The sequence below is a fragment of the Algoriphagus algorifonticola genome, from assembly GCF_007655305.1.
GTDB lineage: Bacteria > Bacteroidota > Bacteroidia > Cytophagales > Cyclobacteriaceae > Algoriphagus > Algoriphagus algorifonticola.
Genome location: NZ_VLOG01000037.1, coordinates 1 through 115,343, shown reverse-complemented (window position 1 = coordinate 115,343; position 115,343 = coordinate 1). Strand labels below are relative to the sequence as shown.

Here is a 115,343-nt window from a genome sequence, read left to right as displayed (position 1 = left end):
TCATCGACTTGATTGCTCGCAAGGCTGTCAATCTTCCCTTATCTTTAGCAATCATCGCTGATTTTATTTCACTTTCTATCTTCTGCTTTAAACTCATTCGTCCTAAGTTTGTGTTATACTATTATTATCCGGACAAAAATACCTTTTTGACTCGTTTATGACTAAACTAAGTGTAAATATTAATAAAATAGCCACTTTGAGAAATGCACGGGGAGCAAATAATCCCAATGTAGTGCAAGTGGCCTTGGACTGCGAACGATTCGGTGCTGAAGGAATCACGGTGCATCCAAGACCTGATGAAAGGCATATCCGATTTCAGGATGTATTAGACCTTTCCGAGGTCGTTACTACTGAATTTAATATAGAAGGGTATCCCGATAAGCGCTATATGGAGCTGGTGAAAAGGGTAAAACCTGCACAAGCTACCCTGGTGCCTGATCCGCCAGAGGCGATCACCTCCAATACCGGTTGGGACACGATTACCAATCAGTCTTTTTTGAAAGATATGGTAGCTGAATTGAAAGAATCAGGCTGCAGAGTATCCATATTTATCAATCCTGAGAGCAAGTATTTTGAACCCGCCAAAGAAACTGGAACCGACCGGGTGGAATTGTATACAGAACCCTATGCAGCCCACTATCATGAGAACCGGGAAAAAGCGGTTGCTGCCTATGTTGAGGTATCCAAAATCGCCAAGGAATTAGGTTTGGGACTGAATGCCGGACATGATTTAGACTTACACAACTTGGCATTTTTGAAACACAAAATCCCTTTTTTGGATGAGGTTTCCATAGGCCATGCCTTGGTTTGTGATGCTTTGTATTATGGTCTGGAAAATACGATTCAGATGTATAGAAGAAGGTTGGAAGAGAATATTTAATTGTTAATAGTTAAACGTTAGTAGGTTTGAAATTAAACTTTAAGAAAACAGGCACAGGTAAACCTTTGGTGATTCTTCATGGGCTATTTGGTTCTGCAGACAATTGGTTTTCCATAGCCAAAGAACTGGAAAAAAACTTCACCCTTTACTTAGTGGATCAAAGAAATCATGGAGATTCTCCGCATTCGGAGGAATGGAATTACAGGGTCATGGTGGAAGATTTGAAGGAGCTAATAGATGAGGAAGGCTTGGATAAAATCTACCTCATGGGTCACTCCATGGGAGGAAAAACTGCCATGAACTTTGCAGTCGAGTATCCTGAAAGGGTGGATCGATTAATCGTAGCTGATATTGCACCCAGGTATTATGAAGTTCATCATCAAACTATTTTAGAAGGGCTGAATTCCATCAAATTGGATCAAATCAAATCCAGAAAAGAGGCTGATGATCAGTTGGCGAAGTATATTGATGAAGTAGGCATCCGTCAATTTTTATTGAAAAGTCTGGGTAGAAACAGTGACGGATTTGTCTGGAAAATCAATCTTCCTGTGATCACTGAAAATATAGAAGAAGTAGGAGAAGAGTTGGACTCCGATGGTAAATACGAAGGCCCTACCCTATTTTTGGGAGGATCCAATTCAAACTACATTCGGCAGGAAGACCTACCGGATATCCTGGAGCATTTCCCCAACTATGAAATCGAATTTGTACAGGATGCAGGGCATTGGCTACATGCCGAGAAGCCAGAAGCAGTAATTCAGGAAGTCAGAAGATTTTTGGCATAAAATAAAAGGGGTAAATCTGATGCAGATTTACCCCTTTTATTAGACTTCTAATTTCTCTCTTCATTATTTCAGAGACTGCTTCACCCGATTTGAGAAATCCCATGATTTAGCTTTTCTAGATAACCTTATAGTATTGCTAACCTCATAAAATTTTGACGGGTTCGCAGTGACGACAATGATCCCTGCCTACCGATCACTAGCTACTGCTTACTTCACCTTTCGTCCATGCTTCATCACCATATCCACATGCTGTAGCAGATTGATATACCGAAGCACATCTCCGCGCACAGCAATGATATCAGCGTATTTCCCTTCGGAGATTGTGCCATAGTCCTTGTCCACTTTCATCGCCACAGCAGGCCAGTAGGTCGCTGCTTTGATGGTAAGAAGAGGATCCATACCGAAGTGGTTCACCCAGACATCCAGCTCATTCCAGGTACTTTGGCTATGAAATTTCATGGGGATGCCACTGTCTGTTCCGATCAAAAGAACCGCACCGCTTTGTCGGAGTTGATTGAATTTCCGTTCCAAGGTTGGTTTCCTCACAGGCGTCAGCTGGAAATAGGACATTCTACCCGGATAGCGTAAGGATGCCCGGATATCTCTGATAATCGAATCAGGTAAACCCAGGTGCCAAGAGGGATCATCCAGTTTTTCGGGATTATCACGGACATACTCGTAATTGTACAAGCCTTCTACGGTAGGAGTCCAGAAAATGGGTCCCAAATTCATCTTGGCAGCACGCTCCTTCAATAGCTGCATAATATCTTCCGGATATTCAGGAGCAGAACTGAGCCCCGTATGCTCGAAGCAGTCCACCCCTATCTTTAACCCGACTCGAATTTCATCCGGTCTATGGGAGTGCCCCACCACCGGAAGCCCATATTTGTGGGCTTCATCAACTACGGCTTGTGCTTCCTCCAAGGTCATCTGATCCTGATCAATCAGCTTAATTACATCCACACCGGCGTCGGCCAGTTTTTTCACTTTTGCCCGTGCATCCGCAGGACCGTTTACCCCCCATCTAAATGCTTCAGTTCCTGGATAAGGCTTCTTTTGGATAAATGGCCCCGAAACGTAGATAGTGGGACCTGGAATTTCACCCCGATTGATTCGATCGCGAACATTAATACTTGCTTCCAAAGGGGCACCTAAATCCCTGGCGCTTGTCACTCCAGCCATCAGCAACTGATGGGCGGAGGATGGCATAATAACGGGCTCAAAAATATCAATGTAGGTGCTGTCCCAATGCGCGTAATCGCTGTGCCCATTAATCATCAAGTGAACGTGCATATCCCAAAGTCCGGGAAGAACACTCATTCCTTCAGTAGAGATAATTTCGGCCCCTGCCGGAATCTCCAAACTTCCCACTTGACCCACCGCGGCAATCCGCTCGTCTTCGATTATAATCACCGAATTGCGGATAGGCGTACCTCCAAAACCGTCGATGAGGGTGCCTCCGACGAGGGCTTTGAGGTTTTGGGGAAACAAATTGCCTGAAATCAGGAAAAAAACAAGGAAGAGCAGGGTTTTAGAATTCATAAGCATCTGATTTGGTCTGATCCAATCAAAAGGTAATGATTTTGCTTTTTAAATTTTAACTTCGTTGTCTAAAATCAAATTCAAGATGCCCCAAGGAAAACTTTTTTTGATTCCCAATGTACTCGCAGAAAATACGGCAGATGCGGTCATTACTCCCCAAGTGAAAGAGGTGATCGCTCATACCAAAGTTTTTCTGGTTGAAAACCTCAGAACCGCCCGTCGCTATATCTCCAGTTTGAAATTGGGCGTAAACTTGGAAGAAGTACATATGGAAATCTTGGATAAAAATACCGCACCGGAGAGCATCAACCGATTGCTGCAACCCCTTTTCAAAGGTGCCGATGTTGGAATTATTTCTGAAGCTGGTTGTCCGGGAATCGCAGACCCAGGAGCTTTGGCAGTGGCTCATGCCCATACCAGAGGAATTCAGGTGGTTCCACTATCAGGACCAAGTTCCATGTTTTTGGCCTTGATGGGCTCGGGTTTTTCCGGTCAGTCATTCGCTTTTCACGGATACTTACCCATAGACAAAAAAGAAAGGAATCAGGCCCTTAGGAAACTGGAAGCAGAGTCAGCAAAAGAGCATAGAGCCCAGATATTTATGGAAACACCCTTCCGCAACAATCAATTACTGGAAGATGCATTGGCGGCCCTTTCTCCTCAAACCAAATTGTGCATCGCCAAAAATCTGACCGCAGCTGATGAACTGATCCAAACCAAGACACTTGCAGACTGGAAAAAGAACCCTATTGACCTGCATAAGATCCCGACTGTATTTATCCTTCAAAGCTTTTAACCATGTTTATTCTTGACGCGCATTTGGACCTGAGCATGAATGCTTTGGAGTGGAACAGAGATTTGACTCGACCAATCTCAGAAATTAATGCCAGAGAAAAAGGACTGAATGACAAACCCGACAGAGGCCGAGCGACTGTCTCCCTTCCAGAGTTAAGAAAAGGAAATATAGGTTTGGTCGTAGCAACCCAAATTGCCCGCTATGTCGCTCCAGAAAATCCCTTGCCTGGTTGGCATTCCCCAGAGCAGGCTTGGGCTCATACACAGGGACAATTGGCATGGTACCAAGCGATGGTTGACCAAGGTGAAATGTCCCAAATCAAAAACTGGAAAGAGTTAGAAGCTCACTTAGCAAGTTGGAATGCTGCAACTGATAAAAGCAAACAACCAATAGGCTTTATACTTTCTCTGGAAGGTGCAGACTCCCTGGTCAATTTGGATTATTTGGAAAAAGCCTACGATTATGGATTGCGTGCAATCGGGCCAGCTCATTACGGCCCCGGACGCTATGCACATGGAACTGATGCTTCTGCCCCACTCAATTCTCAAGGAAAAGATTTACTTCGAAAAATGGATGAGCTGGGGATGATCTTAGACGCCACGCATTTATGTGACGAAGCATTTTGGGAGGCCTTGAAAATATTTAAAGGACCTGTCTGGGCCAGTCACAACAATTGTAGGGCTTTGGTGGATCACAACCGCCAATTTTCAGATGATATGATCCAGGCTTTGATAGAGCGGGGAGCCGTGATAGGTGGAGCATTTGATGCCTGGATGCTTAGTCCCAACTGGGTAAGGGGAAAATCCACACCAGTTGAGCGGGATGTGAGAATTACTACAGTTTTGGATCACTTGGATCATATTTGCCAAATTGCCGGAAATGCTGACCATATAGGAATTGGTTCAGATTTGGATGGAGGATTTGGCAAAGAGCAATGTCCCTGGGATCTGGAAAGCATTGCTGATCTCAGCAAGATCCCAGACCTGCTGAAGAACAAGGGTTTCGAGAAAAATGACATAGAAAAAGTCATGAACGGCAATTGGTTGAACTTTTTGAAGAAAAATTGGGGATAATTAATGTGATATTGTATAAATCTACCCTTTGATAGGTTGGATAAATAATTCAAATTGAATTATTTGCAGAAGTTAAACGCCAACCTTTCAATTTCTATGAATTTTAAATTTCTACTAAGTTTTCTGATTTGTGGTTTTATTGTTTTTTCTTCCCAAGCTCAAAAGCTTCAAATAAGAGCAAATCATTCTGATGCTAAATTTATCCTATTAAATGATTACGATGACTCCGAAAAGCAGGAGTTGGGAACAGGATCTATCGAATATAAGCTCGATAAGAATTCTAAAAATCGGATCAAAATCACCAAACCAGGCTATCAGCCTGTCATCAAAGAGTACAACAAAGACCTCAAATGGGATAAATCTCAAGATGTCGTTTTGGATACAAGAAGAGTAGATATCTCAGTGGAGCCTTTTGATGCAGAGATATTTGTAGACGGGAGAAAAATCGGTACCAAAGCGATTTATATGACCATCCCAAAGGATCGCTCTGCAACTTTGGAAATCAAAAAACCGGGTTTTGCGTCGGTTACCAAAACCTATTACAATTCACCTGAGCGGGAGACTCCTCCGATTAGGGAGTTTTTCGAATTAAAAAACAGACAGGTTCGTCTGGAAGTGCAGCCAGCAGATGGCCAGGTAAGCCTCAACGGAATGCCGATGGGAAAAGGCAATCAAGACATCATCGTTCCAGCTGGTGATTGTGTCACAGTGAAAGTCAATAAAGAAGGCTTTGTAGAATACACCAAAGTTTATTGCAATAAACCTGGAATCGACCCTGAACCTCCTGTGAGAGAATCAGCTGTTTTAGATGAGAGATTGGTGAAAATAACCACTATACCTACTGATGCAGCCATCGAGGTGTTAGGACAGCGTGTAGGTGTTGGTTCATACGAATTGAAAGTACCTAAAGGGCGTTGTATTTCTGTAATTGTTTCAAAAGATGGTTTTGTCAAATATTACAAAGACTATTGCAATCAAACAGATAGAAACACACCACCTGTAGCAGATGCTATTGAAATGGCTCGGGATCAAGCCTACGATAATTCGGTTTCATCGGATTTGGCGAATGTTCGAATTACAGTACCTGTAAATAAAGCCTATAGTGCAGAAGAGGCTTGGAGAATATTATCCTCTATTGTCACCCGATATTTTGACATTTTAGAAACTGTGGATTTTAACACAGGATATCTAACCACTTCTTGGCAGGTAGAGAATTTCAATTCATCTGTCATCAGAACCAGAGTTATTGTGAGTTCTGGAGGCAACTCCGACCAATTAGCCTATGCTGTAAAATTAGTCAGTCAAGCGGCAGATCTTAATGATCCAAGCAGAGTGAAAGAGGTGGTTACCGTTAAGGATGATGAGCTATTTAGAGATTGGTCAAGAATCATGATTAAATACCAAGGATTGATTGAAGAGATTCAAGCCCGATTACAATAAATCAATATTCAAAAACAATAAAATAACCTCAGAAAATAACTTCTGAGGTTTTTTTGTTGATTTTTCTAAGCGAAATCCCGACCTGGCTAAAAACAATTACATAAAACTTCGTCTCTCAATCCCTCTATATTGACAAATAAAAGCTGATTATTGGTTATATTTACATATGTTAAAGGGAAATTCAAAAGGTAAAAGAGTGGTTTTGGTTCATTGGAAAAAAATAGACAAGGTGGAGGTTTTTTCTAACCTGAAGTACTTTTGCCTCAGCTATCCTCAATTCAGTTATAACACCCTCAACAATTATATAAGCAAAGAGAAAATAGCTTACGAAAATGATTTGGTTCGGGTTGAAAGAAAAGAAATTATAACTAAACCTAAATCCCCAATCGGCAGTGATACACAGGAAAGAACCTTAGTTTCTGTGAAGAGAAAGGTAGCGGTGAAAGAGGCTAAAGATGATATTAACGACTGGTACTATTGGCTATCTCAGCCTAAAGTGAAAAGAGTAGCAGCTTTGACGTTTTTAGTATCTCAAATGATGAAGAAAGGACAAAGAATGGATAAAACTTTTGTGAGGAAAACAAATACAATCTCATGATTTTAGCTAAAGATTTTGAAGACTTTCTACTATTGCTTAACAAGCACGATGTGAAATACATGGTGGTTGGCGGGTATGCTTTAGCTTTTCACGGTAAACCAAGATTTACAGGCGACTTGGACATTTGGATAAAAATCTCAGAAGAAAATGCAAAAAAAATGCTTGCTGTAATAAAAGACTTTGGTCTGGGTACACTTGAATTTGAGAAAGAAGATTTTTTACAGGAAGGTTATATTACCCAAATAGGCTATCCTCCACTACGAATTGAGATATTGAATAATATTGATGGAGTAGAATTCGAGGAAGCATATCTAAACAAACAAATAATTGTGGAAGATGATCTTGAAATTTCATTTATAGGTTTGAATGACCTTTTGAAAAATAAGATTGCCACAGGAAGAGAACAGGACATATTAGATGTAAAGGAGATAAAAAAAATCCATCCAAATCAAAATCCCGATTCTAATGAGGAGACTGAAAATTAGTGAAATTTCAATTGAACCTCAAATGGGGCAAAGAAAATGCTTTTTCCAAAATTTCACTTGAATACCCTCGTACAGGATATTCATTTCTGGTAGCCCCGACAGGAATCGAACCTGTATCTAAAGTTTAGGAAACTTCTATTCTATCCATTGAACTACGGGGCCATCTCATGATTCTATCTTCATGTCCCGCAAGTTAAAATAAAACCTTACTTTTTGACAAATTATTTCGACCCAACTTATGGCATTACAGGGAATTACCCTATCTTTGCACTCCAAATTTAGGATGGACGGGTTCCATCCACTAAACAAACACAATTTAAATTATGGCAGTTAAAATCAGATTAGCACGTAGAGGTAGAAAGAAAATGGCTATCTATGACGTGGTTATCGCAGATGCAAGAGCTCCACGTGATGGACGCTTCATCGAGAAAATCGGTACTTACAATCCGAACACTAACCCTGCTTCCATCAACATCAACAATGAGCGTGCTCTACAGTGGTTGTTGAACGGAGCTCAGCCAACTGACACTGTAAAAGCAATGCTTTCTTACAGAGGTGTCATGCTGAAAAAACACCTTCAAATCGGTGTAATCAAAGGAGCAATCACTCAAGAACAAGCGGATGCGAAGTTCGAAGCTTGGTTGAACGAAAAAGACGCGAAAATCGCAGGCAAGGTTGATTCTATCGGCAAGGCTAAAGAAGAAGCTCGTAAGAAGGCTTTGGAAGCTGAAGCTGCTAAGAACCAAGCTCGTTTGGATGCTATCAAAGCTAGAGAAGACGAAGCAAAAGCTGCTGCAGCCGCTGCTGAGGCTCCTGCTGAAGAAGCTAGCGAAGAAGCAGCTCCTGAAGCTTCCGCAGAAGGCGACGAAGCAACAGAAGCTTAATAAAGAATCTCCCCATGAACAAGGAGCAATGCTTTCAATTAGGCTATGTAGCCAAAGTTCATGGACTTCGTGGTGAAATCGTAGTGGTGCTGGATGCAGATTATCCGGAGGATTATGAAGATCTAGAGCACCTTTTCCTCGAACAAAAAGGCAGATTGGTTCCATTCTTTTTGGAACATTTTGTCTTACAGCCAGGAAATAAAGCCTTGGCCAAATTTGAGGAGCTGGATCGGATAGAGCAAGTGGAGCATTTGGTAGGATCGGAAGTTTACCTTCCGCTTAGCGAACTTCCAGAACTCGACGACGATCAATACTACTACCATGAATTAATAGGGTTTGAGGTGGAAGATGAAATCAAAGGACTACTCGGTCCGGTAGAGATCATCTACGATCTGGAAACCCAAGATCTCCTCGGAGTAAAACACCAAAATAAAGAAGTGCTCATTCCTATTCAGGATGGCATCATTCAAAAGGTGGACAAGGCAGCTAAAAAAGTTTACTGCCGATTACCCGAAGGTTTACTTGACATTTATTTGGAAGACTGAGGCATGCACATTGACATCATCAGCGTTGTTCCCGGATTATTGGAGGGCCCTTTCTCTCACTCTATTTTAAAAAGAGCTGAGGAAAAAGGATTAGCCACAATTCGAGTGCACAATTTGCGGGATTATGCCACTGGCAAGCAAAAACAGGTAGACGATTATGCCTTTGGAGGCGGTGCGGGAATGGTCATGATGATTGAACCCATAGCCAACTGTATCGAAGCTTTGCAAAAAGAGAGAACATATGATGAAATCATCTACATGACTCCTGACGGTAAGACTTTTGATCAGCCCATGGCAAATACGCTATCGATGAAACAGAATCTACTCATCCTTTGTGGTCATTATAAAGGTGTGGATGAGCGAATCCGAGAGCGGTTTATCACTCAGGAAATCAGCATCGGAGATTTCGTCCTTTCAGGAGGTGAACTGGCAGCAGCTGTAGTGGCGGATGCAGTGATCAGACTCCTACCGGGCGTTTTAAACGATGAGACTTCTGCTTTGACAGATTCCTTTCAGGACAATCTGTTAGCCCCACCAGTCTATACCAGGCCTGCTGAATGGCAAGGGATGGAAGTGCCGGAAGTTTTACTTTCTGGACATGAGGCCAAAATAAATGAATGGAGATTTGAAGCGTCGGTTCGCCGAACCCGTGAGCGAAGACCTGACCTTTGGGCCAAGTCCGGATTAGGGGAAAGCGATTTGAAATCGAACAAAAAGTAATTGAATAAGCCACGCGTTGGCCAAACAGCGAAAGCATAAAATATAGAAGCTATGAGCGAACTAATGAAAATTGTAGAAGCGGAATACAGCGAGGCGAGAGCCAAATTCCCTTCTTTCAAAGCTGGTGATACCATCAACGTACACGTACGTATCAAAGAAGGTAACAAGGAAAGAATCCAGCAGTTCCAGGGAACTGTAATCCAGCGTAAAAACCCGAATACCAATGGTGAGACTTTCACAGTAAGAAAAATCTCTAACGGTATCGGTGTAGAGCGTATCTTCCCAATCCTTTCTCCTTCTATCGAGCAAATCGATCTATTGAGACAAGGTAGAGTAAGAAGAGCTAGATTGTTCTACTTAAGAGGACGTCAGGGTAAAGCTGCTCGTATTAAGGAAAAAATCCAAGTGAAGCACTAAGCTTCTCCGGAAATCATAAAAAAGGAACTCAGCAATGGGTTCCTTTTTTGGTTTAAAGCCATTTGTAGACAGGAAAAAGCCAGCCCTCCATTTCATTCAGGTCAATCCCTCTTACAATCCTCCACAAATCCTTATCTTTGCACTCTGATTTGAAAAACTTTATATCAAATAGCCTGTTTTCAGACTAGAAACACAATTCCATGAGTAGAGAAGTTCGCGTACGATTTGCCCCATCACCCACAGGGCCATTGCATATTGGAGGGGTAAGAACCGCCCTATACAATTACCTTTTTGCCAAAAAAACGGGAGGTAAATTCCTCTTGAGAATAGAAGATACAGATCAGAATAGATTTGTCCCAGGTGCAGAGGAGTACATTAAAGACTCTTTGGAATGGTTGGGGATAGCTCCAGATGAAAGCCCATGGAATCCAGGTTCTGTAGCCCCTTATCGCCAATCTGAGCGAAAGGATGACTACATGCAGTACGCGCTGGACTTGGTGGAAAAGGGACACGCCTACTATGCTTTTGATACAGCAGAGGAACTGGAAGCTATGAGAGAAAGACTAACAGCTGCCAGAGTGGTGACCCCACAGTATAACAGCATTACCCGAACCCAAATGAAAAACTCTCTGACGCTTTCTGAAGAAGAGGTGAAAGAGCGCTTGGCATCGGGAGAGCCTTATGTCATTCGGGTGAAAATCCCCCGTAAAGAAGAGGTCAGAATGAATGACCTGATTCGAGGATGGGTGATGGTGCAGTCCAGTACACTCGACGATAAGGTACTGATGAAGTCTGACGGGATGCCTACCTACCACCTTGCTAACATCGTGGATGATCATTTGATGGGAATTACGCATGTCATCAGAGGAGAAGAATGGCTGCCTTCAGCTCCACTGCATGTGCTACTTTATAAATTCTTCGGCTGGGAAGACACTATGCCGGAATTTGCTCATCTTCCACTCCTTCTAAAACCAGATGGCAATGGAAAACTATCCAAAAGAGATGGCGACAAGTTAGGATTCCCTGTTTTCCCACTCAATTGGGAAAATAAGGAAAGCGGAGAAACAGCAGCAGGTTTCAGAGAGCAAGGTTATCTTCCTGAAGCCCTATTAAACTTCCTGGCATTCTTGGGATGGAACCCTGGAGATGAACGCGAGATTTTCTCCAAAGAAGAATTGGTAGGAGCATTTAGCATAGAAAGAATCGGTAAGGCAGGGACAAAATTCGACATCGCCAAAGCAAAATGGTATAATGAGCAATACATCCGTACCAAATCCAACCAGGAATTGGCTACACAAGTTATTGCCGATGCAGCCAAGGATGGCATGGAGCTTTCTCAGAAAAAGGCAGAGGCTATTGCTGCTTTGACAAAAGAGCGAGTAACGTTCGCTTCTGAAATGTGGAGTGAAAATAAATTCCTGTTGATCGCTCCTACATCATTTGATGATCAAGTAGCAGGAAAAAAATGGAATGAAGATGCTGTCAAAGTACTGGAGCATTATGCAGGAAGCTTAGAAGCTCATTCAGGAGAATTTGATGGGGCAATCGCCAAATCCCTTTTGGAAAATTCGGCCGCTGCTGTGGAAGTTAAGTTGGGAAAAGTAATGCAAGCAGTAAGATTGGCCGTTACTGGAGCGGGAGCAGGACCGGATTTGATGGAGATATTTGCTATCTTAGGTGCTAAGGAAGTAGCGAAGAGAATCAAATTTGCAATTGAAAGCCTTCCTGTTGCAGGATAAAATTCAAGTCATGGCTAAAAAGAAAAAAACCAAAAAAGAAGATCCCAAAGTTCATGAGGACTTGAAAGGATTTAAAATGGAAATCAACTCATTCGGAGAGATTAATTCCTCTTTCGCGATCGATAAAATCAATGAGTTTTTGAATAAAAATGTAGAGGACAAAAAGTTGAAAGATCGAGATGATTTAGAAGATGTTAAAAAACCCAAGAAATAGAAAAAAAGCTCCTAATTGGAGCTTTTTTTGATTTCATTTAGAGGTAATTATCTACAAACTAATTACTTTTAAACTTTACCTAATAGTTTCGATAAATCAGATGAAAGCAGGAAAACCACTCATTCTATTTTTGTTATTGATTCTAAATGCTTCCTTAACCTACTCCCAAACAGGCAGTATCAAAGGCATAGTCAAAGATGCTGACACGGGAGAAACTTTGCCTTTTTGCAATGTTTTTATCAATAATACCACTATCTCCACCGTCACGGATATGGGTGGTGCTTATTTATTGGAGAACCTTGAGCCAGGGGCTTTGGAACTGAGCTTTTCCTTTTTGGGCTATCAAGCCGAAACCAAAAAAGTCAGCTTGAATCCCGGTGGGACATTGACGGTTAACCTGAGTATGAAGGCCCTGGAAACGGAGCTTTCAGATGTAGAAATCAAAGCAAAAAGAGATAAAAGTTGGGAAAGGGATTTGAGAAAATTTCAAAACCTATTTTTGGGTAATGATGCAATAGCTTCACAGACAATCATTGAAAATCCTTGGGTGGTAGACTTTCCTGAGATCGCTGATAAAAACAGCTTTCAAGCCTCCACACAGCTCCCACTTGAAATCAACAATAATTATCTCGGGTATAAAATCACCTTTGACTTAAAGGAGTTTTTTAATACCCCTACCAATTATAAAATAGCAGGGGCAGCAAGATTTGAGGAGATCAAGCCTGAGTCGGAAACGCAACGCAAAACTTGGGAACAAAACCGTGCCGACGTCTACAGAAAGTCACCTCAAAACATGTTCAGAGCTATGATCAATGGCGAGCAGGAAAGGGAAGGCTTTTTCCTTTATGGAGATAAGCCAGGAGGTTCTCCTTCTCTCAACATGCGCTCAGATATTTTTGCGAACGAATTGGGTCGCTCGGTAATCCCTTACAAACCGGATCAACTTGTGGTACCCGCTGACAAGCCAGGAGAATATTGGATTAACCTGAAAGGCAGGATTGAGATTCACTATCAAAAAGGATATACACAAATCAACACCTACAAAGACGCCCCATATCCGGTATCCTGGCTGGAAGTAAATGGAGGAAAAGTTCGGGTTCGGGAAAATGGATCAATTCTCAATCCACAGGATCTGGTTTTCTCCGGAGATATGGATAGAAAGCGAGTCGCTACCCTCCTACCTTTAGATTACGACGCTGAGAAAGCCATACAACTTCAAAATTTAGAAAGAACTGCAGCTAATTTTCAGGAAAAAGTCTACCTGCATACGGATAAACCTTACTACTATGCTGGAGATGAGGTGTTTTTCAAGGCTTACTTTAAGTATGGAAATCCCTACCTGAAAGAGGAATTAAGCAAAGTCTTGCACGTGGAGTTATTGAATTCTACTAGGGACTTTGTCATTGAAAAAAAATTCAAAATTTTTGATGGCGTAGCAGTGGGGAATTTTTACCTACCGGATAGTTTATCGGAGGAAAAATACTTCCTTCGAGCCTATACCAACTGGAATAAAAACTATGGCCCAGATCATTACTTCATCAAGACCCTTCCTGTTTTAGGTCCTTTTGAAAGACTTAACGCTAAAGGGGAATTGACTCTGGGCTCGGAATATGTTCAGGTCAATACCCCTAAAAATAGCTATGGCCCTCGGGAAAAAGTAAGCTTGACTTTGACTCTTACCGATAAAAATCAAAAGCCAATTCAAGCCAACTTATCGGTATCAGTTTTAGATCAAAATTTGGTGTCACCTATGGAGGATCCTGCTAAAATCAAACAGACTTTAGTCTTGGATGAGATTCCAGAGAGCATCAAAATTGATCGATTTTCCTATCCAGTAGAAAAATCCCTCGCCCAAAAAGGAAAAGTTCTGGACGAAAAAGGAAAAGGAGTACAAAGTCAGGTAACTGTTTTCATCAATGATTTTGAAGGATTGGTAGATTTGGAATCCGATCGAAATGGGGATTTTTCTTTGGAAGAAATGGAGTTCTACGGCCCTATGAAAATTGCAATTCAGGCTCAGGACAAAAAAGGAAAGAACATCTCCAATATTCAGCTAGAGCCGGAATTGAATGCACCTGTCACTCTGCCCACAAACAGCATATTTCCTCCGATTGAAAAAAGTGATACACCTATCCGGGAAATAGCTCTCGGTGAAAGAGAACAGGAATTGGAACCCGTGCTGGTAGAAGATAAAAAAACGGCCAAGTCAGAGGCTATTTATGGAAATGCTGACTATGTGGTAAGCGGTGACAAAATCATGGCAACCGGAAACTCTGCTGATTTAGTCAATAGCTTGGCAGGGAATGTTCCGGGTATGCGGGTAACCCTAGAGGGTGCCTCAGGAAGACAGCAGATACGTTTGAGAGGCGGAGCTACTTCTGTAAGTAGCTCCATGGAACCCTTGGTCATGATCAATGGCGCAATTATGGCTAGTACAGGAAGTTCTACAGCAGCAGACAACCTCAGAAGTATCAACCCCAATGATATTGATAGAATTGAGATCGTTTCCAGAACTGTATCTATGTTGGGTGATCAAGGAAGAAATGGAGTAATCGCTGTTTATCTCAAAGAAGGAAATCAAAATATCTCATCCCCTTTGATCCCTTCAATAGGCTTATCCCAGTTTGTGATCGAAGGGTATGAACCTGTCAAGTCCTTCTTTTACATGGATTATGAGCAAGAAAAAGATTTTACCGGGAAAGATCAAAGACAAACACTTTACTGGAACCCTTACCTTGTCAGCGATGAGTCTGGAAAAGTAACAATCACCTTTTTCACCAATGACATAGCCGGCCCAATGAGAGTAGAAGTGAGAGGTCTTGGAATCAATGGAGAGCCAGTTTCCGGAACTTTCATCATCAACTCCAAATAGTTATTTGGTCGGTTAATCCTTAATTTTGCCCATGCGTCAATTCATCCTGTTTTCTTTTTTAATTTTTCTCAGTCATGTAGGATTCTCCCAAACAAGTGTTGGGTTTAGAGCGGGCTATGGGACTTCCTCTTATTCATACAGGCCTGCAGCAAATTTTCGGGCTATCAGCACCGAGAGTGTAGGTAAGCCCACTTTTGCATTGGTTGTAGAGCATTTCAATTCAAAAAATGCTGGAATAGAGCTGAATATCCAGTGGATCATTTTAGGCTTTCAGCAGGTCAATGGAGAAGATGAACCCATTCTAGCCAACAGAACGGAGTTTGAATACTTAAAACTCCCATTATTAGCCAGTTTTTTTGCCGGAAGAAGCGGAAGATTTCAAATCAAAATGGGGCCTCATTTTGGCTATTTAATGCAAGCCACTGAAGTTCAAAGACAGATCAGCGATCCCAATACACCCGTGATTCCCACTTATGGAGGAGCCAATGATAAGCCAAAAAGATTAATGTATGGACTTACCGGTGGAGCAGGTATTTCCAAACTATTTGGAAAAAGCACTATTTCAGGAGAAGTTCGTTTTTCTTATGACTTCACCAATCCTGAAAGTCAGGACAGAATCTTTGATATGAACTCCACCAACCTCGAGTTTACCATAGCATATCTTTTTAGGGTCCGGGAAAGAAATTAAGTGTCTCTAACCAGCTTGAGATTGTGAATTTCATTTTTCTTCGACCGCCTTGTCATATATCCCGTAAACTTGACGACTAAGGGATGTAAATGAATCGATCACAGCTCGAACATATCTTGAAGCTTCATCATCGCGAAGCCTACATCTGGGCAAGGCATTGCTGTCAATTTGATGATGAGCTAGCCAAAGACATGCTTCAGCAATCCTATCTCAAAATCCTGGAGGGAAAAGCTAAGCTAAAAGATGCTACCAAGGCTAAAACCTGGCTCTTTTCCATCATCCGATATACTTGCATAGATTCATTGAGAAAAGGAAATAAACTGCAAGCCTTAGGAGAAAAGGATGATTTTATAGAACCAGTTCATGACACTGAAGAATTGAATTTTGAGGCAATTCTCAGCCAACTTCCAGCAATGCAGAAAGAAGTCATTATTTCGGTTTTTTACCACCAAATGACCATTGCCGAAAGTGCTGAAATCCTTCAAATTAGCCTTGGAACGGCCCGGACTCACTACGAGCGCGGAAAAAAGAAACTCAAAGAATTAATCTTAAAATCCCATATACTGGAATATCATGGAAAATGATCAACTGATAGAAGACTTTTTCTCTGAAATGAAAAAGCAAGATCAAAACCTACCTATTCCCGAATTCCCGGAAACAAAGGTGAGTACTTTTAATTGGTGGTTTCCAATGGGAATAGCTGCATCCTTACTCGTTGGAGGATTATTATGGTATCAACAAGAGCCTGCCAAAGAAGCTCCCAATGAGGTAATCATCATTTCTCTTCAAGAGAATGAAAATCAGCAGCAAACATTGATTATAGAAGAAAAGGCATACATCGATGTTTGGGAATCAAGCACCTCCTCATTACTAACAGAATTCTAAGCTAAACCAACTTACCTATGAAAAACCTATTAATTGTCCCCCTTTTCCTGCTTTCTTCTATCATGATGGCTCAGGACATTTTCAAAAAGAATTTATACTCGGCCGATCAAATCATGGAGGTCAGAGAAAAAATCAACCTGACAGATGCCCAAGCCACTAAGATCAAAAAAATCCATGCTGAAAATGCCGGAGAATTCTCTACCCTTAAATGGGACTTGGATGAAGCTAATTCCAAATTGGAAAAGATGCTTCAATTGCCTAAAGTAGATGCCTTAGCTGTTACAAAGCAATTAGACATTGTTTTACAGCTCGAAAATCAATTGAAGAAAAAGCAGCTCAGCTCTTTGGTTGCCATCAAAAACGAATTGACAGAAGAGCAAATCAAACAGATGGGACAAACTCGGGTAGTAGGCTATTCCAGTAATAGGCCTGCAACTTCTGTACGCGGAACCATAGCTAGTGGACTTCGTGGTACTGGACAAACTAGATCGGGTCAGTCTGCATATAGTACTTATTCTGGATTTTCTCCGAATTCGAAAGTGAATGTGGTAGTGGCTGGAGAAGCGAGTAGTGACCAGCCCCTTTTTGTCATCAATTCAGATTCAGGAACCCTAGAAAAATCCTCAATGGAGCAGCTCGATATCAATCCTAATGATATTGAAAGTATCACTGTGCTGAAAGATAAAAGTGCCACAGAAGTGTACGGAGACAAGGGCAAAAATGGAGTAATCATTATCACCCTCAAAATGGGAGCAAAGGTTAAGATTAAATAATCAGGCAAGACATAAAGTAAAAAAGGAGGCCATTCAGCCTCCTTTTTTTATGCTCACAACCCTCAAAGGATTTAATTAACAATCAATTCAAAAACTTCCAACTGGCTTTATGATTTTTGTCAAGAGGTTTTCCGGTCACTTTCGCTCTTAAAATTTCCACAGGCATCGTATTTTGCTGCATGATCAAGTCATGAAAGGCCTTTTCATCCATTTTTCCGGAATCCACCATCTCTTTTCTCAAGGAATAAAACTCCAAAGCACCAATCATATAAGCGATCTGATAAAGCGGTCCGTAGCTGCCTTCAAAAGACCTTCTTACCTCCGCCTCTGCATTGGCGTATTCATGTCCTACCCGGTTTACCAGCAAGTTTATACACTCCTGAGGTGTCATTTTTCCTAAATGATAGTTGAGAGAAAAGATAATCCGGGCGCAACGGTGCATTCTCCAAAAGAGCATACCCACTTTATCTTTTGCATCTCTCGGAAAATCTCTATCCCATAGGACAAATTCCCAATACAAGGCCCATCCCTCCGTCCAAAATGGAGTTCGGAATAAACGCCTGTGAGTCATGTAGCGCTGATTCATAAATTGCTGCAAGTGGTGTCCTGGAATTAATTCATGCTGAACTGTAGCTCTGGAAAAGTGTGGGTTATTCCCACGCATAGACATCATTTTTTCCTCATGACTCATTTCGGAGGTAGGATAGGAAATCTGAATGACCTCTCCCCCTAAAAAGAAGGGACTTACGCGCTGCCTTTCTGCAGAAATCATGGATGTTCTCCAGGTTTCTTTGGCCAATTCTGGCACGGTAATCCAATCATTTTTTTCCATGATGTCAATTGCCTCATTGCCCAATCTTACTACTTCTTCCGGCCAAGCTCCTTCAGGCAAATAGGTTTCTTTGACCATCTCCAAGGCTGCTTTCCAGTCATTCCCAAAACCCAATTCATTGGAGGCTTTGAGCATTTCTTTTTCACACCAGGCAAATTGCTTTTCCGCTTCAGCAATCAACTCCTCAGGAGTATAAGCGATCATTTCAAAAGCCAATTGATTTAGCAGAGCTTCACGCCCTATGGGTTTTCCGATGATCCCACTTCCATCATCTTTCACAGAATTGGTATAGTGTTCCCTTAAAGCTTTGGCATAGGCTTTCATCGAAGCATCCACTCGTTTCCAGGGTTCCGACATCCACCAGGTAAATTGCGGATCGTAGTCAAAGTAAAAATTATAGGCCTCTCCTACCACGCGGTTTAAGCTCTCCACAGCGGAAGCAGCCAAATCCGCTTTTTGCCATGAATTGTATTTGGAGGTAGTTGGTAAAGTCTTTAATTGTGCATCAATTTGGTTGGCTACCTGGTTCCAGCTTGCTGCCAAAGCTTGAGAATCGGGTTGCTTGGCTCTTCTTCTATCCACTACGAATGCATGCAAAGGACTGCCAAATACCACTACATTTTTGATCGCATCAAAATCCCTTTTTTCCAGTTGCAGTTCTGCCAACTGAGTCTCTAGATAATTTCTGAAAAGCACATAATCTATTTTACCATCCTCAGAGAATGCCTCGTAATTGTAGCTTTGTAAAGCATCCAAGTATTCCTGATTGAATGCTTGCATGCGTTCAAAATATTCATCCGAAAGTCTATTAGTATATAATCGCCCTAGCGCTCCCCTATCCGCTTGATAGGTGGTGATCATATTGGCTAACTCTGTGGCCTGCACCCAAAAAGTAAAGCAAACAAATAGAAAAACTAAGAGTGTTTTTTTCATAATAGAATTGAGCTTGGTGGTTCAAAGTCTAAAATACCAAATAAACCCTAAGGTTACTATTTAAGTTTAACCACATAGCCACATAGAAAACATATTTTTAAGTTTTCAAGATTAGGTGCGAAAATATTTTGTCTTACTAATTTTTAGAGAAAACAATGGGCTTATCAAAAAAAACGCTAGACAATCTATCTTATAAGATTATTGGGGCTGCTATAGAAGTGCATAGGCACTTGGGCCCAGGTCTTTTAGAAAGCGTTTATCAAAAATGTCTGGCAATAGAGTTTGCAAATCAAGAAATTATATTTAGTCAGGAACTACAAATCCCTGTAGAATACAAAGGGCAAAGGGTCAACACTGAATTTAGGTGTGATTTTCTTGTAGAAGACCTAATTGTAGTGGAGATAAAGTCTGTTTCAGAATTATTACCAATTCACCATGCCCAAGTAATTAATTACATCAACCTTCTTAAGGTCCCAAAAGGGCTTTTGATAAATTTCAATGTTAGTAATCTTTTCCACCAAGGTCAAAAAACGTTTGTAAATAAGTATTATGATGAGCTTTATCCTTTCTAAGCTATTCAAGTCTAAATAGTTAGGCTATGTGAACTATGTGCCTATGTGGTTCAAATTCATTTCTCCAGTTTTTAAAACCGAAATAAATACCCGCCTAGGTCTTTGAAATTATTCTTTATGCGAGTAGAGTCCGCAGAAGTTTTTTCTAAGTATTCCTCCCAACCTTTCACATTCTTCAAGTCAAATTTCACCTCCACCAATTTCTCCTCGGCAAAACTGTTCATCCCCCGCTTTTCGTCCACCAATCCCAAATAACTGTTCTCCGAAACTCGGTAAATTTTAGCCCAACCTTGATCTGCAGACAATCTCAAGCCCAGTTTTTCGGTCATAAAAATCTCCATAGGAAGCATATCCTTGTAATAAAGCCAAGTGACTGAACCATAAAAATTCAAATTCGACCCCAGTTTGGTTGACTGAGGCTCCAAGCTCTGCAATTCGGGCATTAAAATTTCATTTTCAGGATGCTGCCGAAACATTTCAAACTCCAATAAATAGCCTTCCGGACCAATCGCTACAAATCCATCATGAGCCCCTTCCGGGTTTTGTTTGAGTGTATATTTCACCGGAATATTTTCCTTCTGAACATGCTCATACCAAGCTTCTAAATTATCGGTCAATAATGCCAAAGCCACCGATTTAGCTTCTTGACCTGAATATTCTGAATCGGCCAGACTTTTCAGAACCAAGCGGGAATCTCCTGCTATCTGAAAAATGGCGGTATTTGCATTCTCCTCCAGTAGCTTCAAGCCCAATTTTTCGGCATAGAAATCTTTTGCTCTATTCAAATCTTGATAGAACCAGATCAACTCCTGCCCCTGGATCTGAAAATCTTCCAAGTCCCTGAATTCAGAATTTTCGGCCAAGAAATCATTTATTTTTGATGAGGGATAGCCCAAAAGTCTACCGAAACGCCGACTCAAGTTCCTGATCTCTTTTTCATCTGAAGTAGATGCTAGCCGCTTTTTCAAATCCTCATAGTTTGATAAGGCCGTTCCCTTGTACAAAATCAGAACTTCTTTTCCTTCTGCTATATCCCGAGGAAACAGTTTCGTTTTGATTAAATCCGATTCTCTGAAAAAACTGATTTGATATTTCTCTGCTAATCTCTCAGCCTCGGGCATAAAAAGATCCATTTCTGCCTTAGACATCAAAGGGCCTAAAGCCAAAGGCTTGACATCCGCTGCCACCATTTCGGCAAACGCCTCCACTTGACCGGATTCTTTGAGAAACTCGCGTTTGGCACAGGAAACTGATAGAAGAAGTAAAACGAAAAAGGCTAAATCACAGAGTTTAAAATTCATTTGGGTGCTTTGTTTGATTGTGCAAGATAAAGCTAGTAAGAAAAACTTTTTACCATCACTGCATCCATACTTCACTTTTATGCATCTAAGGATTATAATCTGCAATACTAAATTCTTACAACAAAGTAAAAATCAAATTATTAAATTGTTTTCCCGTACTAAACCAAAATTTACATTCCTTTATACTTAACCCTAACTCTTTTTATGGAACTCATTATTCAAAACCTCTCCAAAACTTACTCCAATGGAGTGAAAGCTCTCAATGATATCTCACTCACCATCCCACAGGGAATGTTTGGATTATTAGGTCCAAATGGAGCAGGAAAGTCAACCTTAATGCGTACGATAGCTACTCTTCAGGATGCTGATGAAGGAAGCATTTCTCTGGATGGGATTGATGTACTTCAGGATAAACAGTCAGTAAGGGAACGCTTGGGATATCTCCCTCAGGATTTCGGCTTATACCCTAGAATCAATGCTGAGACTATGCTGGATCATATTGCGCAGATGAAGGGAATAGGAAATAAATCTGAGCGAAAGGAGCTGGTAGCATCCCTTTTGAATAGGGTAAACTTATATAAGGATAGAAAGAAAGGCTTGGGAACTTACTCTGGAGGTATGAGACAGCGCTTTGGAATCGCACAAGCACTCGTCGGGAACCCGAGTCTGATCATAGTAGATGAACCAACAGCAGGTTTGGATCCATCTGAAAGAAACCGCTTTTACAATTTACTTTCCGAAATCGGAGAAAATACTATCGTAATTCTTTCTACTCACATAGTCGAAGATGTTAACACCCTTTGTTCCAATATGGCCATCATTTGCATGGGAGAATTGCTGATGCAGGGAAAACCAAAAGATGGCTTAGCAATGGTCCAAGGAAAAATTTATAAAAAATCCATTGATAAAAGTGAATTAGATCAATATCGCCAGGATTACCATGTGATCTCTACCAAGCTTATTGAAGGCAAATTAAGCTTGCGTGTGGAAAGTGAATCGGCTCCCGGAAATGGTTTTGAACCAAGTCAGGCAGATTTGGAAGATGTATACTTCAGCTTTATTTCGAAAAAAGTAGATCCTATCACTATTTAATCTTGCGCTATGTTTAAGGACATCTTTCTTTTCGAATTAAAGTACAGATTTACGAGACCGGCAACCTGGATTTATTTTCTTCTATTATTTGTAGTTGCCTTGATTTTAATTGGTACGGGGAACACTCCGGCTTCAGAAAAGGTATTTCATAATGCCCCAATTGTAATCGCCAACCTGCTATTATTGATCTCAATTTTTGGGATTTTAATTGCGTCAGCAGTAATGGGAGTGCCTCTTTACAGGGATTTGGAGCATAAGACAGCTACTTTTATGTTCAGTTACCCTATATCCAAATTCGGCTATTTCATGGGAAGATTTTGGGGTTCATTTGTGACCTTATTATTCATTTCCTCAGGAGCCTTATTGGGTGTTTATCTGGGCAGCCTTTTGGGTCCTGCATTCGGAACTGACGTTGAGCGATATGGCCCAAATTCCTTGGTGAATTATTTACAGCCTTGGCTTACCTTATTGGTTCCAAACCTTTGGTTGGCAGGATCTTTATTCTTTTCACTGATTATTTTCACACGAAATATCCGCTCCATTTATACCGGAGGAATAGTGATTTTTATCGCCTATCTGTTAGCAAATTTTCTGGCTCAGGATATTGAGAACAAAAACATTGTTCAGCTGATCGACCCTTTTGGTCTTAACTCCTTTGCATATGAAACTCGCTACTTAACTCCTTTTGAGCAAAACAGCTATTTTCTTCCTCTTGAAGGAAACCTACTGTTGAACAGGTTGCTTTGGATGGCGGTAGGCTTGGTGTTTTTCGTAGCCTCCTATTTTAGGTTTAGCTTCAATTATTTTTTTCAAACCTCTCAGAAAAAAAGCAAAGAGAAAGAAGTTCAGGAAAAAGGATTTATTCAGGGAAAAATCGAGTCAGTCTCAGACTTTTCCAAAGCTTATCAGTGGAGCAGTTTAAAAACCCTGACCAAAATCGAAATTCAAAATATTTCCAAAGATGTTTATTTCAAATCCATCTTATTGGGTGGATTGATTTTTCTGATACTGGATTTTTGGATTGGGATTACTCTTTACTCTGTGCCGAACCTTCCATCAACCAGCTTTTTGATGGAGTATAAAACTTTCGATTACAACCTCTTTGTGTTCATTATCATCGTGTTTTTCACAGGTGAAAGTTTACACAGAGATAAAGCCACAGGCTACTCTGTGATCAATGATACTTTCCCTGTGAAGGACACGGTAGTCATTGCCTCCAAGTTTTTGGGAATGGCATTCATTTGTTTGATTTTAACTACCATCCCAATTTTTGTGGGCATCATTGTTCAAACCCTTAAAGGGTATTTCAATTACGATTTAGGAGTCTATCTCACCGACTCTTACTTAATTGGGTTGCCGGATTATTTGCAAATGGTCATGTTGGTGTTTGCCGTTCATTTGGTTGTCAACAATAAGTTTGCAGGTCATGCAGCCGCTATTGGGATTTGGCTGGTTATGTTAATCCTGAGAACCTTTGCAGAATATAATTTCAATCTGTTTTTCTATAGCTATAAACCAGGGTATACCTGGAGCGACATGAATGGCTTGGGGCATTTTGGTGAATCTCTTTTCTGGTTCAATATATACTGGACTGCCTGGGGAATATTCTTGGTTTTATTCTTCAGCATTTTCTTCTCAAGAGGTACTGAAAACTCTTTCAAAAGCAGATGGAAAACAGCCAAATCCAGACTTTCTAGCCTGGCACCAAGAGCCTCTTTCGCATTTCTCCTTTTGGCAATTTTATCAGGAGCCTATATCTATCAAACTGTCGTTTATGAAAATGGCTATTTGACTCCTGAAGAGGGAACAAGAAGGCAAGTAGCTTATGAAAAGCAGCTAAAGAAATATGAAGGTATCCCTCAACCCAAATACACGAAAGTAACTATTCAAGCAGATCTTTATCCTTTGGAACGCGATGCATACTTTTCAGCAGAGGTGGAATTGGTCAATAAAACTGAAGCTCCAATAGACTCTATTCATTTCAACTCAACTTCTTTGGATGATTTCAAGGTAGTTTTGAATGGAGACACCTTAACTCATCGCTTTCCATTAGAATTCAAGCCGAGATTATTTCAGATTTTTGGCAGGAAACCCGAAAGAGAATGGTATAAAATTACTGCTTTGCCGGAGACTATGATGCCAGGTGATACTTTGAACTTAACCATTATCAGTAAGGCAACCAATCAGGGATTCCCTAATTCTGGCTATGGACGTGAACTGGTTTATAACGGAACTTTCTTCTCAGGGGGTATTCCGGAAATAGGCTATAATTCACAAGCGGAAATTTCTTCTGATGAAGACAGAAGGAAATATGAGCTCCCCGAAAAACCGGAAGATCTGCCACCACACGATGATCCTCAGGGCAGAAGAACTCTTCTTTTTGCGGATGATGCAGATTTCATTCAATTCGAAGCCGTAGTAAGTACCATCCCATCACAGATTGCTGTAGCTCCGGGTTATTTGCAAAAGGAGTGGGAACAAAACGGACGAAGATATTTCCATTATATTCAGGATACTCCCATTCAGGCCTTCTTTACTTTTGTTTCTGCAGAATATGAGGTATTGAAAGACGTTGCTGAATTACCGGATGGTCAGAAAGTAGATATTGAAATCTTTTACGATAAAAAGCATGATTACAATCTCGACCGTTTCCTTCAGGCTTACAAAGATGGGTTAACCTATTTTTCGGAGACTTATGGGAATTTCCAGTTTAGGCAAATGAGATTATTGGAATTTCCTCGCTACGCAGGATTTGCTCAGTCCTTCCCGAATACCGTTCCCTTTTCCGAAAGTTTTGGATGGGTTGCCGACTTCAAAAATCCCGATGACTTCGATTACGTGTATTACGTAACTGCACATGAGTTGGCTCATCAGTGGTGGGGGCATCAAATTACCCCCAACTATACCCGAGGTTCCAATTTGACCTCGGAGGCCTTGGCGGAATTTTCTGCACTTATTCTCACAGAAAGAAGATATGGGAAAGACAATATGAAGCGATTCCTCAAAGACGAACTAGACGACTATTTGCGAGGTCGATCAAATGAAAGTAAGAAGGAGAACGTCTTCATCAACTGTAACAGACCTTATCAATGGTACAACAAAGGTAGCTTGATTCTTTATGGCTTACGGGACCTGATAGGTGCGGAAGCAATGGATTCGGCTTTGTACAATTTCAATAAGGAGTTTGGTTTGAGGCAAAGCCCTCCTTTCCCGGGAAGTTCGGATTTATACAGACATCTTAAAGCAGTTACTCCTGATAGCATTCAATACTATCTAGACGATACCTGGAATAAGATCACCTTATATGATAATAGAGCAGAATCTGTGAGCACCAAAAAGTTGGGAGATAACGAATACGAAATCACTCTAAACATTCGCTCTCAAAAGCTTTATGCAGACGAAACAGGAAGAGAATCCAAAGCCGAATACGAGGCTGATTACATTGATATCGGGGTATTTGCAGCAGAGGATAAGGATGAAAATGGAAGAAACCGAGTTAATCCACTCTATATCCAAAAGCATAAAATCAAACCTGGAGCATCCACAATCACTATAAAGGTAAAAGGAGGAGTACCTGTGAAAGCAGGAATTGATCCTTACAACAAGTTGATTGATAGGATTCCGGATGATAATACAACTTCCATTACGATCTGATTTAAAAAGCCCTGAAAATTTCAGGGCTTTTTAGTTTCTTTTTCGCCTATAATAAGAAGGTGTCTCCCCTTGGATTTTTCTAAAAGCCCTATTGAAATAGGATAGATTTTCAAACCCTACCTGAAAGGCAATTTCAGCAATTCCCAGCTCCGTTTCTTCCAAAAGCTTCAATGCTTCATTTACTCTCAATTGATTGAGATATTGGGTAAATGTTTTTCTCGTTCTCAACTTGAAAAATCTACAAAAAGCTTCCTTACTCATCGATGCCACACTTGCTGCTTCCTCTAGCCTTATAGTCCGGTTTTTGTTTTCCAGCAAAAAACGTAAAATTAGATCCATCCTACTGCCATCTTTCTCTGATAAACCCCAATTTAATTCTGCATGATTCAAAGGCTTAAGATCATCTTTTTCCTGCTCCAGGACGGCTAATATTTCCATTCCCTTTTGAAATCTAAACAGTCCACGGCAGCTTTCAAATTCCGCTATCAATACAGTTAACCTTTCTCTACAAGCCCCAGATACATGAAAACAAGCTCCCCTAGTTTGGCTTAAGCTTCGCAGTCCCTGCAAATCTTCTACCTCCAAAATAGAATCCCCTAAAGCCTGAAAATCAAAAAACAGGGTATTCCCGGCAGACTTTAAATTCGAATCCGCTTCAAAATATTCTGGATCACTCCTAAATACATGTGGTACATTTTCTCCCAAAAAAAAGATATCTCCCGGCTCAAACCTTCCCACGAAATCCCCACTTAAAAACTGCCCTTTCCCTTCGAGAATTAAGGTCAATTGGAGCTGAGGATGTTGATGCAACTTGTCATAAAAATGATTTCCTCGATCTTGCTGAAACCGGATAAACTCCTTTTGGGATTTAGGTATCTGAAAGGAAATTACTTTTGACATTGAAATATTAATATCTGATTATCCGCAATCATGCCAGTTGCCTTATTTTCATTGCTTGACAGGTTGGAAGACCGAAGACCGAAGACCGAAGCTTCCGGATTCTGATCTTTTCAGCAGACAAGAAGCCGAATTTTTGTCAATATTGGTAAGAAAGCGGATATCCATAAATTAATATCAAATTATTCAATTGTGAATTAATAATCTTAAATATAATCAATATAGTATCAGTATAGATTAATCCTGTAAAAGTCTTTCCACTTGCTCTTAGCTACCTTTGATCCTACATAGATCAAATAATTACAGCTTATGAATTGGAAAGGCGTTTTCCCCGCAGTCACTACCAAGTTTCACAAAGATGGATCCTTGGATATGGATTTATTCTTCAAAAATCTGGATTACCAATTGGAATCCGGGGTGCATGGAATTATTCTGGGAGGAACTTTGGGAGAAAGTTCTGTTTTATCCCAAGAAGAAAAAATACAGCTGACAAAAGAAACTGTCCAATACATTGGGGGGAAAGTTCCAGTGATCCTGAATATTGCCGAAGGAGCCACCAGAGATGCCATAGCTTGGGCCAAAGAAGCAGAAAAGCTAGGAGCATCCGGCTTGATGATCCTACCTCCCATGCGATATGCAGCAGATGCCAGAGAGGTAGTCACCTATTTCAAGGCAGTGGCCAATTCTACCCGCTTGCCTATGATGATTTATAACAACCCGGTAGATTACAAGACTTTGGTAACGCTGGACATGTTTGAAGAATTGGCAGAATGCGAAAATATCCAGGCAATCAAAGAATCTACAAGAGATATCTCAAATGTCACCCGTATGCATAATCGTTTTGGGGACCGATTCAAAATTCTATGTGGGGTAGATACATTGGCAATGGAAGAGCTGCTGATGGGTGCAGTAGGCTGGGTTGCCGGTTTGGTTTGTGCTTTTCCAAAGGAAACGGTGGCTGTTTATAACTTGATTCAAGAGGGTAAAATAAAGGAAGCCAGAAAAATTTATCAATGGTTTTTACCTTTATTGGAACTGGACATTCATCCGAAACTAGTTCAGTATATTAAGCTAGCTGAACAGCATTGCGGGATAGGTTCTGAGCATGTGCGCGCACCTAGACTGCCTTTGATAGGAGAAGAAAGAGCAAGGATAGAAAAAATCATTTTAGACGGGATACAAAACCGTCCAAATCTATAACAAGAATTGCCTCGAAATTCGCGTTTCAAAAAAGGAAAAATAATTTACGAAATGAAGCAAATTTCAAGGTGTTTCCATGGTATTTATTTCAGATTTCATACTTTAAGCTCATGAACTTAGACCAGATTTTCAACTCCGCCCAAGAAGCCTTTTTGTTTTATAAGAATATCTCAGGAAAAGAAAAGGCTACTTTTTTAGATACTATTGCAGAAACACTTGAAGCCAATAGGGAGGAAATTGTACCCTTGGCCGTAGAGGAATCCAACTTACCTGAGGGTAGAATTAATGGTGAATTAGGAAGAACAGTTGGCCAAATTCGTCTTTTCGCTGGTTTGGTCAGAGAAGGCTCTTGGCTGGAAGCGACCGTGGATCCTGCAGACCCAAACAGACAGCCACTTCCCAAAGCTGATATCAGGAGAATGCTCAGCCCTTTAGGGCCGGTGGTAGTGTTCGGAGCTAGTAACTTCCCTTTAGCCTTCTCCACAGCGGGAGGGGATACTATATCTGCTCTGGCAGCAGGCTGTCCTGTTATTTACAAGGCCCATCCAGCACATCCAGAAACTTCCAAAAAAGTAGCAGATTGTATTCACCAAGCAATTCTGAAATCAAGCCTTCCTTCCGGGATTTTCAGCCATGTGGAAGGAGGGATAGACATCGGTCAGGAATTAGTCAAACATCCTTTGGCCAAGGCTGTAGGTTTTACAGGTTCTCATAAGGGAGGAAAGGCCTTGTTTGATCTAGCTAATCAAAGAGAGGAACCTATCCCTGTTTATGCAGAAATGGGCTCAGTGAATCCTATTTTTTGTTTTGAGGAAAAATTGGCAAATCAACTGGAACCTTTGGCAAAAGCTTTTGTAGGCTCCCTAACTTTGGGAGTTGGGCAATTTTGCACTAATCCCGGGTTAATATTCGTCCCAAAATCCCAGGCAAAAGCCTTTGAAAAGGCAATATCTGATGAATTAAATGATATCGCTTCAGCACCCATGCTTCATCCTGGAATCGCTCAAGCCTACTACGACTCTATACAATACTTACAATCCAGAGAGGAATTGAGATGGGTTAAAGTAGCCGATCCTCAACATCTGATCAATGGGAGTACTGCCTTAGCCGAGATCAAAGCTTCGGATTGGCTCAAAGATTTGGTTTTCCAAAAGGAGGTTTTTGGTGCATTCGCTATGATGGTGGTATATGAAAATCAGGATGAATTACTGGAAATTGCTAAACACCTCCATGGTCAATTAACCATTACTATTTGGGCTGAAAATCATGAATTACAAGATCAGTTATTCTTGTTGAATTTACTGGAAGAAAAGTGCGGAAGATTGTTGTTTAAAGGAGTTCCAACGGGAGTTGAGGTAGGATTTGCTATGCAACATGGAGGACCATACCCATCCACTACAGACGCTAGAGGCACCTCAGTTGGAGCTTATGCCATCAAACGATTTGCAAGACCAATTGCTTTCCAGGATATGCCACAGGAATTGCTTCCTGATGCATTGAAAGATGGAAATCCACTGGGAATCTGGAGAATGGTGAATGGGGAGTATAAAAAATAAGATACAATAGAAATACAGTGGAAATATGCCCAGCAAGCTGGGCGAAATACTTTTCAATTAGTATTTCTGAAACCTTGGTATGATATATTTCACCCGACGAAGGAGGGTATATTTCTATTTTATTTCCACCGTATTTCAATATAATTTTAAACCTTTTATTTCATTTAATGTCTCGTCACACATTCAGCTGTATCGATGCCCATACTTGTGGCAATCCTGTCCGGGTAGTTTCAGGTGGAATCCCTTTCCTTCATGGAAATTCCATGTTGGAAAAAAGACAATATTTTCTGGAAAATTACGACTGGATTCGCAGGGGACTGATGTTCGAACCAAGGGGCCATGATATGATGTCAGGCTCTATGCTTTTCCCTCCGCATAATCCCGAAAATGATTTGGCAGTGCTCTTTATCGAAACTTCCGGGTGCCTCCCCATGTGCGGGCACGGTACGATAGGAACGATCACCATTGCTATAGAAGAGGGGTTGATTTATCCCAAAACTCCAGGATTCTTGAGAATGGAAGCTCCTGCCGGTTTGGTCTTGGTCGAATATCAGCAGGAAGGCAAGAAAGTGAAGTCAGTCAAACTCACCAATGTCAAAAGTTATCTGGCAGCGGAAGATTTGGAAGTTGAAATTGAAGAACTGGGCAAATTGAAGGTGGATGTAGCTTATGGCGGGAATTTTTACTGCATCGTAGATCCGCAGGAAAATTTTCATGGCTTGGAGCATTATAAGGCCGAACAGTTGATCTCAATGGCCAGAAATCTCCGAAAAAAAATGAATGAACGCTATGAGTTTATACATCCCGAACACGAACAAATCCGAGGGCTTTCTCATGTTCTTTGGACCGGAAAAACCCTAGAAGAAAGCAGCACCGCAAGAAATGCGGTATTCTATGGAGATAAAGCTATTGACCGCTCTCCATGCGGTACAGGCACTTCAGCCAGAATGGCCCAGTGGTATGCGAAGGGTTGGTTGAAGCCTGGAGATGAATTTATTCATGAAAGCTTTATTGGGTCCAAGTTTATTGGCAGAATTGAAGAGGTTACCAGTATTGCTGGAAAACCAGCCATCGTACCCAGTATTGAAGGCTGGGCAAAAGTTTATGGATACAACACCATCATTTTAGATGATGATGATCCTTATGTACATGGATTCCAAGTTATTTAAGAGTCAAGATGCGAGAGCCAAGAAATTAGACTTTATGCGATCTTGCTTCTTGTTTCTAGCTTCTAGCTTCTAATTATGAAATCAACCATCATCATCGGCGGAGGAATTGTGGGACTCTTTTCCGCTTATTTTCTGCAAAAAGAGGGAGTTGAGGTAACGATTATTGATCGCACCGACCTTAAAGATAATTGCTCTACGGGCAATGCGGGAATGATTGTTCCGAGCCATATTATCCCATTGGCAGCACCGGGAATGATTACAAAGGGAATTTCATGGATGTTTTCCTCCAAGAGTCCATTTTATATCCATCCCAGGTTAGATTACAAACTCCTGCAATGGTGTTTGTTATTTTTCAAATCTGCCAATCAAAAACAGGTAGAAAAAGCTATCCCTTTTCTGAAAAACCTAAGCTTACTCAGTAAGGCGCTTTATCTGAATTTTAAAGATGAGCATCCTGAGGCACATTTGGCATTACAGGAAAAAGGCTTGATGATGATTTATCAAACCGAAGCCGTTGAAAAGGAAGAGGTTGAATTTGCACATCTTGCAAGAAAATACGGCTTAGAAGCTGAGGTATTGACACCATCAGACATTAGGAATGTAGAGTCAAACTTAGAAGTAATGGCCAAGGGAGCTGTTCTTTTTCCCGGAGATGCACATTTAGACCCTGGTGCTTTGTATAGCTTTTTGAAAATGTATTTGGAAGAAAAAGGAGTACAATTCTTGGCTAATACACAAGTTTTAGGCTTCGAAAAATCCGGTGGAAAAGTATCCCATGTTCTTACTGATAAGGGATCTATCCCTGCCGAGAAAATCCTTTTGTGCGGAGGATCCTGGTCCGGTGAGTTGGCTAAAATGTTGGGCTTCTCACTCCCCATGATGGGTGGAAAAGGGTATTCTTTTCTCCAAGAAAACAAACCTGAAATCAAACATGCAAGTATCCTCACTGAAATGAAGGTTGCAGTCAGTCCTTATGGACAGCAGATCAGGTTTGGGGGTACCATGGAAATTGCAGGAACAAATCAATCTATCAATATGAATAGAGTCAAAGGAATTTTTGAATCTATCAATCGTTATTACCCGGATTTTCAAGCTGAATTCCCCAAAGAAGAAAACATCTGGAAAGGATTGAGACCCTGCTCGCCGGATGGTTTGCCCTACATAGGTTTTGCCCCTGTTTATTCGAATGTATTGGTGGGAAGTGGACATTCAATGATGGGAATATCTTTGGCGCCTGCTACAGGAAAACTCTTAGCCGAACTGCATCAGCAAAAAGATAATTCAATAGAGATTGGGGGCTTCGAAGTTGGAAGATTTAACTAGCTAATCAAACCATAAAATCCACCAGTGGCCCATGCAATTTTTCAATTTTTTGTTAATTCACATTGAAAATTAATCTACCCAAAAAATGAAAGGAATTGAAAATCATTTAGTCTTATTAATCATCCGTCTCGGTGCAGGAGGCATGATGCTTACCCACGGAATCCCCAAAATAGAGAGAATCATGGCTGATGAAGTAAAGTTTGCAGATCCTTTCGGATTGGGTCCAACCTTCTCTTTGGCTTTGGCGATCTTCGCAGAAGTGATTTGTTCTGCATTGATTATCCTGGGTATCAAAGTTCGATTGGCAACAATCCCTCTGATGATTACGATGCTCACAGCAGCTTTTTACGCTCACTGGGATGATCCATTTGGAAGGAAAGAGCTTCCACTTTTATACTGCTTGGTATTTCTAGGTTTATTGGCATTTGGAGGAGGGAAATACTCCTTGGATACCATTTTCAAGAAAAAATAAAAAACCACAACCCTTACGAGTTGTGGTCTCAAAATTAGGTCTATTGTAATTACTTCCCACCTAAGGCATTGGCACCTGCAACGATCTCCAAGATCTCGTTGGTAATAGCCGCCTGACGGGTTCTGTTATACATCAATCTCAATTCCTTGAGCAATTCACCGGCATTTTCAGTTGCTTTATCCATAGCAGTCATTCTAGCACCATGCTCGGAAGCATTGCTTTCCAAGACTGCTTTGTAAAATTGAATCTTCAAAGATGTAGGAACCAATTCCTCAATAATATATGATCTGGATGGTTCTAAGATATAATCTGTTTCTGCTACTTTTTCCTCTCCGTTATCCTCTTTTGCCATTGGCAAAAACTGTTCGGTTCGGATAATCTGAGTAGCTACATTTTTGAATTCATTGTAAACCAATACTACTTGATCAAAGTCACCTGCAACATAACCGTTCATGGCAAACTCAGCGGCAGCTCTGACATTGTCAAAAGAAACATCAGTAAAAACCTGATAGAATTGGCTGATTACTGAAAACTCACGCTTTTTAAAATTCTCGTAAGCCTTTTTCCCCAAAGGTAAGATGGTGATTTCTTTGCCGGCAAATTGTCCTTTAATCGCAGCATTGGTTGCTTTGATTACATTGGAATTGAAAGCACCACACAAGCCTTTGTCCGAAGTCACAGGTACAATCAACACCTTATTTACTTCCCGCTTTTGAGCAAAAACAATATCTGCTGCTCCATCTTGTGAAGCAGAAACATTGTTGAGAATATTGGTCAACTTCTGAGAATAAGGACGCATCTGAACGATTTTGTCCTGAGCTCTTCTGAGTTTCGCAGCAGAAACCATTTTCATAGCTTTGGTAATCTGCTGAGTAGAAACTACTGAGGTGATTCGCTGCTTTACTTCCTTAAGGTTAGCCATCAGTGCTTAATTGTAATCGGATATAAAGTGCCGGAGGAATTCACCTCCGGCTAATTGATTTATTTTGCGTATTTCGGTGCTAATTCTGCAGCTGCTTTCTTTAGAATTTCACCAGCTCCGTCAATATCTCCTTTGAGGATCAACTGCAAAGCTTCCGGATAAGAAGTATCCAATAGAGTATAGAATTCCTTCTCAAATGCTCTAGCTTTCTCTACAGGTACTGAATCCATCAAACCTCTTGTAGAAGCATAAATGATGGCTACCTGATGAGCTACAGATACCGGAGAGTACTGAGGCTGCTTCAATATCTCTTGGTTTCTTCTACCTCTTTCGATAGTTCTCTTGGTAGTTGCATCCAAATCAGAACCGAATTTGGAGAATGCTTCCAATTCACGGAACTGTGCTTGATCCAATTTCAAAGTACCAGCTACTTTTTTCATGGACTTGATCTGTGCATTACCACCTACTCGGGATACAGAGATACCTACGTTAATTGCAGGTCTAATACCGGAGTTGAACAAGTTGGTCTCCAAGAAAATCTGACCGTCAGTAATGGAAATTACGTTAGTCGGGATGTAAGCAGAAACGTCACCAGCTTGTGTTTCGATAATTGGCAAGGCTGTCAAAGAACCTCCACCTTTTACCAAAGGCTTGATAGACTCAGGAAGATCGTTCATTTGCTGAGCAATTGTATCAGACTTATTGATCTTAGCTGCTCTTTCCAATAATCTGGAGTGCAAATAGAATACGTCACCTGGATATGCTTCACGTCCCGGAGGTCTTCTTAGCAATAGGGATACTTCACGGTATGCAACTGCCTGCTTAGACAAGTCATCATAAACAACCAATGCAGGTCTTCCGGTATCACGGAAGAACTCTCCAATCGCTGCACCAGTAAATGGAGCAAAGAATTGCATCGGAGCTGGGTCAGCAGCAGATGCAGAAACAATTACTGTATACGGAAGAGCTCCACCTTTTTCCAACGCTGCTACTACGTTTGCTACTGTAGAAGCTTTCTGACCGATAGCAACATAGATACAGAAAACAGGCTCTCCTTTATCGTAAAATTCTTTTTGGTTGATGATAGCATCAATAACTACGGCAGTCTTTCCAGTCTGACGGTCACCGATAACTAATTCACGCTGCCCTCTTCCTATTGGAATCATGGCATCGATAGATTTAATACCAGTTTGAAGAGGCTCAGTTACAGGCTGTCTGTAGATTACACCTGGTGCTTTACGCTCCAAAGGCATTTCATACAAATCTCCTGCGATTGGTCCTTTACCATCAATTGGGTTACCCAAGGTATCAACTACTCGGCCCAACATACCTTCACCAACTTGGATAGAGGCAATTTTCTTGGTACGCTTTACAGTATCGCCTTCTTTGATCTCTTTAGAGTCACCGAACAATACCGCACCTACGTTATCTTCTTCTAGGTTCAGTACCATTGCTTTCAGACCATTGTCGAATTCCAGCAATTCACCGGCCTGAGCCTTAGAAAGTCCATAGATACGAGCTACACCGTCCCCTACTTGAAGGACTGTACCCACTTCTTCGAGTTCGGCCTCTGTTCTGGCTCCGGAGAGTTGTTCTCTCAAGATTGCCGAAACTTCATCTGGTCTTACTTCTGCCATGATATAGATTGATTAATGCTTTTGGATTAGATTTTACTTTCGTAATGATTTTCGCTAAACTGATTTTTCAATACTCTCAGTTTACTGCTTAATGACTCATCCAATTGACGGTCATTCACTTTTAATACATATCCTCCGATCATCGCAGGATTGATTTTTTCAACTAGCTGTACTGAGTCCATTCCGGAGATTTCTTTAACAATGGCAATAAACTCTTTGCGCATTTTCTCATCAATCGGGAAGGTAGTAGTCAATTCAGCTACCTGAATAGATTTATGAACGTTGTATTGAATCTCAAATTCTTTAGCAACGTCTATCAGAATTTCTTCTCTGTTTTTTCTGGAAACAATTTCAAAGAAAGTCAGGGTCATTTCCTGAGCTCCTTTTGCAAAAAGTGCTTTCAAAACCTTCAATTTCTTTTCAGAATTGATGATTGGGTTTTTCAGCAATAAGCTCAGATCTCTATTACCATTGGCAATAGTAGTAAGCTTTTGGAAATCCTCATGAACTTCTTCCAACTGACCTTTTTCAAGGGCTAGTTCCAAAATGGACTTGGCATAGCGGGATGCTACTCTTTGGTTTGACATGGGAGGATCTTAGTTTAGCTTCAAATCTTTGATGAATTCGTCAACCAACTCTTTCTGAGCTTTCTCATCTGACAAATTCTTTCTCAATAATTTCTCTGTTACTTCAAGGGTCAAGACTGCTACTTGGGTTTTCACCTCAGCTAAAGCAGCTTTCTTCTCAGTTTCGATGACTGCTTTCGCATTTTCGATCATTTGAGCTCCTTGCTTGCTGGCCTCGGCCTTAGCGTCTTCAATCATTTTATTGGAAGCATCCTGAGCTTTTTTCAAGATGACATCTCTTTCCAATCTGGCTTCTGCCAATAGCTTCTCATTTTCAGCTTTGAGATTAGCCATTTCATTTCTGGCAGTCTCAGCTGCTTTCAATGCATTTTCAATGCTGCTCTCTCTTTCTTCCAAAGCTGCAAGCATAGGCTTCCAAGCAAATTTGATCAAGATAAAAAGCAAACCTAGGAAGCCTAAAAGCTGCCAGAAAATAAGACCGGAACCTGGGGTTATCAAATCCATGATGTATGATTTATTTCAGATTGTTCAATGAAACAGAAAGAAAAGGGAATGGCACAAAGCCAGACCCTTTTCAATTTTTGATTAGCTGATGCCCGCGATATTCAACGCGATCAACAAACAGATTACCGCTGCGAACAGGGAAACCACCTCGATCAAGGCTGCGATGATCAACATAGCACCTTGGATCTTACCAGCAGCTTCTGGCTGACGAGCAATAGATTCCATTGCCTGACCACCGATACGACCGATACCAAGTCCTGCGCCAATCGCAACAATACCAGCACCGATTCCAGCTCCCATTAGAGCATAACCAGCAGTCAATAAGATAGACATTAACATAATTGTAGATTTATAAATTGAACAAAGAAATTCCTAATTAATGATGATCGTCATGCGCGTGCTCAGCCACTGCACCACCTATGTACATCGCTGTAAATAGTGTAAATACATACGCCTGAATTGTAGCAACCAGCAATTCGATAATATTGATAAATGTGACCATCAAGGTACTTACTACCCCAATAGTGTAAGATTCAAAGATGAATGCCAAGGCAATAAAACCTAGGATTACAATGTGTCCAGCAGTGATTGCCACAAACAATCGGACCATCAATGCAAATGGCTTGGTGAACAAACCGATGATTTCTACAGGAACAATGATCAGCAACATGGGAATCGGAACTCCAGGGGTTGCAAAAACGTGCTTCCAGTAATCCTTATTTCCATTCACATTGGTGATGATGAAGGTCAAAACCGCCAAGGTGCAAGTCACAGCAATATTACCAGTTAGGTTAGCAGCACCAGGAAGAAGTCCCAGAAGGTTACCAAACCAGATGAATAAGAAAAGTGTGATTAAGTAAGGAACAAATTTTTTGTATTTAGGACCAATCGAATTTTTTGCAATCTCATCTCTCACAAAAATCACGATAGGCTCAATCAATGCAGCCGCACCTTTAGGGGCTACAGCGCCATTTTTCTTGTAGTGTCCAGCTGCAGAAAGAGCAATCCAAGCCAAAATAAACATGACGATAAACATCATGACCACATTTTTCGTAATGGATAACTCAACGAAGCTAGCTTCATCTACTCTACCCAAATGATCATGCTCGTCAATATAATATCCTTCGTGAGCATATTCTTTTCCAAACTCATGGGTTTCGTGATTTTGGAAATTGGAGGACATAAAAACCTCCAACCCTCTGTCACCGGAATAAACAATTACCGGTAAAGGCAGGGTCACATGCGTGTGACCAAAGGTCGCAAAATGCCACTCATGCGAGTCTTTCACGTGATGCATGATGAAGCTCGTCTTGTCTTCCTCTGATCCGGCTGCGAAAGTGGGGTTAGAAAATCCCAGCAAAAATGCTGATAATAAAATACTTAGGGCCAGTAGTTTGCGCGTCATCAACTCTTTAATTTGAGGGCTACTTTGAAATCGGGCGCAAGTTAGATAGAAAGGCGTAGATATCAAAAACTAAGTAGAACAAAAAAATCACAAAGAAATCTCCTATAAACAAAATTATATTCTCCATTCCGGGCCAAACTTCGATCCCAACGAACACCAAAGAGCCAATTAATCTCAGAATCATTGCTAAAACGGATATTTGAAAGAAATTTTCAGAAAATGATTTGAGTAAAAAAGCGTTTAAAACATTGATAAAAAAGGAGATAATCAGGAGAAAAAAATAGATATGCCAGATATGAGCATGTATTATCTGTGGTACCAAAACCTGTAAAATCAAGATCAATGCCGCCAAAATCCCCGAAAGGATAAAAAACCGGAGATGCATATTTTTGGGTAAACTCATCGGGAATTATTTTTCTGCAAAAGTACCAAATTTTATTTGGATGATGGTTTAAAGAGGAGCCTCCTTTCAAATTTCTGTCCTTAGAATTTCAGCTTTCTGACTTTATACTTCAAACATTCTAACCTTTTAATTGCTTTGGGTATTTTACTTCCAGGAAAATCAAACCTTATAGCAAAGCCTTCACTATTACATGTTTTTAAGATTTCTGATTTTAGATTTCAGACTTTTGAATTTAGTTTTCTAATTTCACCTATCTTGTTTCATCGACACCCAAAGCTGATAAAAAGCCACAAAAACCGATAAAAAAGAAAATAACAGTATCCACACAGGAAACTTCATGTCACTTTTTTGCTGTAGCCACCAACCAAACCAGGTTCCCGCTCCAATAACACCAAATAATTGAAAGGATAAACCAATATATTTGACAAAGGAATTGCTGTCATTCCATGCTTTTCTCTCCTTTTTTGGGTCTTCAGATTGCTCCATATTCTTAAATAAAGTAAAATAATCCGATACCTTTCCTCTGGTATTCAGTGAATTGAAATATTTGAATGCCTATTTCGTTCGCTATGTAGCACAAAAGAGCTATTTTGGTATCACAAATCTTTGTATTTATTCATGCGGCTTACATCCCGGCTTATATTCATTTGTTCAATTTTTTTAGGTTCCTGTTCCTCAGAGAGGAATACTTTCACTAACCGGGCTTTTCACAATCTCACATCTCATTACAATGCTTACTATCTAGCAGATGTCAAGATCAATGAAGTCCTGAAAGAAGTAAAAAGCAACTATAAAGAAGATTACACTCAGGTTTTACCGGTATTTATTCCTATCGATTCTGCAACTATCCAATCTTCCAATGAAAAATTGGAGTCAGCGAGGGAATTGGCATCAAAGGCAATTGAATGGCATAGAATATCAAAATGGGTAGACGATAGCTACTATCTAATCGGAAAAATAGATTATCTGGAGGCTCAATCTGATGATGCAAAAAATGCTTTCAAATATGTCAATGTTAAAAGCAAGGATAGAGACCTGAGGCATAAAGCATTGATTAGCCTGCTTAGACTATATGTAGATTTGAGTCAATTTGAGGATGCAAACTTCACCATAGATTACTTGTCCAAAGAGTCTAAAATCAATGAGGAAAATCGGTATGAGCTTTACAGGACTTTAGCCTATTATTACGAAAAAAGAAGGGATAGAAGTGGAGTGATCGGAGCCTTAGATAAAGCCACCGAATATGCCCAAGACAAAAAAGAAACCTCCCGAATTAATTTTATTCTAGCTCAATTATATCAAAGAGAAGGCTTGGATGCCCTGGCTTTTGATTATTACAAGAAAGCTCAGGAGGGAAATCCTCCCTATGAAAGAAGTTTCTTTGCCCAACTATATGCTCAGCAGGTTGCCGAGTTGAATGCTTCCAAGGATTTGAGAAAAGTTCGGAATTACTACGAGTCCTTATATGCAGATCAAAAAAATAAGGACCTCAAAGATGTAGTGGTTTACGAAAGGGCTCTATTTGAAGAAAAACAAGGTGATATTCCTTTAACTGTAAGTTTACTACACCAAGCAGCAAAAGAACCTGGTAGCAATCCAAGGTTGAAAGGGTACATTTACCAAAAGCTGGCAGACATAAATTTCAATGAATTTAAAGATTACAGAGCCACAAAGTATTACCTGGATAGCGCCTTAACTTTTATCAAAGCCTCAGATCCAAGCGCTGCTCAAATTGCACAGCAAAAAGAAACTTTGGATCAATATGTCTTTCACGTTGAGAGAATTCAGCAAAATGACAGCCTTTTGTTTTTGAGCTCACTCAGCAAGGAGGAACAGACTGCTGTTGCAAACCAGTTTATCAAATCTGAAGAGGAAAGGCTTCTAGCCGAAGCAAAGGCCAAAGAAAAACCCAAAAATTCAGGGATTTTTGATAATCTCTTAGCTTTTGCAGACAGGGGTTCTGGATCTTCTTTCTATTTCGACAATGCAGTTGCAATGCAACAAGGAGCAATTACCTTTTACAGAACTTGGGGTAATCGTCCTCTTCAGGATAATTGGAGAAGAAGTGCAGTCAATTTTCAGGGAAATACCGGCAATAATCCTCAGGCAACAGTAGATTCCACCACTACTTCGGATGAAAACAATCCCCTAAATCAATTACCTGATATAGAAACTCTGTTAGCTCAGATACCTCAGACTGCTGAAGACAAAAAATCATTAAACCAGGAATTGGAGGAATCTTATTTTGAATTGGGTAAGGTTCTTTATTTTGATTTGAAAGAAATAGAGAGATCTATTGACAATTTGGAGGTACTGGTCCGAGAGTATCCTAACAGCTCCAAAAAGCCGGAAGCATATTACCTTTTGTATTTGGCACAAAAAGAAAGAAGAGGAAATTTTCAGCAGTATGTAGGCCGATTAAATCGGGAGTATCCTGATTCACAGTACACCTATTCAGTAAATAATCCAGAAGCAGCTTCAGGAAATATAGCCTATCTCCAATCTTCAAAAAATTACGAGCAGGCCTATGATTTATACTACAACGGCAACTTCGGAGAAAGTAGAAGAATTATCCGATCAACTCTGGAAGAATATCCATTAACAAGAAATACAGAACGATTATTGCTTTTGGATATCATGATTTCCGGAAAAGTTGAAAGCCGTGAAAGATTCAAGGAAAGGCTGGAGGCTTATATAGAAAACACAAAAGATGCGGGCTTGGTAGAATTGGCAAGAAATATGCTCAAGCCACTCTTGCCGAAAGAAGATTTGGCTTCATTAAATCAGTCAGACAGTACCGCTCTGGACTCTGCTAATTTGAATTTATCCTTGAAGGATTCTGTTTCGACAGAGAAAAAGCTATTGGATTCTCCATTTAAGTTGGATGAAAATCAAACTCATATCATGGTTTTGGTCATGAGCCCGGAGGAAGCAGAAAAGGCTGCAGGTTTGGTTGGAGAATTGGAAAATTTCCATGCTAAAAACTTCTCCAATTCAAGGTTGAGGACTGGGAATATGAATATGAATAGAGAAAATGCCATTTATATCATCAGTCCATTCACTAATGCGGAGAAGGCAAAAGAGTATTATTTGAAATTTATGGAGAACTTTGAGTCTGCCAAACTTAGCAAAGAGCTTAAAAACCAGGCATTCTTTATCTCCATTGAAAACTTTCAAATTCTGAATAGAAGTAAAAACTTAGAAGAATATAGAGCCTTTTTTGAGGCATATTATCAATAAATATGAGTAAAAACACCAAGCCCGAGACAACTTCTTGGGCAAGTAAAACAATCAAATACCTCTGGATTGCCTTTGGAGCAATGGTTTTCGGATTCATCCTATTCGTGTGGATGGTTTCTGTAAATTTCTTAGGGCTATTTGGTCCACTTCCGGATTTCAAAGCACTGGAAAACCCAGAAAGCGAAGTAGCATCAGAATTATATTCTTCTGACGGTCTACTTTTGGGGACCTATGCCCGGGAAAATAGAAGTCCGGTAAGCTTCAATGAGCTTTCTCCCAATCTAGTCAATGCTCTCATCTCCACAGAGGATGTTCGATTTGAAGATCACTCTGGAATTGATATGACAGCAATGGTTCGTGTTTTTGTCAAATCAATTCTCTTGGGGCAAGATGCCGGGGGTGGATCTACTCTGAGTCAGCAGACGGCTAAAAACCTGTTCAAAACCAGAACTGATGCCAATCAGGGCTTTTTGAGTTCTATTCCGGGTTTGAGAATGTTGATCATCAAAACCAAAGAATGGATTGTAGCTACTCAGCTGGAAAAGGCATACACCAAGAATGAAATTTTGACCATGTATCTGAATACCTCAGAGTTTGGTTCGAACGCATACGGAATCAAAACTGCCGCAAGAACATTCTTCAATAAAACTCCGGCAGAATTGGATGTGCAGGAATCTGCCGTTTTGGTAGGCCTTTTCAAAGCTCCAACCTATTACAGTCCAGTTTTCAATCCTGAAAACTCTTTGAGAAGAAGAAATACTGTTTTGTATCAAATGGTGAAAAATGACCATTTGACAAAAGAAGAGTTTGATTCCATTTCCAATATGCCAATTGAACTGGATTATAGAGTTCAAAATCAAAACCAAGGATTAGCTACTTATTTCAGGGAAGTAGTGAAAGCAGATTTGCTTCGATGGACTAAAGAGAATATCAAATCTGACGGAACCTCCTATGATTTGTTTGGCGATGGCTTGAAAATATATGTTACCATCGACAGCAGGATGCAGAAATATGCTGAAGAGGCTGTGGCTGAACAAATGGCTGCATTACAGCAGAAGTTTTATAAGGAAATGGGAAGTCGTGACCCTTGGATAGACAGTGAAAATAGGGTAATTCCAAACTTCATCGAAAATGCTGTTAAACGAACCGAAGCTTACAGACTATTGAAACTCCGCTACAAGGACAATGAGGACTCCATCAATATCAAGCTCAATGAGAAGAAGAAGATGAGAGTATTTTCTTGGGATGGAGAGATAGATACTTTGATGAGTACCATGGACTCATTGAAATACTATAAGAAATTCCTACAGACTGGTTTTGTAAGCATGGATCCACATACGGGCCATATTAAAGCTTGGGTCGGAGGTATTGATCATAAATATTTCAAATTTGACCACGTAAAGCAAGGAAAGAGACAGCCAGGTTCTACTTTCAAACCATTTGTCTACGCTGCTGCAATAGAGAATGGATATAGCCCATGTTATTCAGTCATAGATCAACCTGTGGAAGTTTACATTCCAGGCCAGCCAGCTTGGTCTCCATCCAACGCTGATGGTAAATTCACCTACGAAAGAATGACCATTCGTAAGGCGATGGCCAAATCAGTCAATTCGGTGACTGCATATATGATGAAAAAACTCAGTCCGAAAATAGTCATTGAAACGGCTAGAAGATTGGGCGTTACCAGTGATTTGGAAGAAGTTCCAGCCTTAGCTTTAGGTGTAAATGACGTATCTGTTTTTGAAATGGTGGGTGCATTTGGAACCTTCGTCAATCAGGGTGAGCATACCACCCCTTTCTATATCGATAGAATTGAGGATAAAAATGGAAATGTCATTCACCAATTCACTCCGAAGAAGAGACCAGCTATGAGTGAGGAGCATGCATATTTGATGACATATATGCTAAGAGGAGGATTCGAAGAAGAGTCCGGAACTAGCCAAGGGGTACCTTGGTCTTTGAGAGAGGGAAATGAATTAGGTGGTAAAACAGGAACTACCCAAAATGCTTCCGACGGCTGGTACATTGGAATCAGTAAGGACTTAGTATCAGGGGTGTGGACAGGCGGAGATGATCGTGCTATCCACTTCAGAAGCTGGTACGAAGGTCAAGGTGGACGAACGGCCAGACCAATCTGGGTGAAATATATGGAGAAGGTTTATGCAGACAAAGATCTTGGATATACCAAAGGTCCATTCCCGAGGCCTGAAAGACCACTCAGCATAGAAATCAACTGTGATGTCTACGAAAAGGAAAGTCAGCGATTCGTGGAATTTGATTATGATTCGAAAAAGAACGATTTCTAATTAAAAAATCTTCTATTATTGAAAACAGCTTCATTTCGGAGCTGTTTTTTTAATTTAGCCGTATGCAGTCATCTTCATATTCACCGGAAGAATATAATCAATTACCCGATCATCCGGGTGTATACAAATACTTCAATGAAAGTGGAGATCTGATTTATGTTGGAAAAGCAAAAAGCCTTAAAAAAAGAGTAAGTAGCTATTTCAATAAAAATACAGGAGTGAACCTCAAGACCAGAAGAATGGTCAAAGAGATTCGGAAAATCGAAATCACCTTGGTGAATTCTGAATTTGACGCGCTCTTATTAGAAAACAACCTAATCAAGAAATCTCAACCTAGGTATAACATTCTACTCAGAGATGATAAAACTTACCCCTATTTACTGATTACCAAAGAGCATTTCCCCAGAATATTCCCCACAAGAAAATTAATCCCCAAAAGAGGGACATACTTTGGACCTTTTGCCAGTGTCAAGGCGATGAATAATGTACTGGACCTGATCAGGGAGCTTTTTACTATCAGAACCTGCAAGCTGGACTTATCTCCTTACAAAATTGATGAAGGAAAGTATAAGGTTTGTCTGGAATACCATATTGGCAACTGTCAAGGTCCTTGTGTAGGAAAGCAGGCAGAAGTGAATTATTTGAAGGACTTAGAGCAGGCAAAACATATATTGAAAGGCAACTTAGGAATAGCTAAAAGCTATTTCAAACAGGAGATGCAAGCCTACGCAGAAAGCTTAGAATTCGAGAAGGCCCACCGAATGAAGGAGAAATTGGATCTTTTAGAAAAGTATCAAGCTAAATCTCTTGTGGCTAATCCAAGTATTTCCAATCATGATGTCTGTACTTTGGTTTCAGATGAAAAATACGCCTATGTCAATTACATGCGCGTTAAGAATGGTTCTTTGATTGTTTCCAAAAATGTGGAATTAAAAAAGAAGCTAGATGAAAGTAATGAGGAATTACTGATAGCAGCTTTAATCAGATTACAAGACCAATTTAATAGCGACGCTGAGGAGGTATTGGTAAACATAGATATCACAGAGCCAATAGAAGGTCTTAATCTAACCATGCCCAAAATTGGTGATAAGAAGAAACTGATAGAACTCTCAACCAAGAATGCACTATTCTATAATAAAGAGAAGGCTTTACTTCAAGGGTTAAATCAAGATAAGAAGGACAGGGTTATCCGACAGTTGCAGCAAGATTTGAGTTTACCGGAGATCCCGGATCATATAGAATGCTTTGACAACTCCAATATTCAAGGCACGAGTCCTGTGGCAAGTATGGTTTGTTTTTTAAACGGAAAGCCTGCTGTAAAGGAATACAGACATTATCACATCAAGACAGTGGAAGGGCCTAATGATTTTGCCAGCATGAAGGAGATCGTGACAAGAAGGTATAAAAGACTGATGGAAGAAGATAAGCCACTTCCTAAGCTGATTGTGATTGATGGAGGAAAAGGACAACTTTCATCAGCCGTTGAAGCACTTCAGGATTTAGGAATATATGGTAAAATGCCCATCATAGGGATCGCCAAACGCCTGGAAGAAATCTATTTTCCGGGAGATTCCTACCCTATCCATATTGACAAAAAATCAGAAAGTTTAAGATTACTTCAAAGAATAAGAGATGAAGCTCACCGATTTGCAATCACCTTCCATAGAAAGGTTCGCAGTAAAAATGCTTTTGGAACCCAATTAACAGCAATACCTGGGATTGGGGAGTCCACTGCCAATAGACTCTTGAGTCATTTCAAATCAGTAAAAAAGATCAGTCAAGCCACAGAAGAAGAACTGACTGAGGTAATTGGATCAAGCAGAGCAAAAGCTTTGATGGAATGGAAAGAAAAAAATAAAGGGGCCTAAAGCCCCTTTTTATTTTACCACTCCCAAAGGGAGTTTTCAAATTCTAGAAGTTTGTACTCGAATGCTAATGCATCCATGTATGCTTTCATGTCTGGATTCGGATGATCTGCCCTAACCATATCAGCAATTAAAGCTTCATCAGGATTTGTGAACCTCCTTACTACAGACCTAAAGAGTCTACTTTCAAAAGCTTCATCATAAGTCAAGCTTTTAGATATGTTCTGGAAATTAAGCCATCTAGCTTCCGGATGATCTTTAAAATAGTTGTAGAAATCTTTGTAGCGGATATAGCCTATGGTTTCTTGACCTGCATTGGAATTGGTAGCCGAAGGCATTACCAAATGAATGAACTTAATGTCAAAAACCATATCCGAATGATGCTTATCGAACACAAAATCTTCTCTAAAATCCAGATAATACAATTGTTTTACGAAAATACTGTCGCCAGTAGCGTTTAACCAGAAATTCTCTTGGAACTCAGCAATTGATAATGGACGGGTAAAATCTTCATCAGCAAAAACTTCCAAAGCATTTTCATCCACAACAGCTTTATAGATATAGCTCATGATACCATTAGTCTTCGCATCACCAGAACCATAAAGAGATAGGTTGTATTTTTCTCGCAAATCGATTCTTCTCCAGACACCAATTTGATACATTTTATCGTCTTCTCTAATCCTTTTGGCCGAGAAAACGGTATCCATAGCAAATTGTCTATCACCGTATCCAGATGGACTCACGCTAGTAGCCGCAACTTGAGCTTCACTCGTAAAAGGGGCTAAGCCGCCAGCCACGAGTACGGATAAGAATAAATTTTGAAGAAACTTTTTCATAATCGTATTTTCTGAATTCTTACCGGAAAATTATTTTACTCCGATACGAATGATTTGATTCAATGAGGTAGGAATTTTATTTCCTCTAAAGTTGGTACGGGTTACTTGATTCACCACCACCACTATATCATCACCAGGTCTTGCACTTTCCAAAAGTGATCTCATAGCCAAGCTGTTTCCATTTGAAATCTGGATAGTCTGTCTTGGAACATCACTTCTCAATAGTCTAACTTCTCCACCTGTTACTTCGAAATTGGCATCTTTCGCCATTGTTCTTCCAAAGGTAGGCTCAGGAGTAGCTAAAATTTTCAAACCTGTAAGCGATCCAATTGCTTGAGCTTGAGCCAAGTCTAATGGAGAACCATTGGACATTGCAGCTACAATCGTTGGAGCAGGAACTGGTTTAATATCAAACGTTACGTCGTCAATTTTATTTCCTCCAGAACTAACACCGATAGTTACTTTACCGGATGCTCCAGGAATAATTGTAACCTGTCCAGGCCTATTTCCTTTAATAGATTGACCATTACTTACAGAGAATTCAGGCGCATAAGTATTTCCAAGCGCTGGAACCTCAATTAGCAACTCATTAGCACAATCTGCATACAATTGCTGAACAACCTCAGAAGAAATTTTTACTACTGGTTGAGCAACAAAGTATTCATACTCTACAGGAAGAACTTGATCTTCACCGCCAATATTGGTAACAATTTCACCTTTTAATACTCTTCTAGCTAACCCTCTATCATCATATTGAGAAGCTGGGGTAGCCGTAAATTCAATCTGTCCAAATCCTCTTTCATCGACGGTTACAGATCTTCCATCCAATGTCATGGTTGGAGTAGCAGATGAAGATGAAGAAGCAATAAACATAGTACCTTCAAATTTGGTACCAGCTGCTACAATATTGGAAACTGCAGAGATTTTAGCTTCTGTGATATCTGCTTTGAAGTAGAATGATCCGATCGTGTTGGCGATAGTAGTTAAGGCTTCACTTTCGATATTCAATACCTCATTTTGATATTGAGAAATCAAAGCCATCACTGCACCCACTGGGGACTTCACAAAATTCAAAGCAACAAAGCTTTTATTCTTTGCTTCAGAATCATTTTTGAAGAGGTCAATTTCAGCTGCATCCAAAGCAATTGGAGCAAACTTTCTATCGGTAATGCCGACACTAGCCAAAATCTCCTCAATCTTAGTAGGATAAGCATTTAGAGTTTGTTTCATCTCCTCGCCTTTCCCGTTGTTCACGAAAAGGTTTCCCGCAACCTCTGTATTTTTCAAAGAAGAACTCACAAAGTTACCTTCTTCATTCTTAGCATTAGACTGAGTGATCAGCTGCTGCTTCAAATCTTCAAGGTAGCTGTAGATCTCTTTAGTAGTTTCTCGCACTTGCTGTGCTGCTGCTACCTTAGGAACATCTTTTTCATTATTTCCTTGTTGTTCAACTGTGTATTCAATTGAACCTACCGTTGATTCATTTTTAAGGATAAAGTTTTTTGAAGTTCTCTCCATCCCGTCATTGATCAAGACGAATTTCTGGAGGATCTGATTACTTACCTGTAGAGCCAGCAATGCTGTCAATACCAAGTACATCATCCCGATCATCCGCTGTCTAGGTGTCTCTTTAACTCCTGCCATTTGTTTTTATCTAATGGTTTTTTTGTTTGGGAAAGAATTAACCTTTCATAGCGGATAGCATTCCACCATAGATTTTATTCAATGAGCTTACGTTTTGATTTAATTTCGCAAGTTCGTTTTTGAAAGCTTCAGTTTCTTTGCCTGCTTCGCTAAGTCCTTCCATAGCAGCAGTCATATTAGAATAGAACTTGTTCAATGTTTTCACGTGGCTGTTAGCATCCTGTAGCTCCATTTCATACACTGCATTTAGAGCAGAAAGGTTTTTGGTTACAGTTACAACCTGATTGTGATATTCTTTAGCATCCTGTGAAGCAGCTGACATTTCAGTCAATGCCGCAGCAGTTTTACCATAAGATGCGTTCATGTCTACTAGGGTTTTAGCAGCTGTTTTCACGTTGGTAGCATACTCATTAGTAGCTACTGCTGCATCTGCCAAGTTGCCCATTTTTTCAGCTGAGCTGGCAAGATTTTGCATGCCTTTACCTAAACTTTCAATCAATTCAGGTCCAACTTTAGCATTGGCTAGCATATCGTCAAGCTTTTGAGAAACTTGATCACCAGCTCCAGCTGTTGCTCTTGCTTTCTTTGGAGCAGGACCATCTCCAGCTAATTCCGGATAAACTTTGGTCCAGTCTACTTCCTCTGGTCTTGGTTCGAAGGCTGAAAGGAAGAAAATCGCCGCCTCTGTAGTAAGACCTACACCGATCATGATGTTAGCGCCTTGCCAGTCAAGGATTTTAAACATTGCACCGAGGATAACGACTGCAGCACCAATACCATAGATTTTAGGCATTACGCTGGAATAAAAGAAGTTGCTTTTGCTAGCCATTTTGTAATTAAGAATTAAGGTTTTTGGTTTTTAAAGTGTTGGGTTGATTTATCGTCTTCGTCTTTTGCTGGATTTCACATCCATGGAGCCAGACCTTCCGATAAAGGTCATTGCGGTTCTAAATCCAATGTGAGCCTGAGCCACATCCTGATATTCATAAGTTCTGGTAGATGTTTCTAGGTAGTGTGCGATATCTTTCCAGCTACCGCCTCTTACTACTTTTCTTGGTTCAGTTTCCACATCATATACTGGGTTCAAATCCCAAGTAGCAGTTCTGGAAGTAGCAGCATAAGCATCCAATACCCATTCTGCAACATTTCCAGACATGTTATGAAGTCCAAATCCATTTGGAGCAAAAACATCCACTGGTGCTGTGTAAGCAAACCCATCGTCAATGTAATTACCTCTTCCTGGCTTGAAGTTAGCCATAAGGCATCCACGCTTATTTTTCAAGTATGGACCACCCCAAGGATATTTTGCTACGTCTTTTCCACCTTTTGCTGCATATTCCCATTCTGCCTCAGATGGCAATCGGAAACTTGGCAAATCAAATTCAAATTCATCATTTGCGTTCATATGGTATGTTCTCCACTCGCAATATTTTTTCGCCTGATCCCAAGTCACACCCACAACTGGATAGTTGTCAAATGCAGGGTGATCAAAATAGAATTCCATCAATGGATCGCCATAGTGATAAGAGAAGCTTGTAGACCAAACTGTAGTATCTGGCTTTAACTCATCTAAATTGAATTGTGGCTCTTCTTTTAAAGTGGTAGGAGTACCGGTAGTAAGTGTACCTTCTCTTACAGCTTCTAAAAATTGTCTGTATTTGTTATTGGATACTTCATACTTATCCATGAAAAATTCAGATATGGTTATCTGCTTGTTCATTGATGATTGGGTGAAGGCAATGTCCTCGTCGGACTGTCCCATCCAAAAAGTTCCTGCCTTAATAGGAACCATATCGTATGGGAGGTTTTGTTGCCATTGTGCTCTCTTCGGAACACCGGTCACTTCACCTCTCCGATTGAGCTTTTCACTTGCCGATCCTTTTTTACTAAAAAGTCCGCATCCAGGTAAGATTGTCGCAATTGCCAAGCCCAAAACGATCGGCATTAAGCGGATATTATTTTTTTTATACATAAATGACATTTTTTATATCATCAAATGAAAGTCTTATTTAAAACCTTGACTAAGATCGAAATTTAGCTGAATTTTCAACAGATATGCAAATAACTTGCCAATTTTAAACAGAATAAATTTTCATAAATTCTCCTGAAGTTCAGCTTTATACAAGGGCTATCCTGTATCTCTTAAAATCTAAATCTTGGAGTCCGCTGAATGACTCGCTCTACATTTCTACTTATATCGGTTAGTCTATAACGCAACATAAGCTCATGACTTGTCGGAGATTTTGCCTCCAAACCGCTAACTACCAAATCAAAGGAATATCCTAAAACAAGAGAATTATCTCTCAACAAAGAATATCCCAAGATAAGGGAAACACTTTCTTCCCCTCTAAATGCCAATCCCCCGCTAATCTTATTCTGGTGAGTAGCAATAACGCTCACATCATAAGAAAAATTATTGAAGGACACAGATTTTAATAGAAAACTTGGTTCTATTCTCAACTGCCCTACTGGTCTGAATCTATACCCAAACAATAAATAGGAATGATTTCTTAATGGGTTTGCAAAACCTCCATCTCCAAAATCAAACTCGGGTTGGTTTAAATGTCTAGAACTCAAACCTACATAATAATCTCCTCGGTCCAAAAGAAGTCCTGCACCAAAATTGAAATTGATGGCATTTTCTTTCCCAGAAGAAGGTAAATTTGGCTCTGGATTCACCACAACCAACTCCCCATAATCAATTGAACTTGAGAACATACCTGCATAGGCACCAAAACTGATCGTGGTTCTATTGATTTTTTTATGATAGGCTCCTTGAAGATTTATCTCCAAATTTCCTGTGGCGCCTATTTGATCATTGACTATAGTAATACCGTAACCAATATTTTTCCCTTCTAAATTACCCTGAGCTGTCAAAAGCTGCGTTACAGGTGCTCCCCCCGCCCCTGACGAAGTGGAATAATTTGCCCATTGTGTTCGGTGAAGTGCTGAAAATCGAAACCCTCCTTCTCTTCCAGCAAATGCCGGATTATAATACATGCCATTATACATGTACTGAGTGAATTGCGCATCTTGCTGCGCAAAGCTGAATTCAATGCTGAAAAAACTGAGTATAACAGCAAAGCCAAAAATGTATTTCCACCGACTGCTTTGAATCATTTGAATGTGGTTTTGTCAGATGATAGAACTATTGTAAGCAATTAAACTGAAAAACCACAGAATTTGATTTCAAGATTTACAAATTGTTTGCCTTTTTGATATAAAGCTCCAACGCTCCTGTCATACTTGGGGCATTTGGAAGCGGTGCTTCAATGTCCAAAATCAATCCCATATCTCTTACGGCTTGTGCTGTGGTCGGACCAAAAGCCGCGATCCTGGTTCTTCCTTGTTCGAAATCCGGGAAGTTTTGTTTCAAAGATTTTATTCCAGAAGGACTGTAGAAGGCTAAAATATCATACTTAACATCCGCTAGGTCTGACAAATCAGCGGCTACCGTATGATAAATGATTGCTTCTGTAAATGCAATACCCGCTTTTTCCATGTAATCTGGAATATCATCTTTACGAATGTCAGAGCAAGGAAAGAGGTATTTTTCGTTTTTATGTTTCTTGAAATAATCAAAAAGATCTGATGCGGTTTTCTGACCTACAAAAAGCTTTCTTTTTCTGATTACAATATATTTCTGAAGATAATGGGCTGTTTGATCCGAAATACAGAAGTATTTCATGTCAGCAGGCATTTCTATTTTGAATTCTTTACAGATATTGAAAAAATGATCGATCGCATTTCTGCTCGTAAAGATGATTGCAGTGTGCTTAAGAATGTCAATTTTTTGCTTTCGGAATTCCTTGGGAGGAACCGGCTCTACCTTAATAAACTGTCTAAAATCAATCTTTAGATTGTATTTTTCAGCCAGTTGAAAATAAGGTGAATTTACATCGTTCGGTTTAGGTTGAGAGACAAGAATACTTTTGACTGGTTTAAACCGATCCTTAATAGCTGCACTCATGCTTATTAATTTCTTTAAATTTTATCTACTATTGACCTAATACCATGATCCATTTCGCCAGGATCAGAAAAGGCACCAATTCTGCGATGCAAAGGTAAGTAAATAAATGGTATTTCTTAAAAGATAGGCGATTCATCATAATTAAGAAAAGTCCTGTAATCCCAAAGAGATAAAGCCAAAAGAAAACTTGGAGTGATAATTCAAGAACATTTTCCAGCATAAAAAAGGAATTCATCAGATAAACGAAGATAACTCCGATCATAATAAAACATGCCCAAACAATTAAGCGAAGCAAATAGAAAAAGTGTGGAAACTCCAGCTTCCTTAAATCAAATAAATAGGCAACAATTCTAATCCCAATAAACTTGAATACTGTAAGAATTAGCAAACCAACTGTTGTAACTAACCAGAAAATCATCAGAGACATCACATCTTGATCAATCAATTGAAAAACCAAATCTCCCTTGTAGATCACAAAACCCAATGTACCCACCAAAGCCAGCAGTAAATTGACCATAAATACAAATAGCAAAACGTCTAATGAAAAAAACTTTTGCAAACTCCCAACATCAGAAAAATCCTCATCACTAAGTAGCCCACTGGGTCTCAGCATGCCGGAAAAAAGAAAAGGATATGCTTGCTTGTAAAAGGCAATGAAAAACAAAACAATAAGTAATCCTAGTCCGAAAAAATCCCTGAGTACACTTCTCTTTTTTTCCCGGATACTTATGAGATTCTTGCTTTCCTCCGGAGTGGTCTGATCCAACTCAGTTCCAATCATTTTTTTCAAAATGATATTTTGGCTTCCAATACCTTCTTTGTATAGGGTCAAAGTCACTTTTTCCTGAGCTAATTCTTGTGCGACATCGGTTACCCTTCGAATCAAAACAGTGTCAGAATTGGAGTAAAACCAGAGTTTTTCTCCAGCGAATACCACCGTCTGCTCTGGGACTTCCAGATAAAAATTAGCCTTTGGAAAAGTAGCCAGATTCAACTCCTGACTAATTCTATCACTGCTTCCAAACCAACTCTCTCTTTCAGCTACCTCCCAAGTTTTGGAATAATCTTCCAAAACCTGTGCAGACAGGGAAAAACCAAGAGTAAAGAAAACTGTGAAAAGAAAGAAATTCCGGATTCTGGCCATTTTTTTTTAAAATCTTGCTAAATATCCAAAATGAATTTTTGATTGGGAAAAAGAAGCTTGTTGTTCATTGGACTTTCCGATCGCGTATATAAATCTGAAAATCCCCGAACCTGTCTCAAAATTCAGGCCCGCACCAAAAGAAACCGGCCTGTCAAAGGAATTTGCAAAGTAAGGGTTTTCTAGAATCCCAAGATCTATAAATGCCAGCAGAAATGAATTTTCTCCAAAAAATAATCGCTGCTCTGCATTCAAATAGGCAAAAGAGGAAGCAAAGAAAAAATTTTCATTAAAGCCTCGAATACTTTTCAGACCTCCCAATCTGAATAAATCATTGACCAAAATTGTTTCATTTCGCACAAAACCTCCGGCACCCCCAAAGTACATCCCCCAGGAAGGTTTAAGAAACAGATGCTTTTCCCAAATAAGACTGACAGAATATTGTGGATTACTCAAATCCAAATCCTGATAAACAGCTTCGGGAATCCCTGTATTTTGAAGTATTCTCTTATTTCCTGCCGAAATCTTCCCAGAAACCTTCCAGCCTTTTCTCGGCGCAATCACATCATCCAACACATTGAAATCCACTCCCAAACCATATTCATTCCATCTAAAGTCTGCTACATCTGGTAATTGCTCCACCTGCCTGAATGCAAAAGTTGAGAGTAAATCACTTGCCTTTCTGTTGGTAAAAAAGGTCAGGTACAAAGAGCTACTTGCATTATAACCCACCCGAAGTCCTAGATTTCTATTGATAAAGGTACTATCCTGCTTAAGAAGACTAAACTCTCCCCCCACATCCAAAGGACTATTGAAAAGAAACGATTCCTTGGCTTTTATATTTAGGTTTTGGGTTAATTCATTAAACCTTTGCCAGCTGACCTCCACATCTCTTCCTTTCCCCCCTAAATGAAATAACTGCAAGTCCAACTGACCGGTAATCAATACCTTACCTGGTTCATTTTGATTAGGCAGAAAGCCTATGATCCCATCCAAAACATTGGAATTCCGTTCGATTAAACTAAATACAGGCTGAGCCTTTTGTATCCTAAATCCCACCTCGGGTTGACTTCTAAGTCTAAAATAAGGGGATCGATTCGCAAGTCTGCTTGCCCTTTCCAGTTCTTTCTGAGAGAAAGGATCACCTGGAATCAGCCCGGAAAATCTTTGAAAATATTTGGCCTTAGTTTTAGGAGTTCCATCCAAACTAATACTATCCCAAACTATCAAGGGACCTGAATCATATAAAATGGAAGCTTTTATTCCGTTTTCCGTTCTTTCCAGACTGTCCATCCTTACTGAGGCAAAAGGATAGCCCTGATTTTCAGAAATCTCCACTATTCTATCAAAGAGGAAATTGGCTTGAGAAAATGACAATTTTCCAAAGCTCAATTCTTTTCTCATGGTTTGGGGTAAATTCCCCTGAGACAAAATTACCTCCTCGATTTTTGTACCTGTTTCAACTTTAATCCAGAGCGAATCTCCCTGAACTCGCTGATTTTGAATAAATGCACCCAAATAACCCTGTGCCTGATAGGATTGTAAAAGGGAATCGATTCCTTGTACTCGACCTTTATCGGATTCAAACTGCCTCCACTCATACTCCACTCCATCCAAGCTCCATCCCAACCAAAGCTTTTCCTGTGCCTGAAGCGAAAAATTCAGGAGGAAATAAATCAAAAAAAAGAACCAAATAGGTCTCATCTGAGGAAATTAGGATTCATTATATTCGCAAATTAAAAGAAATCGATGGCAGGTATCTATATCCATATTCCTTTTTGCAAACAGGCTTGCCATTATTGTGACTTCCACTTCAGCACAAATACCAGCTACCTAGAGCAGATGATTCAGATGATGGGGAAGGAAGCTGCACTCAGAAAGGAGTATCTCAAAGGACATACGATAGAAACCATTTACTTTGGCGGAGGCACTCCCTCCATCTTAGAAACCAAGTGGATTGATTTTTTATTGGAAAAGCTCAACACGATTTTTCAACTCAATTTGAAAGAAATTACACTTGAGGCTAACCCGGATGATCTGACAACTGAAAAATTGCAAGCCTGGAAATCAATGGGTATTGATCGATTGAGTTTAGGAATTCAAAGTTTTGACGATAAAATATTAAAATTTTATAATCGAGCGCACAATTCAAAAGAATCCATAGATGCTATAGCCAAAGCCCGCAAAATAGGCTTTGAAAAATTTAGTATGGACCTGATTTATGGCTTCCCTAGTCAAAACCATCAGCTTTGGGAAAAAGATCTAAGTACCGCATTAGAGCAGGATCCAGGGCATCTATCCTGCTACGCATTGAGTGTGGAGCCAAAAACTGCTCTGGGAAAATGGGAAAAAACCGGGAAATTCGAACCTGCTTCTGAGGATTTTGTAGCTGAACAATTTGAAATTCTGCAGGCAATCACCGAAACAAAAGGCTATAGACAATACGAAATCTCCAATTTTGCCTCTTCTGGCAAAGAAGCGATTCATAACAGCAACTATTGGAGAGGACTGCCATACTTGGGTTTAGGCCCAGGAGCACACTCATTTGACGGAGAGAAAAGGGGAGCAAACGTCAGGAACAACATCCAATTCATCCAAGCGATTCAAGCCAATCAAATTCCATTTGAGGTAGAGGAAATGGAAGAAATTGACCGCTTAAATGAATACATTTTAACCAGTCTGCGAACAAGTTGGGGATTGGATATTTCTTTTGTAAGTCAAACATTTGAAAAAGATCTGATTGAGGAGAAAAGGAGTGAAATCTCCAAATTTCAAGAGCAGGGCTGGCTTGTTTGGAAAGATAATACCCTATCTTTGAGCAAAAGCGGAATGCTTTTGGCTGATAGTATAGCAGCAGCCTTGTTTTTCTAAATCAACTTATGAATTATAATCCCAATAGCCGAAAAAAAGAAGCCGCTCCTCTAGAGGATGCTTTCAAAGATTTGCTCAAGGTCTATCGATTAGAGGGGAAATTTCAGGAAAAATCTTTAATCCACGATTGGGGAGAGTTGGTCGGTAAAACTATCGCATCTCGAACCGAATCAGTCTTTATCCGGGATAAAAAGCTGTTTGTAAAACTTTCATCCGGCCCAATCAAGCGGGAAGTGCAGATGAATAAAAGTAAAATTCTAAACCTGATTGACGAGAGGTTTGGTGCAGGGATGATTGAAGAGCTTATTTGCCTTTAATATAATCCTTTGACGGTTATTAGAATTTTTTAACATCTTACATCAAAAAGCAATCGAGAGGTTACTGTCTTTTTTCCATTCCCATTAACTAATATTGGGGATGCATTCATGATCAAACTACCTAGCATACATATCGGAAAGCTCAGCTTTTTGCTCGCCATATTAGTATGGCTGGCTTTGCTTTTTGTAGACCTTACCAGATTATTTGGGGCGATCAACGATTTAAATTCCGGAATAGCGCCTGAATTCACATGGATACTGGAAATCTTATTTTTTATCACAGTGTATGGATTCTACAATTACGCAATCAATAAGGATGCAAGAAACGATTTCCTAAGTTTGATATGGAGAGCGGCATCCACAGGCATGTTTGCCTCAGCAATTTTCCTCTTAGTCCAGCTTTTTTACATCCTGTTGGGAGAAAGTAGATTGGCCGATGAGCCATTTCTTCGGAATTTCTTTTACCATGTGCACTTTGCCTTGGTCACCATATTTTTGATATCGAGTGCTATTCTTTGGAAGAATCTGATCCTATATCAAAAATCCAAACAGGTGGTCAAGCAATGGCAGACTTACGAGTTCGCCTTATTGTTGGCCATGTTTTTCATTTTTTTCAATAAAAATACCTTTGATTACAGCTTTATATTTGGTTTAGTCATATTGACTGGCTTGGGGATAGTTCTTTCAGGAAATTTGAAATGGATCCCATACCTTACCTTTAAGGAGAAATGGAAGTCCCTACTTTTCCTGTTTTTCATACTTTTGAGTGGGAGTTATTTATTTTATCAAACCAGCCAGTTTAGCAATGCCCAGCAAACCTACCCTATCAATCTTCTGGATAACTTATTCCTGATTTCACTTTTTCTATTCATCCTCATTTATGCCTTATTCAGCTTCCTAGTTACCCTTTTCAATTTACCCACATCTTCAGTTTTTGAGCAGAAGTTGACAGAGGCGATCAATTTTCAGCGACTAAGTCAATCCATTCAGCCAGAAGAAAGTGAAGAGCAGGTATTGGATATCCTGATTGATTCCTGCATGAGTGCTGCTTATGCAGATGCTGCCTGGATGGAAATGCATAGACTGGAAACAGGAACAGAGCTTATTCAGGAAAGGTGGATCAATGAAGAAACCAGAAATGAGCTTTCTGAGAAAATTTCGGGTATGAAGGCGGCCTCTCAATGGGAGACAGAAACAAAGCCTGATAATCTAAGTCCTCTTGCCTTGAGATTGGATCACCCCAAGTTTGAATCCATTCTAATCATCCCATTGGTGGTCAATAAGTCAGTAATCGGCAGATTGGTACTGTGCAAGGAAGTAAAGGATGGTTTCAACAAAGAGATGATCAATATTATCAGCACCTTTACCCGTCAAGCCAGTATCGCAGTAGAAAATCACCGATTGCTGAATCAGGCTATTCAGAATGAACGGTACCAAGAAGAGTTGAAAATTGCCCAGCGGGTCCAAAAGTCCCTACTTCCTGTGAAATTGGATCACAATGAATCCTTTGAAATCTGCGCCTATTCCAATGCTGCCGATGAGGTTGGGGGTGACTACTACGATACATTTCAGTTGGACGAAAATCGATTTGTACTGATCATAGGGGACGTTTCCGGAAAGGGAACTTCGGCAGCCTTTCACATGTCCCAAATGAAAGGGATATTCCAAAGTCTGATTCAACTGGATTTAGGAGCTTCTGAATTTATGAATCGTGCCAATAGTGCCTTGAGTAGATGCCTGGAAAGAAATCATTTTATTACTGCTTCGATATTTATAATTGATACTTCCAATCATACTTTTTTACATGCCCGAGCAGGACATGTACCTACTTTAATGTGGGAAAAATCCAAAAATAAAGCTGATTTCTTGGGGGTTGACGGATTGGGTTTAGGAATCTTAAGAAACATGCAGTATGAAAAACACGTTGAGGAAAAGGTATTCAGCTTTGAGTCAGGAGACATACTGCTGCTGTTTACAGATGGTATAGTAGAGGCAAAAAATCAAAAATCTCAGCAATTTGGATTTGAAAGAGTCCGATCCTTAGTAGAAGTTTATCATCATTTATCACCGAGAGAGATTCAGACAAAATTAATCGACTCACTGCACGATTTCGTGGAAGGAGACGGAATGATTGACGACGATTATTCTCTCATGGTAGTTAAGTTCAATTAATCAAAAAACATGCTTTCGATTCACACTCATGAGGAACATACCCACCACATCCTTCGGATACAAGGGGAAATTGATGCCAGCAACTCAGTGCAACTGGATGAGTCCATCCGAAGTCTTGCTGATAATGGTGCCAAGTCGATTTTAGTTGACGGTTCTGATCTTGAATATATTTCATCTGCAGGATTGGGAGTATTTATGTCTTATTTAGAAGACTTTCAGGAGCAGGGAGTTAGTTTAAAAATTTTCGCACTGGACCCTAAAGTATTTGAGGTATTTAAAATTTTGGGACTGGATCAATTGATTTCAATTTTCCCCACTAAAGAAGAAGCGATCCAGGAAGTATAACATGGTACATAAGATTCAGATAGCATGCCGCACCACGGCACTTTCGGAATTAAGGGACTTTCTTAATCAGACCCTCATGGATTCCAGGATGTCAGACAGTGATATTTTACAAGTCACGCTGGCGGTGGAAGAAGTGTGCGCTAATCTCATCATACATTCTCACAGCTGTAATGAAGAAGACCATATTCTCCTTTCAGTAGAAAAGGATGCTGAAAAGCTTATTTTTGAAATTAAAGATGAGGGTGAGGCTTTTAATTTATTGGATTATGAAATGCCGGATTTGAAAAAAGTAATTTCCGAAAAGCGAAAAGGCGGTCTAGGCATCATTTTGGTACGTAAAATCATGGACGAAATTGAGTTTGAAAGTGACAGAGGAATTAATACCTGTAGGCTAATCAAACTTTTTCGATCCTAATTCTTGTTAAATCCTTAATTCAAAAGGCATTTCCCTTGAAATCCTGATAATTTTGTAACATTGCATCTTGAAAATTCAGCTTTCTGATTCATGACTAACCGAACCATTTCGGCAATTCTCTCGGCCTTTCTTTTCCTGTATATCAATCCGGGCTCAATTGCCCAGACAGCTTCACAGGAAGATCCTCTTTTGACAGTGGGTGGTAAGCCTGTGTCTAGAGACGAATTCGTCTATTTAATAGGGAAGGGTTCAAATTCCGATGCAAATACACCTGGATTAAGCAGGGAAGAATTTGAGGAAAATTTGGATCTTTTTATCAACTACAAATTGAAAGTAAGGGAAGCTGAAGCTTTAGGCTTAGATGAGATCACTGAGTTTAAAAGAGAATTCGCCTCCTTCAAAGAAAGCCTCAAATCCCCTTTTCTCATTAAAAATTCTTTGGAGGATGGAGAATTAAGGAAGGCCTATTCTAGGATGCAAGAAGTCATCAGAGCTAGTCATATTCTATTCCAGTTTCCACCCAATGCCAGTTCAGAAGATAGTTTGATAGTGTTGAAAATGGCTTTGAAAGTCAAGCAGGAAATTCAAAACGGAGGAGATATCAATTCATTAGCGGTGGAGTATTCAGATGACCCTTCTGCCAAAATCAATAAGGGGGATTTGGGGTATTTTACCGCTCTCCAGATGGTACAGCCTTTTGAGGATGCAGCATTTACTCTACAGCCGGGACAGGTTTCTGATCCTGTTCTGACGAGTTTTGGATACCACATCATCAAAGTATTAGAAAGGCAACCCAACCCGGGACAGGTGCAGGTATCTCATATTTTGGTTCGGGTAGATGAAAATGATCCTAATTCGGAAAATCAAGCCCGGAGAAAGATTTCAGATATTTACACTGAAATTCAAAAGCCTACTACGCTTTGGGAGGATATTGTGAAAAACTACTCAGAAGATCCAGCTACCAGTAAGAAGGGAGGGCTTTTGCCTTGGTTCTCTGTTGGAAACATGATTCCGGAATTTGAAATGGCAGCGTTTTCACTTACTGAACTTGGAGAAGTATCTCCTCCAGTGAAAACCAGATATGGATATCACATTCTAAGATTAGAAAATAAAAAGCCAATAGATTCCTTCGAAGAAATGGAGGATATGATTCGATCCCGAATCTTGAGAGATTCCAGATCAACCATGATCCAATCTCAGGTACTGGCTATCCAGAAAGCCAGATATGGATTCAAAGAAAATGAAGCCAATGTCGAAAAATTAAGAGCTTCTTTGAATACCAAGAAAAAAAAGGAATTCCAACCTGAGATAGAGGCTTTGGGAATGAGTGCTTCTAACCTATTTACATTGAAAGGAAAGGCATATTCCACCGAAGATATGCTTACTTATATGGAAACCGATGAAGTCTCTCCAAAAACTAAAGGAGGAACATTCGATATTTGGTATGATAGGTTTGCAGGTGAATTGTTGGCGCAAATAGAGGAACAAGACTTAGAGGCTAATAATAAAGAGTACGCCATGCTTCTCAAGGAGTATAGGGATGGAATCCTGCTATTCAGCTTGATGAATGAAGAGGTGTGGCAAAAAGGAATACAAGATTCCATTGGTCAAAGAGCCTATTACGAACAAAATATCAGAGATTATCAATGGGGGGAAAGAGTAAATGCTTTCATCGTCAAGGTATTAGATATATATAAATTAGAGCAGGCCAAATCCAGACTTCAGGGAAATGCTTATTCTGAAAGCTTGGTGAATGAATTTGAAGAGTTTTATAAAAACAATGATCCACTAGCTTACCAAACTCAGTCAGGATTGATTGAAATTGCAGATAATACCATTCTTTCCAAAGCTGATTTATCCAAGTCTTTCCAAGAAATAGAAGCCGATGGACACCTTCACCTAGTGGTGGTGGGATCTAAAGTTCCTCCCGGCCCCATGGCATTTGAAGAAACACGAGGCCCGGTTATCAGAGATTATCAAGAATACTTAGACGAGCAACTTATTCAGTCGCTTCGCAAAAAATATCCCATCAAAGTGAACAAGAGCGTAAAAGAAGAGGCTTTCATTGCGCTGAATCAATAAATTCAATTACACCGATTCAGGTCGGAATTATCATCCATGAATAAACTAAACCTACTTACTTTAATCCTTTTCAGCTTATTCTTCACCCAGCAGGCAATTGCTCAGGAGAGCTCGGTTTCCGGGCAGGTTCTGGACAAAATTGTCGCCAAAGTAGATAATAACATCTTGCTGGAATCAGATGTACAAAAGACCTTTTTGGAAGCTGTGGCCCAATCGCAGCAAGGCATGACACCTCCATCTAGATGTGATGTTTTCGAGACGCTTTTGATCAATAAGCTGATGGTTGCAAAAGCTGAAATAGATTCCGTAATCGTAACAGAAGCTGAGGTAATGCTTCAGGCAGATAACCGATTCAATATGGTATTGCAGCAAATCGGCGGAGATGAAAACACATTACTTCAAGTCTATGGCAAAACTGCTGAGCAGCTAAAAAATGAAATCTATGACGTCATGAAGGAGCAGTTGACAGTTCAAAGAATGCGCGATAAAATCACACAGGGACTAACTGTATCTCCTGCAGAAGTTCGGTCATTTTTCCAAAGCATACCTCAGGACTCCCTCCCATTCTTTTCTGCAGAAGTGACCGTAGGACAAATTGTAAAGAAGCCTGAGGTAAATCCTCAAGTAAAAGAAAATATTTACAACCAGCTTAAGCAATTCAAAGAGGATATATTGGCAGGAAGAGCAGACTTTGCTGACTTGGCCAGAAGGTATTCTGAGGATCCAGGCTCAGGTGCTCAAGGAGGTGACCTTGGTTTTTTCCGCAGAGGGGAATTGGCTCCAGAATATGAGGCAACTGCATTAAGTTTGAGACAAGGTGAAATCTCTGATCCCGTAGAAACCCAATTTGGATTTCATATGATCCAACTTCTTGAAAATAAAGGAGGGAGTTACAATACCAGGCATATTTTAAGAATTCCTCAAGCTACGGAAGATGATATCAAAAAAACCGAACGCTACTTGGATAGCTTGAAGACAGAAATTGAGGCTGGTAGATTGGAATTTGCGAAAGCAGCCAAGGACTATTCTGATGATAGAAACACCAGTGATAATGGCGGATTTTTTACTGATCCGGGAACAAGCTCTAACCGATTAACGCTTCGAACATTAGAGGATCCTGTATTGTATTTCACAATCGACAGTATGAAGGTGGGATCCATTTCCAAACCAATTCGATTTGAAGATCCTAGAGAAGGAACCAAGGTTAGAATTCTTTATTATAAAGCCAAATATCCAGCTCATAGAGCTAACCTCAATGATGATTACGAGAAGATGAAAGCAGCGGCTTTGAGAAAGAAAGAAGATGAAATTCTAAGTACTTGGTTTGTAACTGCCAAAGAAGACGTCTTTATAGATATAGACCCTGCATACGACCGATGCAATGCATTGGTAGAAAGGAAATGAAAAAAGGGGGCTGATAAATAATCAGCCCCCTTTTTTTGATACATAAGAATTACTTTTTGCTAAAAAGCGTTTTAAATGCCATTCCGATTTGCTTGAATCCTTCTTTAAAAAAGCCCTTTGATTCTTTGAGTTTGGGTTCTAGGTTCTTTTTTCTTTCTTCATACTCCTTCTCAAGCATTGCTTTTCCTTTTTTCAACTCAGCCTCTAAAGAAGTTTTGTTCGCTTTCAACTCACTGATTTTCTTATCAATCTCTTCTTTAACTTCTGAGCCTGCATCTTTTCCTTTTTGGACCAGTTCCTCTATTTTGTGACCGATCTCCTGAAGGGTAGCTTCAATTTCCGAAATACCTTTATTGTTTGTCTTCATCTGTTAATTTGTTTTTAAATGTTCAGATGGAATACTCTGGATATTTTCTCGTTTTATGCAAGATTTCTCAAGAGCATTTCATAGCTAAAAATCTGGTTTTTATTGAGTTAATAAGTTAACCAATTTATTTCAAAGAATGGAATAAAGGAATATTAAAGATCGGAATCCACCGATTCCCCTGCCTGGGTTTGCTTTTCATAAAGCTCAGCATAAACGCCTTTTTGCTCCATCAAAGACTGATGATTTCCACGTTCTATGATTTTACCATCATCCAAAACAATGATTTGGTCAGCCAGTTTGGCCGAAGAAACCCGATGAGAAATAATCACAGAAGTTCTGTTTTTCATGATTTTCTTCAGGGCATTGAGGATGACATTTTCTGTTTTAGTATCCACTGCTGACAGGCAATCATCCAAAATCAAAATCTTAGGCTCCTTAGCTATAGCTCTGGCTATGGACACTCTTTGTTTTTGACCTCCTGAAAGTGTAATCCCTCTCTCCCCCAGCATGGTTTCAAAACCTTTTGGAAAGTCCACAATATTCTTGTAAACATCCGCATCTTTTGCTGCCTGTTCCACGATTTCCTTCTCTGTTTGATCCAAACCAAAAGCTATATTATTTCCAATGGTATCAGAGAAGAGGAATACATCCTGAGGCACATAACCTATATTTTTCCTCAGATGTGAAATATCAAAGGATTCAATGGGTTTGCCATCAATTAAAATTTGACCCTCGGCGGGATCATACATCCGCATCAATAAATTGGCAATAGTAGACTTCCCAGAGCCAGTAGTACCAATAATTCCCAATGTTTGTCCCGATTGAATTGAAAAGGAAACTTGATCTAGCGCCTTTACTCCAGAGTCAGGATAGACGAACGAAAGATTTTTCAATTCTATGGTACCCTGTATTTCATCTTTGGCCTCTTCAGTGCTGATGATATGATTTTCCTCATCCAAAAATTCATTGATTCGAGTCTGGGAAGCTGCAGCCCGCTGCACTATACTCGTTACCCATCCCAAAGATGTCACAGGCCAAGTCAGCATGTTCACATATAGAATAAACTCCGCAATCACACCATATCCAATATCCCCATTGATCACTTGCAGGCCACCGATGTATACAGTGATGATGGTTGAAATCCCCACCAAGGCCATGATCAAAGGAAAGAACAAAGCATTCACCCGTGTCAGCCTGATGGATTTCACTTTGTATTCTTCACTGGCATCCGAAAAGTCTCTGACACTGTCATTTTCACGCACAAATGCCTTTAGTACTCTGATTCCCGAAAAAGCTTCTTGCGTAAATGTGCTCAAATTAGAAAGGCTTCTTTGGATTTTTTCCGAGCGCTCATTGATCAGGTTATTGACAAAATAAATACTTATGGAGAGTACCGGTAGCGGCAATAATGAATACAGTGTCAATTCAGGATTGACCATGATCATGTACGAAATTACCAATGGAAAAAGAATCAGCAAGTTTAGTCCATACATGATGGCAGGCCCCAAATACATACGGACTCTACTTACATCCTCTGTGATTCTAGCCATCAGGTCTCCCGTGCTATTTTTTCTGTAGAAGGATAAAGACAGGTTTTGATACTTTTCAAAAATCTCATTCTTCATATCATACTCTATCCTTCTGGACATGATGATGATAGTTTGCCTGATGAGAAAAAGGAAGAAACCCCGTAAAAGGGCCATAACTAAAATTAATACACCAAAGACCAGAACAAATTTTAAAAAATTTTCAGAGGCAATATCTCCCAATCCTCCCAGTTCCAAAGGCTTAAATATCACAGAACTTTCCACCACATAATCTATGGCAAGTCTTACGAGTTGGGCAGGAATAATTACGAATATATTTGAGATTACAGTAAATAGTATTCCCAAAAGCAATAAGCCCTTGTATTTGTATAAATACTTATTGAGTCTCCAGAGCGGCTTCACCAAATAAAAACTTTAAAATCGAGGAATTGGATTAATTATTCTAGTTAGATTAATTCTTTGAAGGCTAATAAAAGTATTTAATTTTGTATCAGCCTTGGTATAGAAGGAACAACCCAAATATAACACATTCTAAAAAGCTAAGTTCACATGTTAGAGATTAAAGCTTCGCAAACCGTGAAAGAAGGATCCATCTTTGGACAAATCAGTAGCATGGATCACGAGCAGCTCGTGGTTTGCCATGACGAGGCCACCGGCCTTAAAGCCTTGATAGGCATTCATAATACCACCTTGGGCCCTGCACTCGGAGGTACCCGCATGTGGCCTTACGCTACAGAAGAAGAGGCGATTACTGATGTGTTGCGTCTTTCCCGAGGAATGACTTTCAAAAATGCACTTGCCGGATTAAATCTTGGAGGAGGAAAAGCAGTAATTATTGGCGATCCAAAACTGAAAAATGAAGCATTTCTTAGAAGATTTGGTCGTTTTGTTCAGAGTTTGGGAGGCAGATATGTAACTGCAGAAGATGTCAACATGAAGACATCAGACATGGAGTACATCGCCATGGAAACCAAACATGTAACAGGGCTTCCTGAGATCAAAGGCGGTGGTGGTGATCCATCCCCTGTCACTGCTTATGGAACCTACATGGGAATGAAAGCTGCCGCGAAAAAAGCATTCGGCTCAGATTCATTATCCGGTAAAAAAATCTGTGTTCAGGGAGTAGGTCAGGTAGGTAAATATTTGATCGAATACTTGATCAAAGAAGGTGCTGAAGTATTGATCACCGATATTTTCGAAGATAAACTGAAGAAAGTAGCCCTTGATACGGGAGCTGTAGCAATTGATCCTAATCTGATTTATGACATGGATATGGACATCTACGCACCTTGCGCTTTGGGAGCTACTATCAATGATGATACCATTGATCGACTGAAATGTGCTGTCATTGCCGGTGGAGCCAACAATCAATTGAAAGACGAAGCCAAGCATGGTCAGATTCTTTTAGAAAAAGGAATTATCTACGCTCCAGATTTTCTCATCAATGCTGGTGGCGTGATTAATGTTGGAGCAGAGTATTTCGGCGGTTACAATAGAGAAATTGTATACAAGCAGGCAGAAAAGATCTACGACACTTGTTTATACATCTTGAATAAGTCTGAAAAAGAAAATATTCCTGCTCAGCAGGCTGCTATCGAAGCTGCTAAGGAGCGTATCGAAGCAATTGGAAGAGTGAAGCTCTCCTTTTAAATAAAAATAACTTTATAAAAACCACCGGAAGGACCTTTCGGTGGTTTTTTGTCTTCATATGGCAGGGTGAAGCCCGGTCAAAATGTCTATATTTACAGCTCGTTTCTCAAACTATGCTAAACAGAAGAATCCTCAGGGTCAAAGCTTTTCAAAATCTTTATGCCTATGAGCAGTGCAAAGGTTCCAATTTTAACCTTGCAAAAGATTACATCAAGGAGTCCTTTCTACCAGATTTGAATAGTATGGAAGTCCAGGACAAGGCTGCCCTCTCTAGGGATGCCCAGTCAGCTATCCAATTATTCGAACAAAGCGTAGACAGCAAAAGTCAGCTTCAAGCTTCTGACGGAAGTCCAAAAATCAAAAAGGTCGTATTGGAGGCAATCAACACTTTCCATTCTTCCAATAAAAAAGATCAGGATTTTCTGTTGAAAAACATGATCGCTTCCGCGGAAAGAATCCCCCAACTTTATCTTTTAGCTATCGAATTATTGCAGGCATTTTCCAAGCAAGCCGGTATAGAGATTGAAAAGAAAAAAAAGCTTCAGGCGGGGAGTCCTGTGGCATTTGCCAATGAGCTGAATCTGACAAACAATAGGGTTCTGGCTAACCTTCGAGAATCTGATATCTATCGTGCAGCAGTAGCTAAAAACAATGCAAACCTGGATGATTTGGAATTGGAAATCAGAGAATGGTTTAGAGATTATATCAAACCTTCTGAGGAATACCAGGCATATATTAAGTTGAGTAATCCTTCCGTAGAAGAAGATTTGCATGCTTCAGATGAGCTTTTGAAGAAGATTCTTTTCAAAAACGACGTAATATTGAACTACTTTTCTGAAAAAGACCTTAATTGGACAGAGAACAAGTCAGTCGTTCGCAGCTTGGCATCAAAGGTTCTGAAAAATGCGGCGGGTCTCGGAGAAGATTCAGACGGGCAAATGCCTGAAATTGCAATGAACTGGGATGAGGATAAGGAGTTTTTTCAAAATATCTTTAACTTCACCATTGAAAATGACAGGGAAAACAAGGCGTTAATTAGTCAAAAAACCAAAAACTGGGATATTGATCGATTGGCATTTACAGATAAAGTCATCATTTCAATGGCGATTACTGAAATGCAAAACTTCCCGAGCATCCCTGTCAAAGTAAGTATCAATGAATACATTGATATCTCCAAGACATACAGTACTCCAAAGAGTAAGCAATTCGTCAACGGATTATTGGATGTCATGGCGAAAGAATTAACCGAAAGCGGTAAAATTCGTAAAAGTGGACGAGGACTTTTGGACAATAAATAATACAACTATGAGCAAAAACAGTAATTCACTCATCGCATTTGTCATTGGAGCCGGTGTAGGTGCGGCATTGGGTGTACTTTTCGCACCGGATAGCGGTTCAAATACAAGAGACAAACTTTCTTTCAGACTTTCAAAATATAAAAAGGAACTGGAAGAATTGATCGAAGAATTAGTAGAGGGAAAAGAACTTCACCTTAACGAGGCTAAAACAGAAGGAAAAAGAGTGATCACAGAAGCCAAAAATAAGGCAGAAAACCTTCTGAGTGACGTGAATAAATTAATTGACCAAATAAACAAAGACAAAAACTAATATGAAAGCTAAACTCTTGAGTGTAGCTGCATTAGCCCTAATGATTGCATTAGGTACTTCTTGCAGCCAGAAAAACGATCAGGACGCTAAAATTCAAGCATTGGAAGATAAAATCGCACAGCTTGAAGCTGGTAGTTCTTCCATCACCCCTGTAAACGCTCAAACTACCCAAACTGCTGATCCAAGCACTCTAGGTGCATTTGAGTTTTCAGAAATGGAGTACAACTTTGGTACTATCAAAGAAGGAGAAGTGATTGAGCATATCTTTAACTTCACCAATAATGGACAGGCTCCTTTGGTGATTTCCAACATCACTGCTTCTTGCGGATGTACTAGCCCTGATTGGACTAAAACCCCTGTAAATCCAGGAGAAAAAGGTTTCGTGAAAGTAGTATTCAACTCTACTGCGAAGTCAGGTGCTCAGGCTCCAACTGTAACTATTCAAGCTAATACCAATCCAACTGTAACCCGTCTTCAAATGAAGGGTACTGTTACACCTGGTGCAGGTGCTGCAGGAGCTCCAGTAGGACCGGTAAAAAGATAATTGATGGTAGCAACAGTTTTAGCGCAGGCTTCGGGCGGTGGCGCAGGCATTATGGGACAGGTTTTTCTGTTCGGATCGATCATTTTGATCATGTATTTCTTTATGATTCGACCTCAACAGAAGAAACAAAAAGAGACCAAGAAATTTATAGAAGAAATCAAAAAAGGAGAAGACGTAGTCACAATCGGAGGACTTCACGGTAAAGTGAGTTCGGTTGAAGGTGATGTGGTAATTCTTGAATTAGATAGAGGATTCAAAGTCAAAGTTGAAAAATCAGCTATCTCCATGGATTTCTCTAAGAAACCAACAAAATAAAACATTGAATTTTGCCGGATACTAAAAAATCCTCTAGCGGGATTTCACCGAAAAAACTCTCTAATCTAAAAGTGGTAGTTCTCTGCGTTGCAGCGGCTACCACTTTTTGGATTTTAAACGCCCTGAATAAGGACGACTATACGACTATTGTCGATTATCCTATAGAATTCTCTTTTAATCAGGAGAAGTTTATGGCAGTCAGACCTTTGCCAAAAAGCGTGGAAATCGAAATATCCGGCAACGGGTGGGATTTGTTAAGGAAGTACTTCAACTTCAACAACAATCCCTATGTCATAGAATTAAGTAATCCTACTTCCAGAAACTTTATTCTGACTTCTGATATCAAGCGAGGAATCTCTGAATTTATTTCCCCAACCCAGCTTATTTCTTTAGTAAGAGATTCTCTAGAATATGAAATTGACAGAATTCAAACTGTCACCCTCCAGCCTGAGTTGGATTCCTTAAGCTACTCCTTAGCAAAAAACTACAGATTATTAGAAAAACCGGTTTTCGAACCTTCTCAAGTGACAGTAGTTGGACCGAGCTCTATTATCGACCTTTTTGAGGGTAAATTCCCTGTTCAGCTTAAGGAAAATAGGCTCAACAAAGACCTAGAAAAAACCGTCAAATTAGAAGTAGGTGAAAATATTCAGCAATTCATCACCATCAAAGATGAAGTCATTCAGGTGAAACTGGATCTGGTGGCTTTTTTAGAAGGAAATAAAAGACTGAAGGTTAAAAAAATCAACTTTCCCAGAACAGTCAGCCTGGAAGAAGAAGATCCATTGATCATGATGTACTACTTGGTGGATGAGCGAAAAACCCAGGAGCTGAAGGAAATGGAGTTTGAAGCAATTTTGGACTACTCCAAAAGAAACCGACAGGACTCCACTATATCCGTACAAATCAAGCCACTCCCCTCCTTTTTAGATCAAGTAAGAGTGGAGCCTCCACTGTTAAGACTGAAATATGAGCCCTAAGCCAAAGCTTGTCGGAATAACGGGGGGAATAGGTTCTGGAAAATCCACCGTAGCTAAAATTTTTGAAATATTGGGAATCCCTGTTTACTATGCAGACGATAGAGCCAAATCTCTGATGAACCATGACTCGGAATTAAAAAAGCAAATCATCCAAGAATTCGGAGAAGAAAGCTATAATTCAGAAGGGGACTTAAATAGAAAGTATTTAGCATCCACCGTTTTCTCTGATCCCGAAAAAGTAAAAAAGATCAATAGCATGGTTCATCCAGCTGTAGGAAGGGATTTTGAAACCTGGGCAGGTAGTCAAAGTACTCCTTATGTGCTAAAAGAGGCGGCATTAATTTTTGAAACTGGCGGAGAAAAGAAACTCGATGCCGTCATCAATGTCAGTTCGCCTCTCAAAATACGAGTAAACCGGGTACTCATGAGAGACCCTCACCGATCCTTGGAGCAAATCAATCAGATTATTGATCAGCAAATCCCAGATGAAGACAAAAACGAAAGAGCTGATTTTGTCATCAAAAACACGGAGAACAAGATGCTGATTCCCCAAGTCTTAGAAATCCATCAAAAACTCCAATCATAAGGATTTTTCCCACCAGCTTTTATGGACGATTTTCCAATTGCCTTCTACTAATATCAGAGTTAGAAAGTCATAATAATAAATTCCCGGCCAAAATAACTCGGTCTCAACTGAAGCGGTATTTCCCTGAACTCTGATGGAAATAATCTCATTTTTATAGTTGGAAGGATTTCTTTTTTCGCCTTTGGAAGTAGCTTCTGCCCAAGTTGGGAAATCCGTGATAGTGAGATTTGTTCCTCTATACCCAATCAACCTTGCTTCAGGGAGAAATGCCTTCTCGAGCTTTTCTTTATCTCGCTCAATCATTCCGTCAAAATACAATTGTACAGTTTTAGTGATTAGATCTCTGTCTGATTGTTCTTGGGCAAATGAAAGCTCACATAAGCTCAAAAGAAAAAAGAGTAGTATAAGTTTCTTCATGTCTTTGGAGTAAGATTCAACTTTTCAATAAACGATTAATCGGGAGGAAAATGTTTTATGGCCCATACTTTTGAACAAGTTTTGATAATTCATTCTGATTATCTGCAATCATGCCAGTTGCCTTATTTTCTTTGCTTGACTGGCTGGATGCTTCGACTTCGCTCAGCACGGGCGACCGATGACCGAAGATCCACGCTGGCAGGCGAAGCTTCCGGATTCTGATCCTTTCAGCAGACAAGAAGCCGTATTTTTGTCAATACTGGTAAGAAAGCGGATATCCATATAATTCATTTTAACAAAAAAAGGAACCCTAATAGAGTTCCTTTTTTAATCAACTATAGACCCTTAATTATCGATCAATTGAGCTCAATACCTTTTTCATAAAGGCGTTTCCAGCGTCTTTTTCAGACATACCAGAGGCTACCATTTCATGAACCTCCAACGCACCACAGAGATTGGAAATTAACTCACCAATCACATCTAGCTCATTTTCTTTTAGAGAAGGAGCTTCAGAGATATTTTCTAAAACTTCCAGAGCTGTTTCAATCTGCTCAGGAGCACAAGTTCTCTGAATGGTTTTAATTACTGGCAATTTCATTGATTAAGGCTTTTAATTGATCTTCCTTATTTGTTTGAATTTGCTTGACCAACTGACCTCCTTTGAATGAGGCGAAAGTCGGCAAGTTATTGACTTGTGCCAGCTTTCTAGATTGAGGAAATTTCTCAGCGTCAACTACCACAAATACCTTATCTGCATTTTCTCCTGCCAGTCTTCTGAATTTAGGCTTCATAATTCGGCAATTTCCACACCAGCCAGCAGAATACTGCACGATTACCTCCTCGTTTGATGCTACAAGTTCTTGTAGCGTATCTTCAGTTAGTTCTATCATGGTTTTGATTAATTATTGGATAAATAATTAGCTACACCTTCATTAGTAGCCTGCATCGCTTCTTTTCCTTCCTCCCAGTTGGCAGGACATACTTCACCAAATTTTTCTACGTGAAGCAAAGCATCCAAAAGTCTCAAGTACTCATCGATATTTCTTCCAAGTGGAAGATCATTGATTGATTCATGACGTACTGTTCCTTCTTTATCGATCAAGAAAGTTCCTCTGTAAGCTACAGGAGTCCCTTCAAAAGACCAGAAATTAGTTTCAGCATCGAATGAATATTTACCTGCCAAAACCCCGTAATTTAATGCGATGGTTTTAGCTGCATCTGCCAAAATAGGGTAAGTCACTCCTTCAATTCCACCTTCACCTTTTGGTGTCATCAACCAAGCCAAGTGAGTCTCTTCTGTATCGGTAGAACATCCGATAACCACGGTATCTCTCTTTTCAAACTCAGCTAATTTTTCTTGAAAAGCATGAAGCTCTGTTGGACAAACAAAAGTGAAATCTTTTGGATAGAAGAAAAGAACAACATTCTTCTTACCCAGATACTGCTCTAGGCTGAAGTTTTCAATGATTTCTTCTCCGTTAATTACTGCTCCTACAGAAAACAAAGGAGCTTTTTTACCTACAAGTGCCATATATAGTTGTTTAATTCTAATACGAAATTAAACAACAGTGTACAGAATAAAAAGAATAAACTATCGAATTAAGTTTTTTATGAATATATATACAGTATTATATTTTTGTTTTATCTTTTTTTTAAAATATTATTTTTTAAAATGAAATTCAATAGAACTCTTAAGAACTCGCAATCCTTTGCGGACAAAACTTACTTTGATAGATTGAATTATTCTATTGCCAATTGTCAAAAACAATAAAAAAGGCTACCCATTCTCTGAGTAACCTTATGATCAAATAGTTATGTTTTTTTGAGATTATATCATTTCAAAACCCAAGTACGAATGAAGAACTTTTGGCATTTTAATTCCTTCTTCTGTCTGATTGTTTTCCAAAATAGCGGCAACAATTCTTGGCAAGGCAAGCGCAGATCCGTTGAGTGAATGAGCCAATTGAGTTTTCTTATCCTCACCTTTAAATCGAAGTTTTAATCGATTGGTCTGATAAGTTTCAAAATTAGAAACAGAACTCACCTCCAGCCATCTTTCCTGAGCAGCAGAATAAACTTCCATATCGTAAGTCAAAGCAGAAGTAAAGCCCATATCTCCCCCACACAATCTTAACACCCTGTAAGGAAGTTCAAGTTTTTGAAGCAAACCTTGAACATAGCTGCTCATATCCTCCAAAGCTTCATAGGACTTATCCGGATGAGTTATTTGAACGATCTCTACCTTATCAAATTGATGCAGACGGTTCAATCCTCTAACGTGAGCCCCCCAGCTACCTGCTTCTCTTCGGAAACAAGGGGTATATCCGACATTCTTAATCGGTAATTGATCCTCAGCTACGATGACATCTCTGTATAAATTCGTAATTGGAACTTCAGCGGTAGGAATTAAATACAAATTATCTGCAGTCGCATGGTACATCTGCCCTTCCTTATCCGGAAGCTGGCCAGTACCGTATCCTGAATCCTCATTCACTAAAATTGGCGGCTGAACTTCCATAAAGCCAGCTTTCAAGGCCTCATCCAAAAAGAAGTTGATCAGAGCTCTCTGTAGGCGAGCGCCTTTCCCCTTGTAAACAGGGAAGCCCGCGCCGGTAATTTTTACTCCTAGATCGAAGTCAATGATATCGTACTTCTTGATCAGCTCCCAATGGGGTTGCTTTCCATCATATAGATTGGGGATTTCACCATGCTCTAAGACCACTTCATTATCTTCAGCTGATTTCCCTGAAGGAACGGAAGAATGAGGGATATTCGGAATAGTATATAAAAGTGTTTTTAAATCCTCCTCAGCTCTTGAGTTTTCATCATCCAACTCTTTGATTTGAGCTTTTATCTCAGCTGTTCGGGCTTTTGCCTTTTCTGCCTCTTCCCTTTTTCCTTCCTTCATCAGCATGCCAATTTGTTTGGAAATAGCATTTGATTCAGCCTGAATCTGATCTCTCTGAGTTTGGGAGGACTTTCGCTGATCATCCAATTGAATCACCTGATTCAACAATGATTCAGCATTGGGGAAATTTCTTTTATTAAGACCTGCTAAAACGGCCTCGAAATTATCTCGAATATGATTTGTTAATAGCATGGAAAAGGTATTCTTTAGAAAGCTGCAAAGATAAGGACTTATCTCACAATGATGGTCTTTGTGACAGAGGAGAAAGGGCCTTCTAGCTCTTTTCCATCATTTCTCAATAGGGAAATTTGAACTTGGTAGCTTCCTGGAAGCAAATTGGCTACCCGCACAGGGGCCATGTGATCTATTTCGTAGGAAAACTCCCCTATCTCAATTCTTACCTTCAGCCCATCTAGTTTCATATCTCCTCCTACTACCAAAAAGTCAATAATCAACTCATGCTCAGGATCCACAATCTGATTATTTCTAGGCAGGTTGACTGCAAGACAGGGTTCTGCTGAGTACGGAAATGGTCTGGAGTCCCCCACCTGAAAATCTCTGTCAACATAATTTCCGAAATTTTTTAAGGCCAATCCCTCTTCATCTACCAAATAGGCTACTACCCTATAGCTTCCTTCTTCTAATTGTCTTTGAAAAATGGGTGTGCGAAAACCAGCCGGATCACCACCATTCAGAATATTGAATAGCAAAAAGCGCTCTACGGTCTGCTCCTCGAAAGGGAAGTTTTTGATATTAAATTCAAAAGGTACTTTTCCGGGCCGGAAGACCTGATTACCAAGCGGCGTATATAATTCGAGAATCGCATCCGGGTAATCTGAAGAATCCTCGTATTGATAAAAGGTAACCTTCTGCTGGCTTAGGTCAAGAGATAGAGAGTCCTGAGAAATCTCCATAACTTCCTCGTTGATTTTTTTCTTTTCCTCACTACAAGCCCAAATAAAAAGGATCAAAACGGGCATCCATAACAGGTTTTTTTTCATACCGCGGGGTTTTGATACTAAAGGTATTATTTTTAGGGCAAAATTTCAGGAAATCATACCTAACAGAAAATTACGATGGACATCCTATTCGACGAGATTCCAAGTCTGGATTTGGCAGACTTTACCTCAGGAACACCAGAACAAAAAGCAGCTTTCGTCAAAAAATTAGGCGAAGCTTATCAAAACATAGGTTTTGTGGCGATCAAAAACCATGGATTGTCCCAAGATCTACAAGACAGATTATATGGTAGTATCAAATCATTTTTCGCTTTACCTGATGAAGTAAAATCCAAATATGAAAAACCTGAAATCGGTTTTCAAAGAGGATATACCGGAAAAGGGAAAGAGCATGCAAAAGGTAGAAACACCGGAGACTTAAAAGAATTTTATCATGTAGGACAAGAGTTGGCACAAATTCCAGACTCAGATCCTATCAAAGCAGAGTATCCTGAAAATATCTGGCCGGATGAGCTCCCTGAGTTTAAAAATGATGCGCTAGAGGCTTATAGAACTTTGGAAAATGCCGGCAAAGCCATGTTGAGAGCTATTGCCCTTAACTTGGATTTACCGGAAGATTACTTTGAGCAAAAAGTGGCTCACGGAAATTCGATTTTGAGACAGATTCATTATTTCCCGATCACTAATCCCGATGAGGTTCCGGCCGATGCTGTTCGTGCAGCGGAACATGGAGATATCAATTTGATCACGCTATTGATGGGTGCAAGTGCGGATGGTTTGCAGGTCTTAAGAAAGGATGGCAAATGGATTCCAATTACTGCACTTCCTGATCAGTTGGTGGTCAATGTGGGCGATATGCTGGAAAGATTAACCAATAAAAAACTGAAATCTACTATTCACCGAGTAGTGAATCCACCGCGCGAATTGATGAACACAAGTAGGTATTCTATTCCTTTCTTTATGCATCCAAGATCCGATATGGATTTGACCTGCCTGGAAAGCTGTATAGATGAGCAAAATCCGAAGCAATTCAAAGACGCCACGGCTGGGGAGTTTTTGGAAGAAAGACTTCGGGAACTAGGCCTTCGTAAATAATCATGTCAGTTAAAAGGGTCAGATACTACCTATTTCTAAGGGACATTCTGACCCTTTCTTTGACAGCCTTTGGTGGGCCTCAGGCATTTTTAGCCATGCTGATTGATCGCATGGTCCATTCTAGAAACTATATAACCGAGGAAGAACTCTGGGAGCTCAATGCCTTATGCAATATGCTACCCGGTCCCTCCTCTACGCAATTGGTTTCGGCAATAGGCTTCAGAGTTGGAGGTCCTAACCTCGCTTATTTGGCGCTACTAGTTTGGATAATCCCTGCTACTCTGCTGATGACCTCTGCAGCTGCATTGATTTACTTTTTAGAAGAAAATACCCCAGGGGCTTTAAACTTCGCCAAATTCATTCAGCCCATGGCGATAGGTTTTATCATTTTTGCTGCGCAAAAAACGATTTCAAAAATGGTACAGACCACTGAAGCCATGGTTTTGGTTTTGATCTCTACCTTCATTTCATTTTTCTACAGCTCTCCTTATGTATTCCCTATTCTTCTTTTGGCTGGGGGACTAAGCACCTCTATCAAATATAAAAATCAACCCAAGTATGAAAAAGATGAGCCCTTGGTCATCCAATGGGCTAACTTCTACCTATGGGGAGGGGTTTTGGTATTGGCGGCAACTCTAGGTGCTTTGACCAAATACCAACCTGTCATCTTATTTGAGAATTTCTACCGAAACGGGAGCTTGATTTTTGGAGGAGGTCAAGTATTGGTGCCTTACCTGTACACTGAATTTGTGGATTTCAAAAACTTTCTCAGTTCGGAAGAATTTCTGACTGGATACGCTATTTCACAAGGAGTACCGGGACCCACTTTTTCTTTTTCGTCTTTTGTAGGAGCATTTTCCATGAAAGAGTTTGGATTGATTGGTTTTCTAACTGGCGGATTAATCGCTGCTGCGGGGATATTCCTGCCTGGAATATTTATGATCTTCTTTGTGATTCGATTTTGGGATCAACTGAAAAAATACAGACCTGTAAGAGCCGCGCTGGAAGGAATCAATGCTGTATCCTGCGGGATGTTGATCGCTGCAGCTTATTTACTTTTTGAGCCATTAGAAGCTAACCTAGTTAATATTTTAATGATATTGGGAACCTATTGCCTCTTGCAATTCACTAAAATATCTTCCCCTCTAATCATTTTGGGAGGTATTTTATTAGGAATTGGAGTGAATTTTCTTTCCTAATCTTAGAACGAAAAAGGTATATCACATCAAAAAGGAACAAGAATAAGGCTTTAGACGTTTTAAAACCGTAAATCATTTCCTATATTTCCTTTATGCAGGCCTACGAATTTATCAATAACCTTATTCCTCCATTGAAGCTAAGCGACAAGACCAGAAAGGCATTGGCTTGGATGGAAGAGATCCGAACGGATGTTTTACCCGTGGTGGATCAAGGTCATTTTTTAGGGCTTCTCCGAGATGAAATGATTTTTGAATTGAATGATTTGGATAAAGACATCTTGGGTATTGTTCCTGAAAATCCAAATTGTTGGGTATTCAGTGACAAGCATATTTATGATGTACTCAAGGCGAGTGCAGAGCATCATTCCAATATTGTTGCAGTAGTAGATAGAGACATGACCTACCTGGGGGTAGTGACTATGGAGGATGCCATCTCTGCCTTTGCAGATAGCCTTTCTATCCAATCCCAAGGCTCGGTATTGATACTTTCGTTAAATATGACGGATTATTCATTGGCAGAAATCAGTAGAGTAATTGAAACAGAAAACACTAAGGTATTGAGTTCATTTATCAGCAGTGATCCTTTGGATGATTCCAAAATCAAGCTTACGCTGAAGCTAGACAAGCCTGAGCTCCGACATATCAAAGCTACCTTGGAGCGCTTTGGTTATAAGATCCTAGACCATTACCAGGAGGAAACCGGTGTGAGTAGTGAAGAAGACAGAATCGGTAACTTGCTAAGATTTTTAGATATTTAGGCTATGAATTCAAGAAATGAGTATTCCCCACCTTAAAGGAATACTTATCTTTTTTGATTCAATACCTATTAAAAACCCTGCTTTTTTGCAGATTAAAGAGGGATTTTATGCCAAATAAATCCAAATTATAAACAGATGAAATCGAGCACGGGGGAAAACCTCACACACAGGCATGCCCCGATGTATCGGGGAACCGGTGCGAGATTCCATCTGACCTCTAAAAAACAAATTATAAACAGATGAAAGTCGCTTTGCACGGCTTGGCGCTCAAGATAGAATTTTTGAATGACGTCAAAGCTTTATTCACAGCCTTACAGAATCATCAGTTCGAAATATTTGTCACGGAACAGTTTGACAGGCAACTTCGAATGCACGGAAATACCGGGCTGAATTATTGGCTGCTGGACGGTACGGATGATATGAGCCAGATGGATTTTTTAATTTCCATCGGCGGTGATGGTACTTTGCTGGACTCCGTATGTCAGGTGGGAGAAGTAGAAACTCCGATTTTGGGCTTGAATACAGGTAGGTTAGGATTTTTGGCCACTGTATCTACAGATAAAATCGACGAGGCAGTTAGAAACTTGAGCGAGAATAATTACCAAATTGAAAATAGAAGCCTCGTATCTCTGGATGCAAAAAGAAAACTTTTCAATGGGTTGAATTTCGGATTGAACGAATTTACCATTCACAAAAGGGATACTTCTTCCATGATCACTGTGCATACTTACATTGACGGAAAGTATCTGAATAGCTATTGGGCAGACGGACTTATTGTAGCAACTCCAACCGGCTCTACCGGATACTCTTTGAGTTGCGGAGGACCTTTAATTTCTCCAGAAGCAAAAAACCTAGTCATCACTCCGGTAAGTCCTCATAATTTAAATGTGAGGCCTATCATCGTTTCAGATGAAAGCGAGATTACCTTCGAAATAGAAGGAAGGGCAGAGAAGTTTTTGATTTCATTGGACTCCAGATCTACCTCCATTTCTTCAGACTTGAAGTTGAAGGTAAAAAAAGAACAATTCTGTGCCCGGCTTGTCAAATTACCCAGCTACAATTTTTTTGATACCTTGCGGTATAAATTAAATTGGGGTTTTGATATGAGAAATTGAGGCTAAAAGGTAAAAAAATGCCAATTTTAGCTTAACAAATATTAACCGCAATCATACTAGACAGCGTTTTTTAAACGTTGGGTACTTCATAACTTGCATCGTCTTGAAAAAGGTCAATTTTCAGATTTTCAAAACACTAGTCTGTATTTCTATACTTGGTCTTTGTTTTCTTTCAGAGACAAAGGCTCAGAAATATGAAATAGGTGGTGGATTGGGTACCACGGCATATACCGGGGATATCCTGAGGAAAATTGATCTGGACCATTTAGGTCTTCACGGCACGTTGTTTGGCAAGAGAAATTTTGACAATGTATGGACGCTTCGGCTTGGTTTGACAGCCGGTACTCTTAGAGCTACCGATAGTGTAAGGCCTTATGACCTGGCAGCAGAGAGAAGAGATGCAAGATTCAGAGGAGGGATTATTGAAGGAACAGCCATTATGGAATTTAATTTCCTGGATTTTCTTCGGAATGATTCTGAATTTTTCTGGTCTCCTTATGCATTCTTTGGAATAGGTTATTCTCACTTCTTTTCAAAAGGAAATACTTACGCTTTCCAATTTTCGGAAAGGTATAACGTAGGTACCGTGGTAATTCCATTTGGAGGAGGGGTAAAATACAGGCTTAATGATAGGTGGACACTGGCAGTCGAAGCTGGCATTAGAGCTACATTTACGGATTATCTAGATAAGATAGATAGTAGAACACCGCCTATACCCAGATTTCAGGATCCGGCCAATCCTAATCAACCCTATGGGATTAATTTTGGAAACCCATATGACAAGGACTGGTATTACTTTTTGGGTGTGACATTGAGCTATACCATCGCTTCCACCAAATGCTACGCCTATTAATTAATTGAGTCTTAGGCTTAATTATTGGAAAAGAAATAGCATTTTTGTACCTCCAAAAATGTAAGGTATTCTGAACCCAAGTAATGAAGGAAGTACTAGACAGAGAGCGGATCCCCAGACATATTGCAATTATCATGGACGGCAATGGCCGTTGGGCCAAGAAAAAAGGCGCCATGAGGATATTCGGCCACAGACATGCGATTCAGGCTGTAAAAGATGCAATAGAGGGAGCAGAAAACCTGGGAGTGAAATATCTAACCCTATTTTCTTTCTCCACCGAGAACTGGTCCCGACCTCAAGATGAAGTGAATGGTCTCATGGAATTATTGGTAAAAACCATTACCGATGAAGTGCCCATGATGATGAATAACAATATCCGATTAGAAAGCATAGGCGATATTGACAGCCTCCCTCCTTCGGCATACGAAAAACTAATGGAGGCTAAAAAAATAACCTCTACCAATTCCGGTCTCACCGTCATCTTGGCATTAAGCTACAGTGGACAGTGGGAATTAACCCAAGCGACCAAACGCATTGCTCAAAAAATCTCTGAGGGGAAATTGAAGGTTGAGGATATCAATCAAAATTTGGTAGCGGAACATTTAGAAACCGCAGGAATACCAGATCCTGAATTGATGATCCGAACCAGTGGGGAGTACAGGATTAGTAATTTTCTCCTGTGGCAACTGGCCTATACAGAGTTACATTTTACTCCTGTTTTATGGCCGGATTTTAGAAGAGAGCATCTGGAAGCAGCCATCTTGGATTTCCAAAAAAGGGAAAGAAGATTTGGTAAAACCGGAGAGCAAGTTAAACCTTAGATAATGAATGTAGTCAAGCTTGATTCAATTCTCATTTCAGCAAATGAAGATTGTAAAGCAAGATTCCATATGACCATCTTGGTCAAATTATAGTCTTATGAAAAGAAGTTTACTGATTCTGTTTTGTCTGATCTGGGCAAGTTCTGCAATGGCTCAAATTCGTTTGGGTCAAAGCCGTTATACATCGTCTAGACCGGTGAATATTTTGGAATTAAATTATTCCAAACCAGAAACCTATAGAATCGCAGAAATAAAAGCAGTTGGTCTTACCACTTTGGACGAAACCGCCATTCTATCCCTTTCCGGCTTGAAAGTCGATGATAGAATTGAAGTTCCCGGAGAGGCTATTTCGAATGCTTTGAAAAAGCTTTGGAATCAAGGGATCATCGGAGATGTAAAAATCTTAGTGACCAAAGTGGAAGGTGAGGACATCTCTCTGCTATTAGATTTAACTGAAAGACCTAGATTTTCCAGAGTAGAATTCAAGGGAGTGAATAAAACTCAGGAAAGTGAACTGAGAGACAAAGTCAATATTCGTGGAAGAGTAGTTCGAGAGGACGTACTCAACACCGCGCAGCGAAATATCCAAAAGTACTTTGTGGACAAAGGCTTTTTGAATACAGATGTAAAAGTGACTCAAGAACGAGATACCACACTTCCCAATTCTGTCAAGCTTCGATTCGATGTTAATCAAAATTCGAAAGTAAAGATCAATGAAATCAGAATCTTTGGAAATGAGGAGATCGCTGATTCCAAAGTGAAGGGAAAGTTGAAGAAAACCAAAGAGCATGCGCGGGTAAGCGTGTTCCGGGATATTTATTCCAGAGTTACGGCTGCTACTCCTGAGGACATTGGGAATGCAGTTTTACATACTGATTCTGCTTCCAAAGAGGATGCAAAAACTTACATCAACAAAAACTTCAAGCTTAATTTCTTTGCCGGGTCCAAATACATTCCCAAGGAATATAGGAATGATAAAGAAAATGTCATCAACTTCTACCAAAGCAAGGGGTTCAGAGATGCCAAAATTGTCGAAGACTCTGTTTACAAGTTTGGAAAAGATGAGATCAACATTGACATAGAGCTAGAAGAGGGAAGAAAGTATTATTACAGAAATATTGAATTCACCGGTAATTTCATTCACCCTGATGAGGTGTTAGCTGCCAAACTTGGTATTCAAAAAGGTGACGTTTACGATAAAGAAAAGCTCGATAAGCGCCTGAATTATGATCCTCAAAAGGGAGATGATGTCAGTTCCCTTTATCAGGATAATGGTTATTTGTTCTTCAATATACAGCCGATAGAAGTTAATGTTGTCGGCGATTCCATTGATTTGGAAATGAGGATTTTTGAAGGCCCGCAGGTAACTGTAAATTCTGTCAGCATCAAGGGAAATGAAAGAACTTCTGATCACGTGGTGATGCGTGAAATCCGGATTCTCCCTGGTCAAAAATTCAACAGAGCCTTATTGGTACGTACGATCCGGGAATTATCCCAATTAGGATACTTTGACCCTGAGAAAATCAATCCGGACCTTCGCCCTAATTTCGAAGCAGCGACGGTGGATATCACTTTCGAACTGGAAGAAAGACCAAATGATCAGATCGAACTATCCGGTGGATGGGGAGGCTTCTTTGGATTCGTTGGAACTGTTGGACTTACATTCAACAACTTCTCCATCAAAAACATCGGCAATTTCGATAAATGGGATCCACTTCCTGTAGGAGATGGACAAAAATTATCCTTGAGAGTTCAGGCTAATGGGCGTTCTTTCCAAAACTATTCTCTTTCCTTGACCGAGCCATGGTTTGGAGGCAAGAAACCAAATGCCTTGAGCTTTAGCTTTAACCACTCTGTACAAAGACAGGTTGACTTCTTCAATAGAGCAAACTTTGGAAATGAATTAGGCTTTTTCAAGATCACCGGAGCAACTCTAGGATTAGCAAAAAGAGTAACCTGGCCAGATGATTACTTTAGTGTTTCCAACTCGCTTCAGTTCCAGATTTATGAGTTCGATCAATTTGGAACATCCTTCGGGTTAAGTTATCCAACCGGAAGATCTAATAGCTTAACAATCAACAATACGATTGCTAGAAATAACGTGGATAATCCAATCTATCCAAGATTTGGATCGAATATCATGTTATCCACTTCATTTACTCCACCTTATACTTCTTTGAATCAGAACTTGAATTCGGAGTCAAGTGATGAGGAAAAATATAAGTGGTTGGAATACCATAAGTGGATGTTTGATGCTTCTGTCTATACTCCCCTATTTGGATCCACCAAATTTGTGGCAAGTGCCAGAGCACACATGGGCTTCTTGGGGTCTTATGGAAATAGAATTGGATTGATTCCTTTGGAAAGATTTGTTATGGGTGGTGACGGTATGACCTTCAATAACTTTGCTTTGGGGCAGGAAATTATCGGATTGAGAGGATACGAAAATCAATCAATTACTCCAGGAAGAGAAACGAGAGGTACGGCTAACCCTGATCCATTTGGTGGTGTGGTTTACAACAAATATGTTATGGAGCTTAGATTCTTGGTTTCTCCAAACCCATCAGCAACGATATTCTTGTTAACCTTTGCTGAAGCAGGAAACAACTGGGGATCTTATAAGGACTTTAATCCGTATGATCTGAAAAAATCAGCAGGTGTGGGTGCAAGAATCTTCATGCCAGCCTTCGGGTTATTAGGTGTAGACTGGGGTTATGGATTTGACCAAATACCTGGAGAAACCAGAAGAAGTGGTCCACAATTCCACTTTACCATTGGTCAGCAGTTTAGATAAGCTTGAAATGAGTGCGAGATTAGTTAATTTATGTCAAAATTTAAGGGAACAAAGCTCGTTTAAGAGCTGAATCTTCAAATTGATGTCACATGAATAACTCATCGAAAATTGTACTTTTGCTTTTCTTAATCCTGCTTTCTGGCTCTCTAAAGGCACAAAAGTTCGGTTATATAGATTCAGAGTATATCTTAAATAAGCATCCAGATTACAAAATTGTGCAGCAGGAGCTACAAAAGCTCAGTGACAACTGGAAGAAAGAGGCACAAAGTTTGGATAAAGAGATCAAAGAAATGTACGTTCAGCTAAAGGCTGAAGAAGTTCTATTGACAGAGGAAATGTATCAAAATAGGATGCAGGAGATCAAGAAAAAAGAGAAGGCATCTCAGGAATTCAATAGCCGTATATTCGGTATTGACGGACAATATTTCCAAAAGCAGGCGGAGCTTTTACAACCTTTGCAGTCAAAGATCTATGATGCCATAGAGCGGGTGTCCAGAAAAAACAATTTGGCCATGTTATTTGACAAAGCCTCCGTACCTTCGGGAATTATTTATACAGACCCAAGACATGACTATTCAGAGTTTGTTTTGGAAGAGTTAGGAATAGAAGACAACAATTAAAATTAAAATCTAAACGTATGAAAGTTAAAGTTATCCTTTCCGCAATCGCATTGCTTTGCGTAGGATTTGTCGCCCAAGCGCAGGAAGTAAAAATTGGTTATACCAATGTAGAATTTATCATGGACTTGATGCCTGAAATGGAGCAAATCGGTGCTGACATTCAGGATTATCAAACCCAACTTCAAACAAATATTCAAACAAAAGCTCAGGATTTCCAAAGACAAGTACAGTCTTATCAGCAAGCAGCTGGTACTATGACTGAGCAGGCTAGAGCTGCAAAAGAGCAAGAGCTTACTAAACTTCAGCAAGATTTGCAGAAATATGAGCAAGACGCTCAAGTTAGCTATCAAAGAAAATTACAGGAACTATTAGACCCTGTACAGACTAAAGTAATCAATGCAATTAATGCTGTAGCTGCTGAAAATAACTATACTCATGTATTTGCTGAGACTGCAGGACAAGCTCCTATCCTTCTTTATACCAAAGAAGAAGATAAGTTTACTGAGTTGGTTTTGGCAAAATTAGGAGTAGAAATGCCAACTGCACCTGCCACTTTGGACTCTACCAGACCAAGAATGCAGGAATAATTACTCCAAGAATATAAAGAAGAGGCTGTCTCAAAAGTGCAATTTGTCACATTAGAGCTATTTATGAGACAGTCTCTTTTTTGTTTAGGCCAAATTGATCTGAGCTAACTTTTGTTTGAGTTTTCGAAGCTCTAGAGAATCATTTACTTTTACTGCATGCCTAAGGAATCGATTAAGGATAAACTCAGCAAAAGCCAAGATGCCATTTTAGTGGATTTTTACGCGGATTGGTGTGGCCCATGCCAAACCATGGATCCAATTATTTCCGAGGTTCTCGAAGAGCTCGACGGGAAAATAAAGCTTTTAAAACTGAACGTTGATAAATATCCTCAGCTTGCACAGCAATTTGCCGTGCGGTCTATTCCTCATTACATTCTTTTCAAACGAGGTAAAATTCTTTGGAGAAAGGGGGGGATTATTACTAAAAGAGATTTGGAAAAGACCTTGAAAGGTTTTACTTAAAAAAGACTCTATTTATAGGCTAGCGTCCGGTAAATGAATGTTAAGAAAAAATGGCCTATTAATCTTTACTTTTCATCCATAGTATTAACCCGGCAATCATAATCACTCCTCCTACTGCCAAAGCCAAATTGATATCCCTTTGCGTTTTTTTTGCCTTTTGTAGGTAGTTTGATCCCAATCCTTTTTTGCCGATAAACTCTTCAATTCTATCGATTCTATTTTCCAATTCTTCTTTAGCTTTTCTAGTAATTTCCATAATGGTTGTATGTTTAAAAGTTTACTCTTACTACTATTTAACACTTGTGATAAAAAATAGTTCTGATTTTGTGTCTGGTTCAAGAAGGAATAGAATCGAATATTGAGCCTTTTTTGATTGAATTTCCTCCCAGAAAAAGGAGTTTTAATCCCAATATTTCCGGAATAGAGAAGCATCAGATCTACATTAGTCCCGAAACCCGATTTTTTCCGGAATGGTGCGGTCCTTGTCAAACTATGCCCCCATTCGCCTATGTTTGGAATGCATGCTATGGACAAAGCGTATTCTGCAAGCTCTCTGGAACAAAACGGTTTTATACCTCCTAAAACCCTGTACAACTGTCGGGAGTAATTCCATTTCCAAAGTTTAACTCTTTCAGGGTTGTCAAATTCAATCCAACAAGAATTTATTTTTCCGCCGGTTCCGCCGACCAGCCGGTAGAGGAAGGCCGAAGGCTTTTCAGAAGTAGACGGCTTCACCGTCTTTTATCCATTCCTCCGGAACAATGATAATGACCCCGAGAGGGGTCCAACCTTTGAATAGCCATGGGTGCAACCCATGGTTACAGGGTAATACAATTTATTTGGTACTTACAGACCCTGAAGGGGTCGAACAATATGGAGAAGTTATTTTCAACCCACCCCCTTTGAACATAGAATAAACATTAGTGTAAACGTATATTTCCTTACCTACAATCTGGTAAAGCTAAAATGACGCTTGATGGGTCAATTTTTTGAGGCTTGTATTGATTTCATTTTTTAGAATTTGCAAATAGAACACCTATCGTTCAACCCTTTCAGGGTTGCCAAAACTAAATTATTTATCGTTTTCATTCCCTAGGTTTCACCTAGGGCTATTGAAAGGTTCGACGGCTTCACCGTCTTTTTACAATATCCCCACTGAGTGTAGTCAAATGATTGTGGCGACTGAGTGGAATTTGCCCCCCCGCCTCAGCGTGGTCAAATCATTGCTATGGGCTGGGTGGAATTTGCCCGCCCTGCATGCTGGCCCAAGGTTAAAATCTTCCAAAGGGAAGATTTCTAAAACCCTTGTCCTACCCTATTATCCAAACCATCCCGAAGGATCGGGATGCAATTGGTTTAAGATACTATCCCCCTGCCAACCGACCTAAGGGAATCCAACAGTAGTAAGTCATCATGTTCAATCTCTTCCGGATGGACCCCACTATTATACCTAGTATTCCATTTTTTTCACAACGTCTGAATTGAAAAGGCCTTGAAAGGCTAAATATGAAAAAAGCTCCCGGTTAAGGAGCTTTTCTATTTTAAACAAAGAATTTCAGTTTGATAACTTCCTTTTCGGATAAGAAACGGTAATGACCCCGTTTTAAGTCTTTTTTATCCAATCCGGCAAACATCACTCTATCCAAGGCGGTCACTTCATAGCCAAGGTGAGCGAAAATCCTTCTCACAATTCTGTTTCGTCCAATGTGAATTTCAAGACCTAGAATTTTACGATCCTTAGATAGCACTTGCATGTCATCTACATTAGCCGGACCATCTTCCAATGTCAAGCCTTCCAAAACAGCTTCTTCATCCTTTTTGGTCAAAGGTTTATCTAAGGTTACCTGATAGATTTTTTTGATCTCATTGGAAGGGTGAGAAAGCTTGGCAGCCAATTCTCCATCATTGGTAAATAATAGCAGTCCAGTAGTATTTCTATCCAATCTACCTACTGGAAATATTCTTTCTTCACAGGCGTTTTCCACCAACTTCATTACTGTTTTACGCTCCATTGGATCCTCGGTCGTAGTGATAAAGTCCTTAGGCTTATTCAATAGAACGTACACCGGCTTTTCAGGATTAATTCTTCTTCCTTGATATACTACTCGGTCTGCTTTCTTTACTTTATATCCTAGCTCGGTGATGACCTCATTATTCACTGTGACCAATCCCTGAGCGATCAATTCGTCAGCCTCTCTCCTACTGCAAATTCCGGAATTGGCAATGTATTTATTCAATCGAATTAAATCAGATCCTTCGGACCCCTTAGATTTTTTCGCAGGTAAAGCATCGAAATTATAATCTGGACGGTTTTGATCCATTTCAAATCGATTGGGACGGTTTTTCCCGAATCCCTTTTTTCCCGCAAGTTTAGGGCTTCTGCCTACTTCCTTTTCTCCATAAATAGGCTTTTGATCCTTCCCTCTTCCTAAATAAGCTCTTGGCTTATCTCCTTCAGGCTTTGCTTGGAAATCTTTCTTGAATGATTTTTTGAAAGGCTCTCTTTTGAAGTCACCTGATTCGGAACCCGATTCAGGCTTAGCTCCAAAAAAGCGCTTCTTTTCCATTCCTTGATCGGAATTCGGGAACTTGCCCTCATCTTTTCTGAAATTTGGTCTTTTTCCAGGCTTGTCTTCTTTATCCCATTTAGCTGAAGCGTCAGATTTTTTCCAGTCTTTTTTTGGTCCAAAACTCTTTTTATCGGAGTCTTTTGAACCGAACTTGGACTTAGGAGCCGGCTTGCCTTTTTGGAATTTTTTGGAATCTGAGGAATCAGATTTTTTGGAGTCAAAAAATGGTTTTCTTGAATTATCTTTTTTCATAAGTATGCAACATCACTGCTGTATTAATTTTTAACTGATCATCCGCCAATCCTTCCAATTGACATATTTTCTTTGTTCATCGAGCTAGAAGACTGAAGACCCGGCCACAGCTGGCAGGCGAAGTTTTCAGATTCTGATCCATAAGGCTGATACTGAACAATTTTTTCCATTCAGCGGAAAAAAAGCGGATATATATACTTTAAATAAACAATTGGATTTCAATCGTTTAATTGGGCTGCAAAGATACAGCCATTCCAAGGATATTTACTAGTTAAGTAAGAGATTTACTTGTTTTTATAATGGTATTCTGTTGCTTTTCTTACTGAACCTTGAGAAAGGAGCAATTCTCTTGCTTTTTCCTCGTCCAAGCCCGTAGCCTCCATGATCATCAAGGTACCTCTGTTTATTAGCTTGGCATTGGAAAGCTGCATATCCACCATTTTATTCCCTTTTACTCTTCCCAATTTGATCATCACCGTAGTAGAAATCATATTCAACACTAATTTTTGGGCAGTTCCGGCCTTCATTCTAGTGCTTCCTGTGACAAACTCAGGACCTACGACTACTTCTATTGCAAAGTCCACTTCCTGACTTAAGGGAGAATTTGGATTACAGGTAATACAGGCGGTTAGAAGTTCATTTTCTTTGGCTGTTTTCACACCTCCAATTACATAGGGAGTAGTGCCAGAAGCGGCTATTCCAATGATCGTGTCATCTGGGTTGAATCCATATTCCTGAATATCTTTCCAGGCTTGATTTGCATCATCCTCGGCATTTTCTACGGCTTTGCGAATAGCGGCATCCCCTCCAGCAATCAATCCAATGACCCAATCATGAGGCACTCCATAGGTGGGAGGGCATTCAGAGGCATCCAAAATGCCTAAGCGGCCAGAAGTACCGGCACCAATATAGATTAGTCTCCCTCCCCTTTCCATCCTCGGTACAATCTCTTCTACCAAGGATGAAATAACAGGGATAACCTCTTTGACAGCCTCAGGTACTCTATAATCTTCCCGGTTGATATTTTCCAATAATTCCGGAATAGACATTTGCTCCAGATTATCATAATAAGAGGTACTTTCTGTCACTTTCATTTTTGATAGATTTTTTTGGGTCGCTATATCTTTTTTGAATGCTCCAAACCAAAGGAATGAGGACTCTTTGTCCTAGAATAGATTTATAATTTATTCTGATGATACAGAGTCAATCCTGCTATGGGGCTTTCTATAATCAAATTTACTTGTAAGCCTTGATCCCTCGCTGCTTTTCTCAAAATATCTGAGTTATAGAAGGCAATGGAGCCGACAAAATTAACTTGTTTAGACTTGCAGTCTTTATACTTAAAGATATGCTTTTCGAAGAATTCAATAAAAGAGTCATAGAATAAGTGATAGCAGTAAGGATTAGAGGCATGCTCAGTGATAAATCGACAAAAACTAGCCATGTACCTATTAGGAAAGGGCTGCCTGTACACATGATCCTGAATAATCGCTTGAGTGAGGTGAAACCTTGCTTTCAATTCTTGGTGAATTTCAGAAGGCATTTCCTGATTGATAAAGTCCCTAAGCAACTTTCTTCCAATATATCCTCCGCCTCCCTCGTCTCCTAAAATATAGCCAGGAGCCGGTCTGGAATCCACAATTTTTGCTCCGTCATAATCGCAGCTATTAGAACCTGTGCCCAAAATACAAGCTATCCCAGCTTGATGTCCACAGGTAGCATGAGCAGCAGCAGCTAAATCATGATCAATTTCTATAGCAGAATCAGGAAAAATGGATTTTAAGGCTTGTACTACTTCGGCTTTTCTTTCGGGTGCAGAACAGCCCGCTCCGTAGTAGTAAATCTGCTCAATTTCATCAGATAGATTCTGAAGAAACTCATCCCGCATTTGAATAGCCATTTCTTCGGCCGTCTGATAATAGGGATTGAATCCAACACCTCTATGCTGGGAAATTTTTCCATCCTGATGAATTACTCTCCAGTCTGTCTTACTGGAACCGCTATCTGCTATTAATATCATTTCAAATTAATCGCCCTATGGGCTGAAATTTTTCAAAAACTTTTTCTGTATGGGGAGCGTCTTTCAATTCCTCCGTCAGATCCTGTCCAGCCCAATGCTCATAGTGAGTACCCTTCTTCCATAGCCTAGAAGTACTAACATCGTAAATCAAACCCTTGTAAGAGACCCATACTTCAGGCTTGTCTTGCCCATTCCTCAAGGCCAATTGTTGCCTCGTGTACTCTTTCATCACAATAACTTGATCTGAGCATTGATCCAACGCTCCGGAATTTCTCCTTTTTGTGCCACTTGGTAATCAGAGTAGCTACAAGGAACTGTACTAACTCTATCAAACTTCTCCGTTTCATTATGAGGAATCTCCATCCACCACTTTCCGCTTCTTTTACTTTTATAAAAGACCAGTGTATTAGGCTTCGTATCCAGAGAAACCGTGTATTTGGTATAATCACTACTCTTAAAAGAAAGGCTGTCTTTTCTGGAATAAAAACCTTCGATAAAATACCAGATCATGACAGCGCTAACTTTAGCCGTCTTGTTAGAGGCATCATCAAAATACGGTTCGTACCCATAAATTCCAATGGAACTCAATTTCTCATTCATTCCGGCAAACCAGCAGATTTGACAAGCTTCTTCGGCTGTCAATCCAAATGGCTGCGGATCCACAGCTCCTGGAGCATCAGAGGACTGAATAGCACATAGGTCAAAACTCAAAAAGTCAGCATTTCTGATCAATGGCTCGATTTCTTTAAATTCTTTCCTAACCAGCCCCAACCTCATGTGATCAAAATAAAGCTTCTCCACTACATTGATCAAAGAAGGGTCTACTAAAAAGCTTTGATAGGCCAAATGAGAATAGGAAAAGAGGAAATTCGGCTGATGTAAAATAATCTCCTGCGTGTGTTGGTCTGAAAGTGGCCCCTCTTCTTCCATGTCTAGCTTGGCATCGACAGTCAATAAGCTGACCAGCTTTTTCATTTTTTGATAGGAGAGATATTGGCCATAATCCAAATCATGAGTGCCTCCAAAATAAATCGGAAGGATCTGTTGCTTCATTAAATACTCTCCGACCTTTTGCATTTTTTGGTAGGTCTCATCTAAAGTGTCGCCGGGAATTAGATCTCCCAAATCAGCCACTCTGTAAGGACCCACTCCGCGCTTTAATTCATACAGTTTTTCACGGATTTCAAGGGAGCCTCGCTCTACACTTTCAGATTTTTGAATTCCCCTGGCTTCTTTTAGCCCTACTAGGGCAATTTGAATACCTTTGAGGTCAGGGAATTCTTCTCCATACCAGTGGATTTGTCGGAAAAAGGAGTTTTCCGGATATTTTTTCTGCCAAAGAAAGTCCGCGACGGGATCGAAAAAAGACTGAATATTCATAAGGGTGTGATGTTGGGTAAAAATAATCAAAAATGTGACCACAAATAAAAAATCCCGCCGAAGCGGGATTTTAAGTTTGGATTATCCTCCGAAATCATCGAAGCGGATATTTTCTTGAGGAATTCCTAAATCGTCTAGCAACTTAAGAACTGCTGCATTCATCAAAGGAGGACCACATAGGTAATACTCTACCTCATCTGGCTCAGGATGATCCTTCAAGTAGTTGTCATATAATACTTGGTGGATGAAACCTACATATCCATCACCTTCTTTATCGTCCAAAGATTTCTTGATTTTCCAGTTATCTTCAGGAAGTGGCTCAGAAAGTCCAATGTGGAAATTGAAGTTCGGGAAATCTTTTTCAATTGCTCTAAACTGAGGAGTGTAAAACAATTCTTTTTTAGATCGGCCACCATACCAATAAGATACTTTTCTGTCGGTTTTCTCAGTATGGAATAGATGGAATATATGAGACCTCAATGGAGCCATACCTGCACCACCACCTATGTAGATCATTTCTCTTTGGGTAGGGTTGATATGGAATTCCCCGTAAGGACCTGAGATAGTTACTTTATCTCCAGGCTTTCTTGCGAAAACATACGAAGAACAAACTCCTGGGTTGACATCCATCCATTTGTTGTTTGCTCTATCCCACGGTGGAGTTGCGATTCGGATAGTCAACATGATGATGTTACCTTCAGCTGGGTGATTGGCCATGGAGTAAGCTCTGAATAGCTCCTCGTCATTCTTCATGACTAAGTCCCAGAGACCGAATTTATCCCAGTCACTTTTGTAAACATCATCAGGGTGTCCCAAATCAGGATGTGGAGTGATATCCATATCCTTGAAGTTTACAGTAATTGGTGGAACATCAATCTGAATATAGCCTCCGGATTCGAAATCTAAGTTTTCTCCCTCAGGAAGTTTAACCTTAAATTCCTTGATGAAAGTTGAAACGTTGTAGTTAGACACAACCTCACACTCCCACTTCTTAATTCCGAAGATTTCTTCAGGTACGCGGATTTTCATATCCTGCTTTACCTTTACCTGGCAAGCTAATCTCACATTAGTTTGCTGTTCTGCTCTGCTAAGGTGACCAACTTCGGTAGGAAGAACTTCTCCACCACCTTCTTCCACAACGCACTTACACATAGCGCAAGTACCTCCTCCACCACAGGCAGAAGGAAGGAAGATTTTTTGGTTACCAAGCGTAGACAGCAAACTCACCCCTGCTGAGGTAGTGATAGCATTGCTTTCATCTCCGTTGATGACAATTTTCACATCTCCTGAATTGACCAGTTTAGACTGGGCAAACAAGAGAATAAATACCAGTAGCAATATGATTAAGGTAAATGCTACAATGGATGTAATAATTACAGAACCCATGAAATTTTGGTTTTACTTTTCGTATGGATTGAAATCCGTTTTCGGTGCACAAATATATCTATTAATCAATAAAACAGGCCAATTTGCTTTTCAAATTTGAGCCTATTCAAGCATAGATTTTTTTAAGATAACTGATTAATTGTTCAAGAGGTTTAACAAAGTGGTCAACCTGCTTTTCAACTGTCGTCTATCGATGATGAAATCAAGAAATCCGTGTTCCAAAACAAATTCAGAACTTTGAAAACCTTTCGGCAAATCTTTACCGATTGTCTCCCGGATTACTCTTGGGCCTGCAAAACCGATTAATGCTTCAGGCTCAGCAATGTTAAAATCACCTAGCATAGCGTACGAAGCAGTTACGCCTCCGGTTGTCGGATCTGTTAAAAGTGAAATGTATGGAATTCCAGCTTGATCCAACAGGGCCAATTTGGCAGAGGTTTTTGCCATTTGCATGAGAGAGAAACCAGCTTCCATCATTCTAGCACCACCTGACTTGGAAATCATTAAAAATGGCACTTTATTTTTCAGAGAGTGATCGATAGCTCTGGCAATTTTTTCTCCAACTACAGAGCCCATAGAACCACCGATAAAATTGAAATCCATACAGGCCACTACCAAATCAAGCCCATTCATTTTGCCATAAGCAGTCCTTACAGCATCATTGAGTTCGGTTTTATCTATAGTAGCAGCAATTCTGGAAGTGTAAGGTTTTGTATCTGAAAACTTCAAAGGGTCTCCAGACTTCATATCCTTGTCTAATTCCGTGAATTTGTTGTTATCAAAAAGGATTTCAAAATATTCCTTGGATCCGATTTTAACGTGGAAATCATCATCTGGACATACATAAGCGTTGTTTTTAAGCTCTCTTGTATGAATGATGTTTCCGTTGGGGGTTTTGAACCACAATCCATCCGGCGCATCTTTCTTCTCTGCTGTGGAGGTTTTGATCCCTTTATCAGTTCTTTTAAACCAAGCCATATTGAGTTTTTAAAATGATTTTTGACGAGTCAAAGGATACAAATTTAGTCCTTATATCTGTGAAATAAAACTGATCCTCATTTCTCTGCATTCCATAGGTATGAAAAACCTCTAATTTCATTCCTGTAGTATTCCTTTTAGAGGCCACAAATTTTGCTTTATTTTGAATAGGTCTTCAAGAAATTTTTTCTTTTAGATTTAAGTAAACCCAAAATATTCCTCATGAATCTTGCTCTCCTGCTGGTCCTTTCGGCTATCATTCTGATTCTCGCTTATAAATTTTATGGCAGCTATGTGTATAAGAAGTTTGGACTTTCCGATGAGAACAAAGCTCCTTCTCATACCCTAAGAGATGGCGTAGATTACGAGCCAAGCAAGCCAATTGTGGTTTTAGGGCATCATTTTGCTTCCATTGCAGGGGCTGGGCCTATCGTAGGCCCCATCATCGCAGTTACTTTTGGATGGATTCCAGCAGTTCTATGGATTTTGATTGGGGGAATTTTTTTTGGTGCAGTTCATGATTTGGGCAGTATGGCAGCTTCCTTGCGAACTGAAGGTAAGTCCATAGGTGTGATCATCAGAAAACAAATAGGTCTCCAGGGAAAGCAACTCTTTGTGATTTTCAGCTTCTCTACCCTAATTCTAGTCATCGGGGTTTTTGCAGATATTATTGCCAAAACATTCGTCAGCAATCCCGGTGTAGCATCGGCCTCTATTTTTTTCATTTTTTTGGCCATCGTATTCGGAATTGTGAATAGAACAGTTGGAGACAAAAAAATCACCTTTATAATTATAAGTGTGATAGGAGTAATCTTGATGTACTTTTTTGTGTATCTCGGCATGCAAGTTCCTTTTGTATTAGATTACAAGATTTGGATTTTGGCCTTATTGGCTTATGCCTTCATTGCTTCAGTTACACCGGTAAGTCTACTGCTTCAGCCAAGGGATTACCTCAATAGCTTTTTACTCTATGGGATGATGATTGCTGCCATCTTGGGTGTTTTTATCGCCAATCCTGAAATTAAAATGAGTTCGGAGGTGACTGTTTCCACGGAAAATCTTGGCTATATATTTCCTGTTTTATTCGTGACTATCGCCTGTGGAGCAATTTCGGGCTTTCACTCTTTGGTAGCTTCGGGGACTACTTCCAAACAATTGGACAAAGAATCTGATGCCAAGGTGGTAGGGTTTGGAGGGATGTTGATTGAATCCTTTTTGGCAATTATATCAGTAGGCGCTGTGATCGTTTTGTCTAAGACGGAATACCTAGAAAGACTCTCAGGAGAGGGGCCCGTTTCACTTTTCTCCACTGGCTTGGGAGGCATGATCGCAAGTTTAGGAATTTCTGAATCTTTTGCGGTAGGCTTTGTAGCGCTGACCGTCTCAGCCTTTGCGCTAACTACGCTCGATACCTGTACCCGTTTGGCAAGGTTTACATTGCAGGAGTATTTTGAAGACCTTCCTCAGCCCAGTGCCAAATACATTTCTAAGAATCGTTTTATAAGTACAGGTTTAGTCGTTGTTTTTTCGGTTCTTCTCTTGCTTTCGGGAGAGTTCACTACCCTTTGGCCCATATTTGGCTCAGCAAATCAACTATTAGCAGCCTTGGCGCTCTTAACTATTGCAGTATGGATGATTAGAAAAAAGAAAAATGCTCTGTTCGTCACGCTTCCCATGTTTTTCATGTTTACAGTAACATTGGCCTCTTTGGGTTTATTTGCATGGAAAAACTTTCAGGAAGAAGTCTATGTCTTATCCATCATCGCTGCTTTACTTTTTGTATTAGCGATTTCTCTAATGGTATTGGCAACCAAGAGTATCAAAAAAGAAATCAAAGAGCCTTCGAAAGCCCTTTGATTTCTACCCTATTTATAAAGTGTTAAAAACCTGAGGTACCTTTTTTGGTATTCTCCAGGCTAGGGAAAAATTGATCACATAATCTGCAAAGGCAGCATCTCCATGTCTTCTGTTTTCAGGAGTAGAATCAGCTATATCGGTAAGACTTCTAGTTCTATTTCTAACCAAAGCTAAAGGCACAGTCAATGTCCCAGTTATATTTTTGAGCATATAGCTTGCTCCAGGTTCTACCGAAATGACATAGCCAGGTCTACGAAAGCCATCACTTTCGCCCAGTAAATCGCTAACTGGAATACCTTCTATTCTACCACCAAGCAAGAAGCCTAAACCATGGACTTGCTTTACAGAATAAAAAGCCCCTCCGCGAAGCGCATATTGATCGGGAACACTCATAATGGATTCACTTTCTCTGCTTCTAAAAGTCCTTGTGCCATTGGTGTTTTTTGGATTAAAGAGATAAAAACCACTGTAATAAGCGAAAAGGGAGGAATTTAAACCCCAAATACCCTGAAAATCTACATTGAACCCGAATCCACCATCTCCTAACTGTATAGATTGATCAACAGGTCGAATTTCAGGTTGACCTCCTACACCTACATTGTAGAATGTATCCTCCGCCCGGAAATTTCCACTGGGAATTTTAATCCCTAACCCCACAGCCATATTTCCTTTTCTATTTTCTGACTCGGGGAATAACCAATAGCCAGCTCCAATTCTAACATCACCCAAACCCGAACTGTATGTAGTGTGACGTTCAGTTCTTCCGTGTTCATATAGAGAGGAGCGTTCATTATATGCAAAAGGGATAGAAGCCAGCGCATAAATTCTTGAAGTAAAGGAATAACTGACAGAAAGGTCCATACCATGAGACCAATTGATCACCTGTGTTCCATTTTCTATCCTTTCAGGCTCCTCATGTGTTCCCCGAAAATGACGAAACGATTTAAAATACCGGTAATTAGCACTGATGTTCCAATCTCCTTGATTTTGAAAATTACCTTGTCCCACAGCATTGCCAACTCCAGAAAATTGGCGAATGGCTACGCATCCTTGAGCATAGCCAAATTCCGGGAATAGAAACAAATAAGCTCCTATTATCCCAGATAGAAATAATTTTTTCATGATAAATAACGTAATAGGTTGAAAAGGCGACAGGATACTGAAGCCTTAAAAAGATGTAAATGAAGCTAAAAGCCCCTAAGATGAAGTTCAACCTAAAAGTTGGGGAGGTGGAGAATCAAAAGTGTATAATGGATTTTGATAAGGTGAAAAAATAAACCCTAGTGTAGCAACAGAAGCCTTTGAATTGACTCCTTGAAACTCATGTGAAACTGTTTGAATATAGTCTTTTACAAAGCTTTTGAATGATTTCGAATTTGACTGTTCTGAATCTAAATCGCCATCTGTAACTGCGGAAATCCATTTTTGAACAGTGGACTCTAGCGATTTTCTAGCAGTATCGGGCACATAAATAATTTCCAAGGAATCATTTTGGTACCGCTGCTTAATAGCTCTATAAAATTTGCCGTCTTTTTCGAAGCGAGTATTTGTATTTTGAAAGTGCTCCTGATTAGACATATAAGGTGCAGAAAGTGGAATGACCATCATTCGCTCTTCCAATCCTTCTACTTGATCTGTATAAATTTTCTCAGTCCACTTAGATTCCAAATGGTATTGATGAGAATAATAAAATAGATAGTAGCCAAAATGATAACTGGCAAAGCAAACCAAAAGCAATATGGATACTACTGATCTCAAATGAATATTATTTTTAGAAAGTACCGGCTAAATTTTGATAAAATCAAAATTCATAGAATATATTTCCGCCTGATAAGCAGAAATAGCGATGATTATCTGTTTAGTCCAATTATGCCAAAAAATATTTGAGTTTGGTAAGTTAAGGATGAAACAGGGTCGGCAAAAGTTTAGCTATAGAAACATAAAAACATTCCTGCATATCCATAATCCTCGGAAGGGTGTATATCTATTTAGATAGTTCCAAAAACTATGCAGTGATGCTTTCAGAAAATTGCTCTCAATAAAAGCAACAAAAAACATGAAACGAGGATCCCTAGGCCATAAACCTTGACTACCTTCCATCTATTAAAACGATCCAGAAACCAAAGAACTAATACGGGCCGTATTAAGCCTAAGATTAGATTTATACCTGAAAAAATCAGTAAAATCTTTACTATGAATACCATTGCTTCTAGCATGCCATAAAAATAAAAAAGGAACAGCTTTCACCGTTCCTTTTTCTTATCAATAAGCGTTCTACTTATTTCTTTCTTTTGATTTCTCTCATCTCATAACCTTCAATGGTATCATCTACTTCGATATTATTGAAGTTTTTGATGGAAATACCGCATTCGTAACCAGCTTTTACCTCAGCTACATCGTCTTTGAATCGCTTCAATTGATCGATTTCACCTTCATGAATTACAATACCGTCTCGGATCACACGGATCTTATTTTTTCTGGTAATGTATCCATCTGTTACGTAAGAACCTGCAACCGTTCCGACTTTAGAGATTTTGAAGACTTCTCTCACTTGGATATTACCCGTGATCACCTCTTCAAACTCAGGCTCAAGCATACCTTCGATCGCATCCTTGATCTGATTGATTGCATCGTAGATGATGGAGTAGTGACGGATTTCGATTTCCTCTTGCTCTGCCAATTTTTTGGCATTGGAAGAAGGTCTTACCTGGAAACCGATGATAATCGCATCTGAAGCAGAAGCCAATAAGACATCGGATTCGGAAATCTGTCCTACACCTTTATGAATAATGGATACTTTTACTTCCTCTTTGGATAGTTTCAACAAGGAATCCGAAAGTGCTTCTACAGAACCATCCACGTCACCTTTGATGATGATGTTCAATTCTTTGAATGAACCAATTGCCAAACGACGACCGATTTCATCCAACGTAATATGCTTTTTGGTTCTTAAGCTTTGCTCTCTTTGTATCTGTTCTCTTGAGTTGGCAATTTCTCGTGCTTCTCTCTCAGAATCGTATACTTTCACTGTATCACCAGCTTGAGGAGCGCCACTTAGACCCAATACCTGTACAGGAGTTGATGGTCCAGCTTCTTTCATCTTCTTCCCCTTGTGGTCAAACATAGCCTTCACACGACCATAATGTTGACCAGCAAGCATGACGTCTCCAACTTTAAGAGTACCAGCCTGAATCATCATAGTAGCTACATAACCTCGGCCTTTATCCAAGGATGCTTCTATCACTGTACCAACTGCATTTTTATCAGGATTAGCTTTCAATTCAAGAATTTCAGCCTCTAGTAAAACTTTTTCAAGGAGTTCGTCTACACCTTGACCTGTTTTGGCAGAGATGTCTTGGGATTGGTATTTACCACCCCATTCTTCTACCAATAGATTCATATTGGCAAGTTCTTCCTTGATTTTATTCGGATTCGCATTAGGCTTATCCACTTTGTTGATTGCAAAAATCATTGGAACGCCAGCAACCTGTGCGTGGTTGATAGCTTCTTTGGTCTGAGGCATGATACTATCATCAGCTGCGATTACAATAATTGCAACGTCAGTGATTTTGGCACCTCTCGCTCTCATTGCGGTAAATGCTTCGTGACCCGGAGTATCCAAGAAGGCAATTTTATGCCCTGTTTTGGTCATTACATCATATGCACCAATGTGCTGTGTAATTCCTCCTGCTTCATCCGCAGTTACTTTTGACATTCGGATATAATCCAACAAGGATGTTTTACCATGGTCAACGTGACCCATGATAGTGACAATTGGAGCTCTTTCTACCAAATCCTCCTCAGAATCTTCCTCTTCTACTTCAATTTCGTCCTCAATAGATTTGGTAAACTCTACATCGTATCCAAATTCATCAGCAATAATGGTAATTGCTTCAGCATCTAGTCGCTGATTGATAGAAACGAACATTCCTAAGGACATACAAGCAGAGATAATCTGATTCACAGACAAATCCATCAATGCTGCAAGGTCATTAGCTGAAATAAATTCAGTAACCTTTAGGATTTTGGTTTCTTCGTTTTCTACATCAACCTCACGATCACGTTCTGCTTTCTTATCTCTTCGGCTCTTTTTGCCTCCTGAGCTTTTACCCTGAAGTCTAGCAAGAGTTTGTTTGATTTGATCTTGGATTTCCTTTTGGGTAGGTTCAGCTTTTTGGGTTCTACCTTGCTGTCCTCCTTTTTGACCTCCCCTTTGACCTTGGTTTCTATTTCCTTGGTTATTCCCCTGATTTCTATTTCCACCACTTTTATCAATGCGTTTTCTTGGACGCTTCTTATCTCTGGCTCTTTCATCAGAGGAGGCTACAGGACCACCTTTTTTCTTGGATTTTTCAACCGGCAATTCGATTTTGCCCAAAACAGTTAATCCCTTCAGAGAATCCGCTTTTGCTGAAATCAATTCACTCGGAGCTGGTTTTTGAACCTCCTTTTGATCCTTTTTCTCAACTCTAGGTTGAGGAGGAGTTTCTTTCGGCTTTTGCTGATGTTGCGGTTTAGGAGCTGGTTTTGCTTCTGTCTTCGGCGCTTGAGGCTCTTTTCTGGCCTCAGGTTTTGGTGATGCTTTTACTTCAGGAGCCTTCGCAGGTGCCGCAGGTTTTGGAGCCGGATTCGGCTTCTTATTTAAATCAATTTTTCCTAGAACTTTGATACCCTCAAGCTTTGGAGCTTCAGGAGCAACTTTTTCAGGTTCTGGACTTGGAGCCGGAGCAGGTTTTGGCTCTTCTTTCTTCGCCTCAGGTGCAGGCGCAGGTTTTGGCGCAGGTTCCGGAGTTGGTTCCGGAGCTGGCTCTGGCTTGGTTTCAGTCTCAAGGGAGACTGTTTCATGCCTTTTCCCTATCGAGAGGTGGGAAGCCTCTTCCTTTTCAAGTGCTGAGGACTTGAATTCCTTGGTCAACATATCTACCTGCTCCATGTTGATTTTAGAATTCGGATTGTCCTGCACATCAAAGCCTTTTTTGGCCAGTGTCTCGACGATGGTTGCCGTACCCACGTTGAGTTTTCTGGCTATTTGGCCTAATCGCATCATTTTTTCTTCTGACATAAGCAAAAACCTCTTTCGAAATCTTATTTAAAATTGGGTAATTATTTGGGCATTTAACCCATTACTGTTCAAATTCTTGTCGGAGAATTCTGAATATTTCGTCAATTGTTCCTTCTTCCAGCTCGGTTCTTCTCAACAAATCTTCTTTATTCAGTGCCAAAACACTCTTGGCCGTATCCAAACCGGTTTTCTTCAACTCATCGATGATCCAAGCTTCGATTTCATCATCGAATTCTGCTAGGTCTACATCTTCCTCCTCATTTTCGTTCAACTCACGGAACACATCAATTTCGTAACCTACCAAACGGCTGGCCAACTTGATGTTATATCCTCCTTTACCAATTGCCAAAGACACTTGGTCTGGCTTCAAGAAAACAGAAATTCTCTTAGTCTCTTCATTGACCGTCAAGGATGAAACTTTGGCTGGACTCAATGCTCTTGAAACATACAAGTCCAAGTTGTCTGTGAAATTGATCACATCGATATTTTCGTTCTGAAGCTCACGCACTACTGCATGGATTCTGGAACCTTTCATACCAACACATGCTCCAACTGGGTCAATTCTATCATCGTAGGATTCAACCGCAACTTTCGCTCTTTCCCCTGGTTCTCTCACGATTTTTACGATGGTGATCAAGCCATCATAGACTTCAGGAACTTCGTTCTCAAAAAGTCTTTCCAAGAAAACCGGAGATGTTCTGGAAAGGATAATTTTTGGATTTCCGTTCATCATATCCACTTTGTGGACGATTGCCTTTACGGTATCCCCTTTTCTAAATCTATCCTTCGGAATTTGTTCTCCTTTAGGTAATATCAATTCATTTCCTTCACCGTCCATCAACAATACTTCACGACCTAAGATTTGGTATACTTCAGCAGAAACGATTTCTCCAACCTGCTCTTCGTATTTATTGAAAAGGATATCTTTCTCCAAATCTTTGATTCTTTGGATCAGGGTCTGACGAGCCATCTGTACCGCTCTTCTTCCAAACTCTTCCAATTCGATTTTTTCATATACCTCTTCACCGATCTCAAAATCAGGTTCGATCTTACGGGCATCTGTCAAGCTGATTTTATCAAAATCCCAGATATCCTCAGAGTTATCATCCACTATTTCCCGAATACGGAAAATCTCCAAGTCTCCCTTGTCCGCATTGATTGTCACATCGAAGTTCTCATCAGTTTCAAACTTCTTGCGAATCATGGCTCTGAAAACATCTTCCAGAATACGGATCATGGTTGGTCGATCCACATTTTTAGATCTCGCAAATTCAGCGAAGGATTCTATTAAGACTTTGGCATCCATTTTATTTATTTAAAAGATACTTGTACAACTGATTTTTTTATGTCTTCATAGGAGAGGCTCACTTCCTCTTCCTGGGCTTTTTTTCCTTTTTCTTTTTTGCTCACCAACATGGTGATGTTGGCATCGTCAGCTTCCTTCAATTTTCCTTTTACTTCCTGACCTGACACCAATAAAACTTTCAGTGTTCTTCCGACATTTTTCATATATTGTCTCTTGCCGGTCAATGGGAAATCCACTCCAGGTGAAGAAACTTCTATTCTATATGCATCCTCTATCAAATTCTGCGATTCAATTTCATCTGAAACCGCCCGGCTTACCTTGGCACAAGCCTCAATAGTCACCCCCTGATCTGCATCAATGAGGATATTGAGGGTACTTTGATTACCCTTTTGCCCCAAACTTAAGTCCACAAGGAAGTGGCTTTCATCTGGAAGATGCTTCTCAACGATTTGTGCTAATGTTCCTTTTAAATCCGACATAGTATGCATAATGAAAGAGGGGACATGGTGTCCCCTCCAGAAACTTTCGAATACGGCACAAAGGTAAAATAATTTTATTCGAAAAACAATTAGCACTAAAAATCAAGCGAATGAATTAAATGTAATGGAGTCTTTTCCAAAAAGGATTGATTGCTAAAAGATTAATTAACTTGCCTTCAAGAGATTTCTTAAATTTAAATTCAAAAAATATCGGGAATCACTGCATTTTATGGGATGAACATAATAATTTTGCCGACCCTCGTTTAATATGCATCGATTCATGTTATATTAAACCATAAACCTCAATTTCAAAAAGCCAATCATACAAAATGGGATTATTTGATTTTTTCTCAAGCGATATAGCCATTGACCTAGGTACTGCAAATACCCTGATCATACACAAGGACAAAATCGTGGTCGACGAACCGTCTATCATCGCAATCGACAAGACCAACAACCGGGTGCTCGCTGTTGGTCGCGAAGCCATGAACATGCATGAGAAAACCCATGAAAATATTAAAACAATCCGTCCTTTAAAAGATGGAGTAATTGCTGATTTCTACGCTGCAGAGCAGATGATCCGAGGTTTGATCAAAATGATTCCCGGTCAGAAAAAGGGAATGTTTCCTCAATCTCATCGCATGGTGATCTGTATTCCTTCCGGAATTACTGAAGTTGAAAAAAGGGCCGTTCGTGACTCGGCTGAGCATGCAGGTGCTAAGGAGGTCTATATGATTTTTGAGCCAATTGCAGCTGCAATTGGTATCGGCATTGATATCGAAAAGCCAATGGGCTCTATGATTGTAGATATCGGAGGGGGAACCACAGAAATTGCTTTGATTGCTTTATCGGGAATTGTAGCCGACCAGTCCATCCGTGTGGCGGGTGATACATTTACTAAAGACATCTTGGATTACATGAGACGTCAGCACAATTTATTGATCGGTGAGAGGTCTGCTGAGAAGGTAAAAATTGCCATCGGGTCTGCCTTGACCGAATTGGATGATGCTCCCGAAGACTATGAAATCAGAGGGAGAGATTTAATGACAGGTATCCCTAAGGTTATTAAGGTTTCCTACTCAGAGATTGCTTTTGCTTTGGACAAATCTGTTTCAAAGATCGAAGAGGCTGTTCTCAAAGCTTTGGAAATTGCACCACCGGAACTATCCGCTGATATTTATGATAACGGTATTCACCTGACAGGTGGTGGAGCACTTTTAAAAGGTTTGGATAAGCGATTACATCAGAAAACCAAACTTCCAATTCACATTGCAGAAGACCCACTTAGAGCTGTTGTAAGAGGAACGGGCACTGCATTGAAAAATGTACAGAATTTCAGAACCGTATTGATGACCTAAAACCTGAATGCTACGCATCCTCCAATTCCTTTATAGTCTCAGGTCTTTTCTTCTTTTTGTTTTGCTGGAAGTGGTGGCAGTCTGGATGATTGTCTCCAATAATTCCCCCCAGGGTGCAGCTTTCTTTAATTCATCAACAGCTCTGACAGGTTCCGTATTAAAAACCCAGTCCGATGTTGTGGATTTTTTCACTTTGGCTGAAGCAAATAAGGAACTGACAGAACAAAACGCTGCGTTGCTGGAAAAGCTGACTCGGATCAACCCTGCGTCTGACAGCGTGACCTTTGAACTTGATTCTGCCTTTGAGGCAAGTTTCAAATTCAAGAGCGCCAGAGTCATTAGTCAAACTCTTCGTTTTGCTCAAAATCATATCACTTTAAATAAGGGGGAGAAAGACGGAATAAAGCCAGGAATGGGAATCTTTAATCAGGATGGTGTCGTGGGAAGAGTCAAAACTGTTTCGAAAAATTATTCCGTGGGGATTTCCTTATTGAATACCGGCTTATTGATATCCTCCAAAATCAAGTCTAATGACGTTTTTGGTTCGGTGAATTGGGACGGCAAAAATCCGGACGAGGCAAAATTGCTCTATGTACCTAGACACGTAAAGGCAAGTGTAGGGGATACAATTATTACTTCTGGTTTCAATTCCATCTTTCCTAGCGGAATACAAATTGGAACCATCAAAGAGATTAACCCTGGAAAAGAGCAAAACTATCTGGATATCTTGATTGCACTGAGTGCTGACTTTAGCAGAATCAATTATGTGTATCTGGTAGAAAATACTCAGATTGGGGAATTAGACTCCTTATATCAACAAGCAGAGATCCGCAATGAATATTAGAACCTTCATTTCTTTTTTCCTGATGGGACTAATATTAGTCGCCGTGCAGATTTTTCTGCTTAAAAACCTGGCTCTGTTTGGAGTAGCTCTATGCTTTCTGTACCTGTTAATTATCCTTTCCCTTCCGGTTTCCATTGGCCACATTCCTTTAATTCTGTTAAGTTTTGGAATTGGATTGTTTATTGACATGTTCTATGATACAATGGGTATACATGCAGCTTCAGCTACATTCATAGGATTTATCAGGCCGTATTGGCTGAAGGTAATCAGCCCCACGGGAGGCTATGATGACAGTAATGAACCCACTCTAAAAGAAATGGGTATGGGTTGGTATTTTACCTATGCTGTACCTATGATTTTTTTCTTTTCGTTGATCTTTTTCTCAATCGATCAATGGGGTACGGGAGGATTTTTCGGAGTATTGAACAAAAGCTTCTTTTCCTCGACTTTAACTTTCCTTTTGGCTATACTTGTACAGTTGCTTTTTTTTAAAAAAAGGAGGGGTATTTAATGAATGATCAGAGACCTGTAGTTATTCTTATCTTCATTTTCCTGATTGGTGCAGTTTTATTGACAAAACTATTCATGATTCAGGTGGTGGATGACAGCTTTATGAAAAAGGCTGAACGGAATGCTATTCAGCGTGTCGTAGACCATCCTTACAGAGGTTTAATTTATGATCGAAACGGGAAATTATTGGTTTATAATAATCCCATATTCGACTTGATGGTCGTACCCAAGGAATTTCAAGTTAAAGATACCACCCGATTTTTAGAGCTTTTTGGAATTACTAAAGAGCATTTGATAGAATCGTATAATGCAGCCAGGAAATATTCATGGGTGAAACCCTCCCCCATGATTAAGCAGATTTCTACTACAGACTTTGCCAAGATTCAGGACTTTTTGATCGATTATCCAGGGTTGTTCATCATGACCCGATCTGTCAGGTCTTATCCAGAACCCATTGCTGCACACGCTTTGGGATATATTGGAGAAATCAGTGCCGGGCAACTCGAGCGTGATACCTTAAAATATTACTCTCAAGGTGATTATGTTGGCTTAAGCGGAATTGAGCGCTATTATGAAAAAGAGCTCCGGGGAGTCAAAGGAGTGAAATACAAAATGGTCAATGTAAGAGGTATCGATAAGGGCCCCTTCAAAGATGGTGAATACGATACCGCTTCCGTAGCAGGAATCAATCTAACCTCCACAATTGACCGGGAGCTTCAGCTTTATGGTGAAATGCTCATGCAGGGTAAAACTGGTTCTGTGGTTGCTATCGAACCAAAGACTGGAGAAATCTTGGCTATGATTTCAGCCCCTTTTTATGATCCCAACCAATTGACAGGATCGGATTTTGGAAAAACCTATACCAGGCTTAACCGATTAGAGACAAAGCCTCTGTTCAATCGCCCGATTATGGCGATGTATCCACCGGGTTCAATTTTCAAAATAGTACAAAGCCTGATCGGATTGCAGGATGGTATCCTTGTGCCCGAAACAACCTTTGCCTGCAACAGATCTCTGGTAGCCTGTCACAATCACCCATCGCCTGTGAATTTATTCGGAGCGATTCGAAACTCCTGTAATCCTTATTATCATCAGGCATTCCGAAAAATCATCAATAGAGAGGTTTCCAGCAATACCTTTAAAGACACAGAAATTGGCCTAAATGACTGGAGGGACAAGGTGCTAAAATTCGGTCTTGGATCCGCATTGGGAGTAGATATTGTCGGTGAAAAAGGGGGAGATATTCCGTCCAGTAAATTATACAATCGCATTTACGGAGAAGGTCGCTGGAAATATTCCACCATTTATTCCTTATCCATTGGACAGGGAGAGATGCTGGTAACTCCTTTGCAGATGGCCAATTTGGCAGCGATTTTTGCAAACAAGGGATACTATTACACTCCTCACTTAATCAAAGCAGTAGACGGAGATCCATCTAAGATTCCTGCCCAATATAGATACAAAAATGAAGTGGGAGTTGATGCCAGACATTTCGATTTGATTCAGGATGCAATGGCAGAGGCGCTTTATGGAACAGCCAATAGAGCCGTGATCAAAGATTTGGTGATTGCCGGAAAAACCGGAACAGCTCAAAATCCTCATGGTGAAGATCACTCGGTTTTCGTGGCTTTTGCTCCCAAAGATGATCCTAAAATTGCCATCGCAGTTTATGTGGAAAATGCTGGCTGGGGAGGTAGAGCGGCTGCGAGTACAGCTTCCTTGATGATAGAAAAATATATCAAAGGAGAAATCAGCAGACCTGCACTGCAGGAATATGTACTGGCTGGAAATTTTATTTATTAAATGAGGGAGTCTGATATCCATATCAACCGAGTCGATTGGGTGACCGTATTACTATACTTTGCTTTAGTAATGATTGGTTGGTTCAATATCTATGCAGCGGTGTATGATGGACAGGCTGAGAAAAGCATTTTCGATTTCTCCATTAACTCCGGGATGCAGTTGGTTTGGATTTTTACTGCCATTGTATTGATCACGGTGATTATGGTGGCAGATCATCGGCTCTTTGAAAACCTATCCATCATCATTTACCTCATTTTCATAGGGATTTTGATAGTCACTCCATTTTTTGGGAAAGAAGTGAATGGACAAACTCTGTCCATAGGGTTTGGATCATTTAGAATTCAACCTGGGGAATTTGCAAAATTTGCTACTGCGCTCGCTTTAGCAAAAATTATGGAGCGCCCCACTTTTGATTTATCCAAGACAAAAAACCAAATGGTGGCTTTTGGAGTGCTGTTGCTCCCTGTGCTTTTAATCCTTTTACAACCGGATACAGGTACTGCGATGGTTTACTTTTCCTTTCTAATCATGTTTTATAGAGAGGGACTCCCCCAGCGCTACTATATTTTAGGCTTGGGATTTATTGCTTTGAGTCTACTTTCTCTGGGAATAAAAGAGAACATTTATATCGTATTCGGAATTACCGCCCTCGTAATCTTTTTGATTTTATTGGGGAAAAAATCCTGGCAGAGAATTGTCGCTTTTTCCTTAATTGGCCTTGGAGCAATTGCCTATAGTTACAGTATCGACTTCGTTGTGTCCAAGCTTCCGGAGCACCAGCAAAACCGGATAATGGTTCTGTTCAACCCTGATTTGGATCCTTTAGGTGTAGGATGGAATGTAACTCAGTCCAAAATTGCTATTGGATCAGGAGGACTATGGGGAAAAGGGTATTTGCAAGGAACCCAAACCAAATTTGACTTCGTTCCAGAACAACATACTGACTTTATCTTCTGTACTCTGGGAGAAGAGTTTGGATGGATTGGAAGCTTAGTGGTGATTTTACTCTTTCTTGCCCTACTCTACCGCCTGGTAGTCATGGCAGAGCGCCAAAAAACAAGATTCTCAAGAATCTACGGATACTCAGTGATTTCTATCCTGCTATTTCACTTTATGATCAATATTGCTATGACAATCGGGCTTTTTCCGGTAGTGGGAATCCCATTGCCTTTCTTTAGCTATGGTGGTTCTTCTCTTTGGTCTTTTACTGTATTGCTGTTTATTTTTATCAAGCTTGATTCTTCCAGAGCGCAACAGCTTGGAAGAATCAATTGATCAATTTTTAATCCAGAAACCTTCTGTAAACTAGCTGGAGAAACTCCTGAACTTCTTCGCTGGAGCCTTCCCAACCCAATTCACCGACATACCGCTGATTGATCAATTCAATCGCCTGATCAAAAGAATTGCAGTTGTCTATAGATTTCAAGGCATGGCTCAAGAGGTCTGCATTCCCGTCAAACAATTCCTTGGTAAACATAAAGCGCTGATTGATTGCCAATCCTTCAGACAATTCACCGATCACACCTTTCATCCCTCTGTAAGTTTCTGCTGAGAATCTATGCTTCAATTCTGATGCACTGATGGAAGAGGAAGTGCTAGACGGTTTTGGTCTTTCCATAGTGACAACCGCTTTAGTTTCTTCTTTGATTTCTGTTTTGACTGGAATTTCTGGAGACGGTGAGGTATCTTTCTCTACTTCATCAAAAAATGACCTCTCTTCTTTATTTGACACCTCTTGCTCGGGTTCTTTTTCCAAACTAGCTGGTGTGTCATTTTGTATCAGATAGGCGTCGAGGTCAAAAGCCTTAACATCTCCCAGAGTCGCAATCAATAAATTAACTGATTCCAAATTTTCAGAAATCACCTGATAATTTGCAGCAATTGCTCTTTTGTAAGCAGACTCATCATGACCGAATCCCGCTTTATCAATCAAAAAAGAAATTACCTGAGTATTCCACTTGTAATACTTCTTGTTCTCTTTTAAGTATTCATTGATTTTGCCTGAAGGTGCTTTGTCTATTTCCTTTTGATAAAATGATACAGGATCTGTAGCAACCTGAACTGACTGCATTAAAGCATGCTTCACCAGTGGCTGAAGATGACCCTTTTCCACTTTAATTCTTCTGGAAAGCACATTCATAAATTGAGTCAAAGCTTCATGAACACTGATATCTCTGTAATCAAAATAGGGGTTACTCTTGAGCTTATTTAATTCTTCCTGCCAAAGCTCAAATAGCCTTTTGATCACGAAAAAGTTAACCTGAATGGAGCTGGTTAACTGAATAATATCCTGGCCTGTGATAAACTGTTTGCCCGAATAATACCGCTCACAAACTATTGCGGCGTACTCTTCGGCATATTTTTCTAAATAATTGCTGTTAATTTGAACTGTCATTGAGGATAGCGTTTACAAAAGTCAACGAAGAAATGCCCAGAATAGTCATAGAAAATCTATTTAATCGTAAAATTAATTCCGAGGCAAGTGATCGTAAAGTTATTGAATTAATTCATGAAAATAATATTGACTGGATGCATGCCTGTGGGAAAAAGGGAAGATGTACCAGTTGTAAAATGATAGTCTTGTCCGGAATGGAAAATCTTAACGATCCGAATGAACGAGAACTTTTTTATCGTAAACAAAACCGATTAAGAGCTAACGAACGATTATCTTGCCAATCCATTTTAAAAAAAGGTGAGCTGCGAATTAAAGTAGCTGAAATCAATAAGTTTCCTCACGTAGAATATAGCGAGTAGGCATGTTCATAGAACCTTCCATAGGCAGAAAAAACAACCCTGAGAAAAAAGGTCAAATAGAAGTAATTTGTGGGTCCATGTTTTCGGGAAAGACCGAAGAATTGATCCGACGATTAAACAGAGCAAAAATAGCAAGACAAAAAGTTGAGATTTTTAAGCCTGGTATTGATAAACGATATCATGAAGAGGATGTGGTTTCTCATAATGAGAACAGCATACGTTCCACTCCGGTAAATTTTGCAGAAGATATTCTTTTACTCAGTGGGAATTGTGATGTGGTAGGGATAGATGAAGTTCAATTTTTTGATGATCAGATTGTGGCAGTGGCACAAAAATTAGCCAATCAGGGGAAAAGAGTAATTTTAGCGGGCTTGGATATGGATTTTGAAGGTTTGCCTTTTGAGCCTATGCCCAAGTTGATGGCGGTGGCTGAGTATGTCACGAAAGTTCACGCCATCTGTATGAAATGTGGCGACTTAGCAGCCTTCTCTTTGCGCCTTTCAGATGCCAGGCAAAAAGTAATGTTAGGCGAAAAAGACAGTTACGAGGCGAGATGCAGAAAGTGCTTTTTTGAGGATAAAAAATAAAAAGCAAAATGCTGAAGAAGACAAAGGGAGTTGTATTGAGTGCCATTCGCTACAAGGAAAGCAGCATTATTGTTAGAATCTTCAGCCGTGAATTAGGTCTTAAATCCTATATTATTAATGGAGTAAGAACCCAGGGTGCCAAATCCAAAGCAGCATTATATCAACCCATGACCCTTTTAGATTTGGTTGTATATGAAAAAGAAGGAGCTGGTTTACAAAGAATATCAGAGGCGAAAATAGATTATGCCTATCAGCTAATCCCTTTTGACTTCGTGCGTTCCGGCATTTTGATGTTTATGGCGGAGGTTTGTTCCAAGACTCTCTATGAAAACTATCAAAACGAGTGGCTCTTTGACTTTTTAAAAAGTAGCTTGAAACAGCTGGACCAAAAAAATATTGATATCAAGCACTTCCCGCTGGTTTTTTTAATTCAAGAAGCCAACTATCTGGGTTTCGGTCCGGAAATAGCATCAGATTATTTAGAAGAAAGCAGAACCCTTCCCTTCAGTCCAGAAGAGTTACCCTTAGTCCATGAATATTTGGAAAAGTTGATTGAGGAAGGTTTTCTATGTGATTTTAAGGCAGGAATCCAGATCAGGAGAAAATTATTAGACTATTTGCTCAATTTTTTCAGCGAGCAACTCGATAATTCAAGTCCCTGGAAATCAATGGCTATCCTTAGGCAACTGATGGCTTGATCAAAAAGACCTTATTTATTTCTTCTTGTATTGCCAAAAATTTGCGAATTCAATTTGGAAGGCTTAATATTGTGCTATCACCGTGAATGAGCAAGTCAGCCCACTTTGACTTGAGTTTTTCCTGCAGACCTTTTTTGCTCAGAAAATCATCCACGATTCCATATTCGCATTTTACCACAAATTATTTATTTCATACTCTCTTTATGTACAACATAGAAGAACTCAGAATCAGGCTTTTATCTGAACTGAAGGAGATCGCTGAAGAGTTAGGTGTCAAAAACCACAAATCACTCAAAAAAGACGAATTAGTCTACGCCATTTTGGATCAACAAGCAATCACCCCAGAGCAAGCCCTCCCTAAGAAAAAGCCCTCCCTCGCAGAAGCTCAAGAGCCTGCAGCTTCCCAACCAGAAGAAAAAAAGTCTGGAAAACCTGAAAGCAAAGAAGAACCTGAATTCAAGCCTAAGTTTAGAAGACAGAACGTAACTGAAATTCAGGCGGAAGAAGAATCAAAAAAGGTTGAAAAAGCTGAAAAGCCAAAACACAATCCAGAGCCTAGACCTAAAAAGGAAGCAGAGCCTGTAAAAGCTGAAAAGAAAGAATCTCAGGACAAGCCTGTTGAGGAAAAAGAAAACAAGACTTTTCGTCCAAGAAGAAAGGTTTTTGAAGAAGTAAATGTCTCCGAAGACGCAGAAACTGAAGAAAGGCCAAAAGCACAAGAATCCAAGCAAAGGGATCCTAAACCGGAGGCTGAAGTTGAACTTCCTAAAAGAAAAAACTTCAAATCTCAGGATGAGGTAATGGCTCCGGCAGCTGAAACAGTTTCTAGCAATAGAAAAAAACCTTTCGTAAGTCCTAGAGAATTTGATGGAGTAATCGAAAACGAAGGAGTTTTAGAAATGATGCAGGAAGGATACGGATTCCTGAGATCCCTAGATTATAACTACCTCGCATCACCTGATGATATTTATGTTTCTCCAAGTCAGGTTAAACTTTTTGGTCTCAAAACAGGGGACCATATCAAAGGGTCCATCAGACCCCCTAAGGAAGGTGAAAAATATTTTGCCTTGCTAAAAATAGGAACAGTAAATGGGAAGACTACTGACGAAATCAGAGACAGGATTCCTTTTGAATACCTCACTCCCCTTTTCCCTGAAGAGAGATTAAACCTATCAACTAAATCAGATGGCTATTCGACTCGGATTTTGGACTTGTTTGCTCCAATTGGGAAAGGCCAAAGAGGAATGATTGTGGCCCAGCCAAAGACTGGTAAAACGGTTCTATTGCAGCAAATCGCCAATGCCATTACACAGAATCACCCCGAAGTTCATTTGATGATCCTTTTGATCGATGAGCGCCCTGAAGAAGTTACTGACATGGCTAGATCTGTGCGTGCTGAAGTAATTTCCTCCACATTTGATGAGACCGCAGACAGGCACGTGAAAGTATCCAATATCGTTTTGGAAAAAGCTAAAAGAATGGTGGAGGTTGGACACGATGTGGTAATTCTATTGGATTCAATCACCAGATTAGCCAGAGCACATAACACAGTAGTACCAAGTTCAGGAAAGATCCTGTCCGGTGGTGTGGATGCGAATGCATTGCACAAACCAAAGAGATTCTTTGGTGCGGCGAGAAATGTTGAGAACGGAGGTTCTTTGACTATCATCGCGACCGCCTTGGTGGAGACAGGTTCTAAGATGGATGAGGTAATATTTGAGGAATTCAAAGGTACCGGTAATATGGAGCTGGCCTTGGATCGCAAGCTTGCCAATCGAAGAATTTATCCGGCCATTGATGTACTAAGCTCAGGCACGAGACGAGAGGACTTATTAATGGATAGAGAAGAAATGCAACGAGTTTGGATTTTGAGAAAACTGATGAGCGATATGACCTCTCAGGAGTCTATGGAATTCCTGCTTCAGCGAATGAAAGGTACCCGTGACAATGCTGAGTTTTTGATCAGTATGAATGGCTAATCATTCCAAATAAAAGATTAAGATTCCAAAATCTGGAAAAATTCGAAACCATCCCTTATTGATTGAGGGATGGTTTTTTATTTTGCATCATTTAAAAAACTGTATCCAAACCATATTATTTGAAGTTGAATATCATTTTTTTGCTTTTTATCAAATTGACAAAACAATTTTGGCAGTTATTTTGTCCTAATCACTCAACACACCCTAACACTTGACACTTTGAAAGGTAATTATTGCATTAATATCGGTCTGGTATTGATACTAATGGTATTTGTTAACCAAATAGCCATGGGTCAATGTGCGTCATGCCCCAACTCAGGTTCAATTAGCGTCAAAAGTTATACTAGGCTGCCTGTAAATGGAAATGTAAATAATGGTAACAATGCCTATAATACTGCAAGTTGGAATCCTTCAGGAGTCCCCGGTAGCAATAATATAGCAAGGTTTCCAAATGCGGGCTCTTATTTGTGGCAAGTAGGAGGTGGTTCTAGCGAGCAATTGGCTGGTTTGATTTTAGAAGCTGGAGTTACGTTAGAACTTGGAAGGTCCAACAATAATCAAAGCGTTGCCTTTAGAATCGAAAATGGATGCATCACGGTAAAATCATCAGCAACATTAAACCTCGCTTACTACACAGAGCTTGAGAATGTCGCTATTTGTCTCGAACCGGGTGCGCGTATCATTTTTGACAGTAATTTCACTAATCCTAGCCCTGGAAATAGGGATGATATAAGTTTCAATAATGTGTTGATAACTCTTGCTGATAACACCTCAATATTGGATTTTAGAAACGCTGATATTCAGATCGGCTCATTAGGATTAGATATTAATGGTTGGACGGGGAATGAGCTTTGTGATGGAACAACACCTCCTTCCGGTTTCCAATCTGGGAATATTAGATGGACTAGTAACACAAAAAATATCTGTGAAATTTTAGGAAGTAGGGTACTGCCTGTAGAGTTTGCAAAATTTGACTTATCAATTAACAATAATGAGCGATTTGCAAAATTGAGCTGGTCAACCCAGAAAGAGTGGGAAAACTCTCACTTCGAAATTGAAAGATCATTTAATTCCATCCAAGAATGGTCATCTGTTGGATCTGTTTCAGGTCAAGGATATTCAGATGGAGAAGTAAAATATGAATTCGTAGACTGGAATCTTCCAGTATCCGCCGGAAATATTTTTTATAGACTTAAGCAAATTGATTTCGATGGATCCTTCAGTTATAGCCCTGTAAAGGCTGTACAAATAGATGCAATTCCTGGAAAAAATCCTTGGGTTCTGTATCCTAATCCTTCTCTGATACAGGAAGAGGTTAACATTGAATGGAGAGAGCCACAAGGTTGGAAGGAGGAACAAATCATCCTAAGGATCAGCAACTCCAAAGGATTTGGAACCTCTTTATTTTTAAAAAATATCTTAGAGGTGCAGGAGGTAGTTAAAAGCTATTTTAACGATCAGCCAGCAGGGCTTTATTTAATTGATTTAAGCTGGGCTGATAAAAATCAGCAGTTTAAGGTGTTGAGGAAGTAATGTCCTTTTCACCGAAAATCCGTAAAAACAACAACCAAAGCTATTATTACCAAGAAGTTAGATACTTTGATTTCGCTAAGTACTCTCTTGAATTGCTTTAATTTAACCCTTCTAATTCCTTGTGTGCACTTCTCCAATTAGTTGAAGAGCGAAATTTGAATTTACTTTACCTCACCTACTCAATGCAGTACTAAATTTCGACACAGTCATTTTCAAACTCTATCCGGCTTTTTTGAGTCCATAGTCGAATATTTTTTTAATGAAAAAACGAGAAATCAGAAACACTACTTAAAAGGTTTGAAAAAAACATATTTTATTTTGTTTAATTAGTTAAAAAATATATTTTTAAGAAGTTTTACCCTATAAAAAAGAATATAATTTGTTCACCTGCCTAAAAATGTATTTTATCTACTCAAATATGCACTAGAAATTTTCTAACATCTGGAGCTTTCTCATTCTACTCAGGGATGAGATATACTAATAACTGATTATCAACAATTTATTTTAATGAACTTTTATTTCCATTCTTGAAAATAAGAAAAAAACCAGTATATTTGAAATGCATTTTTATTGATTTAAAAAACATTTTAATCTGGAGATGAGTATGAGAAGAAATCTACTTACATCTTTATTTTTAGCTATTCTGATTTTTGTCGGGTTGGATGCGTATGGGCAAAGTATTTTTACAAACCCAATTACAGGTACAAATCCCAATACTAGTAATCCATATACAGCTGGACAAACTGTTAATTCAGGAATTACAGTTTCTGGTATTGGTCGCGGGACCGGAATAACTGGACAAAACGCGATTGATGAATATATGGCGTCTGGCTGGGATACTGGAGTTTTGAATTTGAACAATTATTTTGAGTGGACAATTTCACCTAATTCTTGTAGACTAGTTAATTTAACTAGTTTTATTTACACTGCGACTAGAGGTCATAATTCTATAAATAACTTTGAATTTCGGTCTAGCTTAGATGGATTTACCACCCCTATAGGAACTCCTACTTGGGATGGAACAACCATCAATTTAAGTGGTGCAGCCTTTCAAAACATTTCAACTCCAATCACTTTTAGACTATATGCTTGGGGTGCTAATAATTCTTCTCGTACTTTTTCTATTCTAGACTTTACATTTAACGGAACCGTTACTCCAAATATTGCTGTCACAAATATGACAGCAACTGTTTGTAGCGGGGACTCTTTCTCCTTAACCCCTGCCAACGGTACCAATGGAGTCGTTCCGGCAGGAACCACCTATTCCTGGTCGGCTCCATCCGTAACAGGGGGAATCACCGGTGGAGCTGCAGGTAGTGGAGCTAACAGCATTTCCGGTACCCTGAATAACCCTACCAATTCAACACAGACTGCAACTTATACCGTTACGCCTACTTCA

At 39.9% G+C, this 115,343-nt stretch carries 107 protein-coding genes and 1 tRNA gene (1 of these 108 running past the window's edge); 65 read left to right on the top strand and 43 right to left on the bottom strand.

Annotated elements, in window-relative coordinates; genetic code table 11:
* Positions 1-97 carry the 5' end (the start) of a GatB/YqeY domain-containing protein gene (locus tag FL972_RS08185; RefSeq protein WP_144604658.1) on the bottom strand. Its footprint begins 356 nt before the window's first position, so only the first 97 of its 453 coding nucleotides appear in the window; the start codon lies at positions 95-97; the stop codon falls past the left edge of the window.
* Positions 98-157: 60 nt separating this feature from the next.
* Between FL972_RS08185 and FL972_RS08180 the strand changes: the two genes are divergently transcribed.
* Positions 158-880, top strand: coding sequence for a pyridoxine 5'-phosphate synthase (locus FL972_RS08180; protein WP_144604657.1), 723 nt, complete (start codon positions 158-160; stop codon positions 878-880).
* 26 nt (positions 881-906) lie between these two features.
* Positions 907-1,665 carry an alpha/beta fold hydrolase gene (locus tag FL972_RS08175; protein ID WP_144604655.1) on the top strand — a complete coding sequence of 253 codons (759 nt, stop codon included), beginning with the start codon at positions 907-909 and terminating at the stop codon, positions 1,663-1,665.
* Positions 1,666-1,872: 207 nt separating this feature from the next.
* On the opposite strand, the gene FL972_RS08170 is transcribed toward FL972_RS08175, so the two are convergent.
* Entirely contained in the window at positions 1,873-3,207 is a 1,335-nt protein-coding gene (locus FL972_RS08170; RefSeq protein WP_144604653.1) for an amidohydrolase family protein, read from the bottom strand.
* Between the two features lie 85 nt (positions 3,208-3,292).
* On the opposite strand from FL972_RS08170, the gene FL972_RS08165 reads away from it, so the two are divergent.
* From FL972_RS08165 to FL972_RS08145, 5 genes are all read left to right on the top strand, one after another.
* Positions 3,293-4,003, top strand: a complete 711-nt coding sequence (locus FL972_RS08165) for an SAM-dependent methyltransferase (RefSeq protein WP_144604651.1) — start codon at positions 3,293-3,295, stop codon at positions 4,001-4,003.
* A 2-nt stretch (positions 4,004-4,005) separates the two neighbouring features.
* The gene (locus tag FL972_RS08160; RefSeq protein ID WP_144604650.1) at positions 4,006-5,076 is read left to right on the top strand and encodes a dipeptidase; all 1,071 of its coding nucleotides are present in this window, start codon (positions 4,006-4,008) and stop codon (positions 5,074-5,076) included.
* Between the two features lie 96 nt (positions 5,077-5,172).
* The gene (locus tag FL972_RS08155) at positions 5,173-6,516 is read left to right on the top strand and encodes a hypothetical protein (protein WP_144604648.1); all 1,344 of its coding nucleotides are present in this window, start codon (positions 5,173-5,175) and stop codon (positions 6,514-6,516) included.
* 166 nt (positions 6,517-6,682) lie between these two features.
* Entirely contained in the window at positions 6,683-7,114 is a 432-nt protein-coding gene (locus FL972_RS08150) for a hypothetical protein (RefSeq protein ID WP_144604646.1), read from the top strand.
* Positions 7,111-7,599, top strand: coding sequence for a nucleotidyltransferase (locus FL972_RS08145; RefSeq protein ID WP_144604644.1), 489 nt, complete (start codon positions 7,111-7,113; stop codon positions 7,597-7,599). Before FL972_RS08150 ends, FL972_RS08145 begins: the two co-directional genes overlap by 4 nt.
* 87 nt (positions 7,600-7,686) lie before the next feature.
* Here the strand turns inward: FL972_RS08145 and FL972_RS08140 are convergent.
* Positions 7,687-7,761: transfer RNA gene (locus FL972_RS08140), tRNA-Arg, on the bottom strand.
* Positions 7,762-7,922: 161 nt separating this feature from the next.
* Here FL972_RS08140 and FL972_RS08135 point away from each other — a divergent pair.
* The 11 genes from FL972_RS08135 to FL972_RS08085 all read left to right on the top strand — a co-directional run bounded on the left by FL972_RS08135 (position 7,923) and on the right by FL972_RS08085 (position 17,336).
* A complete protein-coding gene (locus FL972_RS08135; RefSeq protein ID WP_091652347.1) occupies positions 7,923-8,483 on the top strand; it encodes a 30S ribosomal protein S16 in 561 nt (186 codons plus the stop codon).
* Positions 8,484-8,497: 14 nt separating this feature from the next.
* Positions 8,498-9,028, top strand: a complete 531-nt coding sequence (gene rimM / locus FL972_RS08130; protein ID WP_144604642.1) for a ribosome maturation factor RimM — start codon at positions 8,498-8,500, stop codon at positions 9,026-9,028.
* A 3-nt stretch (positions 9,029-9,031) separates the two neighbouring features.
* Positions 9,032-9,748, top strand: coding sequence for a tRNA (guanosine(37)-N1)-methyltransferase TrmD (gene trmD, locus FL972_RS08125; RefSeq protein ID WP_091652340.1), 717 nt, complete (start codon positions 9,032-9,034; stop codon positions 9,746-9,748).
* Positions 9,749-9,799: 51 nt separating this feature from the next.
* The gene (rplS, locus tag FL972_RS08120) at positions 9,800-10,165 is read left to right on the top strand and encodes a 50S ribosomal protein L19 (RefSeq protein WP_091652338.1); all 366 of its coding nucleotides are present in this window, start codon (positions 9,800-9,802) and stop codon (positions 10,163-10,165) included.
* Between the two features lie 200 nt (positions 10,166-10,365).
* Positions 10,366-11,904 (top strand): glutamate--tRNA ligase, encoded by a 1,539-nt coding sequence (gltX, locus tag FL972_RS08115; protein WP_144604640.1) that lies wholly within the window; start codon positions 10,366-10,368, stop codon positions 11,902-11,904.
* 10 nt (positions 11,905-11,914) lie between these two features.
* Positions 11,915-12,118 carry a hypothetical protein gene (locus FL972_RS08110; protein ID WP_144604639.1) on the top strand — a complete coding sequence of 68 codons (204 nt, stop codon included), beginning with the start codon at positions 11,915-11,917 and terminating at the stop codon, positions 12,116-12,118.
* Between the two features lie 100 nt (positions 12,119-12,218).
* On the top strand, positions 12,219-14,990 hold the full coding sequence (locus tag FL972_RS08105; protein WP_144604637.1) for a TonB-dependent receptor: 2,772 nt from the start codon (positions 12,219-12,221) through the stop codon (positions 14,988-14,990).
* A 31-nt stretch (positions 14,991-15,021) separates the two neighbouring features.
* Positions 15,022-15,678: an outer membrane beta-barrel protein gene (locus tag FL972_RS08100; RefSeq protein ID WP_144604635.1), complete on the top strand. Its 657-nt coding sequence runs from the start codon at positions 15,022-15,024 to the stop codon at positions 15,676-15,678.
* Positions 15,679-15,767: 89 nt separating this feature from the next.
* The gene (locus tag FL972_RS08095; protein ID WP_144604633.1) at positions 15,768-16,262 is read left to right on the top strand and encodes an RNA polymerase sigma factor; all 495 of its coding nucleotides are present in this window, start codon (positions 15,768-15,770) and stop codon (positions 16,260-16,262) included.
* Positions 16,252-16,563: a hypothetical protein gene (locus FL972_RS08090; protein ID WP_144604631.1), complete on the top strand. Its 312-nt coding sequence runs from the start codon at positions 16,252-16,254 to the stop codon at positions 16,561-16,563. The genes FL972_RS08095 and FL972_RS08090 overlap by 11 nt, the downstream gene beginning before the upstream one ends.
* Positions 16,564-16,580: 17 nt before the next feature.
* The gene (locus FL972_RS08085; protein WP_144604629.1) at positions 16,581-17,336 is read left to right on the top strand and encodes a Spy/CpxP family protein refolding chaperone; all 756 of its coding nucleotides are present in this window, start codon (positions 16,581-16,583) and stop codon (positions 17,334-17,336) included.
* 82 nt (positions 17,337-17,418) lie between these two features.
* Here the strand turns inward: FL972_RS08085 and FL972_RS08080 are convergent, their stop codons facing one another.
* Positions 17,419-19,101, bottom strand: a complete 1,683-nt coding sequence (locus FL972_RS08080; protein WP_144604627.1) for a DUF885 family protein — start codon at positions 19,099-19,101, stop codon at positions 17,419-17,421.
* 155 nt (positions 19,102-19,256) lie between these two features.
* Here FL972_RS08080 and FL972_RS08075 point away from each other — a divergent pair, with 155 nt between their 5' ends.
* The gene (locus FL972_RS08075; RefSeq protein ID WP_144604625.1) at positions 19,257-19,673 is read left to right on the top strand and encodes a GxxExxY protein; all 417 of its coding nucleotides are present in this window, start codon (positions 19,257-19,259) and stop codon (positions 19,671-19,673) included.
* 71 nt (positions 19,674-19,744) lie between these two features.
* Here the strand turns inward: FL972_RS08075 and FL972_RS08070 are convergent, their stop codons facing one another.
* A complete protein-coding gene (locus FL972_RS08070; protein ID WP_144604623.1) occupies positions 19,745-20,974 on the bottom strand; it encodes a VOC family protein in 1,230 nt (409 codons plus the stop codon).
* A gap of 204 nt (positions 20,975-21,178) precedes the next feature.
* On the opposite strand from FL972_RS08070, the gene FL972_RS08065 reads away from it, so the two are divergent.
* Both FL972_RS08065 and FL972_RS08060 read left to right on the top strand, forming a co-directional pair.
* Entirely contained in the window at positions 21,179-22,066 is an 888-nt protein-coding gene (locus FL972_RS08065) for an ABC transporter ATP-binding protein (protein WP_144604621.1), read from the top strand.
* Between the two features lie 9 nt (positions 22,067-22,075).
* Positions 22,076-25,720, top strand: a complete 3,645-nt coding sequence (locus FL972_RS08060; protein ID WP_144604619.1) for an ABC transporter permease/M1 family aminopeptidase — start codon at positions 22,076-22,078, stop codon at positions 25,718-25,720.
* 30 nt (positions 25,721-25,750) lie between these two features.
* Here FL972_RS08060 and FL972_RS08055 read toward each other — a convergent pair whose 3' ends face one another.
* The gene (locus tag FL972_RS08055; protein WP_144604617.1) at positions 25,751-26,620 is read right to left on the bottom strand and encodes an AraC family transcriptional regulator; all 870 of its coding nucleotides are present in this window, start codon (positions 26,618-26,620) and stop codon (positions 25,751-25,753) included.
* A gap of 306 nt (positions 26,621-26,926) precedes the next feature.
* Here FL972_RS08055 and FL972_RS08050 point away from each other — a divergent pair, with 306 nt between their 5' ends.
* The 5 genes from FL972_RS08050 to FL972_RS08030 all read left to right on the top strand — a co-directional run bounded on the left by FL972_RS08050 (position 26,927) and on the right by FL972_RS08030 (position 32,337).
* On the top strand, positions 26,927-27,817 hold the full coding sequence (locus FL972_RS08050) for a dihydrodipicolinate synthase family protein (RefSeq protein ID WP_144604615.1): 891 nt from the start codon (positions 26,927-26,929) through the stop codon (positions 27,815-27,817).
* Positions 27,818-27,927: 110 nt separating this feature from the next.
* Entirely contained in the window at positions 27,928-29,373 is a 1,446-nt protein-coding gene (locus FL972_RS08045; RefSeq protein ID WP_144604614.1) for an aldehyde dehydrogenase (NADP(+)), read from the top strand.
* A 167-nt stretch (positions 29,374-29,540) separates the two neighbouring features.
* The gene (locus FL972_RS08040) at positions 29,541-30,542 is read left to right on the top strand and encodes a 4-hydroxyproline epimerase (RefSeq protein WP_144604612.1); all 1,002 of its coding nucleotides are present in this window, start codon (positions 29,541-29,543) and stop codon (positions 30,540-30,542) included.
* Positions 30,543-30,617: 75 nt separating this feature from the next.
* Positions 30,618-31,865, top strand: a complete 1,248-nt coding sequence (locus FL972_RS08035; RefSeq protein ID WP_144604610.1) for an NAD(P)/FAD-dependent oxidoreductase — start codon at positions 30,618-30,620, stop codon at positions 31,863-31,865.
* 85 nt (positions 31,866-31,950) lie between these two features.
* Positions 31,951-32,337, top strand: coding sequence for a DoxX family protein (locus FL972_RS08030; RefSeq protein WP_144604608.1), 387 nt, complete (start codon positions 31,951-31,953; stop codon positions 32,335-32,337).
* A gap of 49 nt (positions 32,338-32,386) precedes the next feature.
* On the opposite strand, the gene atpG is transcribed toward FL972_RS08030, so the two are convergent.
* The 7 genes from atpG to FL972_RS07995 form a co-directional block, all read right to left on the bottom strand.
* Positions 32,387-33,259 (bottom strand): ATP synthase F1 subunit gamma, encoded by an 873-nt coding sequence (gene atpG / locus FL972_RS08025; RefSeq protein WP_144604606.1) that lies wholly within the window; start codon positions 33,257-33,259, stop codon positions 32,387-32,389.
* Between the two features lie 59 nt (positions 33,260-33,318).
* Entirely contained in the window at positions 33,319-34,896 is a 1,578-nt protein-coding gene (gene atpA / locus FL972_RS08020; protein WP_091652284.1) for a F0F1 ATP synthase subunit alpha, read from the bottom strand.
* A 26-nt stretch (positions 34,897-34,922) separates the two neighbouring features.
* Positions 34,923-35,483, bottom strand: coding sequence for an ATP synthase F1 subunit delta (atpH, locus tag FL972_RS08015; protein ID WP_144604605.1), 561 nt, complete (start codon positions 35,481-35,483; stop codon positions 34,923-34,925).
* A 9-nt stretch (positions 35,484-35,492) separates the two neighbouring features.
* Complete coding sequence (locus FL972_RS08010; protein WP_144604603.1) at positions 35,493-35,987, bottom strand: F0F1 ATP synthase subunit B; 495 nt, start codon at positions 35,985-35,987, stop codon at positions 35,493-35,495.
* An 81-nt stretch (positions 35,988-36,068) separates the two neighbouring features.
* A complete protein-coding gene (gene atpE, locus FL972_RS08005; protein ID WP_026947636.1) occupies positions 36,069-36,326 on the bottom strand; it encodes an ATP synthase F0 subunit C in 258 nt (85 codons plus the stop codon).
* Between the two features lie 37 nt (positions 36,327-36,363).
* Positions 36,364-37,392, bottom strand: coding sequence for a F0F1 ATP synthase subunit A (atpB, locus tag FL972_RS08000; RefSeq protein ID WP_144604601.1), 1,029 nt, complete (start codon positions 37,390-37,392; stop codon positions 36,364-36,366).
* Between the two features lie 649 nt (positions 37,393-38,041).
* A complete protein-coding gene (locus tag FL972_RS07995) occupies positions 38,042-38,281 on the bottom strand; it encodes an AtpZ/AtpI family protein (RefSeq protein WP_144604599.1) in 240 nt (79 codons plus the stop codon).
* 132 nt (positions 38,282-38,413) lie between these two features.
* On the opposite strand from FL972_RS07995, the gene porW reads away from it, so the two are divergent.
* From porW to uvrC, 3 genes are all read left to right on the top strand, one after another.
* A complete protein-coding gene (gene porW / locus FL972_RS07990; RefSeq protein ID WP_144604597.1) occupies positions 38,414-41,035 on the top strand; it encodes a type IX secretion system periplasmic lipoprotein PorW/SprE in 2,622 nt (873 codons plus the stop codon).
* 2 nt (positions 41,036-41,037) lie between these two features.
* Entirely contained in the window at positions 41,038-43,341 is a 2,304-nt protein-coding gene (locus FL972_RS07985) for a penicillin-binding protein 1A (protein WP_144604595.1), read from the top strand.
* Positions 43,342-43,403: 62 nt separating this feature from the next.
* The gene (gene uvrC, locus FL972_RS07980) at positions 43,404-45,209 is read left to right on the top strand and encodes an excinuclease ABC subunit UvrC (RefSeq protein WP_144604593.1); all 1,806 of its coding nucleotides are present in this window, start codon (positions 43,404-43,406) and stop codon (positions 45,207-45,209) included.
* Between the two features lie 14 nt (positions 45,210-45,223).
* Here the strand turns inward: uvrC and porN are convergent, their stop codons facing one another.
* From porN to FL972_RS07940, 8 genes are all read right to left on the bottom strand, one after another.
* Positions 45,224-46,042, bottom strand: coding sequence for a type IX secretion system ring subunit PorN/GldN (gene porN / locus FL972_RS07975; protein WP_144604592.1), 819 nt, complete (start codon positions 46,040-46,042; stop codon positions 45,224-45,226).
* Positions 46,043-46,072: 30 nt separating this feature from the next.
* Positions 46,073-47,686, bottom strand: a complete 1,614-nt coding sequence (porM, locus tag FL972_RS07970; RefSeq protein WP_144604590.1) for a type IX secretion system motor protein PorM/GldM — start codon at positions 47,684-47,686, stop codon at positions 46,073-46,075.
* A gap of 37 nt (positions 47,687-47,723) precedes the next feature.
* Positions 47,724-48,515, bottom strand: a complete 792-nt coding sequence (porL, locus tag FL972_RS07965; RefSeq protein ID WP_091652253.1) for a type IX secretion system motor protein PorL/GldL — start codon at positions 48,513-48,515, stop codon at positions 47,724-47,726.
* Between the two features lie 48 nt (positions 48,516-48,563).
* Positions 48,564-49,658, bottom strand: a complete 1,095-nt coding sequence (gene porK / locus FL972_RS07960; RefSeq protein WP_144604588.1) for a T9SS ring complex lipoprotein PorK/GldK — start codon at positions 49,656-49,658, stop codon at positions 48,564-48,566.
* 170 nt (positions 49,659-49,828) lie between these two features.
* On the bottom strand, positions 49,829-50,806 hold the full coding sequence (locus FL972_RS07955) for a PorP/SprF family type IX secretion system membrane protein (protein WP_144604586.1): 978 nt from the start codon (positions 50,804-50,806) through the stop codon (positions 49,829-49,831).
* A 76-nt stretch (positions 50,807-50,882) separates the two neighbouring features.
* On the bottom strand, positions 50,883-51,656 hold the full coding sequence (locus FL972_RS07950; RefSeq protein WP_144604584.1) for a uroporphyrinogen-III synthase: 774 nt from the start codon (positions 51,654-51,656) through the stop codon (positions 50,883-50,885).
* Positions 51,657-51,684: 28 nt separating this feature from the next.
* A complete protein-coding gene (locus FL972_RS07945; RefSeq protein WP_144604582.1) occupies positions 51,685-52,800 on the bottom strand; it encodes a DUF4271 domain-containing protein in 1,116 nt (371 codons plus the stop codon).
* Positions 52,801-52,806: 6 nt separating this feature from the next.
* On the bottom strand, positions 52,807-54,501 hold the full coding sequence (locus FL972_RS07940) for a BamA/TamA family outer membrane protein (RefSeq protein WP_144604580.1): 1,695 nt from the start codon (positions 54,499-54,501) through the stop codon (positions 52,807-52,809).
* Positions 54,502-54,546: 45 nt separating this feature from the next.
* Between FL972_RS07940 and hemW the strand changes: the two genes are divergently transcribed.
* From hemW to FL972_RS07905, 7 genes are all read left to right on the top strand, one after another.
* The gene (hemW, locus tag FL972_RS07935; RefSeq protein WP_144604578.1) at positions 54,547-55,668 is read left to right on the top strand and encodes a radical SAM family heme chaperone HemW; all 1,122 of its coding nucleotides are present in this window, start codon (positions 54,547-54,549) and stop codon (positions 55,666-55,668) included.
* An 8-nt stretch (positions 55,669-55,676) separates the two neighbouring features.
* The gene (locus FL972_RS07930; RefSeq protein ID WP_091652233.1) at positions 55,677-55,985 is read left to right on the top strand and encodes a DUF721 domain-containing protein; all 309 of its coding nucleotides are present in this window, start codon (positions 55,677-55,679) and stop codon (positions 55,983-55,985) included.
* 108 nt (positions 55,986-56,093) lie between these two features.
* Positions 56,094-58,157 carry a GAF domain-containing SpoIIE family protein phosphatase gene (locus tag FL972_RS07925; RefSeq protein ID WP_144604576.1) on the top strand — a complete coding sequence of 688 codons (2,064 nt, stop codon included), beginning with the start codon at positions 56,094-56,096 and terminating at the stop codon, positions 58,155-58,157.
* A gap of 9 nt (positions 58,158-58,166) precedes the next feature.
* Entirely contained in the window at positions 58,167-58,502 is a 336-nt protein-coding gene (locus FL972_RS07920; protein WP_091652227.1) for an STAS domain-containing protein, read from the top strand.
* Between the two features lies 1 nt (position 58,503).
* Positions 58,504-58,917 carry an ATP-binding protein gene (locus FL972_RS07915; protein ID WP_091652223.1) on the top strand — a complete coding sequence of 138 codons (414 nt, stop codon included), beginning with the start codon at positions 58,504-58,506 and terminating at the stop codon, positions 58,915-58,917.
* A gap of 90 nt (positions 58,918-59,007) precedes the next feature.
* The gene (locus FL972_RS07910; protein ID WP_144604574.1) at positions 59,008-60,999 is read left to right on the top strand and encodes a peptidylprolyl isomerase; all 1,992 of its coding nucleotides are present in this window, start codon (positions 59,008-59,010) and stop codon (positions 60,997-60,999) included.
* A gap of 36 nt (positions 61,000-61,035) precedes the next feature.
* Complete coding sequence (locus tag FL972_RS07905) at positions 61,036-62,403, top strand: peptidylprolyl isomerase (RefSeq protein WP_144604572.1); 1,368 nt, start codon at positions 61,036-61,038, stop codon at positions 62,401-62,403.
* Positions 62,404-62,452: 49 nt separating this feature from the next.
* Here the strand turns inward: FL972_RS07905 and FL972_RS07900 are convergent, their stop codons facing one another.
* Both FL972_RS07900 and FL972_RS07895 read right to left on the bottom strand, forming a co-directional pair.
* On the bottom strand, positions 62,453-62,770 hold the full coding sequence (locus FL972_RS07900; protein WP_144604570.1) for a sll1863 family stress response protein: 318 nt from the start codon (positions 62,768-62,770) through the stop codon (positions 62,453-62,455).
* A 152-nt stretch (positions 62,771-62,922) separates the two neighbouring features.
* Complete coding sequence (locus FL972_RS07895) at positions 62,923-64,719, bottom strand: ABC transporter ATP-binding protein (RefSeq protein WP_144604568.1); 1,797 nt, start codon at positions 64,717-64,719, stop codon at positions 62,923-62,925.
* A gap of 147 nt (positions 64,720-64,866) precedes the next feature.
* Here FL972_RS07895 and FL972_RS07890 point away from each other — a divergent pair, with 147 nt between their 5' ends.
* The 7 genes from FL972_RS07890 to coaE all read left to right on the top strand — a co-directional run bounded on the left by FL972_RS07890 (position 64,867) and on the right by coaE (position 70,000).
* Positions 64,867-65,967 (top strand): Glu/Leu/Phe/Val dehydrogenase dimerization domain-containing protein, encoded by a 1,101-nt coding sequence (locus FL972_RS07890; protein ID WP_144604566.1) that lies wholly within the window; start codon positions 64,867-64,869, stop codon positions 65,965-65,967.
* A 113-nt stretch (positions 65,968-66,080) separates the two neighbouring features.
* A complete protein-coding gene (gene nusB, locus FL972_RS07885; protein ID WP_144604564.1) occupies positions 66,081-67,265 on the top strand; it encodes a transcription antitermination factor NusB in 1,185 nt (394 codons plus the stop codon).
* 7 nt (positions 67,266-67,272) lie between these two features.
* Complete coding sequence (locus FL972_RS07880; RefSeq protein WP_144604562.1) at positions 67,273-67,575, top strand: YtxH domain-containing protein; 303 nt, start codon at positions 67,273-67,275, stop codon at positions 67,573-67,575.
* 1 nt (position 67,576) lies between these two features.
* On the top strand, positions 67,577-68,119 hold the full coding sequence (locus FL972_RS07875; RefSeq protein WP_144604560.1) for a DUF1573 domain-containing protein: 543 nt from the start codon (positions 67,577-67,579) through the stop codon (positions 68,117-68,119).
* A 3-nt stretch (positions 68,120-68,122) separates the two neighbouring features.
* Positions 68,123-68,434 carry a preprotein translocase subunit YajC gene (gene yajC, locus FL972_RS07870; RefSeq protein ID WP_144604558.1) on the top strand — a complete coding sequence of 104 codons (312 nt, stop codon included), beginning with the start codon at positions 68,123-68,125 and terminating at the stop codon, positions 68,432-68,434.
* A 71-nt stretch (positions 68,435-68,505) separates the two neighbouring features.
* Positions 68,506-69,414 carry a YbbR-like domain-containing protein gene (locus tag FL972_RS07865; RefSeq protein ID WP_250161316.1) on the top strand — a complete coding sequence of 303 codons (909 nt, stop codon included), beginning with the start codon at positions 68,506-68,508 and terminating at the stop codon, positions 69,412-69,414.
* Positions 69,404-70,000 carry a dephospho-CoA kinase gene (gene coaE / locus FL972_RS07860; protein ID WP_144604554.1) on the top strand — a complete coding sequence of 199 codons (597 nt, stop codon included), beginning with the start codon at positions 69,404-69,406 and terminating at the stop codon, positions 69,998-70,000. The genes FL972_RS07865 and coaE overlap by 11 nt, the downstream gene beginning before the upstream one ends.
* Here the strand turns inward: coaE and FL972_RS07855 are convergent.
* The 6 genes from FL972_RS07855 to FL972_RS07830 form a co-directional block, all read right to left on the bottom strand.
* Entirely contained in the window at positions 69,995-70,417 is a 423-nt protein-coding gene (locus FL972_RS07855; protein ID WP_144604552.1) for a nuclear transport factor 2 family protein, read from the bottom strand. The genes coaE and FL972_RS07855 overlap by 6 nt on opposite strands.
* Before the next feature lie 349 nt (positions 70,418-70,766).
* Positions 70,767-71,015 carry a DUF6952 family protein gene (locus tag FL972_RS07850; RefSeq protein ID WP_144604550.1) on the bottom strand — a complete coding sequence of 83 codons (249 nt, stop codon included), beginning with the start codon at positions 71,013-71,015 and terminating at the stop codon, positions 70,767-70,769.
* Positions 70,996-71,307 (bottom strand): thioredoxin family protein, encoded by a 312-nt coding sequence (locus tag FL972_RS07845; RefSeq protein WP_091652184.1) that lies wholly within the window; start codon positions 71,305-71,307, stop codon positions 70,996-70,998. The genes FL972_RS07850 and FL972_RS07845 overlap by 20 nt, the downstream gene beginning before the upstream one ends.
* A gap of 8 nt (positions 71,308-71,315) precedes the next feature.
* Positions 71,316-71,948 (bottom strand): peroxiredoxin, encoded by a 633-nt coding sequence (locus FL972_RS07840; protein WP_144604548.1) that lies wholly within the window; start codon positions 71,946-71,948, stop codon positions 71,316-71,318.
* 297 nt (positions 71,949-72,245) lie between these two features.
* The gene (serS, locus tag FL972_RS07835) at positions 72,246-73,517 is read right to left on the bottom strand and encodes a serine--tRNA ligase (protein WP_144604546.1); all 1,272 of its coding nucleotides are present in this window, start codon (positions 73,515-73,517) and stop codon (positions 72,246-72,248) included.
* Positions 73,518-73,555: 38 nt separating this feature from the next.
* On the bottom strand, positions 73,556-74,326 hold the full coding sequence (locus tag FL972_RS07830) for a hypothetical protein (protein ID WP_144604544.1): 771 nt from the start codon (positions 74,324-74,326) through the stop codon (positions 73,556-73,558).
* A gap of 75 nt (positions 74,327-74,401) precedes the next feature.
* Here FL972_RS07830 and FL972_RS07825 point away from each other — a divergent pair, with 75 nt between their 5' ends.
* From FL972_RS07825 to trxA, 10 genes are all read left to right on the top strand, one after another.
* Positions 74,402-75,379, top strand: coding sequence for an isopenicillin N synthase family dioxygenase (locus tag FL972_RS07825; protein ID WP_144604543.1), 978 nt, complete (start codon positions 74,402-74,404; stop codon positions 75,377-75,379).
* 2 nt (positions 75,380-75,381) lie between these two features.
* Positions 75,382-76,578, top strand: a complete 1,197-nt coding sequence (chrA, locus tag FL972_RS07820; protein ID WP_144604541.1) for a chromate efflux transporter — start codon at positions 75,382-75,384, stop codon at positions 76,576-76,578.
* 92 nt (positions 76,579-76,670) lie between these two features.
* Positions 76,671-77,336, top strand: a complete 666-nt coding sequence (locus FL972_RS07815; RefSeq protein ID WP_144604539.1) for a CBS domain-containing protein — start codon at positions 76,671-76,673, stop codon at positions 77,334-77,336.
* Positions 77,337-77,575: 239 nt separating this feature from the next.
* Positions 77,576-78,451, top strand: coding sequence for an NAD kinase (locus FL972_RS07810; RefSeq protein WP_091652165.1), 876 nt, complete (start codon positions 77,576-77,578; stop codon positions 78,449-78,451).
* Positions 78,452-78,554: 103 nt separating this feature from the next.
* Positions 78,555-79,304, top strand: coding sequence for a type IX secretion system protein PorG (porG, locus tag FL972_RS07805; RefSeq protein ID WP_144604537.1), 750 nt, complete (start codon positions 78,555-78,557; stop codon positions 79,302-79,304).
* Between the two features lie 83 nt (positions 79,305-79,387).
* Entirely contained in the window at positions 79,388-80,125 is a 738-nt protein-coding gene (locus FL972_RS07800; RefSeq protein ID WP_091652158.1) for an isoprenyl transferase, read from the top strand.
* A gap of 97 nt (positions 80,126-80,222) precedes the next feature.
* Positions 80,223-82,919 (top strand): BamA/OMP85 family outer membrane protein, encoded by a 2,697-nt coding sequence (locus tag FL972_RS07795; RefSeq protein ID WP_144604535.1) that lies wholly within the window; start codon positions 80,223-80,225, stop codon positions 82,917-82,919.
* Between the two features lie 89 nt (positions 82,920-83,008).
* Entirely contained in the window at positions 83,009-83,539 is a 531-nt protein-coding gene (locus FL972_RS07790) for an OmpH family outer membrane protein (RefSeq protein ID WP_091652151.1), read from the top strand.
* Positions 83,540-83,556: 17 nt separating this feature from the next.
* Complete coding sequence (locus tag FL972_RS07785) at positions 83,557-84,126, top strand: OmpH family outer membrane protein (RefSeq protein WP_144604533.1); 570 nt, start codon at positions 83,557-83,559, stop codon at positions 84,124-84,126.
* A gap of 156 nt (positions 84,127-84,282) precedes the next feature.
* Entirely contained in the window at positions 84,283-84,588 is a 306-nt protein-coding gene (gene trxA, locus FL972_RS07780; protein ID WP_144604531.1) for a thioredoxin, read from the top strand.
* 58 nt (positions 84,589-84,646) lie between these two features.
* On the opposite strand, the gene FL972_RS07775 is transcribed toward trxA, so the two are convergent.
* The 8 genes from FL972_RS07775 to accD all read right to left on the bottom strand — a co-directional run bounded on the left by FL972_RS07775 (position 84,647) and on the right by accD (position 93,174).
* The gene (locus FL972_RS07775; protein WP_144604529.1) at positions 84,647-84,844 is read right to left on the bottom strand and encodes a hypothetical protein; all 198 of its coding nucleotides are present in this window, start codon (positions 84,842-84,844) and stop codon (positions 84,647-84,649) included.
* Positions 84,845-86,129: 1,285 nt separating this feature from the next.
* Positions 86,130-87,410 (bottom strand): pseudouridine synthase, encoded by a 1,281-nt coding sequence (locus tag FL972_RS07770; protein ID WP_144604527.1) that lies wholly within the window; start codon positions 87,408-87,410, stop codon positions 86,130-86,132.
* 284 nt (positions 87,411-87,694) lie between these two features.
* A complete protein-coding gene (gene murQ / locus FL972_RS07765) occupies positions 87,695-88,531 on the bottom strand; it encodes an N-acetylmuramic acid 6-phosphate etherase (protein WP_262710888.1) in 837 nt (278 codons plus the stop codon).
* A 56-nt stretch (positions 88,532-88,587) separates the two neighbouring features.
* Positions 88,588-89,430 carry an N-acetylglucosamine kinase gene (locus FL972_RS07760; protein ID WP_144604523.1) on the bottom strand — a complete coding sequence of 281 codons (843 nt, stop codon included), beginning with the start codon at positions 89,428-89,430 and terminating at the stop codon, positions 88,588-88,590.
* A gap of 1 nt (position 89,431) precedes the next feature.
* Complete coding sequence (locus FL972_RS07755; RefSeq protein WP_144604521.1) at positions 89,432-89,659, bottom strand: cytochrome b5 domain-containing protein; 228 nt, start codon at positions 89,657-89,659, stop codon at positions 89,432-89,434.
* Positions 89,659-90,810, bottom strand: coding sequence for a formimidoylglutamase (locus tag FL972_RS07750; RefSeq protein WP_144604519.1), 1,152 nt, complete (start codon positions 90,808-90,810; stop codon positions 89,659-89,661). The genes FL972_RS07755 and FL972_RS07750 overlap by 1 nt, the downstream gene beginning before the upstream one ends.
* A gap of 81 nt (positions 90,811-90,891) precedes the next feature.
* Entirely contained in the window at positions 90,892-92,196 is a 1,305-nt protein-coding gene (gene nqrF, locus FL972_RS07745; protein WP_144604517.1) for an NADH:ubiquinone reductase (Na(+)-transporting) subunit F, read from the bottom strand.
* Between the two features lie 135 nt (positions 92,197-92,331).
* Entirely contained in the window at positions 92,332-93,174 is an 843-nt protein-coding gene (accD, locus tag FL972_RS07740) for an acetyl-CoA carboxylase, carboxyltransferase subunit beta (RefSeq protein ID WP_144604515.1), read from the bottom strand.
* Positions 93,175-93,396: 222 nt separating this feature from the next.
* Here accD and FL972_RS07735 point away from each other — a divergent pair, with 222 nt between their 5' ends.
* Complete coding sequence (locus FL972_RS07735) at positions 93,397-95,031, top strand: carbon starvation CstA family protein (RefSeq protein WP_144604513.1); 1,635 nt, start codon at positions 93,397-93,399, stop codon at positions 95,029-95,031.
* 12 nt (positions 95,032-95,043) lie between these two features.
* Here FL972_RS07735 and FL972_RS07730 read toward each other — a convergent pair whose 3' ends face one another.
* The 5 genes from FL972_RS07730 to FL972_RS07705 form a co-directional block, all read right to left on the bottom strand.
* Positions 95,044-96,153 (bottom strand): hypothetical protein, encoded by a 1,110-nt coding sequence (locus tag FL972_RS07730; RefSeq protein ID WP_144604511.1) that lies wholly within the window; start codon positions 96,151-96,153, stop codon positions 95,044-95,046.
* Positions 96,154-96,240: 87 nt separating this feature from the next.
* Positions 96,241-96,789, bottom strand: a complete 549-nt coding sequence (locus tag FL972_RS07725) for a hypothetical protein (protein ID WP_144604509.1) — start codon at positions 96,787-96,789, stop codon at positions 96,241-96,243.
* A 520-nt stretch (positions 96,790-97,309) separates the two neighbouring features.
* Positions 97,310-100,093, bottom strand: a complete 2,784-nt coding sequence (gene infB / locus FL972_RS07715; RefSeq protein WP_144604506.1) for a translation initiation factor IF-2 — start codon at positions 100,091-100,093, stop codon at positions 97,310-97,312.
* 61 nt (positions 100,094-100,154) lie between these two features.
* Positions 100,155-101,399 (bottom strand): transcription termination factor NusA, encoded by a 1,245-nt coding sequence (gene nusA / locus FL972_RS07710; protein ID WP_091652081.1) that lies wholly within the window; start codon positions 101,397-101,399, stop codon positions 100,155-100,157.
* A gap of 5 nt (positions 101,400-101,404) precedes the next feature.
* Positions 101,405-101,878 (bottom strand): ribosome maturation factor RimP, encoded by a 474-nt coding sequence (locus FL972_RS07705; RefSeq protein ID WP_144604504.1) that lies wholly within the window; start codon positions 101,876-101,878, stop codon positions 101,405-101,407.
* A 329-nt stretch (positions 101,879-102,207) separates the two neighbouring features.
* On the opposite strand from FL972_RS07705, the gene FL972_RS07700 reads away from it, so the two are divergent.
* The 5 genes from FL972_RS07700 to rodA are packed head-to-tail and all read left to right on the top strand — an operon-like array spanning position 102,208 to position 107,668.
* Positions 102,208-103,236, top strand: a complete 1,029-nt coding sequence (locus FL972_RS07700; protein WP_091652077.1) for a rod shape-determining protein — start codon at positions 102,208-102,210, stop codon at positions 103,234-103,236.
* A gap of 7 nt (positions 103,237-103,243) precedes the next feature.
* A complete protein-coding gene (gene mreC / locus FL972_RS07695) occupies positions 103,244-104,080 on the top strand; it encodes a rod shape-determining protein MreC (RefSeq protein ID WP_144604502.1) in 837 nt (278 codons plus the stop codon).
* 22 nt (positions 104,081-104,102) lie between these two features.
* Positions 104,103-104,591 carry a rod shape-determining protein MreD gene (locus tag FL972_RS07690; protein ID WP_250161315.1) on the top strand — a complete coding sequence of 163 codons (489 nt, stop codon included), beginning with the start codon at positions 104,103-104,105 and terminating at the stop codon, positions 104,589-104,591.
* A complete protein-coding gene (locus FL972_RS07685) occupies positions 104,591-106,393 on the top strand; it encodes a peptidoglycan D,D-transpeptidase FtsI family protein (RefSeq protein ID WP_144604498.1) in 1,803 nt (600 codons plus the stop codon). The genes FL972_RS07690 and FL972_RS07685 overlap by 1 nt, the downstream gene beginning before the upstream one ends.
* A complete protein-coding gene (rodA, locus tag FL972_RS07680; protein ID WP_144604496.1) occupies positions 106,394-107,668 on the top strand; it encodes a rod shape-determining protein RodA in 1,275 nt (424 codons plus the stop codon).
* Between the two features lie 7 nt (positions 107,669-107,675).
* Here rodA and FL972_RS07675 read toward each other — a convergent pair whose 3' ends face one another.
* Complete coding sequence (locus tag FL972_RS07675) at positions 107,676-108,788, bottom strand: hypothetical protein (protein WP_144604494.1); 1,113 nt, start codon at positions 108,786-108,788, stop codon at positions 107,676-107,678.
* 32 nt (positions 108,789-108,820) lie between these two features.
* On the opposite strand from FL972_RS07675, the gene FL972_RS07670 reads away from it, so the two are divergent.
* From FL972_RS07670 to FL972_RS19405, 6 genes are all read left to right on the top strand, one after another.
* Positions 108,821-109,147 carry a 2Fe-2S iron-sulfur cluster-binding protein gene (locus FL972_RS07670; protein ID WP_144604492.1) on the top strand — a complete coding sequence of 109 codons (327 nt, stop codon included), beginning with the start codon at positions 108,821-108,823 and terminating at the stop codon, positions 109,145-109,147.
* Between the two features lie 2 nt (positions 109,148-109,149).
* A complete protein-coding gene (locus FL972_RS07665; RefSeq protein WP_144604491.1) occupies positions 109,150-109,734 on the top strand; it encodes a thymidine kinase in 585 nt (194 codons plus the stop codon).
* An 8-nt stretch (positions 109,735-109,742) separates the two neighbouring features.
* Entirely contained in the window at positions 109,743-110,432 is a 690-nt protein-coding gene (gene recO, locus FL972_RS07660; protein WP_144604489.1) for a DNA repair protein RecO, read from the top strand.
* A gap of 203 nt (positions 110,433-110,635) precedes the next feature.
* A complete protein-coding gene (gene rho, locus FL972_RS07655) occupies positions 110,636-112,411 on the top strand; it encodes a transcription termination factor Rho (protein ID WP_144604487.1) in 1,776 nt (591 codons plus the stop codon).
* 288 nt (positions 112,412-112,699) lie between these two features.
* Entirely contained in the window at positions 112,700-113,944 is a 1,245-nt protein-coding gene (locus FL972_RS07650; RefSeq protein WP_144604485.1) for a hypothetical protein, read from the top strand.
* 604 nt (positions 113,945-114,548) lie between these two features.
* On the top strand, positions 114,549-115,343 hold a 795-nt coding region (locus tag FL972_RS19405; RefSeq protein ID WP_186300057.1), incomplete at its 3' end, for a PKD-like domain-containing protein.

What these genes read in the sequence shown, in the direction of transcription:
- FL972_RS08180 (WP_144604657.1), top strand. Translation starts at nt 158, where the DNA reads ATGACTAAACTAAGTGTAAATATTAATAAAATAGCCACTTTGAGAAAT.
- FL972_RS08170 (WP_144604653.1), bottom strand. Translation starts at nt 3,207, where the DNA reads ATGAATTCTAAAACCCTGCTCTTCCTTGTTTTTTTCCTGATTTCAGGC.
- FL972_RS08165 (WP_144604651.1), top strand. Translation starts at nt 3,293, where the DNA reads ATGCCCCAAGGAAAACTTTTTTTGATTCCCAATGTACTCGCAGAAAAT.
- FL972_RS08160 (WP_144604650.1), top strand. Translation starts at nt 4,006, where the DNA reads ATGTTTATTCTTGACGCGCATTTGGACCTGAGCATGAATGCTTTGGAG.
- FL972_RS08155 (WP_144604648.1), top strand. Translation starts at nt 5,173, where the DNA reads ATGAATTTTAAATTTCTACTAAGTTTTCTGATTTGTGGTTTTATTGTT.
- FL972_RS08150 (WP_144604646.1), top strand. Translation starts at nt 6,683, where the DNA reads ATGTTAAAGGGAAATTCAAAAGGTAAAAGAGTGGTTTTGGTTCATTGG.
- FL972_RS08145 (WP_144604644.1), top strand. Translation starts at nt 7,111, where the DNA reads ATGATTTTAGCTAAAGATTTTGAAGACTTTCTACTATTGCTTAACAAG.
- FL972_RS08135 (WP_091652347.1), top strand. Translation starts at nt 7,923, where the DNA reads ATGGCAGTTAAAATCAGATTAGCACGTAGAGGTAGAAAGAAAATGGCT.
- rimM (WP_144604642.1), top strand. Translation starts at nt 8,498, where the DNA reads ATGAACAAGGAGCAATGCTTTCAATTAGGCTATGTAGCCAAAGTTCAT.
- trmD (WP_091652340.1), top strand. Translation starts at nt 9,032, where the DNA reads ATGCACATTGACATCATCAGCGTTGTTCCCGGATTATTGGAGGGCCCT.
- rplS (WP_091652338.1), top strand. Translation starts at nt 9,800, where the DNA reads ATGAGCGAACTAATGAAAATTGTAGAAGCGGAATACAGCGAGGCGAGA.
- gltX (WP_144604640.1), top strand. Translation starts at nt 10,366, where the DNA reads ATGAGTAGAGAAGTTCGCGTACGATTTGCCCCATCACCCACAGGGCCA.
- FL972_RS08110 (WP_144604639.1), top strand. Translation starts at nt 11,915, where the DNA reads ATGGCTAAAAAGAAAAAAACCAAAAAAGAAGATCCCAAAGTTCATGAG.
- FL972_RS08105 (WP_144604637.1), top strand. Translation starts at nt 12,219, where the DNA reads ATGAAAGCAGGAAAACCACTCATTCTATTTTTGTTATTGATTCTAAAT.
- FL972_RS08100 (WP_144604635.1), top strand. Translation starts at nt 15,022, where the DNA reads ATGCGTCAATTCATCCTGTTTTCTTTTTTAATTTTTCTCAGTCATGTA.
- FL972_RS08095 (WP_144604633.1), top strand. Translation starts at nt 15,768, where the DNA reads ATGAATCGATCACAGCTCGAACATATCTTGAAGCTTCATCATCGCGAA.
- FL972_RS08090 (WP_144604631.1), top strand. Translation starts at nt 16,252, where the DNA reads ATGGAAAATGATCAACTGATAGAAGACTTTTTCTCTGAAATGAAAAAG.
- FL972_RS08085 (WP_144604629.1), top strand. Translation starts at nt 16,581, where the DNA reads ATGAAAAACCTATTAATTGTCCCCCTTTTCCTGCTTTCTTCTATCATG.
- FL972_RS08080 (WP_144604627.1), bottom strand. Translation starts at nt 19,101, where the DNA reads ATGAAAAAAACACTCTTAGTTTTTCTATTTGTTTGCTTTACTTTTTGG.
- FL972_RS08075 (WP_144604625.1), top strand. Translation starts at nt 19,257, where the DNA reads ATGGGCTTATCAAAAAAAACGCTAGACAATCTATCTTATAAGATTATT.
- FL972_RS08070 (WP_144604623.1), bottom strand. Translation starts at nt 20,974, where the DNA reads ATGAATTTTAAACTCTGTGATTTAGCCTTTTTCGTTTTACTTCTTCTA.
- FL972_RS08065 (WP_144604621.1), top strand. Translation starts at nt 21,179, where the DNA reads ATGGAACTCATTATTCAAAACCTCTCCAAAACTTACTCCAATGGAGTG.
- FL972_RS08060 (WP_144604619.1), top strand. Translation starts at nt 22,076, where the DNA reads ATGTTTAAGGACATCTTTCTTTTCGAATTAAAGTACAGATTTACGAGA.
- FL972_RS08055 (WP_144604617.1), bottom strand. Translation starts at nt 26,620, where the DNA reads ATGTCAAAAGTAATTTCCTTTCAGATACCTAAATCCCAAAAGGAGTTT.
- FL972_RS08050 (WP_144604615.1), top strand. Translation starts at nt 26,927, where the DNA reads ATGAATTGGAAAGGCGTTTTCCCCGCAGTCACTACCAAGTTTCACAAA.
- FL972_RS08045 (WP_144604614.1), top strand. Translation starts at nt 27,928, where the DNA reads ATGAACTTAGACCAGATTTTCAACTCCGCCCAAGAAGCCTTTTTGTTT.
- FL972_RS08040 (WP_144604612.1), top strand. Translation starts at nt 29,541, where the DNA reads ATGTCTCGTCACACATTCAGCTGTATCGATGCCCATACTTGTGGCAAT.
- FL972_RS08035 (WP_144604610.1), top strand. Translation starts at nt 30,618, where the DNA reads ATGAAATCAACCATCATCATCGGCGGAGGAATTGTGGGACTCTTTTCC.
- FL972_RS08030 (WP_144604608.1), top strand. Translation starts at nt 31,951, where the DNA reads ATGAAAGGAATTGAAAATCATTTAGTCTTATTAATCATCCGTCTCGGT.
- atpG (WP_144604606.1), bottom strand. Translation starts at nt 33,259, where the DNA reads ATGGCTAACCTTAAGGAAGTAAAGCAGCGAATCACCTCAGTAGTTTCT.
- atpA (WP_091652284.1), bottom strand. Translation starts at nt 34,896, where the DNA reads ATGGCAGAAGTAAGACCAGATGAAGTTTCGGCAATCTTGAGAGAACAA.
- atpH (WP_144604605.1), bottom strand. Translation starts at nt 35,483, where the DNA reads ATGTCAAACCAAAGAGTAGCATCCCGCTATGCCAAGTCCATTTTGGAA.
- FL972_RS08010 (WP_144604603.1), bottom strand. Translation starts at nt 35,987, where the DNA reads ATGGATTTGATAACCCCAGGTTCCGGTCTTATTTTCTGGCAGCTTTTA.
- atpE (WP_026947636.1), bottom strand. Translation starts at nt 36,326, where the DNA reads ATGTTAATGTCTATCTTATTGACTGCTGGTTATGCTCTAATGGGAGCT.
- atpB (WP_144604601.1), bottom strand. Translation starts at nt 37,392, where the DNA reads ATGACGCGCAAACTACTGGCCCTAAGTATTTTATTATCAGCATTTTTG.
- FL972_RS07995 (WP_144604599.1), bottom strand. Translation starts at nt 38,281, where the DNA reads ATGGAGCAATCTGAAGACCCAAAAAAGGAGAGAAAAGCATGGAATGAC.
- porW (WP_144604597.1), top strand. Translation starts at nt 38,414, where the DNA reads ATGCGGCTTACATCCCGGCTTATATTCATTTGTTCAATTTTTTTAGGT.
- FL972_RS07985 (WP_144604595.1), top strand. Translation starts at nt 41,038, where the DNA reads ATGAGTAAAAACACCAAGCCCGAGACAACTTCTTGGGCAAGTAAAACA.
- uvrC (WP_144604593.1), top strand. Translation starts at nt 43,404, where the DNA reads ATGCAGTCATCTTCATATTCACCGGAAGAATATAATCAATTACCCGAT.
- porN (WP_144604592.1), bottom strand. Translation starts at nt 46,042, where the DNA reads ATGAAAAAGTTTCTTCAAAATTTATTCTTATCCGTACTCGTGGCTGGC.
- porM (WP_144604590.1), bottom strand. Translation starts at nt 47,686, where the DNA reads ATGGCAGGAGTTAAAGAGACACCTAGACAGCGGATGATCGGGATGATG.
- porL (WP_091652253.1), bottom strand. Translation starts at nt 48,515, where the DNA reads ATGGCTAGCAAAAGCAACTTCTTTTATTCCAGCGTAATGCCTAAAATC.
- porK (WP_144604588.1), bottom strand. Translation starts at nt 49,658, where the DNA reads ATGTATAAAAAAAATAATATCCGCTTAATGCCGATCGTTTTGGGCTTG.
- FL972_RS07955 (WP_144604586.1), bottom strand. Translation starts at nt 50,806, where the DNA reads ATGATTCAAAGCAGTCGGTGGAAATACATTTTTGGCTTTGCTGTTATA.
- FL972_RS07950 (WP_144604584.1), bottom strand. Translation starts at nt 51,656, where the DNA reads ATGAGTGCAGCTATTAAGGATCGGTTTAAACCAGTCAAAAGTATTCTT.
- FL972_RS07945 (WP_144604582.1), bottom strand. Translation starts at nt 52,800, where the DNA reads ATGGCCAGAATCCGGAATTTCTTTCTTTTCACAGTTTTCTTTACTCTT.
- FL972_RS07940 (WP_144604580.1), bottom strand. Translation starts at nt 54,501, where the DNA reads ATGAGACCTATTTGGTTCTTTTTTTTGATTTATTTCCTCCTGAATTTT.
- hemW (WP_144604578.1), top strand. Translation starts at nt 54,547, where the DNA reads ATGGCAGGTATCTATATCCATATTCCTTTTTGCAAACAGGCTTGCCAT.
- FL972_RS07930 (WP_091652233.1), top strand. Translation starts at nt 55,677, where the DNA reads ATGAATTATAATCCCAATAGCCGAAAAAAAGAAGCCGCTCCTCTAGAG.
- FL972_RS07925 (WP_144604576.1), top strand. Translation starts at nt 56,094, where the DNA reads ATGATCAAACTACCTAGCATACATATCGGAAAGCTCAGCTTTTTGCTC.
- FL972_RS07920 (WP_091652227.1), top strand. Translation starts at nt 58,167, where the DNA reads ATGCTTTCGATTCACACTCATGAGGAACATACCCACCACATCCTTCGG.
- FL972_RS07915 (WP_091652223.1), top strand. Translation starts at nt 58,504, where the DNA reads ATGGTACATAAGATTCAGATAGCATGCCGCACCACGGCACTTTCGGAA.
- FL972_RS07910 (WP_144604574.1), top strand. Translation starts at nt 59,008, where the DNA reads ATGACTAACCGAACCATTTCGGCAATTCTCTCGGCCTTTCTTTTCCTG.
- FL972_RS07905 (WP_144604572.1), top strand. Translation starts at nt 61,036, where the DNA reads ATGAATAAACTAAACCTACTTACTTTAATCCTTTTCAGCTTATTCTTC.
- FL972_RS07900 (WP_144604570.1), bottom strand. Translation starts at nt 62,770, where the DNA reads ATGAAGACAAACAATAAAGGTATTTCGGAAATTGAAGCTACCCTTCAG.
- FL972_RS07890 (WP_144604566.1), top strand. Translation starts at nt 64,867, where the DNA reads ATGTTAGAGATTAAAGCTTCGCAAACCGTGAAAGAAGGATCCATCTTT.
- nusB (WP_144604564.1), top strand. Translation starts at nt 66,081, where the DNA reads ATGCTAAACAGAAGAATCCTCAGGGTCAAAGCTTTTCAAAATCTTTAT.
- FL972_RS07880 (WP_144604562.1), top strand. Translation starts at nt 67,273, where the DNA reads ATGAGCAAAAACAGTAATTCACTCATCGCATTTGTCATTGGAGCCGGT.
- FL972_RS07875 (WP_144604560.1), top strand. Translation starts at nt 67,577, where the DNA reads ATGAAAGCTAAACTCTTGAGTGTAGCTGCATTAGCCCTAATGATTGCA.
- yajC (WP_144604558.1), top strand. Translation starts at nt 68,123, where the DNA reads ATGGTAGCAACAGTTTTAGCGCAGGCTTCGGGCGGTGGCGCAGGCATT.
- coaE (WP_144604554.1), top strand. Translation starts at nt 69,404, where the DNA reads ATGAGCCCTAAGCCAAAGCTTGTCGGAATAACGGGGGGAATAGGTTCT.
- FL972_RS07855 (WP_144604552.1), bottom strand. Translation starts at nt 70,417, where the DNA reads ATGAAGAAACTTATACTACTCTTTTTTCTTTTGAGCTTATGTGAGCTT.
- FL972_RS07850 (WP_144604550.1), bottom strand. Translation starts at nt 71,015, where the DNA reads ATGAAATTGCCAGTAATTAAAACCATTCAGAGAACTTGTGCTCCTGAG.
- FL972_RS07845 (WP_091652184.1), bottom strand. Translation starts at nt 71,307, where the DNA reads ATGATAGAACTAACTGAAGATACGCTACAAGAACTTGTAGCATCAAAC.
- FL972_RS07840 (WP_144604548.1), bottom strand. Translation starts at nt 71,948, where the DNA reads ATGGCACTTGTAGGTAAAAAAGCTCCTTTGTTTTCTGTAGGAGCAGTA.
- serS (WP_144604546.1), bottom strand. Translation starts at nt 73,517, where the DNA reads ATGCTATTAACAAATCATATTCGAGATAATTTCGAGGCCGTTTTAGCA.
- FL972_RS07830 (WP_144604544.1), bottom strand. Translation starts at nt 74,326, where the DNA reads ATGAAAAAAAACCTGTTATGGATGCCCGTTTTGATCCTTTTTATTTGG.
- FL972_RS07825 (WP_144604543.1), top strand. Translation starts at nt 74,402, where the DNA reads ATGGACATCCTATTCGACGAGATTCCAAGTCTGGATTTGGCAGACTTT.
- chrA (WP_144604541.1), top strand. Translation starts at nt 75,382, where the DNA reads ATGTCAGTTAAAAGGGTCAGATACTACCTATTTCTAAGGGACATTCTG.
- FL972_RS07815 (WP_144604539.1), top strand. Translation starts at nt 76,671, where the DNA reads ATGCAGGCCTACGAATTTATCAATAACCTTATTCCTCCATTGAAGCTA.
- FL972_RS07810 (WP_091652165.1), top strand. Translation starts at nt 77,576, where the DNA reads ATGAAAGTCGCTTTGCACGGCTTGGCGCTCAAGATAGAATTTTTGAAT.
- FL972_RS07800 (WP_091652158.1), top strand. Translation starts at nt 79,388, where the DNA reads ATGAAGGAAGTACTAGACAGAGAGCGGATCCCCAGACATATTGCAATT.
- FL972_RS07795 (WP_144604535.1), top strand. Translation starts at nt 80,223, where the DNA reads ATGAAAAGAAGTTTACTGATTCTGTTTTGTCTGATCTGGGCAAGTTCT.
- FL972_RS07790 (WP_091652151.1), top strand. Translation starts at nt 83,009, where the DNA reads ATGAATAACTCATCGAAAATTGTACTTTTGCTTTTCTTAATCCTGCTT.
- FL972_RS07785 (WP_144604533.1), top strand. Translation starts at nt 83,557, where the DNA reads ATGAAAGTTAAAGTTATCCTTTCCGCAATCGCATTGCTTTGCGTAGGA.
- trxA (WP_144604531.1), top strand. Translation starts at nt 84,283, where the DNA reads ATGCCTAAGGAATCGATTAAGGATAAACTCAGCAAAAGCCAAGATGCC.
- FL972_RS07775 (WP_144604529.1), bottom strand. Translation starts at nt 84,844, where the DNA reads ATGGAAATTACTAGAAAAGCTAAAGAAGAATTGGAAAATAGAATCGAT.
- FL972_RS07770 (WP_144604527.1), bottom strand. Translation starts at nt 87,410, where the DNA reads ATGAAAAAAGATAATTCAAGAAAACCATTTTTTGACTCCAAAAAATCT.
- FL972_RS07760 (WP_144604523.1), bottom strand. Translation starts at nt 89,430, where the DNA reads ATGATATTAATAGCAGATAGCGGTTCCAGTAAGACAGACTGGAGAGTA.
- FL972_RS07755 (WP_144604521.1), bottom strand. Translation starts at nt 89,659, where the DNA reads ATGAAAGAGTACACGAGGCAACAATTGGCCTTGAGGAATGGGCAAGAC.
- FL972_RS07750 (WP_144604519.1), bottom strand. Translation starts at nt 90,810, where the DNA reads ATGAATATTCAGTCTTTTTTCGATCCCGTCGCGGACTTTCTTTGGCAG.
- nqrF (WP_144604517.1), bottom strand. Translation starts at nt 92,196, where the DNA reads ATGGGTTCTGTAATTATTACATCCATTGTAGCATTTACCTTAATCATA.
- accD (WP_144604515.1), bottom strand. Translation starts at nt 93,174, where the DNA reads ATGGCTTGGTTTAAAAGAACTGATAAAGGGATCAAAACCTCCACAGCA.
- FL972_RS07735 (WP_144604513.1), top strand. Translation starts at nt 93,397, where the DNA reads ATGAATCTTGCTCTCCTGCTGGTCCTTTCGGCTATCATTCTGATTCTC.
- FL972_RS07730 (WP_144604511.1), bottom strand. Translation starts at nt 96,153, where the DNA reads ATGAAAAAATTATTTCTATCTGGGATAATAGGAGCTTATTTGTTTCTA.
- infB (WP_144604506.1), bottom strand. Translation starts at nt 100,093, where the DNA reads ATGTCAGAAGAAAAAATGATGCGATTAGGCCAAATAGCCAGAAAACTC.
- nusA (WP_091652081.1), bottom strand. Translation starts at nt 101,399, where the DNA reads ATGGATGCCAAAGTCTTAATAGAATCCTTCGCTGAATTTGCGAGATCT.
- FL972_RS07705 (WP_144604504.1), bottom strand. Translation starts at nt 101,878, where the DNA reads ATGTCGGATTTAAAAGGAACATTAGCACAAATCGTTGAGAAGCATCTT.
- FL972_RS07700 (WP_091652077.1), top strand. Translation starts at nt 102,208, where the DNA reads ATGGGATTATTTGATTTTTTCTCAAGCGATATAGCCATTGACCTAGGT.
- mreC (WP_144604502.1), top strand. Translation starts at nt 103,244, where the DNA reads ATGCTACGCATCCTCCAATTCCTTTATAGTCTCAGGTCTTTTCTTCTT.
- FL972_RS07690 (WP_250161315.1), top strand. Translation starts at nt 104,103, where the DNA reads ATGGGACTAATATTAGTCGCCGTGCAGATTTTTCTGCTTAAAAACCTG.
- FL972_RS07685 (WP_144604498.1), top strand. Translation starts at nt 104,591, where the DNA reads ATGAATGATCAGAGACCTGTAGTTATTCTTATCTTCATTTTCCTGATT.
- rodA (WP_144604496.1), top strand. Translation starts at nt 106,394, where the DNA reads ATGAGGGAGTCTGATATCCATATCAACCGAGTCGATTGGGTGACCGTA.
- FL972_RS07675 (WP_144604494.1), bottom strand. Translation starts at nt 108,788, where the DNA reads ATGACAGTTCAAATTAACAGCAATTATTTAGAAAAATATGCCGAAGAG.
- FL972_RS07670 (WP_144604492.1), top strand. Translation starts at nt 108,821, where the DNA reads ATGCCCAGAATAGTCATAGAAAATCTATTTAATCGTAAAATTAATTCC.
- FL972_RS07665 (WP_144604491.1), top strand. Translation starts at nt 109,150, where the DNA reads ATGTTCATAGAACCTTCCATAGGCAGAAAAAACAACCCTGAGAAAAAA.
- recO (WP_144604489.1), top strand. Translation starts at nt 109,743, where the DNA reads ATGCTGAAGAAGACAAAGGGAGTTGTATTGAGTGCCATTCGCTACAAG.
- rho (WP_144604487.1), top strand. Translation starts at nt 110,636, where the DNA reads ATGTACAACATAGAAGAACTCAGAATCAGGCTTTTATCTGAACTGAAG.
- FL972_RS07650 (WP_144604485.1), top strand. Translation starts at nt 112,700, where the DNA reads ATGGGTCAATGTGCGTCATGCCCCAACTCAGGTTCAATTAGCGTCAAA.